Source organism: Pseudochrobactrum algeriensis (assembly GCF_018436245.1).
Lineage (GTDB): Bacteria > Pseudomonadota > Alphaproteobacteria > Rhizobiales > Rhizobiaceae > Pseudochrobactrum > Pseudochrobactrum saccharolyticum.
The window spans coordinates 57672-173014 of record NZ_CP075360.1; the positions used below are offsets into that span (position 1 = coordinate 57672).

The following is a 115343-nucleotide window of genomic DNA, read 5'->3' on the forward strand; positions in this document are numbered from 1 at the left end:
ACCAAACCGTTGTCACGTTGTTGCAAGGCGTGCAATTCCGACACGTCCATCGTCAGATCACGCGTGAGGCGTAACGGATCAATGCCACTCTGCACAGCAAGATCCGCAATATGGCTCACCGCTTCATCTTCATCATGATTGTCGACATAACAGGCGAAGCGGGTAAAAGCCTTTGTCTTCTCCCATCGCGTTTTTAACGACAAGGTTTTGGCGCCTGCACCGAAATCAAATGTCAGTGTGTCTTTGTCACGCAGAATTCGTTCAATAACTTCCCACCACAGAATGTTCTTACGCTCTGCAAAGCCCGACGTAATGTAAATTGTATAGGGAATATTATAGCGCCTGAATATCGGGGCTGCGTAATCAGCATTGTTCCGGTAGCCGTCATCCAGCGTAAAACAGACATAGCGCTTATTTTCAGGATTATTCGCCAGCAGCTCCGGCAAATCATGCACATGAACAGGGATCATCCCTGCCTGCAAAACTTCCTGTATCACCTGCTCCAGAAATTGCGGCGTGACCGAAAGAATTGCATTGGGAGAGAAATGCTGCGCGGCGTTTTCCGGCCGCACATGATGCAGCGTAAAAATCAAACCATTTTGAGCAGCAGACGGCAGGATTTTACCCAGATGCAGCGCGGAGATCGCATCCAGCCCTGCACGGATAACGGAGTATTTCAGCAGACGTTTTGCTTCATGCAATCCGTATATCATCCTGTCTGTAACCAGCCGAAAATATTCAAAAAAAAGCTGCGATATTATAAGCGCATATCGCAGCTTTAAATCTTGTATATTTTACAAGCGGTAAGACGGAGTTAACGGCAGGCTCCGTTGCGCATATTTTCATAACCGGCATTGCGCGCGACACAGGCATTCGGGAATGTCTGGCTGCGGCCGCGGCTGGTGGCACAAACCGGCGCATATTCGCGTGTGCAGGCGGTTTGCGGGCGGTTATTACCACCCCAGTTTCCGCCATTATTGCCGCCCCAACTGCCTGACGGGCGCCCCGGCCTCATAGCTCCGCCGGGACGATCAGGATGTTGCTGCCACTGCGGCGGACGGGATTGGGACGGCCTGCATTCGCCATTGCTGATAATGCGATAGCCCTCGGCGCGTGCCTGACAGCTATTGCCCAATGTACGGGTTTTTCCGTTACGCACGCCGCAGACCGGTGCATATTCCATCGTGCATATTTGCGGACGATCCGGCCGGACTGGCGGGCGCTGCGGCCTGCCCTCATCAACTGAAACACTACAGGCGGAAAGCACCATCAATGCTGCCAGCGGCGCGCACAGATGTTTTAAATGCGATAAAACAGAATAACCCATCACTGTGCCTCATTTTTAACCGGACAGAACTGCCGCAATACTATCGCTCTCATAATAAAGCGCAATAAAAAAGCTCAGAGACTTGCGCCCCTGAGCTTAATTTAATTCCGGAACAGATCAAAATCAGAAAATCTGACGTTCGCCCTGCTCGTCACGGATCCAGGTAGTCAGACCGATTTTGCTCATCTGAGCGAGGAACGGACGCGGATCAAGTTCTTCAACATTGACCATTGTCTTGGCATCCCACTCACCGCTCGCAACCAGCATTGCGGCAGCTACCGGCGGAACACCGGCAGTATAAGAAATGCCCTGCGAACCAACTTCATTATAGGCATCCTTATGGTCTGCCACATTATAAATGAAGACTTCACGGTCTTTACCGTCTTTGCTGCCTTTAACCAGATCACCGATACAGGTCTTGCCGGTATAATCCGGTGCCAGTGATGACGGATCAGGCAGCACAGCCTTGACCACTTTCAGCGGAATAACTTCCAGACCTTCAGCAGTTTTAACCGGCTGTTCGGACAACAGGCCGAGATTGTTCAGCACGGTGAAGACATTGATGTAATGATCGCCGAACCCCATCCAGAAGCGCACATCCGCGCCCTCGATATTGCGTGCCAGTGAATGCACTTCATCATGGCCGGTCATATAGGCCTTCTGCTTGCCGACGACAGGAAGATCATATTCCTTGCCGACTTCAAACATCTTATTGACCTGCCATTCACCCTTCTGCCACGAATAAACGCGGCCGGTGAATTCGCGGAAATTGATTTCCGGATCGAAATTGGTGGAGAACCAACGACCATGGGAACCCGCATTGATATCAATGATGTCAATATCGGTGATCTTGTCGAAATATTCGTCTTTGGCCAGACGCGCATAAGCATTCACCACACCCGGATCGAAACCGATACCGAGAATAGCAGTGATGCCTTTTTCAGCGCAGAGCTCACGGCGCTTCCACTCATAGTTTGCATACCACGGCGGGGTCTCACAAATCTTATTCGGTTCTTCATGGATCGCAGTATCCATGTAAGCCACGCCGGTTTCGATACAGGCCTGCAGCACCGACATATTGATGAAAGGCGAACCGACATTAATCACGATCTGTGAATTTGTCTTGGTAATCAGTGCCTTCGTGGCTTCAATATCCAAAGCATCCAGTGCATGGGCTTCCAATACGCCCTCAACCTTCATACTTTTCTTTTCACGAACGCTTGCGACCATATCATCGCATTTTGATTTCGTTCGCGAAGCAATGTGAATATCACCCAGTACATCGTTGTTCTGCGCACATTTATGCACCACAACCTGCGCCACGCCTCCGGCACCAATAATCAGGACATTTTTTTTCATTTCACGCGGTACGCTCCATAGTAGCCTTTTCGGCATAATCACGAATTTTTCTGATAATGATTATGCACTAATCAATGATACGCCCTGTACAGATTGCTCCGCACAAAGCGCATCGGTTGCATTTTATAGTATCTGCCTCAGGAAAGGGCAGCAGCAAAGTCGTCAAAGGTAAACTCTTTGACAAGCTCTTCAGTTCCGTCGAGCTGACGGACAACGATGGATGGCATTTTAACGCCGTTAAACCAGTTCTTCTTGACCATTGTATAACCGGCCGCATCCTGAATGGAGAGACGGTCACCGATCTGTAGCGGTTTTTCAAAACGGAACTCACCGAAAATATCACCGGCAAGGCAGGACTTACCGCAGATCATGATTTCATGATCGCCTTTATTCGGCTCCAGTTTGGCGGTCTGACGATAGATCAGCAGATCGAGCATATGAGCTTCAATCGAGCTGTCGACAATCGCAAGATTTTTGCCGTTAAACAACGTATCGAGCACGGTCACTTCCAGAGTGGCGGATTTGGTAATCGCAGCTTCACCCGGTTCCAGATAGACCTGCACACCATATTTCTCGGAGAAAGCTTTCAGGCGTGCGCAGAACTGATCCAGCGGATAGTTTTCGCCGGTAAAGTGAATACCGCCGCCGAGGCTGACCCATTTCACGCGGGAAATCAGATGGCCGAAACGCTCTTCAATAATGCCGAGCATCTCATCAAAACGCTCAAACTTATCGTTCTCACAATTGTTGTGGAACATGAAGCCCGAGACTTTATCCATCACGGTTTCGATCTTCGCAGCATCCCATTCGCCAAGACGGCTGAACGGACGCGCCGGATCGGCCAGTGAGAAATCGGAAGTGGAAACCTGCGGATTCACACGCAGACCACGAATGTGGTTTCGGGATACGTCTTCAAAACAGGTCAGCTGACCAATGGAATTGAAGATGATCTTGTCGCTGTTCGCGAGCACATCCTCAATTTCATCATCCGCATAGGCAACACTGTAAGCATGTGTTTCGCCGGCAAATTTCTCTTTGCCAAGGCGCACTTCATAGAGCGAAGACGATGTTGTACCGTCCATATATTCACTCATCAGATCAAACACGGACCATGTGGCAAAACATTTCAGTGCCAGCAGCGATTTCGCGCCGGACTGTTCACGCACATATTTAATCTTTTCCAGATTTGGCAGAAGTTTGGTCTTATCAATGAGGTAATACGGGGTCTTGATCGTCAATTCGTTTGTCCGGTCCGTTACTGTTACGTGTTTTGGCGGGGAAATTTATCCTGTTAACAGGAGACCGCGCGGCAAGACTGCCGGACTGCGGTAGCTTTCTTTACTGCATAATCTTCAAAATCGAAACTGATTTTATAAATTTATACAGATCGCAATATAAAAAACCTCCGTCCGCCTTTGCTTTGGGTGTCAGATTATATCTGCCTTTATATAGGGGCTTAATATGACGGTTTAAATAAGGGCTGATAAAGCTTTGCCGTAATCGCATTTTGTGCCCGCAAATATGCAACCATTATCGGAAAATAATAAAAATCTGCCTCTGCGGTTGGCAGCCCCGCAATCCTGGCAGATAATGCAGCATTCTTTCGACCCGATCAAAACCAATGATATGAGGTAATCGAATGTCCCTTACCCGCAGAAATATCTTTAGCCTCGCCACGGCTGCAACACTCACCGGCCTTGCTGCGCCGCAGATTTTAACCCGTGCGGCCTTTGCTGATGTACCGCTTTCCGGTGTCACATCACCCGGTTTTCACCGTTTCATGCTCGGTGATTTTCAGATCACAGTCTTACTGGATGGCCTGCGCGCCGGCGAAGCCCCGCAAAAAACCTATGCCATCAATCAGCCGGAAGAAGCGGTTGCAGACTTGTTGAAGGCCAATCTTCTGCCTGCTGATCGTTTCGTCAACGGATTTACACCGACACTGGTCAATACCGGCTCAGAACTGTTCCTGTTTGATACCGGCATGGGTGCCGCTGCCCGCGAAAACGGACAGGGAAAATTACCGGCAATGATCGAAGCGGCCGGTTACAAACCAGAGCAGGTTAGTATTGTCGTCCTCACCCATTTTCACCCTGATCATATTGGCGGGTTGATGGAAAACGGCGCTCCCGCCTTTGCCAATGCGCGCTATGTGACAGGTCAGGCAGAATATGATTTCTGGACCAGTCCTGACCGTGCAGGCACACCAGCCGAAGGCGTGCAGAAAATTGTTCTCGCCAATGTCAAACCGCTGGCGGATAAAACCAGTTTTCTTAAAGACGGGGATGCTGTTGTTTCCGGTATTACGGCACTGGCTGCTTTCGGCCATACACCCGGCCATATGGCTTTCCGCGTTGAATCCGGCGGTAAGCAGATCATCCTGATTGCTGACACAGCCAATCATTTCGTCATCACATTGCAAAGACCGGAATGGCATGTGGTTTTTGATGCCGACAAAGAAATGGCGGCTGCAACCCGCAAGCGCATCTTTGATATGATTGCTTCGGAACACCTGCCATTTATCGGTTATCATATGCCGTTTCCGGCTATCGGCTATTTGCAGGCGATGGATCAGGGATACAGGTATATTCCTGAGAGCTATCAGCTCGATTTATAACAAAACCGGAGCTATCAGCTCGATTTATAGGGGCCTGCAGCAAAATAAATCACGCTGTTTTTCATCAACAGCGTGATTTTACATGAAATAGGTAGCGATGCGCTTGCCTTCGACATCCTGCACTTTGAACACCGTGCCATAGATGGATTCCAGCACCACAGGACAAACGATTTCTTCCGGCGTACCCTGACAGAAGAGCTTGCCGTGCTGCATTGCAACAATATGGTCGGAATAGCAGGATGCGAAATTAATATCATGCAGCACAACGACAACCGTCTTGCCCAGATCATCCGCCGCTTTGCGCAAGAGTTTCATCATCTCGACAGAATGTTTCATGTCGAGATTATTCAACGGCTCGTCAAACAGCGTATAATCCGTGTCCTGACACAGCACCATCGCCACATAAGCGCGCTGACGCTGACCACCGGACAACTCATCAAGAAAACGATCAGCCAGATCATTCAGGTTCAGATATTGGATAGAACGCGCTACAAATTGCGCATCTTCCGCCGTTGGCCTGCCTTTGCTGTAAGGATAGCGGCCGAATGTCACCAGATCGCGCACGGTGAGACGCGCTGTCATGTGATTTTCCTGCCGCAGGATCGACAAACGCTTGGCCAGCACATCACCGGCAGTGCGCGCAACATCCATATTGTCAACCAGAACCTGCCCCTGATCAGCCGGAATAAGGCGACTTATCATCGACAGCAGCGTGGATTTACCCGCGCCATTGGGGCCGATAATTGATGTGATACCGCCGGATGGCAATGTCAGGGAGACATCATTCACCACCAGAGTTTCGCCATAGGTTTTACTGACGGCTTTGACCTCGATCATCGGGCAACTCCTCGTACCAGCATCAGAATAAAGAACAGACCACCGACAAATTCAATCACAATGCCTAATGCGGTATTGAAAGCGAAAACGCGCTCGAGAATGAGCTGCCCGCCGACAAGGGCAATCACAGCCAGCAAGACAGCAGCAGGTATTGTGTAGCGGTGACGGGTAACCGGCATCATCATATAAGCCAGATTGGCCACCAGCAGTCCGAAGAAAGTGACGGGCCCCACTAAGGCAGTGGACACCGAAACCAGCACCGCCACCATCATCAGAATGATCATTGTTGTGCGCTTGTAATTAATACCCAAGCCGATGGCTGTCTCGCGCCCCAGTGACAGAATGTCGAACCGGTGACCAATGCGCCATGCCACGACAGACACCAACCCGACAACAAGGGATGAGAGGCCGAGCAGCTGACTGTCAATCGTGTTGAATGATGCAAACAACCGGTCCTGCAACACCACAAAATCATTCGGATCGATAATCCGTTGCATAAAGCCGGTGCCGGAACGGAAGAACACACCGAAAATAATCCCTACCAGCATCAAAAGATGCAGCGAGCGCCCCTCACCGGCAAACAGCCAGCGATAGAGCAGACCGGAAAAGCCCATCATCAAAGCGATTTCAACCAGAAACATCAGCTTCGGATTGGCCATTGAAACCGCATGAGCACCCAGCGAGAACACCAGCACCGTCTGCAACAGCGCATAAAGCGCGTCAAAGCCCATGATGGAAGGTGTGAGAATCCGGTTATTAGTAATGGTCTGAAACAAAACCGTCGACAAAGCGATGGAATAGGCCACCAAAATCATCGCGGCCAGCTTGGTACCGCGAAACGGCAATACAAAACTCCAGCTGCCTTTTGCGCCAATGGTCATGAAAGCCGCCATCGCAATCAGCGCCAATGCGCCAAGCAAGATCAGCCGTTTCACAGCGCTTCTGCGATTGGCCGGATTTTCAACCGGCAATGTGCCTTCACTGCGCACCGGATAGATTGTTTCATGCACCACGGGCGGACTTCCTTAAAACGAGATACAGGAAGAAGGCACTGCCCAGCACACCAAGAATTGTACCGACAGGAATTTCATAAGGCGCGTTAATCGTGCGGCCGATCATATCGCAGATCAGCACCAGCCCTGCACCAAGCAGCGCAATCCACGGCAGCGAGCGGCGCATACTGTCGCCCATCACCATGCTCACTACATTGGGCACAATCAGACCGAGAAATGGCACAATACCAACGGTCGTCACCACGCAGGCCGTGACCATAGAGACAATGGTCAGCCCCAAAGTCATCACACGGCGGTAATTCAGACCGAGATTGGTGGTAAATGCCTCGCCCATACCGGCGACAGTAAAACGGTCAGCGGCAATATAGGCGGCAATGGTCAGGCCGAAAGACAGCCATAACAGCTCATAACGCCCGCGCAGCACGGCAGAAAAATCACCCGTCGTCCACGCACCCATGGATTGCAGCAGATCAAAACGATAAGCAAAAAATGTGGTGATTGCCGAGATCACACCGCCGAGCATGATGCCGACAAGCGGTACAATCACCGGCGAGCGCAGCGGAATTTGCCGCAAAATCAGCATGAACAGCGCAGTGCCTGCGAGTGCAAAACTGGTTGCAACCAGCATTTTGCCAAAGACCGGCAGACCGGGTGCAAGGATCATCACGGTGAGAATACCGAGTGAGGCAGAATCCACCGTACCGGCCGTTGACGGTTCTACAAAGCGATTACGCGCCAGAATTTGCATGATTGTACCGGAGACGGCCATACCCGCACCGGCAAGGATCAGCGCAAGCGTGCGCGGAATGCGGGTCTCCACCAGAACGAATTGCGCACGCCGTGCGGTTTCATCGCCAAACAGGCTTTGTAAAGACACATCGCTCACCCCGATAAACAAACTTATCAGGGCAAGAAGAACCAGCAGGCATGTTGCAGCGATCAGTTTCACAAGGCGGCAACCGTTCTAGGCGCATCCCAAAAACGGAACAGGATGCACAGACACACAACAAGCTATTCCGCAGCCAGAGAGGCTCTGACAATTGCGGTCAGCGGCGGGCATAATACAGGACAAACAAAAGGCAGCAGTGACAATGCATTGCCGCCTTTTTTGATATCCTTGCAGACAATCCGGATGCTTTAACCTGAAAGAACCGGCGGGGTAAAGTCAAAACACGACATATTTACTCCGCTTATCCGTAAAGCCGTCCGGAATCTTATTTTCGCAGGCTTATTTCTTTAAACCGGCAATCAGTTCATCAACGATATTGCCCATCGAGGTCAGACCGCTGGCATTGAGATACCATGCGGAACCGTCGAGATAGATAACCTGCTTGTTCTTCCAGGCATTGGTCTGCGCAACCACAGCATTGTCGAGGAATTTCTCGGCAGCCACACCTTCACGGCCGATCGCTGCGTCACGGTCGATCACATAGAGCCAGTCTGGATTCTTTTCGAGGATATATTCGAAGGAGATCGGCTGACCGTGACCGCCCGGCTTGATATCATCAGCAGCAGGCTTCACACCGAGATCGTCATAAAGCACACCAAAACGCGAACCCGGACCATAGGCGCTGATCTTACCACCGGTTGTCAGAACCAGCAGACCGGTGCCTGCTTTTGCAGTCAGCGCTTTCAGCTCGTCTTTTTTGGCATTCAGCTTGGTCAGCGCATCTTCAGCTTCTTTGTCTTTGCCGAAAATATTGGCCAGAGTGCGGACATTGTCTTCCGAGCTTTTTACGAAATTGGCAGCATCGGCAGTGAGGTCGATTGTCGGCGCGATTTTTGCCAGTTCAGCATATTTGGCAGCGGAGCGACCACCAACAATAATCAGATCCGGCTGCGCAGCGTTGACAGCTTCATAATCCGGCTCAAACAATGTACCGATCTTGATATATTCATCGGCATCATATTTGGTCAGGTAATCCTGCTTTTTGATGGTCGGAACACCCAGAACCTTAACGCCCAGTGCATCCAGCGTATCAAGGGATGAAAGGTCAAAAGTGATAACCTTCTGCGGAACATCCGGCAGTTTGGTTTCACCCTGTGCGTGTTTCACGGTGACTTCACCGGCAAGAGCCGCGCCTGCAAACATTAGGGCACCGGCAGCGATGCTTGCGAAAAGTCCTGTCATCCGTTTCATTGCTTTTCCTCTTCAATAGCCTGATTTATCCGGCAGATTTTCGAAATTTCACGTATCAGTCTTCAACATGGTCATGGCCGCCGATACGACCCGGACGCCAATAGCCTTCAGAAGCGATCTGCTCGCGGGTCAGGCCGCGCGAGATCAGATTCTGGCGCTGTTTGCGCACGTTGCTGGTTTCACCGATCAAAATGGCATGGCCACGGCCATGCGGCAGCATAAAGCCGGCAACAGCCTCTGCCATCAAATCGCTCGGACCGGCTTTCTGATCACCGCGATGCAGCCATGTGATCTGCGTTGCCGACAATCCTTCGCGGACATCATTCAGCGCGATCTGCGAGGCCACACTGTCCACCTCGATCAGAACATGCATCTGCGCTTTTGCAGGCATGGTTTCAAGAATATGGAAAATCGCCGGAATGCAGCATTCATCACCGGTAATCAGATGCCAGTCAGCATCCTCACGGAAAGATGCGCCACCGCGCGGACCACGTACACTGATCTTGTCGCCAATTTTGGCATCACGGGCAAAAGCCGGTCCGGGTGTCAGATGTGTGCCGTCGCCATGCATGAAGAAATCCACATCCAGCAGGCCTTTTTCTTTATCAAGACTGCGGATTGTATAGTCACGGCGGCCAAACTCGCCATCGCCGGTCGGCAGCATCATCACAATGGCCTGTCCTGCACGATAGGTGAATTCTGCAATATCCGGTGCGGTAAAAGTGACACGGCGCATATTGGCCGGAGCATCCGCCACAGCGGTTACTGTCAGTTCCCACTGACGCAGTTGCGGACGGCCTGTCGGTGCCTGTGGTGTCTGTACTGGCGCAGTTTGATCCGGTGTCATTTGCATATTCACTCCCTATAGGCATTCAGAGCCCCGTACGCCCCATTGGGCGCACAAAACTCACTACACGGCAGACAAACATCATTTCTGACGATGCCTCATCGCCTTGCCTTATGCTATAGATAAGTGGATAAAAGAAATCAACTTTGTATTATCTTATCCGGAGCTTTTCACCGGCATATCCGGCTGCACCAGTCGCGCAAGGGCTGCAAGCAGGTCGGTTTGCGAGATCAGCCCCTGCACATGATGATCCTGATCAACAATAATCACCGCATGAGAACGGCCATTGGTGAGCACCGGCAAAAGACTCAGAGCCGTATCTTGCGGCTGAGCCACAGGCGGGCTGGTCATCAGCGCTGCAACAGCCCCTTTGCCTTTTAGCAATTCACGCAAGCCCACTGTGCCAAGCAACACATTGCGATCATCAACAACCGGCAGCGAGCGGATATTATGCCGGAGCAATAATGAACGGGCGTAATCATCCGTATCATCCGCTTTCACAGACACAACATGACGCGACATGATCGAAGCGCAATCGGGCCCCGCTTTACCCGCAGCATTGTTACGCATTACGGACTGCATCTCGATCTGCCGCAGCAAAACTTCCAGATCTTCACGGCTGATATCGAAACTCTCCTGCATTTCAGACAAAGCAGCATCAATATCAGCGGAAGTCGGGCCGCCGCGCATTTGCGTTGGCGTATCCTGCGTCTGGTGCGTATTAATAACCGGTATTGTATGCGGATAAGGGCGTCTCAGCAGCCTGTGAAAAATAATGCCGAACAGTACTACAATTGCAGAATCCAACGCCACCGGTGTAAACGGAAACAAGAAGCCCGCCTCGGTCACTGTGTTGCCGCCGATCACGGCAGTAAGCGCAATCGCTCCGCCGGGCGGATGCATGGCACGTGCCAGCGACATGGCAAGTACAGATAAAGAAACCGCCAGACCGGCCGCCAGAAACGGCTCTTTCACCAGCTGATAAACGATAACGCCAATCAGGGCTGAAATCGTATTCCCGCCGATAATTGCCCATGGCTGCGCCATCGGACTGGTCGGAACAATGAAGAGCAATACGGCCGAGGCACCGACCGGTGCGATCAGAAATACATAATGCGTGGTGTGGTCATAGAGCCATGCGCTGACCATGCCGGTCACAACAACACAGAGCAGAATACCAAGACTGGCAATCAGGCGGGAACGAAAAGTTGCACCGGCCAGCAAGGGCGCAAAAAGACGGTCTGCCGTGCGTTTCAGACGGCTGCCGTTTTTTTCAGGCGAGGACATTTGAGAAAACCACTATCACATTTCGGGAGCTTATGTGATTAACAGTTGCATATAAAGGTGAACAAGCCGGAAATCAGAAAAATTCAATATCGTCAGGCGCCAACCCGCACAACTGTGCCGAGGAGTGTTTTCATCATGCCCGCAATAGAGATCCCCAAAAACGCACCGGCAGCAAAGCCTGAGGCCAAACTATAAATGACTACAAATTTCAATTCAGCAGGGCTTTCTGGATGATAAGCGGCATAGACATTCACAATATATAAGCAGCTAAAACTAAACAAAAGAACAACCAACGGCACCTTGGAGCCGGGACGCTGAATCATTCCTGTTGCCGCATCCAACACAGCAGGGCGACGCTTTGCCATAATAAGATTGCCAAGAAACAAGCCAGCTATCAAAGCAGCAACATAAATTAAAAGTGCCGTCCACGGCATATGTAACTTGCTGAAAATACCATAGATGCCCCAGAGCAAAAAAATGCATGGCATCAAAAGCATCCTCCAAAGAGAGGTCTCGCTGGGAGACAAAAGAGAAGCACCGCTATAAATAAGATATGCAAGCAGAACCCATACCCACCACGGCGTATGCATTACAATCTCTATAAGCTGCATGATTCACCTTTTAAAAAATCAATGAAATAATAGAGAGTTTTTGAAAACCGGCTATACCCTGCCCTTGCTCGCAATTATTACAGTCTAATGGCTGAAAATCCTGCGGAATTGCGTAATTTGCGCAAATGGTGCCGAGCGTACTTTGCCGAATTTGCTGCCATCCACCACCAGATAAGAGTCCATCGCGCGGGCAATTGCCATCTGTTTGACCGGAATCTCATGGAAATGCGAACAGGTCACGCCATGTTCATCATGCACACCGCCCGCCGAGATAAAGGCCTTATTGATGATGATTTTCTTCAATGTCTCAATCCCCTCCTCACCGGAGAAAGAGGCAGCGGAACGGTGGAACAGACCACCCAGCACAATCAGGCGCACATCCTCACGGGATGACAGAATTTCCGCAACATTGAGCGAATAGCACACAACCGTAACAGACTTATTCTCTGGCACCAGACGCGCCAGATGCGGTGTAGTGGTACCGCAATCGATGAAAATCGTGTCATGTTCTTCAATCATCGCGGCAGCTTCCGCACAGGCCTGCGCCTTGGCGCCCGCATGGCAATCACTTTCGTGGTCAAGACTGTAATCGCTGTGACCATTATTGTCCTGCGCAGAGAAAATATAACCGCCAAGACAGTTCAGCCCCTTGAGCACATCACTATCCGAGCGCGCCAGATCCCCGCCGTTGAGATCCCGCTGCGCCATATCACGGCGGATGGTCATTTCAGAAACACCGAGCTGCGCTGCCGCATCCCGCAAACGCATCACACCTTGTTTTTCCATCAATGCTGCGAGTTCTGTGAGACGCTCGTCCCTGCGGCTGGTTCTGCTCAAGATTCTCCCCCTTTTTGAATCATTTTTACTCTCCCACCTACAAAAAATAGTGCGTTGCGTGAAGCAGCAGTCTTTGCAGACTTGACACATTAAATTATTTAGTGAAACGATCCAAACATAATGATCGGATACTAACAATATAATATCCGTCTTATTGTCAGATAATTTTCCCAACCTAGGATGCTGGCCGGAGGGTGACGGGAATTATCGGATAACAGGATGTTTAACAGGTAGGGTTTCTCAGGGAGGATCGCGTGAAAAAACTTCTCGCTTCTGTTGCAGTTGCAATGTCCATCGCTATGCCATCCGCTTTCGCGGAAGGTGTAATCGACACATCCAAGGTCAATAAAGACCTCATCACCACAGCCAATGACAAGAAATATACCATTGCGACCGTTGTTAAGGTCGATGGTATTGCATGGTTCGACCGTATGCGTGACGGTGTGGCCCAGTTTAAGGATGAAACCGGGCATGACGTATGGATGGTTGGCCCAAGTCAGGCAGATGCGGCCGCTCAGGTGCAGATCGTTGAAAATCTGATCGCACAGGGCGTTGACGCTATCACCATCGTACCGTTCTCGGTTGAAGCGGTTGAGCCGGTTCTGAAAAAAGCCCGCGAACGCGGCATCGTGGTTATCTCCCACGAAGCATCCAACATTAAAAACGTCGATTATGACATCGAAGCCTTCGACAATAAGGCTTATGGTGCCAATCTGATGAAACAGCTCGGCGAATATATGGGCGGCAAAGGCAAATATGTTGCTACTGTCGGCAGCCTCACCTCGAAGTCCCAGATGGACTGGATTGACGGCGCTGTGGAATATCAGAAAGCCAATTTCCCTGAAATGTCGCAGGCAACCGAGCGTCTGGAAACCTATGACGATGCCAATACCGACTACACCAAGCTGAAAGAAGCAATGACCACCTATCCGGACATTACCGGTATTCTGGGTGCGCCGATGCCGACGTCTGCCGGTGCCGGTCGTCTGATCGCTGAAGGCGGTCTGAAAGGCAAAGTCTTCTTCGCAGGTACAGGTCTGCCATCGGTTGCCGGTGAATATCTGAAGAATGACGATATCCAATATATCCAGTTCTGGGATCCTGCTGTTGCCGGTTATGCCATGAACATGCTGGCTGTTGCTGCTCTGGAAAAGAAAAACGACCAGATCAAAGCCGGTCTTGACCTCGGCCTTGCCGGTTACAATTCTCTGCTCGCTCCGGATGCTGCACAGCCGCATCTGCTCTATGGTGCAGGCTGGGTTGGTGTAACCAAAGACAACATGGCTGAATACGACTTCTAATCTGTAAAGAGCCGGAGGCGGTAACAGGCTTGTTGCCGCCTCTGTTTTTACCGGAGCAGACTATGTCCAAATTCAATCATGGATATCACTCTGGTTTCTTTAATGGCCGCATATCACAGATGTCCGAATTGATCCGGGTTGACTGTGAAATGCTCCAGCTCTGCGGGAACACATCCGTTCTGTCACAGGCAGGAATAATATGACTGAAAATCTGATAGAACTGCGCAATATCGGCATGCGCTTCGGGGGTGTTAAAGCCCTTGATGATGTGTCGCTGACCATCCGCCGCGGTGAAATCCATTGCCTTGCCGGTGAAAACGGCTCCGGAAAATCCACAATCATCAAAGTGATGTCCGGTGTTTACACACCGCAGGACGGCGAAATCCTGTTTGACGGCAAACCTGCCGGCAAGCTCAATCCTGTCAAATCCGTACATCACGGCGTTCAGGTGATTTATCAGGACTTTTCCCTGTTCGGAAATCTGACTGTTGCCGAAAATCTGGCGCTCAACACTTTCCTGATTGAAGGCCGTAAAACCGTCAACTGGAAACAGGTTCGCGAACTGGCACAGAAGGCGCTCGACCGCCTTGATGTTAAAATTAATCTCGATGCAAAAGTCGACAGTCTGCCAACCTCGGGCAAACAGATCGTTGCCATTGCCCGTGCGGTCATGGCCGATGCGCGCCTCATCATCATGGATGAGCCGACGACAGCGCTGACCCGCCATGAGGTGGATGCACTTTTCAAGATTGTGCGCGATATTCAGGCACAGGGCATTGCCGTGCTGTTTGTCAGCCACAAAATGCGTGAAATGCTGGAAATCAGCGAACGCCTCACCGTATTCCGCAACGGTAAGAAAGTGGCGGAAGGCCCGATCAGTGAGTTCGACGAACCGGCAATTACCCGCGCAATGACTGGTCTGGATTTGAAACCGGACAGCTATGTCTGGCAGGCACAAGAACAGAGCACGCAGCCGGTGCTTCACGTTGAAGACCTGAAAGCCAAAGATTCAGCGACCGGCAATGTGTTGCTCGACGGGGTAAACCTGTCGCTCCATGCCGGTGAAATTGTCGGAATTTCCGGCCTGATCGGCTCCGGCCGTACGGAGCTTGCTTTGTCGCTGTTTGGTATGCTGCCGCAATGCACCGGAAAAATGCAGCTGAACGGCAAAACCATTCATCCGAAATCGGTACGTCAGGCCATTGATCTCGGCATTGCCTATGTACCGGAAGACCGCCTCACGGAAGGCCTGTTCCTCACCCAGTCGATTGAGCGCAATATTATTGTGACCTCGCTGGATAAGATGGTGAGCGGCCTCTTTATTAACCGCAAAAAAGTCGATCAGGTCACGAAAGATATGTTCGACGCCATGCAGATTGCAGCACCGGGTCCGCATACACCGGTCAACCATCTGTCCGGCGGTAATGCGCAGCGCGTGGTGCTTGCCCGCTGGCTTTTGACCGGCGCGAAAGTACTGATCCTCAACGGCCCGACGGTTGGCGTGGATGTGGGCTCCAAGGCGCAGATCCATGCGATTATCCGCAAACTCGCCAAGGATAACGGCCTTGCTGTTCTGATGATCTCCGATGATGTGCCGGAACTGGTGCAGAATTGTAATCGTGTTGTCGTGATGCATCGGGGCAAGCTGGTGGATGAATTGTCCGGCAGCAGCATGACTGAAGATGCCGTCAATGACCGGCTGAAGACACTGAACTGAGGAACCGGTCATGAAGTTCTATCAAACAACAGAATTTATCATCGCCTGCGTTCTGCTGCTGGCCATGATTACTATCGGCTTTATCAATCCGGCCTTCTGGTCGCTGGATAATATGTTCGGCCTGCTGCGCTCCAATGTCGTAATCGGTATTATGGCGCTCGGCGTGTTGCTGGTGATGATCTCCGGCGGGATTGACGTGTCTTTCACCGCTTTCGCGATTGCGGCTATGTATCTGACTGTTAAAGCCATGGTCGCCATCGGCTATGACGGTGTGGTTATTCCGTTTATCGCGGCCACGCTGATCGGTCTGGCACTTGGTGCTTTCAACGCGGCGATTATTTACAAGTTCCGCATGATCCCGCTGATCGTGACGCTTGGCACCGGCTCTATTGTACGCGGTCTGGTTCTTGGTCTGGTCGGCACCAGTATCGTCAACATCAACAAGATGCCGAAAGAGCTGATCGAATTCGGCAAGACCGACGTCGTTTCCATGACTTCGGCCACCGGTACGAATTTCGGCCTCACGGCGATGGTGCTGGTCTATCTCGGCATCGCGCTGCTCATTCATCTGATGCTGAAATATACAATGATCGGCCGCTCGATCTATGCCTATGGCGGCTCGCCTGAGGCAGCAAAACGTGTTGGCTTCAGCACTGCCAAAACTATTTTCGTTGTCTATTGTGTGGCCGGTGCGCTGGCCGGTTTTGCAGGTCTGCTGCATTCCTCGATGATCTGGCTTGCCAATCCGCGTGACTTTACCGGCCTTGAGCTGGAAGTGATTGCAGCGGTTGTGCTCGGCGGCGCGTCGATCTTCGGCGGACGCGGCTCGGTGCTTGGCACTTTGCTCGGCGTTTTCATGCTGGTGATGGTCAAGAACTCGCTGATCATCATGAAAGTCGACACCACATGGCAGAAAGTTGTCGTTGGTCTCATCATCATCATCGCCACGGCAATTACCGCATGGCGTGACCGGAAAAATCTGGTGTGAGCGGCGGGGATAAAGATATGAAAAAAGATATTGATACGCGCCGTTTCCTGAGCCCTGCAAACATGGATCGCAATATCCTGCAGCTGGTGATTATCACCGTGCTGGTGTTTGCTGCCATGAGCTGGCTCAATCCGGATAAATTCCTGCGCTACTACAATTTTGAATCGATCAGCTACATCATGCCGGAACTCGGCATTCTGTCGATTGCTATGATGATTGCCATGCTGACCGGCGGCATTGATCTGTCGGTTGTCGGCATTGCCAATCTCTCCGGCATTCTTGCCGGTGTCTATTTCCACTCCACCATGGTGCAGGCCGCGCAAAATTCCGACAGTAATATGCTGTTCTATACGGTGATCGGTGTGCTGCTTGCCTTGCTGGTGGGACTGGTGGCAGGGCTGGTCAACGGGATACTGATCGCCAAATTGCGCATCACGCCAATTCTCGCCACGCTTGGCACCGGTCAGGTGTTTATGGGGCTGGCACTGGTGCTCACCGGCGGCCCTGCGATTGTCGGCTTTCCTGATGCATGGAACATGATCGGAAATGGCAAAATCTTCGGTATTGCCACACCTTTCATCATTTTTGTTGCCGTGTCCGGTCTGATTGCGCTGCTGCTCAGCCGCACAACCCTCGGCCTCAATCTGATGCTGATCGGCACTAATCCGAAAGCTGCGGTATTTGCAGGTCTGAAAAAAGACCGCATGATCCTCTATTCCTACATGCTTACAGGTATGCTCGCCTCGCTGGCCGGTATCATCCTGTCTGGTCGTACCAATGCTGCAAAATCCGATTACGGCGCATCCTATCTGCTGCAGGCCGTGCTGATTGCCGTACTCGGCGGCACCAATCCGGCTGGCGGTAAAGGGCGTGTGCTGGGTGTGGGTATTGCGCTTGTTGCACTGATGCTGCTGTCATCGGGCTTCCAGATGCTGCGTTTCTCCAATCATCTGATTGATTTCATCTGGGGCGCGTTCCTCATTCTGGTGATTGCAATCAATGCATTCCGCAATTCAGACAGGTAGAGCCATGCAGGATATTTCCATTCATCTTCGCCGTCAGGATTTCACCGACAAGCCGCATGAAATTGCTTCATCGGATGGTCTGACTGTTACTGCATTCCGCTACGCCACTGGCGTTGAAGCGCTGATGATTGAAAATCAGCGCGGCCATCTGATCGTGCTGCCCTATATGGGGCAGATGGTCTGGGCTGCGGAATTTGACGGCGTTGACCTGACGATGGGCAACAGCTTTGCCATGCCGCGTCCTGCCAAAACCATTGCCGAGACCTATGGCTGCTTTGCCTTCCATTCCGGCCTGCTGCGCAATGGTGTGCCATCAGCACAGGATACCCATGTCGCGCATGGCGAAATGCCATGTGCCAATATGGATGTTGCAGGTCTCATCTTTGGTGAGGATGAACAGGGCGCCTATGTCGAAGTGACAGGCGAATATGAATATGTGATGGGCTTTGGTGCGCATTATCTGGCACGCCCGTCCGTGCGCCTTTATGCGGATGACACATTATTCGACATCGAAATGGACGTGGAGAACCTCTCCTATGCCCCGATGGAACTGATGTATATGTGCCATGTCAACTTCGCCTATGACGAAGATGCCCGTATCATTCAGCCGACATCCTTCTCGCCGGAAGATACTAAAGTGCGCACTGCTGTGCCTGCCCATGTGACACCAAATCCTGACTATCTGGCGCTGATTGACGAGCTGGCCAAAGACCCGTCCGTCATGGAAGTGCTGGACGATCCTGACCGCTATGATCCTGAGCAGGTTTTCTATCTGCGCAATCTGAAACAGGATGAAAACGGCACCATTCATCAGATGATGAAGCTGGAACAGGGTGAGGCTTTTGCCATCTCCTATCCGGCGGCAGATTTCCCGAAATGCGTGCGTTGGGTTCTGGTCAATGGCGATGCGCAGGTTGCAGCTTTTGCCCTGCCTTCCACCTGCGAACCGGAAGGCTATCTGGCAGAAAAAGCCAAAGGCAATGTGCGCCTGCTGGCTCCGGGTGAACGCGTGACTTTCCCTGTACGCCTCGGCTATCTGGCACCTGCAGAAGCTGATGAATTTGAGCAGATGATCACTGCGCTTTAAGGCACTGATCCGGAACAACTGATGGTGTTCCGAATAAGATTAAGTGCGGAAACAAAGAGATAGAGTAGTTCTGATGTCGAAAAAAATCGCTGTTGTCGGTTCCAATATGGTCGATCTGGTTACCTATATGGATCGTATGCCGGTCTTGGGCGAAACGCTGGAAGCGCCTTTGTTTGAAATGGGCTGCGGCGGCAAAGGTGCCAATCAGGCATTTGCTGCGGCACGTCTTGGTGCCGATGTGATGATGGTAACCAAAGTCGGTGATGATATTTTCGGCGACAACACTATTTTCAACCTGAAAAAAGCTGGCATCGACACCAAACATGTCGGCGTCATCAAAGGAAAATCCAGCGGCGTTGCCCCGATTTTTGTCGATAAAAGCGGTGAAAATTCCATTCTCATCGTTAAAGGCGCCAATGCCGATCTGCTGCCGCAAGATGTGGATGATGCTGCCGAAGATCTGAAACAATGCGGCCTGATCCTGATGCAGATGGAAGTACCGGTCGAGACCGTCTACCACACCATCGCCTTTGCAGCGGCCAATGGGATTGAAACCATTCTCAATCCGGCACCGGCTGCAGCTGATCTTGATCCTGAACGTATCCGCCAAGTGTCATTCCTCGTACCGAACGAGACCGAGCTGGCGTTGCTTTCCGGCATGCCAACCTCGACAGACGAAGAGACTATTGCTGCTGCCCGCTCGCTGATTGCCAAAGGTATCCGCACGGTCATCGTCACGCTCGGCGGCCGTGGCGCGCGTCTGGTAACGGCTGATGATGTGGTCAATATCGCACCGGTCAAAGTCACCCCGAAAGATACAACCGGCGCAGGCGATGCCTTTATCGGCTCTTTCGCACGGTTCTATGCCGAACACGGCAATGTGGCGGAGGCTCTGAAAAGCGCCAGCCTCTATGCCGCCGACAGCATTACAAAGACAGGCACGCAGAAATCCTATGCATCTCTCGAAGAGTTTGCAGAGTTCTGCAAAAGCCACGGCTAAAACTAAACATGCTGCGCCAAACGCCTGATAACAGGCAGAACAGCGCGTTGATTTAACCGGTGCAATCACCGGAACTGGCAGCTTTCCGGTTTTACCCCCGTAGCCGGAAACCTGTCAGGGCAGCTTGCTTCCACCCAGAACAGGCCTCTGATTGCACCCCAATTTTACGGATATACGATGAGCACTTCTCATGCACGTAACACCGGAACCCCGCTGAAAACCGAATGGTTTGACGATATCAACGTCAACCGCTCGGCACTTGAGCGCCGTGCCGCGACCATTCCCGCCCGCCGTTCGGTGAAAAAGGAATATCAGGCTGCCTGGCTGGTACGTGCCATCCAGTGCATTGACCTGACAACACTGGCCGGTGATGACACTGCCGGTCGTGTGCGCCGCCTTTGCGCCAAAGCCAAAAACCCGATCCGTGCGGATATTCTGGAAGGTCTTGGCCTCGCTGATGCCAATATCACCACCGGTGCGGTCTGCGTTTATCCGACAATGGTTCCCCATGCGGTTAAAGCGCTGGAAGGCACAAATATCCCCGTTGCTTCCGTCGCCACCGGCTTCCCTGCCGGTCTTATTCCGCTGCCGCTGCGTCTGGCTGAAATCCGCTATGCGGTTGAAGAAGGCGCGAAAGAAATCGATATCGTCATCACCCGCGAGCATGTTCTGACCCAGAACTGGCAGGCGCTTTATGATGAAATGGCTGCGATGCGCGAAGCCTGCGGCGAAGCCCATATGAAAGCCATTCTCGCAACCGGTGATCTGCAGACCCTGACCAATGTCTATAAGGCATCTATGGTTGCAATGCAGGCCGGTTCCGACTTCATCAAAACCTCAACAGGCAAAGAAGAAGTCAACGCGACGCTGCCGGTCAGCCTGACCATGGTGCGTGCGCTGCGCGATTACGGCGAACTCACAGGCCAGATCATCGGCTTCAAGCCTGCCGGTGGCCTGCGTACTGCAAAAGAAGCCCTCGTCTGGCTGTCAATGATGAAGGAAGAGCTGGGGCATGACTGGCTGCAGCCGGATCTGTTCCGCATCGGCGCTTCCTCATTGCTCGGCGATATTGAACGCCAGCTCGAACATTATGTGACCGGCCGTTATGCCGACCTCTCCCGTCACGCTGCGGCATAAGGAATTACGACTATGGCACAGATCAAGGATATTCTGAACACAATGGAATATGGTCCGTCTCCCGAAGCCAATGGCGATGTTGTTGCATGGCTGAAAAATCATTCCGCACCGTTTGGTCATTTCATCAATGGCCGCTTTACTGATGCAGGCAATGCGCAGATTATTGATGTCATCAATCCGGCAACGGAGCAGCGCTTGGCTGGTATTGCCAAGGGCACTGCAGAAGATGTTGATACGGCTGTCAAAGCCGCACGCGCAGCGTTTGGCAAGTGGTCAAAACTCTCCGGCCATGAACGCGCCAAATATCTCTACGCCATTGCCCGTCATCTGCAGAAGCGTGAGCGTTTCTTCTCCGTGCTGGAAAGTATGGATAACGGCAAACCGATCCGCGAAAGCCGCGATATTGATGTGCCGCTGGCTGTCCGTCATTTCTATCATCACGCCGGTTGGGCTGAGATGGTGGAAGACGAGTTCCGTGGTTTCTCCCCTGTCGGCGTCTGCGGACAGGTCATTCCATGGAATTTCCCTCTCCTGATGTTGGCATGGAAAATCGCTCCTGCTCTGGCTGCCGGTAATACGGTTGTGCTGAAGCCTGCCGATCTGACCCCGCTGACTGCTATCGCTTTTGCGGAAATCTGCCATGAAGTCGGTCTGCCTGCCGGTGTGGTCAATATCGTACAGGGCGACGGTGAAACCGGTGCGCTGATCTGCGGCCATGAGGATGTCAACAAGGTTGCCTTTACCGGCTCGACCAATGTTGGCCGTGTCATCCGCGAACAGATTGCCGGTTCCGGTAAAAAACTGTCGCTGGAACTCGGCGGCAAGTCACCATTCATCGTTTTTGAAGATGCCGATCTCGACAGCGCTGTTGAAGGTGTTGTTGATGCAATCTGGTTTAATCAGGGTGAAGTTTGCTGTGCAGGTTCCCGTCTTCTGGTTCAGGAAGGCATTGCCGAGCGCTTCTATGCCAAGCTGCGTAAGCGCCTTGAAACAATCCGTGTCGGTGATCCGCTGGATAAATCCACTGATGTCGGCGCAATCGTCTCCCCGTTGCAGGTGAAGCGTATTTCCGCACTGATCGCCAAAGGTGTGGAAGAAGGCGGTGCGCTGTGGCAAACACCAAATGCCCTGCCGGCAAAAGGCAGCTTCATCGCGCCGGGCTTCTTCACAGAAGTGGATCAGGCTTCGACTGTTTGTCAGGTTGAAATCTTCGGCCCGGTTGCAGCAGCAACAACCTTCCGCACACCGGCAGAAGCGATTGCACTGGCCAATAATACTTCTTACGGACTGGCCGCTTCCATCTGGTCGGAAAATATCAATACCGCTCTGGATATTGCCGCTTCCGTTAAAGCCGGTGTTGTCTGGATCAACTGCACCAATATGCTTGATGCCGGTGCCGGTTTCGGTGGTTATCGCGAAAGCGGTTTCGGCCGTGAAGGCGCGCGCGAAGGGCTTTATGAATATCTGGTCAGCGACTGGGAAAAAGCTCTGCCGCTCGTTAAGGAAACCGATGCACCATCTTTCTCCGCTCTGCCTGTAGCCGGTGAAAAAGTGGCTGCCGGTTCTATCGACCGCACCATGAAAAACTATGTCGGCGGCAAGCAGGCACGCCCTGACGGTGGTGCAAGCTATGCGGTTTACGGCAAAGGCAATGTTGTCATCGGTGAAGCACCGCTCAGCAACCGCAAAGATATCCGTAATGCCGTGGAAGCAGCAGCAAAAGCCGGATCATGGGGCGGTGCAACCACCCATAACCGTGCACAGGTACTGTATTACTTAGGCGAAAATCTCGAACAGCGCCGTGCTGAATTCATTGAATTACTCACCACCAGCACCGGTGTTTCCGAGAAAAAGGCAGAAGAAGAATTCGACGCTTCGATCCGTCGTATTTTCTATTATGCCGCACAGGCAGACAAGTTTGACGGAGCCGTTCACTCCACCAAATCGCGCCATGTCACATTGGCCATGAATGAGCCATGGGGCGTGACCGGTATTGTCTGTCCTGATGAATTACCATTGCTCTCAATGGTCTCACTGATCCTGCCAGCCATTGCTATGGGCAACCGCGCCGTAGTTGTGCCGTCCGGCCGTCACCCGCTGATTGCCGGTGCTTTCTATCAGGTGCTGGATACATCAGACGTACCGGCCGGTGTGGTCAATCTCATCACCGGTGAACGCGATGTGCTGGCTAAAACGCTGGCTGAGCATGATGCCGTATCCGCGCTCTGGTATGTCGGCTCACAGACAGGCAGTGCTATGGTTGAGAAAGCCTCGACCGGCAATCTCAAAGCCACATGGGTAAGCAATGGCCGTCAGCGTAACTGGCTGGATACAGCACAGGGTCAGGGACGTGATTATCTGCGCCGTGCAGTGCAGGTGAAAAATATCTGGGTGCCATACGGCGCATAATTCAGATTACAGCGTAAAAAGCCGCCGCCTGTTTTCAGGCGGCGGCTTTATTTATGAATCCTGTTTGCAATTTTACTTGTGTGTTTTGACAGCACTCAATCTTTTGCGGCGCAATTCACCCGGTGTCACCATCCGGCATTTTTTCAAGGCTGTGGTCATATGGCTCTGGCTGGAAAATCCTGCTCTGTCAGCAATTTCCGCCAGACAAATATCACTGCCGAGCAGCATTTCTTCCGCCGCATTTAACCGCAGCATCAGCAAAAACTGATGCGGTGTCTGCCCGAAGCTCTCGCGGAAAGATGTCAGGAAATGCCCGCCGGACACGCCCAATATATCCGCCATTTTGGAGATCGATAATTTGCGCATATAATTTTCGCGCAAATAAGCTTCGATACGCCTTGATGCCTGATAGGACAGGCCACCACTCTCCTGCCGCCCGCTTCCTGCCCTCAGAAAAGAATGGTTCTGCACCAGTTGCACCATCAGAACTGACAATAAAGCTTTGATATAGCCTGCGCTGACCGGCGCATTTTTAAGCAGTTCCGCACGCAGCAGATTGGCAATCAGCAATGCTTTCGGATTTGGCAGTCTTGTCGGATGCGGGAACAATTCTTTGAGTGACAAACCACCGGTAATATCCTGTAAATCGCCCAGCAGACCGTCATCCAGTGCAATCTGGATATAGTCCGTTTCAATCGGCCAGCTCATAACATATTCCGCACCTTGCGGAATAATCAGCACTGATCCGGCTGGCGCGTCAAAACTTTCCCCGAATTTGCCCTGCAAAGACCAATGCAGATCTTTGATCGCCGCAAGCGTGATAATGACCACATAATGATCATGCTCACAGCTGAATTTACCGCTATGACTTACAATATAGGCAATCTGATTATTGTAATGCACCAGATTCTTAAATGTATCAGAGAAACTGCTGTTCAGTTGTCCATCCGCCTCACGGAATAAAATCCCTTGTGAAACTGCAGCATGATCTTCGCCGTTGGCTGTAAATAGATTGTTCATCTCGCACCCCAATGAATTAAACATTATTTACTTGTAATATTTTGCCTTTCCCCTTCTGCCCGCATTTACAGAAAATGCTGTACGGCAGCGGGATGGCACCCCGATTTACACAACCTGTTTTACGCAACCTCACTCTTCACAAAATATCTACCATAGGTTGTATTAACCATGCAATTAAATTTTTACGAGACAAGTTAAATTTTTAATTCCCTGTCCGTATTTTTATTATCTCATTGATTTATATATAAAATTTACATGAATCGTAATATTTAAGATTATTGCGATGCTAAAGTTGAAAAATACAACCATTGTAGATCCCGCACAATAAACAATTACAAGTTGAATTATCGTAACAATCATTGAACACGCCCGACTGATAAAGTTGCGTGCGAAATTACCGTTTTCTCAGCTCTCTCCCCGTCAATGCTGTGCTTTTAAGCCAATCCGGTTGGAAGTTTCACATTCCATTTCACAACACCGCAATTGTCTCATTATCAGGACATTAAGACGTAAACTTCGATCTATACAGATAATTGGTGCAGTTTTATGTTCATATCCAGACGATAACACTTCACGAACCACCGGCTGAGCACAAGCATCCAGCCATCAGTCAGAGAGCGTTATCAGAGGAAATTGCGGGGCAGAACAAGTTGTCTGACCGCACAGCATATAACCCGTCCGCGAGGCGGATTAACAACTGAGGAGACTTAAAATGACCAATCCGGCAAATTTCAACGGCCAGCGTCCTGTTATTGACCCAAATGATGCAGTTATGCTGCTGATCGACCATCAGAGCGGCCTGTTCCAGACTGTCGGCGATATGCCAATGCCCGTTTTGCGCAACCACGCAACAGCGCTTGCCAAGATCGCAACACTGGCCAATATTCCGGTTATCACCACCGCTTCTGTTCCGCAGGGCCCGAACGGCCCGCTGATCCCGGAGATCCATGCCAATGCGCCTCATGCGCAATATATTGCCCGTAAAGGCGAAATCAATGCATGGGATAATCCGGACTTTGTTGCAGCCGTTAAAGCAACCGGCCGCAAAACCCTGATTATTGCCGGTACAATCACCAGTGTTTGCATGGCCTTCCCGTCAATCAGCGCTGTGCAGGATGGTTATAAAGTCTTTGCTGTTATCGATGCTTCCGGCACTTATTCGAAAATGGCACAGGAAATTACTCTGGCACGTGTGATGCAGGCCGGCGTTGTGCCGATTGATACCGCTGCTGTGGCTTCTGAAATCCAGCGCAGCTGGAACCGTCCTGACGCTCAGGAATGGGCTGAAGTCTACACCAAGATTTTCCCTGCCTACCAGCTTCTGATTGAAAGCTATGTTAAGGCACAGGAAGTTGAAAAGAACCACGAAGTTCTCGACTCAATGCGCAAGTAACAACAAAAACGGCAGGCGGTTTCCGCCTGCCGTTTTTTCATTAATACTAATACAAGCAATAAATATCTGAATTCCGCTTCAACTATTCGGAAGGGATATCAAGCCATGCATTCTGCTCTCAAAACCACCCCTCTTATATTTGCCGGACTGGCTGCGCTGATGAATCCTGCCGCGGCGAGTGATGCAAATCTCATTCTTTACAACGGCAACATCATCACCATGAATGAAAACCAGCCTGCTGCAACGGCACTGGCGATTTCGGGCAATCGTATTCTTGCTGTTGGGGATGACACGCTCGCAGAAAAATTCAGCACTGACAAAACCCGCCGCATTAATCTGCAAGGCAAGACTGTCATTCCGGGTCTGGTCGATACCCATATTCATGCCATTCGCGGCGGTCAGACTTATACATCCGAAACCTATTGGTATAACGAAACCAAACTGCCGCACGCTCTGAAAACCTTACAAGAGGCAGCAGCAAAAAAACAACCGGATCAATGGATTGCCGTTGTCGGTTCATGGTTGCCGGAACAGTTTGAAGAAAACCGCGCTCCGACGGTGGCGGAGCTGAGCAAAGCCGTTCTCGATCATCCGGTCTATGTTCAATATTTGTATGATTATGCTTTGCTCAATGAGAAAGGCATTGAAACCTTAAAGCTCAATGAGGCCGAACCGGCCATACCGCAAGGTATTCAGGTTGAGCGCGATGCGAATGGCAAGGCAACCGGTAAATTGCTGGGACATATCGGCTCCTATAATGCACTCTTTGCCAAGATGATGCCCGCAGATCGCCAACAACAACTGCAAAGCATGCAGGTGTTTTTCTCGGCGCTTAACAGTGCCGGTATGACCGGTTTTATTGATCCATCCGCAGGCCCTTCTTCCGCCTATGAAAACCTCTTTGCCTTGCAAATGGACGGCAAACTGACACTTCGCGCAGGATATCGTATTCCGGCCATGCAATCCGGTACGGAGGCGGAATGGTTCAAAAACCTTATGGCCTTCCGCCAGCCTTATTATGACACCGGCATGGTCAGCTTTCTCGGCATTGGTGAATCCATCGTCGCAGCCATGAATGACGGCGTTCAGATGGGGCCTGGTTTCACCTCTCCGCAGGCAGCCAAAGACGAGTTACGCAAAGTCGCACAATTTGCTGCACAGCGCCGTATTCCGCTGGAAATTCATGCCTATACCAATGATGCAGCCAGCGATATTCTGACCGTGTTTGAAGATGTGAATACGACTTATCCGTTGCAGGATTTACGGTGGTCTCTCGCGCATCTCAATACCGGTTCAGAAGCTACACTGGAGCGGATGAAAAAATTGGGTCTGTCTTACACCGTACAGATGGGTCCTTATTTTGAAGGCCCCGCAATTCTGAAAGCCAATGGCGAAGATATTGCTGCCAAATCCCCGCCAACCCGTGCAGCTATTGATAAAAATATTCTGGTTGCAGGCGGCACGGATTCCACGCGTATCGGCATTTATGGCATCTGGCAGGCGATTGAATATCACGTTACCGGCCGCTCGCTCGGCGGTGTTATCCAAAAAGCAGAGGATCAATTGCTGTCCCGTGAAGAGGCTCTCGCGCTCTATACGAAAAACGCGGCATGGATCGGATTTGCGGAGCAGAACCGTGGCACGCTGGAGACCGGAAAACAGGCCGATCTCGCAGTTCTGGATCAGTCCTATCTGACCGTTCCGGCAGAAGAAATCGACAAGATACGCTCGGTTCTGACCATTGTAGACGGCAAAATCGTACATGAAAATCTGACGGAAACACCCGCCGCCGCACAATAATTATAGATTGCCGGACAGATAGCCAATAGCAGGCAAGGAGCATAATCCGCTCCCTGCCTGCTATATCCGCACATTCAAAGCACCTCACCCGAGACAGTATGTTTTCTGTCTTCATCGGTTACCGAAGTCAGCTTTTTCAGCTTTCTGCTCAGCCAGCTGTTCAGATCATCCATCGCGGTAAACATAACCGGCACGAATACCAGACTGAGTGCCGTTGAGGTTATCAGCCCGCCGATCACAGCAACGGCCATCGGCGCGCGAAACTCCGCATCCCCGCCGATACCAATGGCAGCGGGCACCATCCCCGCCACCATGGCGATTGTGGTCATGATAATCGGCCGGACACGCGTAATACCGGCTTTCAGCAAGGCCGCATCGCGATCAAGACCTTCCTTGCGGCACTCAATGGCATAATCCACCAACAAAATAGAGTTTTTGCAGACAATCCCCATCAGCATCAGAATACCGATAACCGATGACAGATCTAAAGCCGCACCATAGAGAAGCAGTGCAATCGCCGCGCCGCCGATGGAAAGCGGCAAGGCAATCAGAATGGTAAAAGGTTGCAGGAAGTCCTTAAACAACAGCACCAGCACTGCCGCCACCATCAGAATACCGGTCAGCAGCGCCAGTCCGAAATTACTGAACATTTCTGCCATATATTCCGCACTGCCATATTCCACTTCGCGGACACCTTCAGGCAGGTTTTTATAGGCGGGCAGTGCGGCAATCGCTGCCAGTGCCGTGCCGAGCGTCGCATTATTATCCAGATTAGCCTGCACCTCGATCATCCGCATCCGGTTCAGACGCTCCACACGGCTCTCCGCAGAACCGAAGGAAATATCCGCAACGGAAGCAAGCGGAACCGGATTGCCCGTTGCTGTTCCCACTTTCAGGTTCTTCAGCATATCCAGATCGCTGCGGGCAGAATTTTCCAGCAGAACACGGATCGGTATTTGCCGGTCACCCAGATTAAACTGCGCCGAATTGGCATCCGTCTCACCCACTGTTCCGATGCGAGCAACCATGCCGATCGAGGCCGGTGACACACCAAGGCGTGCGGCCTCGTCCAAGCGCGGTTTTACATGCAGCTCCGGTGCAGGCAGAGGTTCGGATGAAACCACATTGGCGAGTTCCGGCAGCTCACGCATCTGGGCTTCCAGCTCGCGGGCAGCACGGGTGAGATTTTCTCCGCTATTGCCGACGAGAATAATAGCCACTTCTTTGCCGCCGCCGTCTTTTGTAAAGGTGAACTGAATATCCGGTATTGCAGCCACCAAAGGACGGATAACCGCTTCGAATTCCTTCTGGCTTGTCTCCCGTTCCGCACGCGGCTTGAGATTAATCAGCAGGGAGAACTCATTCACACCATCCGATGATGTGGCCAGAATATCCTTTATCTCAGGTCGTTTCAGCAACTGAGTGACAATGTCGTCTGAGACACGGGCGGTCTCATCAAGGCGGGTACCCGGTGCCAGAGTTACGCTGATTTGTGAAACATTGGAGTCGCTTTGCGGCATGAAACCGGTGGGCAGCAATGTCATGAGATAGACCGAACCGGCAAAAATACCAGCCACCATAGCAAAGGTTGCTTTGCGGTGATGCAGCGTCCAGCTCAGCAATCCGAGATACCAACGGCCTAGCACAGAAGAACCCGGCGCTTTACCACTCACCGGATGCGGCTGCAACATATAGGCAGCCATCAGCGGCGTGAGCAAACGCGCAACAGCGAGGGAGACCAGCACAGCAATCGCAACAGTCAGGCCGAACTGTTTGAAATATTGCCCGACCGCACCACCGATAAAACTGACCGGTGCAAAAATAGCGACAATCGTCAGGGTTGTCGCAACAACAGCAAGGCCGATCGCATCCGATGCTTCTAGCGCTGCAATATAGGGGCGCTTGCCCATATGAATATGGCGCTCAATATTCTCTATCTCCACAATCGCATCATCAACGAGAATACCGATGACGAGCGTCAGAGCCAGCAGACTGATGCTGTTGAGTGTAAAATCGAGGAGATACATCGCCGCAAATGTTGGCAAAATGGATAGCGGCATGGCCACCGCTGCGATCACGGTCGCCCGCCAGTTGCGAAGGAAAAGAAACACCACCGCAACCGTCAGCGCAGCGCCTTCCAGCAGTGTGGTGATCGCATTATTATAGCTCTGCACCGTATATTCGACCGTGGAGCTGACCTCCCTGATCTCTGTGCCCGAATTGAGCTGTCTTATGTCCTCAAGCCGGTTTTTGACACCATCGGCAACAACCGTATCGCTGTAGCCCTTTGCACGGAACACAGAAAAGCCAACCACAGCTTTGCCATCCAGACGATAGAAGCCGCGCGGCTCACCCGCCCCGTCCTGTATTGTGGCAATCTCACGCAACGGGATCCACCGGTTGCCCGGCAATAAGATCGTTAAAGCGGAAAGCTCTTCCACCGTTCTGGCGCTTGCAATCGTGCGCAGCGACTGCTCCCTGTCGCCGATATTGCCCCGCCCGCTCGGCACATTCACATTCAGCTCGCGCAAAGCAGAATTGACCTGATCCGCCGATACACCAAGTGCCAGCAACCGCTCCGGTTTCAGCGCAATACGCACCTCACGATTAACACCGCCCAATCGCTGCACTTTCTGGACACCGGGCACGGCCAGTAGTTCACGGGTAATCGTATCATCCACAAACCATGACATATCAACCGCCGAAATATCCGGCGCGGAAATCGTGTAATAAAGGATTGCCCCGCCTTCAACATCGACACGGCTGACCACCGGTTCCTGAATAGTCTGCGGCAAATCTGAGCGGATCTGCGCCACGGCTTCACGGACATCATTGGTGGCACGGTCGGGATCAACCCCGATGCGGAACTCCACTGTGGTCGTCGACACACCATCCGCAATGGAGGAGCGCAGATGTTTGACCCCTGCGATGCCGGATACCACACCTTCAATACGGCGCGTAATCTGCGCTTCCATTTCGGAAGGGGCAGCACTGGCCTGCGTTACCGCAACCGTCACCACGGGAAAGGATACGTTGGGATTGGCATTCACCGGCAGCTTATTGAATGCAGCCCAGCCGGCAAGGGTCAGAACAATAAAAAGAACAAGCGTCGGCACCGGTTTGCGGATTGCCCAGGCGGAAATATTACTGGTCATAAACAATACTTTCAGGGAATCCGGATTTTCAAGGCGCCCGCGCAGGAACAGGTGTTACCGTCTCGCCGTCGCGGAGCAGCGGCCCTGCTTTTTCAATGATGTGATCGCCTGCGCTTAAGCCCGAACGGATTTCCACAGCTCCGTTCTTGCGCAAGCCGAGCTTGACTGTTTTCTTGACGGCCTTACCGCCGACAACAACAAAGACCGAGGCATCGGATGCCTCACGGCCATGCAAAAGCGCAGAGTCATTGACCAGAATTGCCTTGCTTTGCGAAAACACCACGTCTGCCCTGCCGAAAGCACCGGAGAAGAGCGATATCTGTTTGCCCTCAATCGCGATATAGGCTCTGCCCAGCCGCGTTTGGCGGTCGATTTTCGGCGACAATAAACGGATATGTCCGGCTGCGATTTTCCCGTCAGGCAGTGTGACATGCGCCGCCTGACCTGCCTTCATCAGCAGGATTTCACTTTCCGGTACTTCAGCCGCAAATTCTATCTCTCCGTCGCGGATAAGGCTGAAAAGCGTGCCGCTACCGGCCAGTGCGCCGACACGTGCATTGCGCTCTGAGATGATACCGCTGACCGGTGCATGAATAACAGCCCGTGCCCTTTCGCTTTTCGCCTCCGCCAATTGCGCCTCTGCCTGCGTGAACTCGGCCTTTGCCACTCCCACACTCTGCTCGGCAATATTCAGCGCCGACAGCTTGTCATCATAGGATTGTTCGCTGACAGCACCATTGCTGCGCAGGCGCTGTGTGCGGTTCAGGCTGGACTGCGCCTGCGCCTGCGTCGCCTCCTGCTGAGCCAGCCATGCACGGGCGCGGGCAACACGCGCTTCTGTTTCTCTGAGCTTGATATCCAGTTTCACCGTATCCAGCCGCATCAGCACCTGTCCGGCGGTTACATAATCACCGGCCTCCGCTTCAACCGCGGCAATACGCTGATCCTGTAATGTTGTACCTACGGCCACTTCTTCACGCGGCACAAACAGCCCGTTAAAACCCAGTTTCCATTCCGTTGGTACCGGTTTGGCAACGGTGGTGGTGACAGTGCGCTCCGCCACGGCGATCTGAGCCCCCGCAATCGCTGCATCTGCAGGAGCAGCCTCTGCCGAAAAAGCCACCGAAGCGACCAGAGAATATGCGGACAGGGAGAGGCACAACAGAAACCTCATATTTGATTACCTTTCAGGTTGGCGGAACTGCATCCGGAACGGCAACACAAACAATATTTTTGTTAAGCTTCAGCGGAGGAAATACAGAAAACTGCAGAACCCGCCCAAACGCGGCGATTTCGGCCTTTCAGCAGCTCTTTCACAACTACGCACAGGATATTTCCGTGCAGAAATTTTTCAGCTTTTAAATATGAGTATTTTTGTATAGTATTAAAAATCTAGTCATCCGCCCCCTTTGCACGCAGTCACACGGCATGAGCATTCCATCAACCGATCATTCTGAAGACCTGTTGTCTGTCTATTTACGGCAGTTGAAATGGCTGCGCGAAATACTCAAAAAACGCACCAGCTCCCATGAGCTGGCCGATGATGCTTTGCAGGAAACATGGCTGCGCCTGTCCAGAATACAGGAGCGCTCTTCTGAGGTTCGCGATCATCGCGCCTTCATCATGCGGATTGCCAATAATATTGCGATTGATCTGCTGCGCAAAGAGCAGCGCCACCACAAAGCCTGCCTCAGTGATGAAGAGATTTTGCAGGCAATTGCCGATACTGCGCCGACACCGGAGGCCTTTGCGATTGACCGCGACCAGTTGCGGCAACTTATTTACGCCCTGCTGCAATTACCGGAAAAACCGCGCAAAGCCTTATTGCTGGCACGCTGTGACCTGCTGACCCATTATGAGATTGCCCGCCGTCTGGGCGTATCGGAAAGCATGGTCGCACGTTATCTCGCGCAGGCATTGCGCCATTGCCGCGATCATTTCCGTACACTCGCCTGAGCCGCTATGCCCGAAAAAATCAGATATAAAACGGATATCAGCTTAAGCGATGAGGCAATCGACCGGATTGTACAGCTGAGCTCAGGACGAGCCACAGCACAGGACCATGCGGGTTTTGCAGACTGGCGTCGTCAAAGCGCCGAGCATGAAATGGCTGCACGCGAGGCTGAGGCACTGTGGCACGGCATTGGCACAGCCGGTAAAAGCATCCGTAAATCCGCAAAGCAAAAACAATTCACCAGACGCGCAGTTCTCGGGCTAGCCGGACTGATAACCGGTGGTGCCGCGCTGCATCAGACGGGGCTCATCGGGCCGCGTCTCTATGCCGATTATACAACCGCTACGGGTGAGCAACGCAGCATTATGCTGGCTGATGGTTCAACCGTGTTTCTCAATGCCGGTTCTGCACTCTCTGTTGATATGTCAGCCAATGAGAGACGGCTGACCCTCCATGAAGGGCAAGCTCTGTTTACTGTCGCAAAAGACGCGGCACGCCCGTTTATCGTTGAGGCGCTTGACGGGCAGACCCGTGCTCTGGGCACGGTTTTTGATATTGATATCAAACCTCAGCAGGTTGCTGTCACGGTGATTGAAGGCACTGTCGGCGTCAGCAGCCGGATACAACCTGCAAACCGGACAAGCAATATGGTTGTCGCCGGTGCCAATACCCGTATCCGCTATGAAGACACAGGTAATATATCCGCACCGGAAGAGGTGGATTCCGACATTGAAACTGCATGGCGCCGCGGCAAACTGATTTTCAACGCCAAGCCGCTCCGCGAAGTCGTTACAGAAATTGAGCGCCATCGCGGCGGGACAATTGTTCTTGCCAGCAACCGCTTGCAAACACTGCAGGTCACCGGCGTTTTTGATCTCAGCCAGCCGGAAGAGATTTTACAGGCCATTGAAACCACCCTGCCTGTCTCCGTGATCCGCCTGCCTTTTGTGACAATTTTGCGCTAAAAAACTACCCGATTCAAATTTATGATAAAAATAATCATATTTTTATATTTTACCGGTGCAAGATCAGCCATGCCGTTTCGTCTTTGAATTATGAGGCCGGAATTTCCGTCATGAGCGGAGGCCGGAATGTGTCATATTGGTAAGGCGGAATATTTCCATGCAGGCTATCATCAAGGCGAAAAAGTGCTCTTTGTCCCAACATGCGCAAAAGGCCGGACTTCTGGCTTCGGTTGCGTTTATTGCAGTGCTTGGCACCGGATTGCCGATGATTGCCCATGCGCAGACCACTGTATCGCAGACGATCAGTTTCAATATCCGCGCACAAAATCTGGGTTCAGCACTGGCCGGTTTTGCCGACCGTGCCGGTCTTAAACTGCTGATGCGATCCGATATGGTATCCGGCAAGACAAGTCCTGCTGTGCAAGGCATGATGACACGGGAACTGGCACTGGGCAGATTGCTGTCCGGCTCCGGCCTGAATTACTCCATTCAGGGCACAACACTCACAATTCATGATCCGGCAGGAAGCGCCCAATCCGTAGTTGCACCGGACGGCACCGTGACGCTGAACACAATCACCGTGACCAATGGCGGTTCAATCGCCGCGGCTGAAGCGCCATATCACACGGCAGCACCGACCTCTTATATTTCAGAGCAGACGATTGAGCGTTTTCGCGGCGCAAGCCCTGCAGACATTTTCCGCGGCACACCGGGCGTGATGTCCGGTGAAGCCCGCAATGGTGCCGGTGCGATTGATGTGAATATCCGCGGTATGCAGGGCATGGGACGCGTCGCGACCACCATCGACGGCGCGGAAAATGCTATTAATGTCTATCAGGGCTATCAGGGCATCTCCAACCGCACTTTTGTTGATCCGGATTTTCTCGGCGGCATTGATATCCAAAAAGGCTCCGATGCTGCATCCAGCGGCATTGCCGGTACAGTCGCCATGCGTACAATTGAGGCGGGCGATATTGTCAAGGAAGGCAACCGCTTCGGCCTGCGTGTAAAAGGCGGTTTCGGCACCAATTCCAGCAAACCTGAAGAGGGTAACGTTGCTGGCTACGAAATTATCAATAGCGGTTATCCCGGCGATCTGCAGCCGGAATTCGATCATCTCTATGTACCAAGTGTTAAGAGTTCGGATGGCACCATGAACCGTCCGGCTTTTCTGAAGCCGACCAATGGTTCAGGCAGTATTGTTGCGGCAATGCAGGACGAGAATATTGAACTGCTGGCAGGCTATGCCTATCGCGAGCGCGGCAATTACCATGCCGGTAAAAACGGCCCTGCCGCCGATATCGCCAATCTCGGCGGGATGAGCGTATGCAGTTTTCTTTGTAACTTACCCAATCCTGAATACAGATGGTATCCGCAATATATTGAGAATACAGGTCTGGCCAATTACCGCCCCGGGGAACAGGTTCTCAACACCCAGCTGAAAACGGAGTCCCTGCTGCTGAAAGGCAAGGTGATGTTCGGCGACGGGCATAGTATTCAGCTTGGCTATACTGGTTTTGAAAGCAAGGCCGGTACTTTTAAGGCTAATGCTTTGAGTACGCTCGGACAACAAGCCAGACAGCAGCGCCTCACGACAGATATAGAAGCACACACCGGAACATTTAAATATCGCTGGGATCCTGAAGAGAATGATCTGATTAATCTCAAGGCCAATCTCTGGGGTACGAAGCTGAAGCAACGCAATCCGGTCGACTGGCTGCCGGCAAATGCGCCGGTCGACTTTAAATCCGGACCGGATTTGTGGACATGGGGCGGCGATATCAGCAACCGTTCACAGTTCACGACGGCCTATGGTGATTTTGATATGACCTATGGCGCGTCTTACAAAGAAGAAGATACCAAGCCGACAGAAGGAACAAGGAAATGGGACACATTTCTTGATTTGCGTGACGGCACCCGTAAAGAAGCCGCAGCCTATATCAAGACATCGTATAAACCGGTTGACTGGCTGACGGTCAATGGCGGTCTGCGCTATTCCCATATGTGGTCGCGCGATCGCAGCCGCACAAAATATGTTCATCCTGATATGGTTTACGGCAAAGCGCGTTTCAAACAGGGCGGCTTCAGCCCGTCATTGGGCGTAACAATCGAGCCGTTTGACGGCGCGCAATTCTACACCAATTATTCCAGCACCTTGCGCGCGCCGAGCATTATGGAGGCCGTGTCCGCCTTCAATATGACCGTGAATGAAGATGCCAAGGCAGAGCGTTCCAACAACTGGGAAATCGGTGCAAACTTCATTCAGGATGACCTGATTGCCGATACAGATCGTGCAATGCTCAAACTGGGTTACTTCAACTGGGATGTAAAAGATTACATCGCCCGCGAATTCCACAGATATGCGAACTCTGCGAATGTGCGCATTTTCAATATTGACCGCGCCCGTTTCTCTGGCCTTGAAATGTCGGCAAATTATGCGCTCGGCGGTTTCGAAGCCACACTGGCTGCCAATTACTATCTGAATGTGGAGTTCTGCCGTACCGCAGAAACCTGTGAAAACAAGTCTCTCTATGCCGACTATGCCACCAATCAGGTGCCGCCTAAATATGGTGTAGACCTGACCCTGACCCAGAAATTGCTGGATGATGCACTCACAGTTGGCGGCCGCATTTCCTACACCGCATCGCGTGCGAGCGGACATGGTGATGTCACAGGTCAGGGCATGTCGCAGTTTATTACTATGATCAACTGGCAGCCTTACACATTGGTGGATGTGTTTGCAGAATATAAAATCAACGATACTTATACCGCCAGCGTGCGCGTGGAAAATCTGACAGACCGGTTCTATGTCGATCCGCTCAGCCTTGCACAGCAACCGGGACCAGGCCGGACATTCTATGCATCTCTGACGGCCAATTTTTAAGGCTCACAGGGACAACCAGACCGCTATGCCGCTGGGTCACACTCACCGGCATAGCCCCTGCCCGTATCTGAAGCGAAGATTTATGCCTTGCAAAATAAACTTGATTATAATAGCCAAGATTTATTCTATCGTCATTGCCTGACGAGCCGGTCGCATATGCTTTCAGAAAACGGTTACACAGATGTGGGATCTCCATCATCTTTTTAAAAAACATGCGCGTGATATTATACAATCATTACGCCGCAGAGGGCTTCCTGAAGAAACGGCTGCCGATCTGACGCAGGACACTTTTTTACGCGTTTTGGTCTCGCCGCCTGCGGAAAGCAAAACCACCTATAATCCCGCAGCCTATTTGTTCAGAATTGCGCGCAACCTCGGCACAGACCATCAGCGGCGTGAAGGTTTGCTGCGCAGAGCCGATCTCACACCCGAAGATTTTTCTGCCATTGCTGATCCCTCCCCCTCACCGGAGAAACAGGTCTATGACCGGCAAAAACTGATGCTGGCACAGCAGGCTTTGCAGGAACTGCCCGACCGAACGCGCAAAGCATTTGAAATGCACCGTATGGATGAGATGACCATTGCGGCGATTGCAGCGGAACTTAATCTCTCCGTGGGCAGAACATGGACACTCATCAGAGATGCCTATGAATTTATTGACAGGCGCCTTACCGGACTGTGACAAATTTTCCCATACACTGAAAATTAACCACGCTCATTCGTAAACAGAAATGAGACAGTAATCTATCCGGACAGGCTTGGAACATATGACCAATTCCGCTGATGAGACAGAAGAAGCACAGCGGCTGTTTCGTGAAGCAGCCGATCTGGCTATCCGTCTGCAAAATGACCCCGTTAATCCCGTTTCTGCCGACATGATTAAAACATGGGTCACCCGCAGCCCTGCCCATGCCGCAGCCTGGGCGCGTGTGGCTGCCATTCATGGCATGACCGGCACTTTGTTCACAGAGAACCGGAAAATACCGGAGAAAAGCAAACTATCCCGCCGCAATTTTATAGCCGGAACCACACTCGGCCTTGGAGCCCTGACCACCGGTGCGCTGACAGTGCCGCATCTGTGGCTGCTGTCGCAGGCCGATCACATCACCTCCACGGCAGAGATCCGGGACATTCCCCTGCCTGACGGCAGCCTCGCCACGCTGGGGCCTGACAGTGCAATTGCCGTTGATTTTTCTGAGCAAGATCGCCGTATCGGATTGCTGTCCGGCATGGCGTATTTTCAGGTTCAGCCGGACAGTACAAGGCCTTTTACCGTCTCAACCGGCCCTATGCTGGTCACTGCATTGGGTACGGCTTTTGATGTTTCTGCTGAAAAAGGCTTTCTCTCTGTGGCCGTCGCGCATGGCAGTGTTGAAGCCAGAACCGGCACACCGGCAAGCGAAAAACTGGAGGCCGGTACGTGGCTTACTTTTGACAGTGCAACCAGCCGGATTACCCGCGGCGAACAGGAGCCATCACAAATTGCAGCATGGCGCTCCAATATGCTGTTTGCGGAAAATGAAACTGTTGCCGCCCTTTGTGCAAAAATTTCCCGCTGGCAAAACGGGCGCGTATTGATCGCTGATCCTTCACTCGGATCGCGCACGGTCAGCGGTGTGTTTGATCTTAACGACCCTGATGCAGCCATTGCAGCAGTTGTCCGGCCTTTTGGCGCTAAAACACGAAAAATTGCGTCTTTGCTGACAATTGTCTCTTCCGTATAAAATATGAGTAAAAACTGAATATTTTTATCCGCCACTCGTAAAGAAGAATATGAGGGCGTTTTCTCATGCAGAAAAAACGCCTGTAATGATTGACCGACGGAGTGAGCAGGTATGACAGGCGCCACCAAACAAGCGGCACGACACACCAAATGCAGCAAAGCCATGATAGCCGCTTTGCTGGCAACCACCGCAATGATAACCGGCGTGGTTCTGACAGCAACCAGCTTCAATGCACTGGCACAGCAACAGACAGGCTTCAGTATTCCGTCCGGTCCGCTCAACCGTGCACTCGCAGCCTTTGGCAGCCAATCCGGCACCCAGCTATCCTATAAACCTGCCGTCGTGCGCGGGAAATCTTCTCCGGGAATTTCAGGTGCAGCCACCAAGGAGCAGGCACTGGCGCGGATTTTGCAGGGCTCCGGCCTGTCCTATAATTTCACCGGCACAAAATCCGTGCTGATTACCGAGCGTCTTGCCGCCAATACCGGCGGCGCTGCGCCGGACGGCTCACTCATTCTGAACCAGATAACTGTTTCCAGCGGCGGAGCAATCGCCGCCGCAACAGCGCCTTATGAAACGGCAGCACCAACCACCTATATTTCCGGCGAGACAATCGAGCGATATCGCGGTTCCAGCCCTGCGGATATGTTCCGTGGCACACCCGGTGTCAAATCCGGTGAAGCCCGCAATGGTGCAGGATCAATTGATGTCAATATTCGCGGTATGCAGGGCATGGGGCGTGTATCCACAACCATTGACGGCGCGGAAAACTCTGTCACCGTCTATCAGGGCTATCAGGGTGTTTCCAACCGCACCTTTGTTGATCCTGACTTTATTGCCGGTGTGGAAATCAACAAGGGGGCGGACACCGCTTCATGGGGCAATGCCGGTTCGGTTAGTATGCGCACTGTCGGCGTGGACGATATTGTTAAAGACGGTAATCACTGGGGTATCCGCGTTAAAGGCGGCATTGGCGGCAACACATCCAAGCCACTGGCCGGCGCTCTCAGCGGTTATCAGTGGCCCTATGCGCCGTGGGATGCAATGAAAGCTCCTGTCGGCTCAAAAGACGGGTTGGACAGGCCGTCATTCCTGTCTCCGACATCCGCTTCCGGCAGCATTGTCGGCGCCTATAAAGGCGATGCAATCGATGTTCTGGCCGGTTATGCACGACGCAAACAGGGTAATTATCATGCAGGAACGCGTGGCTCCGCAGCGGCTGATCCGGTCAATCTCGGCAAACAGCCTTATTGTAATTCAATGGTTGCCATTAATTGCACACCCAGAAGCCCGGGCAATTACTGGAACGAATATTATGCCAATCAGGGACTGACCAATTACCGTCCGGGCGAGGAAGTCCTCAACACCCAGCTTGAAACTGAGTCATGGCTGGCAAAACTCAATGCCCGTTTTGCGGACGATCATGAAGTGCAGCTCGGTTATATGGGCTATCGCAGCGAGGCCGGTGACAGGCTGGCCTCACGCTTGAGCGGCATCAAAGACCAGTCCATACAGCAAAAGCAAACTGCGGGAACCAGCCTCGACACGGTGACTGCGCGTTATAACTGGAAGCCGGAAGACAATGAACTGATTGATCTGCGCGCCAATCTCTACTGGACGCATTTGCAATTGCGTAATCCGGTACGCGGCGGTCGTGGTGTTACACCGGGAGGGATCGGTCTGCCTGCCGATTTCCGTGTCGGATCTGACAGTGATATGTGGGGCGGGGATATCCAGAACAAATCCGCTTTCACTTTTGATGCAGGCGATCTGGATCTGACATACGGCACATCCTTCCGTGTGGAAGATACGCGCGGCAGTGAGCATTCCGCAGCTCTGGAAGGCTGGATGACACCACGCGATGCGATCCGCCATGAAGTCGCCGCTTATACGAAGGCTGCTTATAAGCCTGTTGACTGGCTTACTGTGAATGGCGGTTTGCGCTATTCGCATTTCTGGTCGAAAGACCGCTTCGACCCCTATGAGCGCAATCAGATCAAGAATGCAAAGGAACAGGGTTCCAGAACCAATGACGGCGGTTTCAGCCCGTCTGTCGGTCTGACTTTTGAACCGTGGGAACAGACCCAGTTCTATGTCAATTATTCCAATACGCTACGCGCGCCGAGCATTATTGAATCCGTTTCCGCCTTTAACAGCGTTACCGCAAATACGGATGTAAAGCCTGAGCGTTCCAGTAACTGGGAAATCGGCACCAATGTCGTCCGTAACAGCCTGCTTACCGATGAAGATACAGGTATGCTGAAGCTCGGTTACTTCAACTGGGATGTTAAAAACTACATCTCGCGCAATATTGTTTATGACACTAAAAATCCGAGCAATTTTGCCCTGAATATCGGCAATATCCATCGTGCAAAGTTTTCCGGTCTGGAATTTTCCGGTCGCTATGAGCTGGACGGTTTCACAGCTGATCTGGCAGCCAATTATTATCTGAATGTTGAATATTGCCGGACATCCGACAGTTGCGACGGCAAGAGCCTCTATGGTGATTATGCCACCAACCATGTGCAGCCCAAATATTCGGTTGACCTGACCCTGTCGCAGAAACTGCTGGAAGAACGGCTGATGCTCGGCGGCCGTGTCTCCTATACGGGGCCGCGCGCTATCGGTCATGGCGATGTGACGGCACAAGGCGCATCTGAATTCATCACACCAGTGCTCTGGAAACCCTATGCCCTTGTTGACCTGTTTGCAGAATATAAAATCACCGACAATCTGACAGCGGCATTCCGCGTCGAGAATGTGTTTGATAAATTCTACATTGATCCTCTGGGTCTTGTGACGCAGCCGGGACCGGGCCGTACTTTCTATGCCAGCCTCACAGCTGATATCGGCGGTGAACAGCAATTGCCGTCCCTGCCGTCCTTCCTGACACGGCGTCCAACGGCTGAAGGCGCTCCGATTGACTGGACAGGCCTTTATGCCGGTGCTCATGCCGGTGGTATTTTCGGTCGCACATGGGGAACCACCACGGCACTGGACGGTACAGCGCATCCGGTTGCGGCAACGGAATCCGCTGATTTCGGCATGGATAGCGGTTTGTTTGGTGTGCAGGCCGGTTATAACTGGCAATTGCCAAACCGTGTGGTGCTCGGCATCGGTGCAGACTGGAGCAAAACCTATCTGAATGCTGCACATAAAGCCCGCACAACAGAGGGCGATTTTGCCGGCACCGGCAATGTGCAGGCGCAGACCCTCTATGACATTGACTGGACTGCCGCTGTGCGCGGTAAACTCGGCTATGCTTTTGAAAATAAATGGATGCTTTACGGCAGCGGCGGTGTGGCCTTTGCCCGCGAGAGCCAGTCGCGCGAGCAATATCGTGTCAGTGCAGACAGTTCTGACAAGGTCACAGAAATTGCGCTGACTGAAAAGGAGAAAGCAACACGCTTCGGCTGGTCAGCCGGCGGCGGGATTGAATATGCCATTAATGACCGGTGGTCGGTGATGGCGGATTATTCCTACACACGTTTCGGCAAAACCAATTTCAACTTTAACAATGCCCGTGCCGGTATCATGCGTGACTGGGAAACACAGGAAAAGATTGGCGTTGAGATTGTTGACCCGTCAACACAGCCGGGAATGGCCGACTTCTGCACTCAGTTTCCGCGCTTTTGCAAACCTTATGAGAAAACAATCTATGAGACCGTCAAGCATGAAGGATCGTCGAGTGTTAAAAACGGACGCAAAGCATCCAATTCGCTTGATTTTCATACATTCAAAATCGGTGTGAATTACCGGTTCTGACAGGACTCAAAAGCCGGTCTGAGTTTTCTCAGACCGGCTTTTTTATTTAATGTTCAGAGCCTGTGTGGCTATGTTCTTTGCGCTTGGCAGCATCATCCACCAGCTCATACCACATGGCGTTGAGCACTGCGAAAGCCGCTGCGAGGGGTAGTCCTAAAACCCAGGCGAAATACCACATTTAAAACCTCATATTATATAAGAGACAGAAATGATGACGGAAACGGGCATCAGTAATGCCCCTCTTCCAGATCGCTTTCCGTCACTTTTCCGCGCAGGACATAATAGACCCAGCTCGTATAGAGCATGATAATCGGCAGCATAATGCCGGTACTGATCAGCATGATGAACAGGGTCAGATGGCTGGATGAGCTGTCCCAAACCGTCAGGCTGGCACTCGGATTCAGCGAGGATGGCAGGATGAACGGGAACATTGCCACACCCACCGATGTAATCACACCGAAGATCGACAATTTACCGAACAGCAATGCCACGAGCGGACGCCGTGCCCACAAAAAGAGGATCACTGCGAAAGGCGACAGCAGGCCAAGTGCAGGCACAGCCCACAGAGCCGGATAGCGCAAATAATTGGCAAGCCATGCGCCTTGCTCAACCACTGCGGTTTTAAACAGCGGGTTCGACGGGCCGTTCGGATCAATCTCACTGGTAATGCGGTAACCCAGACCGGATTTCCAGAGATACAGCCCTGCGGCGACATAAAAGACCACTGTCAGCAATGCGAGAAGCGTGCCGTATTTTTTAGCACGCTCAGCCACAATGCCTGTGGTTTTGACACAGAGCCACACACAACCATGCATGGCCAGCATGATGACTGACATCAGACCTGCCAGCAGCGCAAACGGGTTGAGCAAGGCAAAGAATGAACCTTCATAGAAGATCATCATATCGTCATTGATACGGAACGGCACGCCGAGCAACACATTGCCGACAGCCACACCAAAAATCAGTGACGGCACAAAACCACCGATGAACAATGCCCGGTCCCAATTGTTGCGCCACAGCGAGCTTTCACGCTTGTTGCGGTATTTGAAACCGACCGGCCGCAGAATCAGTGCGAACAAAATGATGAACATCGCCAGATAGAAGCCGGAGAAAGACACCGCATAAAGCTGCGGCCATGCGGCAAAAATCGCACCGCCGGCCAGAATGAGCCAGACCTGATTGCCTTCCCAGACCGGTTCAATGGTTTCCAGCACCAGTCTGCGCTCCAGATCGGTGCGGGCAACAAAAGGCAGCATGGTTTCAATACCAAGGTCAAAACCATCCATCGCCGCAAAGCCGATGAGCAGCACACCCAGCAATACCCACCAGATCAGACGTAAGGTTGAATAATCAAGAAGTTCGGACAAAACCATTATTTTGCCTCCCCGATTTGTACCGGTTTACTGGGAACAGGTTTCTCAAAGGGTGCGGAAACCGGAGCATGATCCGGCTGCGGCCCGTTGCGGATCGCACGGATCATCACGCCCATCTCAATAATGAACAGAACTGTATAGATCAGGATAAATCCGCTCAGTGAGATCAGCACGGTAGTGGGGCTGAGATTGGAGACCGCCACGGCTGTCGGCAGAACTCCTTCAATACTCCATGGCTGACGGCCGAATTCCGCAACCAGCCAGCCCATTTCTGCAGCCAGCCAAGGCAGAGGAATAGAGAAGACCGCAACCCAGAGCAGCCAGCGGTGTTTGTCCAGTTTTCTGCGTGCAGACAGGAAAAAGAAAGTACCGGTCAGCAACAGGAAATAAAAGCTCAAGCCCACCATAACACGGAAGGCAATGAACAGCGGCAGCACACCCGGAACAGTATCATTGGCGGCTGCCACAATCTGCTCATCCGTAGCAGTGCGCGGGTCATCAACATATTTCTTCAGCAGCAGACCATAACCCAGACGCTCACCATATTGTTCAAAAGCCTGTTTAGCTTCTGCCGGTGCCTGCTCGCCCCGTGGCGTCGCTTTGATTGTCTGCAAGGCATCATAGGCTTTGATACCGTCACGGATACGATCCTGAGCCTGCAAAACCAGCTGGTTAATACCCGGAATTTCAATGGTCAGGGAGCGCGTACCGATCAGCCCCATCACATAGGGAATGTGAATGGCATAATGGGTCACGCGATTTTCCTGATCCGGCACACCAATCAGCGTGAAAGATGCCGGAGCCGGTTCTGTATCCCACATGGCCTCAATCGCAGCCATTTTCATGCTCTGATGATCGGATGTCAGATAGCCGCTTTCATCCCCCAGTACCACAACCGACAAAGCACCGGCCAGACCGAAAGAAGCCGCCACAGTCATCGAGCGTTTGGCCAGTTCCAGATGACGGCCTTTGATCATATACCATGCCGAAACACCGAGAATGAAAATGGAAGCTGTGACATAACCGGCAGAAACCGTGTGCACGACCTTGGCCTGCGCAACAGGATTGAAAACAACGGCAAAGAAGTCCGTGATTTCCATACGCATGGTTTCAGGGTTAAAGCGCGATCCGACCGGATTTTGCATCCAGCCATTGGCCACCAAAATCCACAATGCGGAAATATTGGAGCCGATCGCCATCAGATAGGTCACGGTCAAATGGCCGATTTTGGACAGGCGATCCCAGCCGAAGAAAAACAGGCCGATAAAGGTCGCTTCCAGAAAGAAAGCCATCAGCCCTTCGAGCGCCAGCGGCGCACCGAAAATATCACCGACATAATGGCTGTAATAACTCCAGTTCATACCGAACTGGAATTCCATCACCACACCGGTGGCGACACCGGTTACAAAGTTAATACCAAACAATGTACCCCAGAATTTTGTCATTTGCCGCCAGATCAGGCGGCCGGTCATCACATAGACCGTTTCCATGATCGCCAGCAGAATAGACAGGCCGAGCGTCAATGGAACAAACAAAAAGTGGTACATGGCGGTGACTGCAAATTGCAGACGGGATAGTGAAACAATATCCAGTTCCATCATCATCCGCCGCGGGGGCGCGGCGCTCCTGTTGTAGCTTAGCGCCGGAAACTATTCGGTATCCGGCAAACTATGCTTGAAAACAAAGCTTTTACGCGTCTCTCCGGAAAATAGGGGGCATTCCGGTCAAAATGCGCGTATATCAAACAGTCCGTATGACCGGCATTGTTGCCGGAAATGTCTGTGAGAAACCTGCAGGGCGGATATGCTCTATCTATTTGCTTTTATTCGTATCTTGTCCGAAAACCGCTTCGCACTTTTCGGGATACGCTTAAAATAGATCAATTCTAGATTATACTAATTTATAGCATCAGGAAATGCATATCCGTTCCGGCTGGTAATACCGGCCGGTTACAGGGTTCTCACAGTGTGGGGATGAAAGCGGTGCTTGGGAGAAAACCGCTTTCAAAATCAGATAATGTGATCCGTTTTTGTCAGATCATCCCTCTGATTATGTGTAAAAGATCATGCTTCATAAAGCGGGGCTTCCTTTTCAAAGACATGGCTATTAACGCGTCCGGTTCCGGACAGGTATTCGTGTTAAACCTGACGCAGTGTCTTCAGAATATCTGAAAATGCCTGCGTTCCTTTCAGTGCTTCTGCCGTCATGCGACCATTGCTCATCACGACAATACGGTCGGCAATCTCAGCTTCACGGCGCAGATGCGTCGCAATAATCATAGTTCTGCCGTGGCCACCATTCTGACTTGTGGCCTGTGCCAGTCGCTGCAGAATGTCCTGCGCAGTGGCTTTATCCAGCCCTTCCGTCGGTTCATCCAGCAGCCAGAGCGGGGTATTGTGCAGAAACAGACGCGCCAGTGCGAGACGGCGTGCCTGACCGCCGGACAAGCCAAGGCCGCCCTCGCCGAGCATTGTTTCCAACTGCTGCGGCATGTCACCTACCGTTTCTGACAGGCCGGCCATTTCCAACACCTGCATCAGATCATCCTCTGTTGCCTTCGGCTGAGCAAGGCGCAGATTTTCCGCAAGGCTATCCTGAAACAGCTGGGTTTTCTGCGTCAGCAGCGTTGCTGCCTCATGACGGATTATGCCGGAATCCACAGTTACTTCACCGGCCAGCAAAGCCATGAGCGTCGATTTACCTGTGCCGCTCGTGCCGACAATCGCCAGTTTTTCACCTTTGCGTACATTCAGGCTGATATTCTGCAGCACCAGAGGCATCTTGTCCTCATAGCGCATATTGATCTGTTCCAGATAAACAGCCTCATGAGGATCGGCCGGTTGTACAGGCACATAGAAATGCGGCTGTGTTTCATAACGGTCGCCAACGCGGCGGGCAGCCATCAATGTGCGGCCAAGCTCCATGGCACCGCGGCGTAATGCTGCAAACGGCTCCATCGCCCCCAGTGCCATCAGCAATGCAAAAGCAGCAACAGCAGGTGAAATTGCGCCAGCCTCTGCAAGCCAGACACCACCGAGCAAAGCAACACAGAGCAGCAAAGCCGTAGCGACACCAAAACCGGCACCGACCGAAATTTCAATCCGGTTGAGCTGATCATCGGCATCGGACAATCTTTTATCAGCCGCACATATGCTTGCGCTTTGCGCTTGCAGACGTCCCGCCATCAGCAGATCGGTCTGACCGGAGACCAGATCAATACTGCGCGCACGCACAGCCTCAACGGCTTTGGCACGGCGGCGCATCGGTTTCATCGCCCAGAGCGCTGCAATCAGCGGCAGGCCAAAACCGGCAAGCACCAAAACAGCAACCATTGCCAGCGAGAAAGTGCTATCCATCAGCCAGAAAGCAAAACCAACCACCAATATGGTGACAACAGCCGCACCGGCAGGCACCAGCACGCGCAGATAAAGCGCATCCAGTGCATCAATATCCGCTGTCAGGCGGAACAGCAGGCGGCTCGGACGACGTAAAAGTTCTTTCGCGGCCTGCGGTGCGGCCCAGCTGCGGAACAATTTCTCACGCAATGTCGCCAGCACAGCCAGCGTTGCATCATGAGTGACCAGTCGCTCCGCATAGCGCGACGCAGTGCGCAAAATAGCCAGCAAACGAATACCCGCAGCCGGTGCAAATACGTCGAAAGCCAAAGCTGTAGCCGTTGCCAGACCGGCAATTGCCGTTGCGGTGATAAACCAGCCAGACAGACCAAGCAGCAGAATACCGCACAGAACTGTCATGGCAGCCAGCAACATGCCTGCCCATAATTTGCCGCGCTTTTCCGAGAAAAACAGTTTGAGAACAGGTTTCAGAACTGCAAGTTTCTTCATTCCGCCGCCCTCCGTGCAGAACATACAGATGCAGCAGCATTGCCGCTGTCTTCCTGCACATGCAGATTTTCCGCACCGCTCAGCCTGTCAACGCGAATGATGCGTCCCATTTTGCGCGCCAGTTCTTCATCATGGGTGGCAATAATCAATGTCTTGCCTTGCGCCATGGTCAGCAGACCCTCAGTTGCCTTGAGCGCGGTTTCACTGTCGAGATGGGCAGTCGGCTCGTCGGCAAAGATAATATCCGCACCGGACTTCAGGGCTGCCCTTGCCAATGCCAGACGCAGGCCTTCACCACCGGAAAGACCAGTGCCGTTTTCACCAAGATCACTGGCTGCAGCGGCAGAAGCCACATTATCCAGCGCTGCTGTCTTCAGTGCAGTCTGCACATCGCTCAGGGCAAAACCTTCACGGCCGAGCGTAATATTGGAACGCACAGAACCGGAGAAAATATGCGGCTTCTGGCCGATCCATGAGAATTGCTGACGCAATATGTCAGCACTGCTCTGATCGAGCACGGTATCATGGATCAGAACATCACCTCTGCGTGGCGCGATCAGACCGGCCATCATCGCCAGCAGTGTTGATTTACCGCTACCGCTTGGTCCTAAGAGAGCAACATGCTCGCCTTGCGCAATCTGTAAGCTAAAGCCGGAGAGCAGATCAGTTTCATCATCTGCATCATAGCTGAAATCCACATTGCGCAGCGTGACAGCATGGTTTTTGTCTGTTTCAGCGGGTATCGCAGTCGCAACAACCGCAGTGAGTTTCATACCGCCTGCACTGATATTTTCCAGCGCATCAATTGCGGCTTCACCGGCAGCGCGGTCATGCCAGACGGCAGAAAGTTCGCGCAGCGGTTCAAAAAATGTCGGCGCCAGTAGCAGAATAAACAGCCCCTGCCCCAATGTCAGCGTTGCGCCCCACGCGCCGAAATTCAACTCACCCAGAAGATGGAAGCCGATATAAACCGCAACCATCGCCACGCCGAGCGCTGAAAACAGCTCCAGAACCGCTGAAGACAGGAAAGCAATACGCAGCACGATCATGGTTTTGTGGCGCAGCGTTTCCGCATTATGGCGCAGCCGTTGTGCGGTCAGATCAACAGCGTGGAATGTACGGATTGTTGCCAGTCCGCGCAGACGGTCGAGCAGGAAACCATTCATCTGCCCCATTTCCACCAGCTGTTCTTCACTGGCCGCTTTGGCGCGATAACCAATCAGCGCCATGAAAACCGGAATAAGCGGTGCCGCAACCAGCAAGACCAGTGCCGCAGCCCATGAATACCACAGCACAGCAATGAGAAAGACAATCGGAACGATCATGACTTTCATCTGCACCGGCTGGTAACGCGACCAATAAGTCGCTACCATCTCGGCCTGTTCGGCAAGAATGCTAGCCGCCTCACCCGATGCCGCACGGTTGCGATCCAGCGGGGAGCGCTCAGCCAGCGCCTGCACCGATTTTGCACGCAGATCAGACAGTGCCGCGCGCGATGTTTTAAAGGCAATCCGCTCGCCCGCGCCCTGCAAAATGGTACGCAGCAGGCCAAGCAGAAAAATACCAGCAACGATCATCAGAAGATTGCTGACTGTCCCGCTGACGGTCAGTTCATTAATCGCATAGGCCATCAGGCCCGCCTGCGGCAGCCAGATCAGCGCCGCCAGAACCTGTAACCAGCCGCCTTTGCGTAAATTGGCTGGTTGTGCACGTTTTTTACGGCGCTGTGCAGACGCCTTTACAGTTCCGGCAGCCTTGTCGCTGCCGGTAACTGTTGCTGCATCAGACATGGATCGTTCCGGCGTTGCCGCCGGAATTTCCGAAGGGGCAGACGAACCGGATAAAGCTTCACTCACTCCGTCCCTCCTTTCACTCTGATTGTCCTTCTTTTTTCTGCGCACGGCTGCGGCCGAGCGAGACGATTTTGTCCTTGGCTTCAAGGAAACGCGTGACCTTTGACCCCATGCTCAGAAGCATGGTCAGTCGTTCGGTTTCGAGCGATTTCACATCATCATACCAGTTGGTCAGGCGTTCAATCAGACCATGCATATCGCCCATACGTTGTTGGGCAAATGCATCACTCTCTGTCGTTGGCTTTTCCATGAGAATTTCACGCAACACACTCAAAGTCGGATCGACTTCACGTTTTTTGCGTTCTTCCGCCAATGTGCGCAAAATCTGCCAGACATCGCCCGGCGTGGAGTAAAAATCGCGACGGTCACCCGGAATGTGCTTCAGCAAAACAAGGTTCCAGCCTTGCAGCTCTCTGATACCCATAGAAACATTCGACCGTGAGACGCCAAGGGCATCCACGATCTGATCAGCACAGAGCGGGTCTTTAGAAAGATAGAGCAAGGCATAGATCTGCCCGACCGTGCGGTTGATACCCCAGCGGCTGCCCATTTCACCGAAGTGCAGTACAAATGATTGTACGATTGGCGACAATTCCAAATCAGTTGCTCCCGTATTTTCTGAACTTTCAGAAATTACTGAAATTTCAGATATTATTATTGTTGCTCCTCCGCAACCCGCAAAGCAGGTCTGGACAATAAGTCGCAACACAAATCAGAGAAGAGGCACGTCCAGAAATCGCTAATAAAGGTCGTTTGAGGTCGGCAATTGCCGGCTGTCATCCGTTTTATCGCGATGCATGGTTGCCCGCGTCAATAGCATCAGTGTTACCGGCGTTGTCACAAACACAAAAGCGGTAATTAACAGTTCATGCAAAACCGGTCGCGATTGCAAGACTGTAAAGAAAATAATTGATGCAATGAGAATGCCGCCGACACCAAAAGTCGTGCCGAGTGTCGGGGCATGAATCCGTTCATAGAACTTTTTAAAGCGCAAAAGACCAATCGCACCGATCAGCGTAATCAGTGATCCGCCCAGCAAAAAGACCGAAACCAGAATGGCTGCCCAGAGCGGCAGTTGCGTTGCATGGTTCATTCGATCACCTCGCCGCGCATCAGGAATTTTGCCAGTGCCACGCTGGACACAAAGCCCAGCAGCGCAATCACCAAGGCAGCTTCAAAATAAATCGATGTGCCGGTACGGATACCAAAGGTGATAAACAACATCATCATCGTCGCATAAAGCGTATCCAGACCCAGTATACGGTCCTGCGCACGCGGCCCTGCAATCAGACGCCATGTTGCACACAGCAGAGCAGCCCCCAGACAAAGCTGGGACAAAAGCAGCGCCCAGGATAAAATCACTGTACTCATGTGAAAATCTCCATCAGCAGGCGTTCATAATGCTGTTTTATCACGGTGCGGAACTCATCTTCTCCGTCTTTATCGAGAATATGAATCAGCAAAACACCTGTTACGGGATTAAAATTTGCCCATGCCGTACCAGGCGTTGAGGTCACAATACAGGCCAGAATGCCCAACGGCAAACGCCCGCGCAATTGCAGGCTGATGGTCACAAATCCTGCCTGACGCTCTGGCCGGTCAAAAAGAATGATTTTGATGACCGCAATATTTGACCAGAAAATATCGGCGACAACGCGGAAAAACAGTTCGATAATTGCCCGTACCGAGCGAACCCGCACCGGTTCCGGATCCAGCGAGGTGAAAGCCAGACCTGCGCCCAATGCAATGAAAAAACCCAAAATCGTATGGCCGGGTGTGAAGCCGTTGAGCAGCAACCACATGATCCAGAAGCTCAGCGACAAAACGGGATGCGGAAACAATGCTCTCATTGTGCGTCTCCCTTCGCAGCCGGTGTACTGGCAGCGGCCGGTTCAAATCCCGCCGAGCGTTTTGCGTCCAGAACATGGTCGATATAATTATGCGGACGATGCAGTGCCTGCGCGGTCGCATCGAGATAGCGCATCACCGGTGCCGCCTGAATGGTCAGAGCGAGACACAGAAACAACAGCCCCGCCACCGGCACCAGCTCAATAATCAGCACGCGCGGCACATTGCCTTCCATCGACGCCCAGAAAGTACGGATACCGGAGCGTGACATTGCAATCAATGCTGAGACACCGGACAGAATAATCAGTGTGACATAGGCCCAGCTTGCTGCGGAAATCGGTGCATCAGTGCCCATGCCTGCCGGATTGAACAATGCCGACAACAGCGAGATTTTTGCCACGAAACCGGAAAATGGCGGCAGACCGATCAGCAAAATAGCGCTGACGGCAAAACAGGCACCGAGAATAGCAAGCGTTGCAGGCAAAACTGTGCCGACTTCCTCTTCCTCTTCTTCTTCCTCATCACCATAGGCTTCAATCGTCACTGCCAGCACGTTGGCCGCCGCATCCTGACCGCGCTCCACCAGCTCAATCAGCAGAAAGAAAGCTGCAATCGTCAGCGTTGAGCTGATCATATAGAACAGAGCGCTGCCGGTTACCGCCACATTGCCCGTACCGATTGCCGCCAGCAATGTACCGGAAGAAACCAGCACGCTGTAACCGGCAATACGCCCGAGCGCCTGCGATGCCAGCACCCCGATCAGACCGAAAGTGATCGTCGCCAGACCGATATAAAACAGTCCCGCATCACCGAAACCTGTTGTCCGTGGTGTCAGTTCACCGAAAAACAGCAAAGACAAGCGCAGCAGCACATAAATCCCGACCTTGGACATGATCGCGAACAACGCCGCAACCGGTGCGGCCGCAGCCGTATAGGTTGTCGGCAGCCAGAAATTCAGCGGCCATGCACCGGCTTTCACCAAAAATGCCGTGCCGAGAATGGCACCGCCAGCCTGCAGGAACATCAGATCATCTGCCGGTACATTAGGAATACGCTGTGCCAGATCGGCCATATTCAGCGTGCCGGTCACGCCATAGATCATGCTGACGCCGATCAGAAACAGCGATGAGGCCGCAAGATTGACAGCAATATAGTGCAAGCCCGCTTTAACGCGGGTGGCACCGGAACCATGCAGAACCAGCCCGTAAGATGCCGCCAGCAGTACCTCGAAAAACACAAACAGGTTGAACAGATCGCCGGTCAGGAATGCGCCGTTCAGCCCCATCAGCAAAAGCTGGAACAGCGTATGGAAATGCGAACCCGCCTTGTGCCAGCGTGCCAGCGCAAAACACAGTGCCGCCAGTCCGAGAATACTGGTCAGCAGCACCATCATTGCCGAGAAGCGATCCAGCACCAGCACAATCGCATAGGGTGCCGGCCAGTTACCCAGCAAATAAGGAAGCACGCGGTCATCCGGCGTATTGGCCATATTGACCAGCATGATCGCCACAACAAACAGCACAAAAGTCGCTGCAATGCTGATTGCAGCTTTCAGCACACGGCGACGCTCATCATAGAGCAGCAACAAAGCTGCGGTGATGAGCGGCAGCAGAATTGGCGCGATAATCAGATGTTCCTGCCAATCCTGCATTACTGGCTCTCCCTGCCGTCAACATGGTCAGTACCGGTCAGACCGCGGGAAGCCAGCATGACCACCAAAAACAGGGCTGTCATGGCAAAGCCGATCACAATCGCTGTCAGCACCAGTGCCTGCGGCAACGGATCGGTATAAAGAGCGGGATCAGGCTGATCACCGAGAATAGGCGCGGAATCTGTGCGCAGACTGGCCATACTGAAAATAAACAGATTAACCGCATAGGAAATCAGCGACAGGCCGATAATCACCTGAAAAGTACGCGGACGCTGCAAAAGCCACAGGCCGGAAGCTGTCAGAATACCGATACCGAGAGCGAGAATAAGTTCCATTAGCGTCCCTCTCCCTGCTTAACGAGTACGGCCTGTTCAGCCTGTTCCGATTGTGTTTTTTCCGAGCGGCGATGACGGATCGACTGGTGTGCCAAAGCAATCAGCATCAGAACGGTCGCGCCGACCACAAGTGTAAAGACGCCGATGTCAAACAGCAGTGCGGATGCGACCGGCATTTTGCCGATCAGCGGTACTTCCGCATAGTCGAAATAGGTGGTGAGAAACGGATAACCGGCAAAGAACGAACCGGCACCGGTTGCCGCTGCGGTCAGCAACCCGAAACCCATCCATTTGACCGGCAGAATGCGCAAATGGCTTTCCACCCAGCGGGTACCAAAGGCCAGATATTGCAGAATAAACCCGATCGCCATCGTAATACCGGCCGCAAAACCGCCCCCCGGCAGATCATGACCGCGCAGCAGCAAATGCATGGCGAAAACGATAATCACGCCGAACAAATATTGCATAATCACAGAAGGCACAGCGAGGTATTCGGACAGGGTTGCACCGGCATGACGCTCCGGATCAGCCTCGTCAAAAGCATTCTGGATTTTCTGCTGTTGCGGGGATTCCATTGTATCCGATGCCGGACGGAAACGACGCAGCAGCGCATAAACCGTCAGACCGACAATACCGAGCACTGTGATTTCTCCCAGCGTATCAAAGCCGCGGAAATCCACCAGCAACACATTGACCACATTCTTGCCGCCCGCTTCCGTATAGGAATTGCCGAGGAAATAATCGGCAAGCGTTGCAGGGCTGAAACGGGTCATCATCGCATAGGACACAAGCGCCATACCGCCGCCGCCAGCCAGTGCGATAATCAGATCGCGGTAACGGCGTAAGCGCGGCACCAGCGGAATGCTTGCATTTTCATCTTCCTGCCAGCGTTTCGGCAGCCAGCGCAGACCAAGCAGGAGCAGAACCGTGGTGACAATCTCCACCAGCAACTGCGTGACCGCGAGATCAGGCGCGGAGAGCCACACAAATGTAAAACAGGTCACAAGCCCTGCGCCACCAAGCAGCATCAGCGAGGCCAACCGGTGATATTTAGCCTGATAGGCCGCACCGACCGCACAAAGTGCGCCGATCAGCCAGACAATGGCAAAGACCGGATCCACCGGCAGCGGCACCAATGGCCCCATAAATAGTCCCGCCTGATAAACAGGCCAGGCACCGGCAAAAATCGCAATCAGCATCAGCACCCGCATTTGCGGCTGCAAGCGACGTGTGCCGAACCGGCTTTCAATACTACGCGCCCATTTCCATGACACGGTTACCAGCACCAGCTCAAAAATACGCTGACCATTAAGGTGGCGCAGCAATGGCGGCCCTTCATCGCATTTTGCCAGATAGTTTTTCATCACCATGAAAATCACGGTTCCGCCGATCAGCGCAATCACACTCATCAGCAGCGGCACATTAAAGCCGTGCCAGATGGCAAGGCTGTATTCCGGTGTGGCACCGCCAAGAACCGACACGACAGCTGTGTGCAGGAACGGTCCGACAATCAATGTCGGCACAATACCGATCAGCAGGCAGAGCAGCACCAGCAACTCAATCGGGAAACGTACCCATTGCGGCGGTTCTTTCGGTGTATGCGGCAGGTCAACCGGTGCGGGACCGAAGAAAGTCGAATAGATAAAGCGGATCGAATAAGCGACACTGAAAGCGCTTGCCAGCGTTGCCACATAAGGTGTGACCGTATCGAGCCATGAAGACAAATGTGTCTCCACCGTTTCCGCAAAGAACATCTCTTTGGAAATAAAGCCGTTCAGCAGTGGCACACCGGCCATCGCCGCACTGGCAACCATCGCCAAAGTTGCCGTAATCGGCATGAAGCGGAACAAACCGCTTAGTTTTCGCAGGTCGCGCGTGCCGGTTTCATGATCGATAATCCCCGCCGCCATAAACAGCGAAGCTTTGAAGATCGCATGATTGACCATATGGAAAATCGCGGCAACAGCGGATAGCGGGCTGCCAAGGCTGAGCAAAGCTGTAATCAGTCCCAGATGGCTGATGGTTGAATAGGCCAGCAGACCTTTCAGATCCTGCTGGAACAGCGCGAACCATGCGCCCAGCAGCAAAGTCGTCAGACCGGCAAGCCCCAGCAGCCAGAACCATTCTTCTGTGCCCGCCAGTGCAGGCCACAGCCGCACCATCAGAAACACGCCGAGCTTAACCATCGTGGCGGAGTGCAGATAGGCTGAAACCGGTGTCGGCGCGGCCATCGCATTGGGCAGCCAGAAATGGAACGGAAATTGTGCACTCTTGGTGAAAGTGCCAAGCAGGATCAGCACCAGAGCCACCGTATAAAGCGGATGATTTTTAATCAGATTACCCGATGCCAGAATAACATCCAGCTCATAACTGCCGACAATATGACCAAGCAGCAGCACACCGAGCAACAGGCCGAAACCGCCAAGACCGGTAACAGTCAGTGCCATACGCGCGCCGTCACGGGCACTGACATTCTGATACCAGTAACCGATCAGCAGGAAGGAGAAAATACTGGTGAGTTCCCAGAACACCACCATCAGGATCATATTGCCCGACAGCACCACGCCGAGCATCGCCCCCATAAAGGCAAGAAAGAATGAGAAAAAGCGCGGCACCGGATCTTCCGATGACATATAATAGCGCACATAGATCACCACGAGCAGGCCGATGCCTGTGACCAGCATGGCAAACAGCCAGGCAAGACCATCCATCCGCAAAGTGACATTGAGACCATAAGCAGGCAACCATGCCATCTGCGTGTGCAGAACTTTGCCGCCGGTAACATAAGGATAAAGCGCAATGGTCAGCAGCAGTGCGGCAACCGCAGTCAGTCCCGCGAACCAGACAGCAACCTGCCGGTCATTCGATCTGAGAAGGCCTGTAAGGGCGCAGCCAATAAATGGCAGTATGATGAGCAAAAAAAGGACTTTTCCGTCCGTCACCATCCGCGCCTGCCCTCCTCAAATTCCTCAAGAGCGGTTTTCACTCTCATAAAATTACATAATTGAAACGAAATTATCTCGTTAAATCCGGTTGTTATTATGTGGTTTTGACCTGCATAATAGCAAGTGCTTGATTGCAACTTATGTCTGCAATTTCCCGATCTCAGGCACAAAATTTCCGATTTCGACGGCTTTTACACAAGGTGTGGAAAAACTCCCCCGCAAATTATCTATTAAATTGGTTTGATGACAAAACTGAGTGCGGATTATGACATGTTTTTTTCATCAACCGGCAAGTTCCGCCGTTGTTTCTGCAATTGTCGAATCAACCGGAATAGCCGAAGCTGCGAAGTGAAATAGATAAACGCATACAGGAATATCTTATGGGTCCGCAGACAGACAGCGTCCAGTCCTCTCCGTCCTTACCGGCAAAAACGCAGATCGCTATTATCGGCGGCGGGATTATCGGTGTGTCCACGGCACTTTATCTGGCGCAGCGCGGTATTCCTGTAACCCTGCTGGAAAAAGGCGTGATTGCCGGTGAGCAATCAAGCCGCAACTGGGGCTGGTGCCGTCATACCGGCCGCGACAGCCGCGAAATGCCGCTGATTGTTGAGAGTATGAAACAATGGGCGCAGATGAATGCGCTGACCGGCAGGGAAACCGGATTCCGCACCACCGGTATCGCTTTCGCCGCAGAAAAAGAAGAAAATCTGGAAAAATGGCGTGAGTGGGTGAGCATTGCCAAAGAGCACGGCATTGACAGTCAGGTTGTAGGCAAACAACAGGCCGAAGCGCTGGCACCCGGCCTGCAGCGTTCGCTCTATGGTGCGCTCTATACCGCCGCGGACGGCCGCGCAGAGCCGCAAAAAGCAGCACCTGCTATTGCAGAAAAAGCGCGCGAGCTCGGTGCTGTCATCATGCAGAATTGTGCTGTGCGCCGGATTGAAACCACCAATGGCCGCGTCAGCACTGTGATTACCGAACAAGGCGCGATTGAGTGCGAAGCTGTGGTGATTGCCGGCGGCAGCTGGTCACGTCTGATCTGTTCTGATCTGGGTATTACCCTGCCGCAACTGAAAATGCGTTCATCCGTATTGCGCACCACGCCGGTTGAAGCCGGCGTTGCGTCTGCCATTGCCTTTTCAGACTTCGCACTGCGCAAACGTATGGATGGCGGCTATACAGTTGCCAGCCTCTCAGGCAGTATTGCCGATATCGTACCCGACAGTTTCCGCTTTCTGCCCAAATTCATTCCTGCATTGCGCACTGAATGGAAAACCGTGCGCCTGCGGTTCGGACAGCGCTTTATTGAAGAAGCCTTTGAGTGGAAATTACGCCCCGCAGATCAAACCTCCATCTTCGAGAAAATCCGTATTCTTGATCCGGAACCGCATAAAGCTAGCAATCAGGCCGTTTTCAAAGCACTGCAACAGGCTTTGCCTGCCTTCAAGAATGTACAAATCGCCCAGCAATGGGCAGGGCTGATTGATACGACGCCGGATATTGTACCGGTTATCTCGCCGCTGGATCATCTGCCGAATTGCATTGTCGCCACTGGTTTTTCCGGCCATGGCTTTGGTATTGGCCCCGGTGCTGGCAAATTGATCGCCGATATGGTGACCGGTGAAAAGCCCGTTGTTGACCCTTCACCGTTTCATATCAACCGCTTCAGCGATGGCTCAAAAATCCATATTGAAATGTGGTGATATGCCAGAGCGGTTCCGATTAATATTGAATCAGCAGAACCGCTCTAAATTAAGCGCATCAGATACAACCCTGCCATCAGGGCTGCTGCCCCTAAAATCACAGAGGACAGGATATAGGCCAGTGCCGTGCCTATATCACCGTTTTCTATGAGCAGCACTGTTTCCAGTGAAAAGGCAGAAAATGTCGTGAAACCACCCATGATGCCGGTAGTGAGAAACAGTTTCCAGTTCTCGGCAAGACCGCCACGCGCTGAAAAATAGCCGATAATCAGTCCCATCAGCAGGGAGCCGGTAATATTGACCGCAAATGTGCTGAGCGGGAACATTGTCAGTGCAGAGAAACGTGACAGTAACAAACCGGCGCCATAACGGGCTGCCCCGCCGATCCCTGCTCCGAGAAAAACAATCAGAAAATTCATATTGCTCCCCTGACCGCTTCGATTTCTGTCAGCTGTTTTCCTGATCGCTGTCGTCAACCGGCTTGCCGGGAATGACATAGGCATCGGAAAGCCAGCGGTTTAAGTCGACACTGCGGCAGCGCGGTGAACAAAACGGATAAGAGTCGCGTGCTGAGGGTTTTCCGCATTCAGGGCAAGGCCGCGTCGGACGCAACGGCGTCACATTTTCATAGGAGACGGCAGGTTTGTCTTTATCTGCCATCACACTTTGCCTTCATGCCACTGGTCGTAAACCGGAAAATTTTCACCTTCCAGCAATGCCTGCGTTTCATGCAACGGCAGGCCGACAATATTACTGTAGGAGCCGACCATTTTGACAATAAAACTGCCTGCCAGCCCCTGAATAGCATAACCGCCAGCTTTGCCGCGCCATTCACCGGAACTGATATAAGCATCCATCTGGCGGCGGCTCAGCCGGTCAAAGCGCACACGGCTTTCAACCAGTACCTGACGCAGGCTGCCTTTCGGCGTGACCAGACAAACACCGGTAAAAACTTTATGAGCACGGCCGGAAAGCAGGCGCAGACAATCAAGCGCCACATCCTCACTCTCCGCCTTAGGCAGGATCTGCCGTCCCACGCCTACCACAGTATCGGCTGCGAGAATGAAAGCGGATTTGTAATCCGCATCATTCTTCAGCTTGTCCTTAGCTCTTTCTGCTTTCTGTTTTGACAAACGTTTTGCCAGCGAACGGGGATGTTCCGAACGCTGTGGTGTTTCATCAATATCAGCAGGCTGCAGAAATGCAGGTTCAATACCGATTTGCGCCAGAAGCTCAATGCGCCGCGGCGATGCCGAGGCCAGTACCAGAGGATAGGACATTGTTGTCTTCATGGTCAGATATGAGTCCGGCAGCAGAAATTTTATTTAAAGCGGTAGGTAATACGACCTTTGGAAAGGTCATAAGGGGTCATTTCCACCAGTACCTTGTCGCCGGCCAGAACGCGAATGCGGTTTTTACGCATACGGCCAGCCGTATGAGCGATGATTTCATGTTCATTTTCGAGTTTTACCCGAAACATAGCATTCGGCAAAAGTTCCGTTACAATACCCGGGAACTCAAGGACTTCTTCTTTAGCCATACGTAACCTGTCTTTTGGTTTAATAAATCTGCATCATGCAGAAGGTCTGAATTTGCGCGGAACCTATATGATTAGAGTCCGTTTGTGAACAACTGAAATGGAGAACTGTTAAAAGCTCTGCTGAATCACAGAAAACGTTCAGTAATTTTCTGTTTTAAACGATCGCGAACGTCGCGGTAGGCCGATAAACGCTGCTCCCGTGAGCCGGTGACCAGTGTCGGATCAGGCATCGGCCAATATTCCACATTGGCCGCGAAACTGCGCATCCGCTCCAATACCACATGATGTGCCTGCGGTGTCAGCGTAATAATCAGGTCAAAATAACCGTCATTCAGCTCTTCCAGTCCGACAGGCTGTCTTTCATTGAGCGACAGCCCCTCTTCCTCAAGCACCGCATCCACAAACATATCACGTTCACCGCGTGTTACACCCGCTGATGCCACATAGGTTTTGCCCTGCAGCATGGAACGGGTGAGAATCTCCGCCATCGGCGAGCGTATCGCATTCATTCCGCAAACGAACAGAACGGAAGCCGGTTTTTTGACAGTGGCAGCATCTGCAAGAGCATCCGGTACCGGATCAGGAATTATGCTCATCCGTCACCCGCGCCAGTGCAACACACAGACAAGCGTAAACAAACGCCGTGCCGTATCGAAATCAAGGTCGATCTTACCTTCAAGCCGGTTCATCAATGTCTGCGAGCCTTCATTATGCAAGCCGCGCCGCCCCATATCAATCGCCTCAATACGGCTCGGTGTTGCCGAGCGGATGGCTGCATAATAGCTTTCGCAGATCAGAAAATAATCTTTGACCGTTTTACGCAGCGGAGACAGCGAGAGAATATGCGTTGCCACAAGCTCCCCTGCCTCACGCGTAATATTGAAGATCAGGCGTTTTTCAACCAGTGACAAACGCAGACGATAAGGCCCGCCATTACTGTCACCAACCGGAGAAAAACTGTTCTCCTCGATCAGGTCGAAAATAGCGACGGCCCGTTCATGCTCAATATCCGGCGTAGACTGGCCGATTGTCTCGTCCAGTTCCACATCGATCAGCCGGGCATTGTCACTTTTTCCGGTCATCACTCTTTACGCAGGCGGTATACAGAAAACCTGCCCGCTGTCCCTCATTCATCGTTACATATTCAGTCGTCGTGAAATCGACAGACCGTGTGCCTGCAATCCTTCAGTTTCAGCCAGCGTAATCGCGGATGGTCCGAGAAGACGCAACTGCTCCACACCCAGTTTTAAAAGCGAGGTGCGTTTTACAAAATCCATCACCGACAGGCCGGAAGAGAACCGCGCAGAACGGGCTGTCGGCAGAACATGGTTCGGCCCGCCAACATAGTCACCGATCGCTTCCGGTGTATATTTTCCGATGAAGATCGCACCGGCATTGCGGATTTTCGGCAGCAGGCCATCCGCATCAGCCACAGCAATTTCCAGATGCTCGGCAGCAATACGGTTAATCAGCGGCACAGCGCTGTCAAAATCATCCACCAGAATGACCGCACCAAAATCCTGCCAGCTGGCACGGGCGATTTCCGCACGCGGCAAGGTCTGTAACTGACGTTCAACCGCATCTTCCACCGATTTGGCGAAATCCGCACTGTCGGTCAGCAGAATTGACTGCGCAAAAGCATCATGCTCGGCCTGCGCCAGCAAATCCGCCGCAATCCAGTCCGGATTATTGTCACTGTCAGCCACAACCAGCACTTCTGACGGGCCTGCAATCATATCAATGCCGACTGTGCCGAAAACCAGACGTTTTGCAGCCGCAACATAGGCATTGCCAGGTCCGACGATTTTAGAAACCGGCTTGATGGTTTCAGTCCCATAGGCCAGAGCTGCAACGGCCTGCGCACCGCCCACACGGTAAATCTCTGAAACACCGGCAAGATGCGCAGCTACCAGCACCAGAGGATTCAACACGCCATCCGGTGACGGAACCACAATAACGATACGCTCGACACCCGCGACTTTAGCCGGAACCGCATTCATCAGCACCGAGCTCGGATAGCTGGCTGTGCCGCCCGGCACATAGAGCCCGACCGATTCAACAGCTGTCCAGCGTGAGCCAAGCTCAACACCGAGTGCATCAGTATAATAATCGTCTTTCGGCAATTGGCGCTTGTGATAGGATTCAATCCGGTCGCGCGCCACAATCAGCGCATCAATCACAGACTGGTCGGCATTTTTAACAGCTTCCTGCACTTCCTCAGCCGTTACAGCAATGCCGGTCTTTTCCAGATCAATCCGGTCAAAACGTTTGGAATAGTCGATCAGTGCAAGATCGCCGCGCTCGCGTACCTGCTGCACGATCTCACGCACGGCACGGTCAACATCTTCTGAAACTTCGCGCTTGCCTGCCAGAAACGCCGCAAAACGGTTTTCAAAATCTGCGGCACTTTGTATGAGCGTCTGAACCACGCTAACCCCTCATTTCGTCATATTATCGGCAGCTATATGATCCGGTTTATTGCCGGTTTCCCAGGCAGGCCCCAGATCAGCAAGGCGCATTTCTATCACTTCAACAGTAAGACGAATGGTCTTATCTGCTGCAAAAACCAGTTCAATCACACCGGAAGGCGCATCAACCGGTTCAAAATTAATCGCCAGCAAAGACAACACATCCTGTGGTGCGGTGCGGTCGATATTCTGTATACGTACCTGCGTTACACGGTCAAAATGCAACACGCTGCGGCGGCGCTCATAGTTCTCTTTGCCACGTGCGCGCACAGGCTGCTGTTCGCGGGCAAAACGGTTGCATGCAAGAATAAAACGCTGCTCCGCAGGGCGGTAATCCAGATCGCCGACTTTCAGAACCGCATCCTGCATATGTGCAGAAATAATCTGTAAGTCTTCCTCATCCATTGCCACAAGCTTGAGCATTCGCAATCATTCTCCTTGAGCATTTCAATTCGCTAAAAACAGTCTATGCCATTGATATAAGCACTTAACAGTAAAAAGCACTACTGATTAATAGCAAACCCCGACCTGCGACAACAGATCGGGGTCTGGTTCAGAAAAACCTGCAAACAGATTAACCGCTGATGCGGGAAACCTCGGCCCCGCAATTAGACAGCTTCTCTTCCAGACGTTCAAAACCACGATCCAGATGATACACGCGGTTCACAGTGGTTTCACCTTCTGCCGCGAGACCCGCAATCACCAGTGTTGCAGAGGCACGAAGATCAGTCGCCATCACCGGCGCACCCTTCAGGCGTTCAACGCCTTCAACCGTTGCGGTTTGACCGGACAGGGAGATTTTTGCACCCAGACGCGCCAGTTCCTGCACATGCATGAAACGATTTTCAAAAATCGTTTCCGTAATATGCGATGTGCCTTTGGCTTTGGTCATCAAACCCATGAACTGCGCCTGCAAATCGGTCGGGAAACCCGGGAACGGATCCGTCGTAATATTCACCGGCTCAATGCCGTGACCGTTGCGCACCACGCGAATGCCGTTTTCCACATCGGTGATCTCTGCGCCGGTCTGGCGTACGACATCCAGTGCAGACTGCAACAGGTCTGAACGGGTATTCTGCAGAACCACATCACCGCCGGTCATGGCAACAGCCATGGCATAGGTGCCGGTTTCAATACGGTCAGGAATGACGCGAACGCGCGCGCCATTCAGGCTGGTCACACCCTGAATGTGAATAGTCGGCGTACCCGCACCTTCAATTTTCGCGCCCATGGCATTCAGGCATTCTGCGAGGTTCACCACTTCCGGCTCACAAGCCGCGTTGTGAATGATTGTATCGCCCTTGGCGAGACAGGCAGCCATCAGCGCCACATGGGTCGCACCAACAGAGACTTTCGGGAATGTGAACTCTGCGCCGACAAGACCCGAACTGGTTGTTGCACGGGCATAACCGTTTTCAATCTCGATCTTTGCACCCAGTGCAGTCAGGCTGTCGAGCATCAGGTCAACCGGACGTGTACCGATCGAGCAGCCGCCCGGCAGCGACACAATCGCTTCACCGGCACGTGCCAGAAGCGGGCCGATCACCCAGAAGCTGGCGCGCATTTTAGCAACCAGTTCATAAGGCGCAGTGGTGTCAACGATATTCTTCGTGGTGAAATGCACAGTGCGCTCATAGGAGCCGTTCTGATGTTCGCGACGGCCGTTGACCGAATAATCCGCACCGTGATTGCCGAGAATGCGTGTCAGCAGCTCCACATCGGCCAGATGCGGCATATTTTCAAGCGTCAGCGTTTCATTGGTCAGAAGCGATGCAATCATCAGTGGCAGAGCTGCATTTTTCGCGCCGGAAATCGGGATAATGCCGTTCAGTTTGTTGCCGCCGGTGATTTTAATACGATCCATAATTTTTCACTTTCACGGCAATGTCTTCCTGCACAAAACGCATTGCCTGCATTTGTCGAGACAGCCTGTTTTCAGACAGTCACAGCACATGCTGCTTCTGTCCTGTTCCGGTTTTCCTGTTACAGATATCTTTGCCGTGCAAAGTCTGCGCTGATATTGATGCTGCAATAAAGCAGTTTGGTGCTGACACAACAGTCTGATTCAATCAGAAATGTGTCTTTTATTCTAAAATCACACTTTTCATTAAAGCCATGATCCGTCCGGCAGCTTTGCATTATGCGGGAGGCTCATAATGCAGCCCCGAACTGTAAACATTCAGGCTTTCGTCTTCCGGCCATGATCCTAAATTGAAAAAGTTTAGAAATATCATCCGGACGAGGTATTCAGTCAGTTTCAGTCTTACCGGCAGCAGGCAATCCTTCGCCGCGCTCATCTTCCGCACCGGAACGTCTTGAACGAATCTGCGCTTTGCGACGCATGAGATTCGCACGCAATTGTTCAGAACGGCGCTTAGCACGCTGATCTGCTTCTGCTTTTTGGGATGGGGTATCAGGCTTATCAGTCATTATGCGGTTCTTTTACACCAGCAAACCTGTTTGGAAAAGCATACATATGCACAGGTTTGTACGGTTTTTGTATTTTAAGCAAAAGAAATGCATTTGATGGCTTGCGGTTTCACGAATCTTATGCCAGAAGTCCGCCGCAACGGACAGTATGCTGCGGTAGCTCAGTGGTAGAGCACTCCATTGGTAATGGAGAGGTCGAGAGTTCAATCCTCTCTCGCAGCACCAGTTTTTGTTCTTTATTTTCAAAAACATAGCTGCTATCAAGGACTTAGGAACACCTCGGTTGTACACAGAGGTGATACACAATGGTTCTTCAGATGCCCCGACCAAGCAAAATCACCAACTCAGATATTTATTATTTTCGTAAGCGTGTTCCCGCTGATTTGGTGGGGATTGTTGGTCGTCGTGAGATACGAATTTCTCTGGGGACAAAAGACCCTAGTCTAGCAAAGGAACTGTTTCGTAAGAAGGAGCAGGAAATTGAAAACGAGTGGAAAGCACTCAGGGCTAAGCCTGAGTCCCTGACACACCGGCAAATTGTTGCTCTTTCAGGTGTCCTATATCAGGAATACATTGAGTTGCTTAGGGACGAGGCAGGGGAGCCTGAGCTTTGGCACCATGTTTTACGTATAGCAGACAGCGCCTATGCAACCGGACAACTTGAACAGTGGTACGGCAGCCTTGTCGATGAATTATTGAAGAAGCAGGGTATTGCGATAGACCCGTACAGTCGGAAGCGTTTGCTGGATGCCGCCCATAGCGCCCATAGACAGGCATCAGAGCAGCTTTTGAAACAGTCTGAAGGAGATTATAGCCCCGACCCTAAAGCTGATCGTTTCCCTCCCATGGAAAACAAACAGCCTAGTGAAACCAAAGCACCCCAACCAATCTTGACACTAACCAATCTTTTTGAGCGATGGCGTAGTGACCACTTAGCGGATAAAAAATCCCCGCGCACTGTGGTTGATTACGGACAGAAACTTAATGCCCTGCTTAATTATCTGGGGCATGACAACGCACATGCGGTCACGGCGAAAGATATCGGGGGTTGGGTAGAATATTTGCGACATACCAAGCAGCTTTCTGCCAAGACGGTCGCATCTAAATATCTGGTCGTAGTGAAACGCATTTATAACGCAGTAAAAAAGAAAGGAGAGGATATCGACAACCCTGCTGAAGTTATTAGCGTTTCTGTCCCTAAAAGACGCAAGGAGCGGCCTAGCGGCTTCACTGACGCCGAAGCAAAGGTAATCCTTAGCGCAGCCTCACAGATAGACAATATTAACAGTCGTCGACCTCAACTGAACAAACTGGCAATTCGCTGGGTGCCGTGGATTTGTGCCTACACGGGCGCAAGATGTGGAGAGATTGTACAATTACGTACCAACGATTTAGTCGAGGAATACGGCGTTCTTTGCCTGAGGATCACACCCGAAGCTGGCACGGTTAAAACAGGTCAATATCGCTTAGTTCCGGTACATCAACACTTAATTGAAATGGGCCTTCCACAGCTCATTAGATCACGTCCTCACGGGCACATTTTTATTGAGACGACCGCAAACACAAGCGATGAACAATTGATACGCAGAGCCGGTAGTGCTGTGAAAATGATCGGCAAATGGGTACGAGAGGACGTTAAAATTGCTGATCCCCGCATTCAGCCCAATCATGCTTGGAGGCATAGGTTTAAAACAATTGCCCGTGATGTAGATATCGAAACAGAATACATGAATGCCCTTCAAGGGCATGATGATGGTCGATCAGCAACAAATTACGGCGAACATACTGTAAAAGCACTATACCGTGAAATGCAGAAGGTGCCCCATATCGACATTGCATAGGGCACCATTTTCCATATCACGCAGCACCAAGCCCGACTACAAACTCAGCATTGAATTTGTTTCTTGCTGCTCCCGCAAGAGCGTCAGCGCGTTCATTTAATTTATTACCGCTGTGTCCCCTGACCCACTGCCATGTCAGGTCGCGCCCTGCTGCTAATGCATCAAGCTCTTGCCATAGATCGGGATTTTTTACTGGCTTCTTTGCCGAGTTGAACCAATTGTTCCGCTTCCAATTACACAGCCTGAACCGCACCGTATTTGCCGGAGACCGTTTGGTTTAAGTTATGCGGCCATAGCTGGCGCGTCCAGCATGGCATAGTATCGTTCTTCGGCCTCGGCGGGCGGAATGTTTCCGATGGGCTCCAGAAGGCGGCGGTTGTTAAACCAATCGACCCATTCGAGCGTGGCGAACTCCACGGCTTCGAAGTTGCGCCACGGTCCCCGTCGATGGATGACCTCGGCCTTGTAAAGACCGTTGATCGTTTCGGCCAGAGCGTTGTCGTAACTGTCGCCAACGCTTCCGACAGAAGGCTCAATGCCTGCTTCCGCCAGTCGCTCGGAATAGCGAATGGACACGTATTGCGAGCCCCTGTCGGAATGATGAATAAGTCCGCCACGATGGGCGGGCCGCCGATCATGAAGCGCCTGGTCAAGAGCATCGAGCACAAAGCCTGCATGGGCAGTCCGACTTGCCCGCCAACCGACGATACGGCGAGCGAAGGCATCGATCACGAAAGCGACGTAGACGAAACCCTGCCAAGTGGCCACATACGTGAAATCAGAAAGCCACAGCATGTTTGGTGCGGGTGCGAAGAAGTGTCGGTTCACGCGATCAAGCGGGCATGGAGTTGCTTTGTCCGGCACAGTGGTTCTGACTGGCTTGCCGCGAATGACGCCTTGAAGCCCCATCATTCTCATAAGCCGAGCGACGGTGCAGCGGGCGATGTCGAAGCCTTCTCGTTGCAACTGCCGCCAGACCTTGCGCGCACCATAGACCTGGAAGTTCTCGTTGAACACACGGCGTATCTCGATCTTCATGGCCATGTCGCTCCGGGCGCGGGCCGACAGGCGATCCACGTCCGCGCGCTTGGCGGCGACCTCATAATAGGTGGACGGGGCAATCGGCAGCAGCCTGCAGATCGGCTCGACCCCGAGCCTTGAGCGGTGTTCGTCGATGAAAGCAATCATCGCTTCAGTGGGCGGTCGAGCTCCGCCTGGGCAAAATACGCAGAGGCTTTGCGTAAAATCTCATTCGCCTGACGAAGCTCGCGGTTCTCCCGCTCCAAAGCCTTCATCTTCTCCGCGACGTCGCTCGGCAAACCTGCACGCTTGCCGCTGTCGACCTCGGCCTTCTTCACCCATTCATGGAGCGTATGCGCCGAGCAGCCGATCTTGGCCGCTATCGATGATACCGCCGCCCAGCGGGAGGGATGTTCGGCTTCATGCTCCGTCACCATTCGAACCGCGCGGGCACGGACTTCAGGAGAGAATTTGTTCGTCGTTTTGCTTGTCATAGACCCTACTTCTCACGAGTTGGGGTCTCCGGCAAACCCGGTGCGGTTCACTTTCTAGAGGGCGTCCTTATTGTCGCTTGGGCAGCAAATCAGATTTGGTGGGCCACCTGAGAACTCCCTCCTCCCATCCGCAACCCAAGAGAAAGTCCCGCTTGGAATGCATCTGCATAAACAGTCAAATCAGGGCTGTGAGACGCAGCTGAGGTTTTGCAGAGGTTTCCTCATCGGGGGCTATTGGTGCCTCTGTGTGAGTCTCTGTGGCTGTTTCTAGCTGCAAAACAGATAGGGACGCATGGACGTGTGCTTGCGGATGATATTCTCTCAGCTTTTCAATGCTTTGCCAGACCCGTACCCGTGTATCATAACTCTGTGGTGGCTGACCGTGCGCAATATTGAGAGCGGTTTCTGCAAGTAGTTCGATTGCAGTATTAATTACGGCCATATTGTTGAATGCGTCCGCCGGTATTTTACTGGTTCTTGCTGCGTCGCGTAGAACATCAGAAATGCCGATGAGATGTACGTCGAAGCGGTTTTTATCAAGCGTGATAAGGCTGTCCACTGTGGTGGCCTCCAAGTCTTAAATTGGGTATGTGGGATGGTCTGCGTGTTTTCCTTCGAGAAGGTGTAAGACATCCTCCAAAGCGTTCGGCTTGATCTGCATATATCGCATGGTGGTCACAATGGCGCTGTGCCCCATCCACTCCATAACGCGCTTCACGTCGACACCGCCAAGCACCAATCGGGTACAGCAAGTGTGTCTAAGAGTATGGGGCGTTACATCGTGCAACCCGAGGGCTGCTCGCATGGCAGCCCATCGACTACGCATCCCGCCCAAGTGGACACTTGTGAATGGCCCTGTCGTGTCCTTATCAAGCCGTCGGATTTCATTCAGAATATCCCTACAACGCTTAGTGAGCGGAACAGTCCTTGGCTTATTTGTCTTGGTTTCCCAAAAGGTGACCGCCGTGAACCGAGGGCTGAAGGCGTCCCAACGCACCGGTATCATTTCCGAGAAGCACCGCGCCCCAGTGTCGATCAGCAGCGCTGTGAGGTCATGGTAGTCCTGATAGCCGCAAGCCAGCCAGTAAGCCAACAAAGCGCGTTCTTCGCGGTCGTCCAGATAGCGGAAGCGGGTTTTCACCTCTGCGTTCCACTTAATCACCGGCACGGCGTCAATCGCTCCGGCATCACGGGCCACTGAAAACATTTTCGATAGTGCTGCCACCTTACGGTTCACCGTAGCTGTAGAAAGGCCGTTATCTGCAAGATGTATTTTGAAGTCAGCAATATCCGCGGACGTAATGGTGTTAATATCCCTGTTTCGCCCGAAGAAGTCGCAGACGGTCTTGCCGTTCGGGATCAGAGTTCTTGCGCCCTTCATCTTTGACCATTCGGTTCTGCAAGTGTGGTCAAAAAGTTTGCCGAGATTGGTGAGATCGCGTGTGCCGTTAGATTGGTGCATATTTCGCGGAGCGGGGATAGGTTTTCCCATCGCTGAAGCATTAGACACCTGGGCCTCCCAACTGAGGGCGTCTTCCTGTGTTTCAAAGGATTTTCGTAGGCGGCTTCCGTCCTGCAAACGTACGTCTGCTTGCCACTTATTGCCTCGTTGTCGTGCCATTTTTATACCTCATGATTGCTTAATGTCCCATGCAATAGGAATAAAATGCAGCGTCAATCAAGAGATATAATTCAACAAATTCATATAGTTACGATGTGGTTACTATTCCTTCATGCGATGGTTTCTGTATGGGAACCACAATAATCAATGTTTTCAAACTCACATTGCCGAACGCATTTAGAAAAGGTTTCCATATGGGGACGAAAAGATTTTTTATGCACACTATCCTTCGAGGCTATGAAAAGAGGTGATAGGCGCGTTGTGCAGGACGAAAAGTGCAAATTAATGAAATGAAGCCCCACCGAAGCAGGGCTCTCTCATTCCGTCTTATCGGTTATCTAGTTTAAAGCCGAGTTTCTCAGCGTTAGCTTTCGCGTCTGCCTCTCTCTTTATCCATCGTGCGTTTGACCGCTGCTCCGAGGTGGTTTCTATAAGGTTTTTATCACGGGCTAAGCGGTCGTTCAGTTGGCGCTGTAGCGCGTCCCTGACGGCCAGTCCGAATTTCCCACCGGTAGCCCCATAGCGGTTGATGTATCGCCGCTCTGCTTGAATTTCAGCGTCATATTCAGCCTTTAGTCGTGACCGCTCCTGATCTTTTGCCGCAATCAGTTTCCGCGTCTGTTCCTGCCTATCGGCATCCCGCTTATTGCGTTTTGCCTCAAGGGCTTGCGGTGTTATGTATGAAGCGCCTATAGGCATCCATCCAAGTGATTTAGATACAACTTGCCATTGGCTTTGACCATTAACAGGCAGGATTGCTAAGTCTTCGACACCTGACAAACCGTATTGCTTCCCAAAGACCTCGAAGTGATCTTTCAGCACTTCCTCAATCAGTGGCGGAAAGTCGTCGGGTAGGTCATTATTAGCCGCCACAATAACCCCGTTGATAACTACGGATGTATCCGCTAGGTCTTCAACAAGGCGGCTTTTCACTTCCTTGTCCGTCATATTACTGCCGATAGAAAGCTGCTGAATACGTTCCATCACATAAACATAGTTCGCGCCGCGTACTTCTGCTCCGATGCTTCGCAATACGCTTTGCGCCATTGCATCCGCGTCTTGCTGTTTGATAAGCGACCGTGATTTTGTCCGTTCATCCTGCGATGTCCATGCTGATGCAAAATGCATTGCATCCTCTTTTGACATTCGCCTGTTGGTGACAGCATTGTCGTAACTTTCAAGAAACTCCCGCGAAGCTTGATCTTTCAGTAAAGTAGAAAGGTAAGCAGGGTTTTTCGCTTTCAGGCTCCGATATAGTTCAGCATCCTCAATCAATTTGGTTGTGATTGATCCGCGCTGCATGAGATTGGAAAGTGTAGCACGACCGGCAATTCCGTTGAGTGTATTGTCCCAAACATCATTTTCGATCTTGTTCCCAGCGTACCATGAAAGGCGCTCATTCTGTATCGTGATTTTGGCTTGTTTTGGTTCTGCCCCGTCACTGATGAGCTGATTTTGACGGGCATCCATGCGCTCCTCAAATTTTGCTGTTACATCCTTCACGATCTGTGTTTTGGAGTAGGTAGATTTCCCATCCCCCGTAGGATTGTCAATTTCAACGTCCTTAAGACGGCTGCTGCCGCCCATATGTGTCATTGCAGAATAAGCCTGACTTAACACTTCTAACTTCTGATTATCGTGGTTTTGTTTGAGCAAACGGCGCTGTTCTGCGGTTGCCTGTTTGTTGAGGATTTGCAGTCGGTTGTTGTCGCTCTGGCTCACATAAGAGGCCAGCCTCGCGTCATTGAAGTGGCCTTTGCCGCGGTACTGTTCGGCAACATCCTTCGTGAAAGCACCGCGGAGAACCATATCGTCCACCTCAGTGAACGTGTCGAAGCCCTTTTTCTGAACGTCTGCGTCGTACTTATTCTGCGCCTGTTCAATCAGCGCTGCTGACTTGGTGGAATATTTTGCAGTTTTGATAAGGGAAGGGACGGTTTCACCGTTAGCTCCCACTCGGGTTCCTGTAAGGATTGCTTTGGCTACCTCATGGTTCCCGTTCTGCGCGTATTCCTCCGCAATAGCGAACAGGGTGTCATTCTGTTCCTGACCGGACAGACCGAGGAAGTCCCGATTAGAGGCAGACTTGCGGAACACAATCTCAGCAGCCTTGTCGGCACTCAGCCCGTGGATGTTCAGACTGTCGTCGATAGAGTTACGGAAGCTGGCTACTACAGTGGTGGCGACCTCCTGTTTGGCAAGATCGACCTTCTGCTCAGTATCCTTGTTCATCCACGCGCTGTAGTGGTCGGCGGTGAGACGATAGAAAGCACCCTTAGCAATCTCGTTTCCGAGACCTTCAGCAACCTCAGCTCGCATCTGTTGGTATTCAGCAGAGGCATCACCGGTAGAGCGGTCGAACGCGGTGTTGTAGTGTGTAGTCCATTGGGTGCGGAAGTCGTCGTTCGCTCGTTCAGCAAGGAGGGCATAATACGCATCTTCACGGACACGATTGCCGTCAGCGGTGTTATTACGCACTTCGTCCTTCAGCTGGGAGTAGGTCATTTGCTGTCGACGGGCGATCCACTCTCTGTTGTCCTTAGACTGCGGGTCCTCGGCTTCTTTAGCTTTCACCGAGCCGTAGTTCGTAAGGGCGGTGTTCAGGCCACCGAGTGCGTCTGCTAGGGCGCGAAGGTTGCCGCCGGTCTGTACCTGTTGTGGTTTTACGTAGGTGCTGCCAGCGACACCCGTAGGTGCCACCGTAGCTTGTTTGATTTGTGGGGCATTAAGGCCCGATCCGAATAGTCCTGCCATGTTGAATAATCTTTCTGTGCTTCATGAAAAACAAAAAATCGTTTCTAATGGGCGTCACACAGAAAGAAGCCTGAGTTACTTCAGGCTCAACGCGCTATATATTCCCCAAGCCGCCGCCAGAACAGCAAGGCCAATATAACCATAAGCAGCCCATGTCATAATTTCTCTCAGCATTGTTCTTCCCTCACATATTCCATTTGACCAAAGATGCTTCTGCCGCAACAGGATCGGATTTAATCCGTAATACAGTCTGTCTTGTCAGGCCTGTTGTCTTGGAGATCGCGGAGGCTCCGGCATCAGTCGAAAGCATGTCAATTACCGTTTGGTACTTTTCACGGTCATAGCTGGGCTTCTTGCCCCTGTATCTATCGGTGTCAGACTTAGCCGCGTCAATTCCAGCCTTCTGGGCTTCCTTCGTTGCCTCTGCTTGGGCTTGTGCTGTTGCGGCCATGAAGCCTATCAACGCGTCTCTAACCGCTTGCTGAATGGGGTCTTTAGTAGCGCCGTCAAAGGTCATGTTATTGATTACCGTGCGGATCACGACGCCTTCCCTCATGAAGTGGCGAATGGTGTCTGTCACATCGGCATAGTTGCGACCCAAACGGTCAACCCATCGAACCACAAGAATGTCACCGGAGCGTAACTTGTCATAAAGGCGCTTGCCTTCTGTTCGCTCTGACAGCTTTGTACTGACCCCCGAAACGCCGTGATCCGCAACAACCTCATCAATGACAAAGCCAGCGGCTTCTGCTTGGGTCTTTTGGTGGTCTATGTTTTGGTCAGACGTTGATACACGGGCATATAGGATGGTGGACATGACGGCCTCAGTAAGGGTGTACGATTAACTTCTGTCCGATGATTATCGTGTACGAATAAACAAATCAACCCTTATGTACACATTTATTTTCCCATGTCCTGAGTGTACGCAAAGCTATACCCTTGCGAGCGCTAATAAGTTCAAATAGTAAGATTCTTAACGGACTGAGATTGCCGATCTGAAGTCTTTATACCTACTGCTTGCTGATAAACACGAATATCTATTATCAGCAAGCTAGAAAAGGTAATTGCACAAAGTTGTCACTCGCTGGATGACAACTCCGAAATTAGGCATCTAAATTTATGACAGATCCTTCGAGCGTATTCTTCATTTCACCTTCAGAATAAAGGTCAAAACCGTTCAGCTCTTTCGCAACTTCTGCAACGAGATCATTCACTTCGTTTCGTAGTTTTACTAGGCTATTGAATTTTTCATTTTTATCAATAATTTTACGCGTTCCGTCTGGCGTAATTAACTCTTTGGTCCGGGTCTCATTCAATACCATAGAGTCCAGACTGGCCTTTGCAACCCAAAGAAGTGAAAGTTCATTCCAAGCATAAACACGCATAGACCCGTTATCAAAATGCCAGACAAGAGATGCAATATCATAACTACTAAGTTCTATATTGCTTCCTTCTTCGTAATCTGCAACAAGTGTCTTCAGAAGGCGAATAATTTTCTTTGTATTTCCTAACGTAAGATCATCTTTATTCTGAATTTCATGCATATGAAGAAATGGAAAATTTCGTGCCCTGTCTTTTTCTTTTTTTAGATAGATATATACGCCGCGATCTTTTTTCAGAGAGGTGCGCTGATAGTCCACGGTATCATACCAATGCGATGGGATCACGTCGACTTCTCTACGTAACGAACCGCCAGATATCGTAATTGCTTTTGATCCTTCTATATTTACGGTGGCTTCGGGGAAGGCATTTATCAGTATCTGTTCCGCGTGGTGTCTAAGTTGCGATAACAAGCTCTCTCCTGAGTCACCGTTCCATTCTGAATAATGAGTATGTGCCTTCGAGCCTTTCATATCGACGGCTACGTACACCGTCCGCAGTAGAAGCAGGTCAATATCGCTAACGCCTCTGATATGAATATTTAGTGGTACAGATCCTTGATAATCAAACTCGACAGGTATTAATCCTGCAAGGGCTTTCTCAAGCTGGTTACGTACACGCTCGCCTTCTTCGTAGGACTTTGCGGTGTAATCAGGGTCAACTTGTTGCATCGCTCCCAATGCGTAGGTAGTTGCAACTTTCGTCCCGCGCTTCTGATAGGCTTCTTCGACTGGGACGAATACTCCATCCCAAGTCATACTACCTTTTTGAAGGCCGACAGGTCCGCTACGTCGAGATTTCAACTTTCCTAAACGCGATTCAAAGTTTTTTGCCATTATACCCCTCTTGTCAAAGTCATGCGTCCACACGTGGCTCGACCTAGTGCAGTGAAATAGTCGCCATCAGCTTTCTTGTATCCTGCTTCAAAAGACATTTCGCAGTAACCTAGGTGCGGGTTGATTTGTTCTCCGGCTCTTGGTTGATTTCTAAAGCTATACATTAGCAACCATCTTCCATCGCCCTGCGGTATCAATGCGGCTGACACACTGCTAGATGTTGACTGGTCAGTACGAAGATAGACTCTTATCTTCTCCCAGCTTTGGGTTATCGTAATTTCAGCCGTCCATTCATGGGGAGGCCTTCCCTCATCGCGGAACGATTGGCCTACGCATTGCCATTTGCCCCCAATATCAGGCAATCCAACAAAGCGGAAGAACAACTTCCAGCACCACTTATTGAAAATCCAGTGAACGATGGCATAGATCAATCCACCTGAGAGTGGGATTGCAACGAAATTTGCCCACGGTGGAAGTCCAAGGTATGTTGCAAGTTGCAACCAAAGTGCGCCCATTACTGAAAACACTGATGCAAGACAAGCAGACAGAATTGAAAGATATCTACCGATACTTGATCTACTGTGTCCGACAACCGAATATTCGTGTTCTAACACGTTGCCCCGCATATATTTTTGAAATCTAAAAAATTGATGGCAGGAAAAATTAAGTATGAGAAGGCAGGATATTAATTATATTTCCGATCTCCACACAAATTGTTCATTTCTTAGCATCGAATTTTATTAGTTACTTTGATGTGCCATGAATTTTTTGCGAAAGAGTTGTACTGAGTCAGTAATGCCATTTCATTAATCAGTGTACTGAACGATTTCGTTATTGAAGTATCGGGGCTAAGGGGGGGGCTGTCGCCTCAAACGATCGAGTTTCGATGCCTCGGATATTTTGGTCATTTTCAGGCGGTCTATGCACAGAGGTTGTACACACGACTTGATGTCCGTCTGAAATTATGCAATAAAAACAACGTATAATGGCCAATTCAGCCGAGTTCAATCCTCTCTCGCAGCACCAGCTTTCCCTAACAAATCAAATATATGTAAAGCGTCTCATTCGGGCGCTTTTTTCAATTCTGCATGAACGCACGGAACTAAGCGCAAAGATTCGTGCATAATCCGTGCAAGCAAGCTCATACATCATTTCCTGCGCATTAGCTTCCGCTCAGTTCACAAGCAGCCCTGAGTTCGCGATCTGTATTGACTCTTATACGCAATGAAACATTTTAAGATCAGTCATTGAAGTTCCTGAAATTCTGTCATTCCCTGCTGTGGGAATAAGGAAGAAGCAGAGGAGTGTCCCAGTGCCCGAAATAAGTAGTCTGCTTGCTTTTGCGCTCATCGCACTCGGCATGGTGCTCACGCCCGGACCAAATATGGTTTACCTCATCTCGCGGTCGATCTGCCAAGGCCGTACGGCAGGGCTGATCTCACTCGGCGGTGTTGCCCTCGGCTTTGTGTTCTACATGCTCTGCGCTGCGCTCGGCATTACAGCGATTGTCATGGCTGTACCTTATGCCTATGACGCACTGCGTTTCGGAGGCGCGCTCTATCTGCTCTATTTAGCATGGCAGGCGGTAAAACCGGGAGGCAGATCGCCGTTTCAAGTGAAGGATTTGCCAAAGGATAGCCCCCGCAAGCTTTTTATGATGGGATTTCTGACGAACTTGCTCAATCCCAAAATCGCAGTCATGTATCTGTCGCTCCTGCCACAATTCATAAGTCCCGATCATGGCAGTGTGCTTGTTCAATCCTTAGCCCTCGGCTTTACGCAGATCATCATCAGCGTGACTGTCAATGCGATGATCGCTATCGCTGCCGGTTCAATCGCAGCCTTCCTTGCCAGCCGTCCGACATGGCTGGTTATGCAAAGATGGCTGATGGGTACGGTACTCGCTGGCCTTGCCATACGTATGGCAACGGAAGCGCGTCGTTAGAGTCTCAATAAAAAATCACCAAAGAGCAGCAAAGGCTGCTGTCCTCGGGAAAAGTGATAATGTTTCAGCGAGCGGCCTGCTTCTCCTCTTCATCAACGATATGAATTGGTTAGTGTTCTATGGCTTTTGCCCCAACACCAATTTCGATAACAGATCAATCTGTTGCTGTTGCTTTTCGATCAGCGCACTCAGTTCAGTCGAGATAACCTTGTCCAGCTTATCGTGCAAAGCCAGTATCTCGATTTCAGCTTTCAAATTGATTTCATAATCATGACCTGCTTCCATACGATCTTTTGCGGCCTGTCTATTTTGGCTCATCATAATCACAGGTGCCTGAACCGCAGCCAGCATAGATAGTATGAGATTCAAAAATATATACGGATAAGGATCAAATGCCCGGATCGCAGCAAGCGAATTAAAGCCTACCCATGAAGCAAGCAGAACCGCAAAGATAAAAATGAACGTCCACGAACCACCGAACTTGGCTACTTTATCGGCGAGCCGCTGCCCGATTGTTAATTTATCATCGAATGCGACATTCACGTTACGCGCAATAGTCTGACGATCAACCAAGCGCTTAAAAATTCGCATTTCTTTTTCGGTAAGGGACTCTAACGGTTTCCCGAGATAATGGATCGCCTGCTCGGAAAAATGATATTTTTGATCTGCCTCTGACTTTAAGTTTTTAGGCATATGAATCTCCGCACTAAATTCCAGACCAATGTTTCGATAGACAAATATCATTCCGCAATATTACGATTTAGCAACCGATTTTCACCATCAAGAAAATCGTGAAGATTAATGAAATGGACAGCCTCGCAACAATAATATTTGCTCTTATTAAGGGAACACCATGACCACAGATAAGAATGTAAAAGGCCCTGCTTCGTACTTTCCGTCCATTGAGAAAACATACGGAAAACCAATCAGTCATTGGCTAGAGATTTTAAGCAGGATAAAAGGTAAAAAGCATATGGAGATGGTAACTATACTCAAATCCGAACACGGACTTGGCCATGGCCACGCAAATGCTTTGGTTGCCTATCATATGGCCTCAGCTGCACAATAACCCCTCAATCAAGGCCATCACAGATCAGTATGCCAACGCCCCTGAACATCCCTCTCAAAGCATCATTTGGAGGCTGGACAGCGCTTCCGTGGTTTGCATGGGGAAGCAACAATATGAAACCCGTACTGACGCTCCATCCTGACAAGATAGAGTATCGGTTATTCCGCCTTCGCCAGAAACCATATTCGGCTATTTCACGCATTGATTACCGCTCAGCGTGGCGCACTGAAAATATCGTCATAGAGTTCAACGATACCTTCAGTACATTTATCGGGAACATAGGGGATCGTGACATGACCTGTAAAGCTCTCATCTATTTGCGGGACAGAGGCTGCCATCTTTCTGAGAAAGCCGCAGCTTTAATTGCTTCCGCAAAGTAAGTGTTTCAGGGAGTGGCAGTCCATCACATAGTCGCTGCGGAAATAGCATCGAGCAATCAATCAAGAGGATTAAATGAGGGGAATTATTGTTACAGTTATATTGCTGGTATCCGCTGTTTCAGCCCATGGAGCAGAAAAACCACTTGAATCTTATTATGCGCGGTTAAGTGCAGAAGATCATTTCAATTCAGCGGGAAAGCGCCTTACATCCGCTGCAGCGATTATCCGGCAGGATCGTGCGAATTTTCACGTCTATGGCAAGCGCGATCAGGAAGATGAAGCTGATTACACGTTCTCATCTAAAGAAAACCGTGCCCGTTTCGAACGCATGGCCGCCAAAGGTAAATTTTATGATGGCACAGAAAAAGCAATTCTCAATGGAACACCATTGATTCACGTTGAGATATATGAGGATTATGTCATCGTATCCGTGCGGGAAAATTGATTAGCTACAGGCATAGCTGAATGCAGGAGTGACCGGCGGTTTTCTTTAACTAACGATTGAGCCTGATATTTCATGCCATTTTGCGAAACAACCCATTGCACAGGTGCTTCATGAGAGCCATATCCGTCGCCTGCTCTATTATACTGATCGCTACGATCATATCCGGTTGCGCTAACCGCCAATGCAGTGATTGGCCGGGCACATGCATTATTCAATAACTCAAGCCGACAAGTAATTTTCCCAACCTGCCTTGTTGAGCTTTTTACTCGCCTGATCTGACATGATTAAGTGCGATAAAGCAGGCTCTTACAGCCCGCTTGCCTCGCCGCTCATCTGCGCTTCTTCTCTTTTTCTCTGCGCTTCTTCCTTATCTTTATCGTAATGCCACTTGATAGCGAAGAACATGCAAACGCCTAATACACCAAGCTTGAAGATACCGAAAACGATAGGAACCCAATCCATTTTTGAAGCTTTCTATGCTGCAATCTATGGTGCAGAGCACTAGCAGAATAATTCTGATTAAACAGCTCATTTTTATCTGATCACGCTTTGGTGAACAGATAAGTCCCCACTCTTACACCACAAGCTTCAAACAGTGTTGTAACCCAGTTTGAAGCGTATATTACCCATATTTGGTTTGTAAAATTTCCCCTTTCCCTTCTCCCCGAAGCCAGTCAGGGACATGATAGTTTAACACCATCATAAAATATGACTTTTTTAATCATGTTAATCTTGATAAACAAACAAGAAGCAGATATTTAAGATAAAAGCTTGATTCAAGACAGCATACTTAACAGGTTGATCGATATTCCAATGCAATTCTGTTAAAGTCGCTCTGATCCCGGGGATATTTCAATGGCAATTCTTAGCCATAGTTTCACACACCTCTACGGATCGGAAAAAAATCGTCTTAAACGATTTATCGCTCGTATTGTCGGCAATAACACCACTGCTGATGATCTGGTGCATGATGCCTTTTCAAAGCTGATTGATGCCTCCGGCAAGCAACAGATCAGAGAGCCTTCCGCCTATCTAACACGTGCAGCGCGCAATCTCGCACTCAACCATCTCCGTCACATCCAGCAGGGTGTGGAGATCACGGTTGATGAACAAGTTTATCATGCCATGGCTGATCGTAAAGCATCACCGGAAATGGAGCTGCTCTATCGTCAAGAATTACGCCGTTTGCTGACAGCTCTTGCAGGCCTGCCACAACGCAGGCGTGAAATTTTTATCATCCATCGTTTTGAAGGCGCCAGTTACAGTGAAATCGCAGACAGGTTTCAGCTATCGCGCCGCACTGTCATCAATCATGTTTTTAATGCGCTGGATGATCTGGATCTGGCGCTGGGACCGGATTTTCTGCAATTTCCTTAAGCAAAATCCTTTAGCCAAGCATCATTCATCAAGTGCCTTTATTATAATAACCAGCATATAAACCGGAAAGCGCCTTAATGGCTGATGACAGCAGATCCCCCGTTATACGCGAAGCCCTGCGATGGTTTGCAGTTCTGCGGGATGATGGCGTTACAAATGAAGATCGTCAGGCTTTCGAATTATGGAAAAATCAAAGTGCTGAACATTTAGCGGCATGGGAGCGTGCCGGTGCTTTATGGGCTGCTTTTGCCCCCGTTGAAACGGAGATGCGCCAGTCGCGCATCAAAAAATTAAGTCGGCGTGCTTTCATTGCGTCAGGCATCGGCATGCTGGCAGCAGGCTCAGGCAGTTACTGGTTTTATCAAAACGGGGCATTTGCCGATTTTTCTACCGCCGCCGGTGAAATACGCACATTGACTCTGGCAGACGGTTCGGTCGTCGATCTTGGCAGCCGCTCAGCATTATCTGTCAATTATTCTGAGACCCAACGCCGCTTAACGCTCCATTGGGGAGAAGCCTATTTCACTGTCGCCCCGGAGCAACGGTCGTTCATTGTTACGGCGAATGGCGGCGAAACAAAAGCTCTCGGTACGCGCTTTAACATACGAACCGATGACAAGTTTGTTACGGTTGCGGTAACTGAGCATCAGGTAGAAATCTCCCTGCCCGGTTTACCATCCGAACGCCTGATCAGCGGCTGGCAAGTAGCCTATAAGCCGGATGCAATTTTACCGGCACAAGAAGTCGACATCAACACTGTGGAAGCCTGGCGCAAAGGACGTCTGATTTATCACAAAGCGCCTTTACGCCGTGTTCTCAATGATATTGAGCGTTATAGCGGCGGGTTCATTATTCTGACAGATAACCGGTTAGGCGATATGCCGGTGAGTGCCGCCTTCAGCACAGACACTGTAGATGCCGCACTTGTTTCAATTGCGCAAACACTGCCCATCACCGTCAGACATGCCGGCGGATTGGTTATTATCTCCGGCCGGTAGGTGAGAAATAAAAACAAACCGGCTTAGTAACTTTAGCCATCCCGCGTGTCATACCCTGTGAGAGCCAATAAACGGCACTCTTACGGATGACATTCGCCAGAGGCGGAAATGTGAGGGGCTTCGACAATGCAAAATACACAGTTAACCGGCACGGTTTTGACAATAAACCGCAAATGTTTAACGCAGCCGGTTGGCAAAAAAGCAGTCTATCTGATGGCAGTGCTTATGATGTCCACCAGTCTTTCCGCTGTTATTGCCCCGACAATTGCCAACGCACAAACATCTGCCAGTGAACGTAACTTTTCCATTCGCAGCCAGTCACTTTCCACCGCATTGCTCGAATTTTCCAATGCCAGCGGAATAGATATATTCTTTGACCAGAAAACAATCGGCAACCGCTCTACACAGGGTCTTACCGGAAGATACACACCCCAGGCGGGATTAGAGAAACTGCTTGCGGGAACAGGACTTAGCTATAATTTCAATAATGCCAGATCGATAACAATCATTGATCGTCTTGCCTCCAGCCACAATGCGGCAACATCTTCCAATGACAGTTCGATTTTACTCAACACAATCACGATTGCAGGGGGCACAAATCCTGAAAACACCCCTTACACAACACCCGGATCTGCCGCTTATATTTCTGCCGAAGATATCAGCCGGTTACCATCAAGCACTCAGGGCGATCTTTTTAAATCGACACCGGGGGTCATATCGTCAGGCAGCCGTACCGGTCAGGGATTGAATCTCAACATTCGTGGCCTTCAGGGCATGAACCGCGTCGCAACATTAATCGACGGAACACAGCAGTCCACCTCCAGTTATACCGGCTATCGCGGGCAGACCAGCAGCGTTTTCGTGGATCCTGACCTGATCGCAGGCATTGATGTAACCAAAGGCCCAAGCGACGGCCCGCTGGGCAATGGTGCCATGGGCGGCGTTGTCAATATGAGAACATTAAACGCACGCGACATTGTTGCTGAAGGCAAAGAATATGGCGCGCAGGTGAAAACAACTATTGGCAGCAATACCAAATCCCCGCCTGCAACCGGCACCGACAAACAGCTGAATGATGCACCCTCATTCTTTAATGGCGATAGTTTTAACGGTTCGGTCGCCGCTGCAACTGTGCAGGAGAATTTCGAATTTCTGGCTGCATTAACACGCCGTAAAACCGGCAATTATTTTGCCGGTAAAAAAGGCTCAGACCTTCTTGCAAATAATACAGGCACATTATCTCCGGTGCCGCGGGGCGGTGAAGTCTTTAACACGTCCGAAGATTCATTCTCGGCTCTTCTGAAAGGAAAGGCGCATTTCAATGAGGATACATCTTTAGAGCTGAGCTATATGCGCTATGAAAGCAAACACGGAGAGCTGGATGATTTTCCCTATATTTATACATTCATCCCACCAAGTCAGAACGCGCTGAACCGCAGAAAAACAGACACATTAACTGCCAGACTGGCCCATAATCCTTCTGACAATCCCCTTGTTGATTTCAACATTTCAACCTGGCTGACAAATGTAAAAAGAGAAGCACCCGCGACCCTTGACGGAAGCGCTGATGTACTGACCTATGGCACGGAAATTTATAACCGTTCCGAATTTGCAACATCACTCGGGCACCTGACATTAAATTATGGGGCGCAGGTTTCTTTGGAGGATTCCGAAGGGCAGGAACTTCGCGGTTCCTATTCCTGGGATCCGACACGAACCTATCTCATCAGTGCGGGACCAACAGGAAAGCGCCGTCTTGCCAGTGTATTCAACCATGCAAAACTTGATGCGACAGACTGGCTGAGTTTTGGTGCGGGCTTGCGCTATGACACATATAAAATTGAGCAAGGCGGTGGCGCTCTGGCGGCCTATGGCGACAAGAGCGGATCACGGCTTAACCCGTCTTTATCTGTCACGGTGACGCCGTGGGAAGGCATTCAGCTCTATGGTCAATATGTACAGGGCTGGCGTCCGCCTTCCTTGCGGGAAACGAGTTATATCAATGGTGAAATCCTCTTCCCAAATCCTGATTTAAAACCTGAAAAAGCTGAGAATTATGAGGCTGGCATCAATATATTACGCTCGGATATTATCTCAGACGGGGACAATCTGAAATTCAAGGCGAGCTATTTCAAAAACAAATACAAAGATTACATCATACGGGATTCAATCAAACAAAACTGGTCTGAACCGCGTCATTGGGCAAATATTCCAAGCGCGGCATTTGAAGGGATTGAGCTTTCTCTCAAATATAATACTGACCAAATATTCTTTGAAACCGGTCTGACAAAATATACTAAAGTCGAGTTCTGCCATCAGCTTACCGGTTGTGCAGCCAAAACAATTGGTATCGACTATGGCGGCAATTACATTCCGCCGGAATATCTTGTTACCCTGACCGGTGGCGTACATTTGCTTGACCAGAAATTAACGGTCGGTGGTCGTGCTACATTTTTCGGTGAACGAGCTGTTAGCGAGGCAATGGGCTTAGGTTATGTCACGCCGACACTCTGGCCAAAGAGAACGATTCTTGATCTGTTTGGTGATTATAAATTCAGTGAAACTGTATCGCTCAATGTCAATGTTGAGAATTTGACGAACCAATATTATCTCGACCCGCTCTCATTTACCCGCGCGCCCGCTCCCGGTCGCACGATCAGGGCCGGACTGACTACAAAGTTTTAGCATTCTTATAATCTTAAGGCGGGCATTGCCCGCCTTAAGCAAATTGACCTCTGTCATCAACGCCACATAACTTATCGACTATTCCTATCCGCCAGCTTCAACATGGTGACATATTATATCAATAACGCAGACGCTCACCGGATACGCTGTCAAAGAGAAGAACTTTTGCAGCATCAAGAGCCAGCCTGACTGTCATACCTGTCGTAAACTGCCGGTCGCCTTTGGCAATCACATGGATGTCCTGCACGCCGACTTTAACCACCAGTTCCTGACTGTCGCCGGTTGGCTCAACCAATGTCACCAGCCCCTTAATACCTTCATCAGCAATCTCAATATGCTGCGGGCGGATGCCATACATCATGCTGGTTTGTGATTTTAACGGAGAGACAAGCGGCAAAACAATACCGTCCTCCGTGACAGCATGATCCCCCCTCGCCTCTGTTTTCAGCAAGTTGATTTCCGGAGAACCGATAAAACCCGCAACAAATATATTGGCCGGATTATTATACAGTTCCAGCGGCGGCCCATATTGTTCGATCTTGCCGCCATTCAGCACGACGATTTTATCAGCCATAGTCATCGCTTCTGTCTGGTCATGCGTGACATAAACAGTTGTTTTACCAAGGCGTTGATGCAGTTTTTTAATCTCACTGCGCATTTTTACGCGCAATTTAGCGTCCAGATTGGACAACGGCTCATCAAACAAAAACGCTCTTGGTGCACGCACAATGGCACGTCCCATCGCCACACGCTGACGCTGACCACCGGAGAGCTCGCGCGGGAAACGGTCCAGCAATTTCTCAAGGCCGAGTATTTCTGCCGCTTCCTGTACGCGTTTGCGGATTTCTTCTTTCGATGTACCACTCAGCTTCAGAGAAAAGCTCATATTTTCCGCAACTTTCATATGCGGATAGAGTGCGTAGCTCTGAAAAACCATAGCTATATCACGCTCTTTCGCGCGCATATCATTGACGACCTTACCCCCGATGCGGATTTCACCGGAGGTAATATCTTCCAGTCCGGCAATCATGCGTAAAAGCGTCGATTTTCCGCAACCGGACGGACCAACCAGAACCACAAATTCCCCATCACTCATATCGAGCGAAATGTCTGCAAGCACAGAGGTTTTTCCATAGCTCTTACCTACATTTCTCAATTCGATTTCAGACATTTATGGCTCCGGTATATGTTATTGATCGAAAAACAGTGTCAGGCAGCAGCGTGAGCGGCATTGCTTGTGAGATGATCCCACATCGATGCTCTGCGCTGCTCCGACTGCCTGTCTGCTTTTTGTATTTCCATTACGGTTTGATAAAATGCATCAGCCGCCTTGTTCAGCTCAAGCTTATTGGCTGAATCCAGCAATGCTGCATCCGTATCGTCAATGACAGACGCACCATGCATAGCGCCGAGAATGGCACCGGCCATGACGCCGATGGAATCCGTGTCGCGTCCGGAGTTAATGCCGTCATGAATAGTCTTGTAAAAGTCACCATCATTGACCACCGCAAAACCTAAGGCGAGCGGCAGTTCCTCAATCGCATTGAGGCGGGACGGACGATAGGCTTCACTGGCCACACCGGTTTTCTTCACAGAATGCGTGACATCATCACCCATAGGTGAATATTTTCCGATAATCGTCTGAAAAACTTCGGTGACTTTATCTGCGTCCTGCCCTTTGAGGGTCTTTGCAGCGGCTACAATTTCAAGAATAGCCTGCTTTGTACCGTCTTTTGCTAATGCAACGGCCTCATTGACCACTTCATCGATGGTAATGTGCGGAATAAAAGCCGCTGCAATCGCTGCCGCCAACACACCTGCGGCTTCCAGACCATAGCTCTGCTGATGGCCGGAAGCGAAAGCAATTGCCTCATCATAGGCCGCTTTCGGATTGCAGGCATTCATCACGCCAACCGGCGCAATATACATCGCCGCACCGCAATTCACCATATTGCCGATGCCACCTTCACGCGGATCGCAATTGGACAGCTGATGACGCTGAAAAATCCATTTTTCCGGATAGAACAGGCGCTCAATCAGCATGGCCTCACGCTGCAATTCAGGAACCCAGCGCGGTGTCCATGCAATTTCACGCACCATACCGTCCGCCATATCCCAGGCATCAATATGGCGGCGCACGTCATTATAAATATTCATCAGACACAGGGTCATCAGCGTATCATCTGTCACGATACCACTGCCCCGAACACGCCAGTTACGGGCAATGCCGCTCTCCGACATGCGATGCCATTCTGTATTCAGATTGGTAACACGGCCGTAACGCTGGCGAATTTGCTCGGCTGAAAGTTTTTCAACCGGTGCCCCGATGGCGTCACCGTAAGCGACGCCATAAAGAACTGCCCGAATTCGTCCTTGCAGAGACAAAGGAGCAAGTGTGTCCATCATTTTAATACAGTCCTCGCATATTCAGTCAACCGGTCACCGCCGGCAGTCTTCCACTCAGAAACAAACTGATCCCACTGATCGAAACCCGCTTGTCCGGAGATAAATTTATAAGCCCATGCCTTGTAGACATTCTGCGCCGCATCCAGATCAGGCGCATATTCATTCGGCCAGATAAATGCATTATCAGGCTTGTAGCTTTGGGTGATATTGGTCAGAAACTGCGTGGCAGCAGGGCTTCTCACGCCTTCCGGTAGTTTCCAGTTTGCGGCCGCGATAAAGCGCACATACCAGGTTGCCATTTTGTCTGTTGGCTTGATGGTCTCGCCGTCACGGGTATATTGCTCACCTTCAAAACCAAGGCGTTCCAATGCCTGACCTTCAGGGCTGGCCACGAAATCAAGAAATTTAACAACTTCTTCTTTGTGCTTGGAAAGAGCTGAAATTGCGAAACCACGTGTTTCCTTGGAAACATCAACTGCGGCCAGACCTTCGCCACCGGTGCCCGCAGGCGGTGCCAACAGAACCAGTTCCGGATTAGCATCAGGGTTTGCCTGTTTCATCTTACCGCGATAAACATCCACATTCTCAGCCGATGCCGAGAACACCATACCGACGCGTCCGGAATAGAACTTGTCTTCCTTGGTATCCCATTTGGTAGTGATATATTCCGGGTCCAGCAGTCCCTGCTCACGCAGCGATGCATAGAAAGTCAGCTTGGCTTTTTCCTGCTCAGAAATCTGTGAGGCAATCCAGTTGCCCTCTTTGTCTTTCAGCCAGGATGAGCTGACGCCGAATGCCTGATTAAAAATCGTATCGGCTTCATCCATGCTGCCCGGCACAGTCAGCGCATAGGATTTATCACTGCCTGCACCACCAAAATTGCCGCTCTTAATCGCCTTGAACAAAGCAACATAGTCATCAACCGTTTTCAGTGCAGCCAGTCCGGTTTTGCTCAGCCAGTCCTCACGCATAACCGGCTGTGAGACCCGCGGCGGGAATGCATAAAGCAGATACGGATAATTCTGGAGGCGAGCCGTATTATGCGGGTAAAGCGCATCTTTCAGATAGGTCGTTTTCGGCAGCCAGTCGTTCCAGTTTTCAAGAACGCCCTGCTCGGCCATCACCGTGTCACCGCCCTGAAAATAAATCAGATCGGGAATGTCGCCGGACAACATCATCGCGCCGAGCTTATCAGCATAGCCGGAAGCCGGAAGATTGACGATCTCAATCTTCAGATCTGTCCCTCTTGCCTTCAGCGCCGCTTCATATCTCTGAATGAGCTTCACGTCATCCGGATTGGTGTTGAGCAGATCCTTCGCCACTACGCGTATAGTGACCGGCTCGGCCAGTGCCGGCAATGCTGCAGCAGACAGCAGCGCAACCACACTGACAGACAGAATAAGATTATTTTTCAGCATATGTCCTTCCCCTTTATATGTGCCGGAATAATCAGCCCTTGAGCGCGCCGCTCATCGTGCCTTTAGTGAAAAACTTCAGGATTAACGGATAAATCGCCAGGATCGGTACAATCGTGAGCAGGATCATGCCTGCGCTCAGCGCCCTGATATTGATCTGGCTTGCGCCTGTGTAATTGACGGAATTTTCCAGCCCGACCATGGCAATCTTGTCGCCCTCGACCACAAATTGGCGCAGCACAACCTGCAGCGGCCATTTGGACTGGTCATTGAGGTAGATCATCGGGCGGAAAAAATCGTTCCAATGGAAAACGAAATAGAACAGTGCAATCGTCGCCAATGCCGATTTTGATACCGGCAGCACAACATACCAAAATGTCTGAAAAACATTGGCACCGTCGAGTTCTGCGGCTTCCAGAATTTCATTCGGCACTTCTTCAAAGAAGCGGATCAGAATAATCAGATACCAGGCATTGACCAGTTTGAAGAGAATAACTGACCAGTAGCTGTCGATCAGACCCAGACGTTTATTGAGGAAGTAATCCGGTATAATGCCGGGATCGAAAACAATCGTCACCAGCACGAAGACCAGAAGAATACGGCGCCCCGGCAAGCCCGGGCGCGACAAGCCCCATGCCATCAGCGCTGTAAAACACACGCCGAGTGCAGTACTGGTCAGCGTGATAAAGACCGAATTGATCAGCCCCTGCTGCACTGCCGGATTGGTGATCAGCAGCTTCCAGACCTCTAGCGAAAAGCCTTCCGGAATGATTGTGAGGCCGCTCATTCTCGCGACTTCGGAAGGCGATGACAGGGAAACAGCCAGCAGATTAAGCAGCGGCTGAACCATCACCACAACAAGCAGCAGCAAGGTAGAGAGAATGATTGCATATTCTGCCCGCTCCAGCGGAGAGCGACGAATTTTACCTGCTGCCATCACCAGATCCCCTTGCCTGTCAGCTTTTTCGAGATGAAATGCGCGCTCATAATCAGGATCATGCCGAGCCCTGCCTTAAACAGACCAGCTGCCGTGGCGAGCGAATATTGTCCGGTTTGCAAACCGATGCGATAAACATAGGTATCGAGAATATCGATCTGACTGCGCACAATATCATTGGTGAAGTTGATCACCTGATTGAGGTCAGCATTCAGGAACATGCCCGCATTCAGAATGAACAATGTAGCAATCGTCGGCACGATACCCGGAATGGTAACGTAGAAAATTTTCTGCCAGCGGTTAGCACCGTCAATTTCCGCAGCCTGATAGAGCTCCTGATCAATTGACATAATCGCTGCGAGATAAAGCAGGCTGTCCCAGCCGGCCGAGCGCCAGATTTCAGAAAACACCAGAACCCAGCGGATTGTCCCCGTCTCAGTCATAAAAGAAACCGGCTGAAAACCGAAAAAGCCGGTAATTTCATTCACGGCACCGGTGCTCGGTGACAAAACAGCAATGAAAATACCTGCAATTACCACCCATGACAGGAAGTGCGGCAGATAAATTGCCGACTGAATGAATTTACGGGTACCGGTGCCGCGTACCTCATTGAGCAACAATGCCACAATGATCGGCACGGGAAACACAAAGACGATTTTCATTGCTGAAATGATCAGCGTATTGGCCAGCACCTGCCAGAAAATCGTGGACGAGAACAACAGTTCAAAATGCTTCAGCCCCACCCAGATATTCGGCGGAATAATGCGCAATTGTTCAAAAGCAATTTTAGCTTCCCACACCGGCATATAGTGGAAAATAAAAAAGAAAATCAGGGCTGGTGCCATCATCAGATAATAAGGCCACCACTGGCGGACGCTGCTTTTAAAGCGCTTCATTTTGGGAACGTTCCCAATTTGAGCTCTCACTGATGATGTCGAACTATGACTCATTGTCTGAATTACCCCTTTGCAGCCAGCCGTGCTGTTGCTGTCTCTGACAGATCAGCGAGTGATCCGCGCTCCAAAAGACGGCACGGCACATAAATGCGCTCATGTTCTGCTCGTCCGGCAATTTCTGCATATAAAGCAGTGACTGCAGTGGAGCCGATGCGGCGACCGTCTTTTTCAATTGTTGTCAGTCCGGGCCAGGAAAACGCACCGGAAGGAATACCGTCAAAGCCTAGAATTGACACATCCTGCGGACAGGACAGACCTGCATCACGGATTGCCAGAATACCACCAAGCGCCATCAGATCATTCGCACAAAAAACTGCCAGATGCTGACTATTCTGATGCGCTTGCAACAGCCGCTTCATAGCAGAACGGCCACCTTCAACGGTATAGTCACTGTCTTCCGTGATGAGTATTGAGGGGTCAACATCCCGCTCAATGCAATGCTCATGTACCGCGCGCAGAAAACGCGCACGTGCCAAACGGGATTTAGGCCCGAGGATTAATGCCGGCTGCACATGCCCGTGCGCGAGCAACACATCCAGCCCGAGACGAACCCCTTGCACGATATCAGACCCGACGCTGCTCGTATCGGGAAAACGCTCGGCACTCGAACCGATCAGCACAAAAGGCATGCCGAAACGGTCGAGATCAGCAAGATTATCAGCGACAGGATTGATGATCGCGCCATCTACGCGTGCCTGACATAAGGCGCGAAGATGTGCAGCTTCCTTATCCGCATCCCAGTCTGAAGAAAATACCAGCAGCGAAACACCCTGCCTCGCAGCCTGATCCTGCGCACCGCGCGCCACTTCCGCCCAAAACGGGTTGGTAATGTCCGGAATAACCAGACCAAGCAACCCGCTGCGCCCTGAGCGCATGCCGACTGCCAGATGATTACGCTCATAACCGGTTGCCAGCACTGCGGCCTGTACGCGCTCGGCAGCATCCTGCGATATATTGGAGGAACCAGCCAGAACACGGGCTACTGTGCTCTTGGACAAGCCAGCTTTTTTCGCAACATCGACGATCGTCGCACGACGCCCTGTATCCTTATTCAAGCTGACACTCCTCCCAAGCGACCGGTCTCTTAGATCGATCATTGTGGGAACGTTACCATTCTTAAAAAACTTTGACAAGAGCCCCTGCCAGTTTAACAAGCCCGCTTCGGCCGAACCAAAATCGGGAACCGGTCATAACTGACTACTAACAGGCATTCGCCAGTGTCTTTCTGGAACTGTAACATGCCAAAGCAGACAAGATTTGATAGAGAAAAGTCCGATACCCCGATCTCCACGCACCCGCAAGAATGCATTACCCGAGTACTCAGATGTGAGATGTAGATGCGTTGCGTATTCTGTGATGAACATTTTCTCTCACTATTTGCCACGCTTTTACAGATTATTCTTCATTCCTTAATCTCTTCGCTAAATCCCTCTTGCTTTGAAATGAAAGTCACGTTTCAATCATCATATAATATAGGGAGATGGAAATGAAGATAGTTACTTTGGCTGCTCTGGGATCGATCTTTATATCACTGCCAGCTTATGCATCTACTGACTGCGACAAAGCTGAAGACCAGTCAACAATGACCAAATGCGCCAGTGATGCATTGGCCAAGGTTGATAAGCAACTTAACGAAAACTACAAAAAAATAGAAAAACGTCTGACTGATGATGAGGAAACTAAGAAATTATTGGTAAGCTCACAGCGCCTTTGGATGAAGTTCAGAGACGCAGAATGTAACTTCGCAACATCAACAACATCTGGCGGAAGCATTCATCCAATGATGGTTGCAACATGCAGAACGCAATTAACAACTGCACGTAACAAACAATTATCCGATTACCTCAACTGCGAAGAAGGCGATCTCACCTGCCCTGTACCGTCAGCAGATTAACCCTCCCTTCCTGAAAAGAGATGAGCAATCACGGCAAAAATGCAGGCACAGCAAAGCTAATGAACTGCTCAACAATTAATATGATAAAAATAATCACATTAATTTGACTGCGGTGAAATTATTCACCAGAAAGCCCTTACTTTATAATTTTGTGAGGGGATGAATGAATATTCGTAACACAGTCTTAATTTTGCTCTCGTTCTTAATATCGGCCTGCACGACCACTGAAACAGAAAAGGACGCTCAATTTTCTACACCGCGCATTCAACTCAGTGACGGAACATTTTTCACACAAAAAGCAACGCCGGGCTCTACATGCCGCATAAAATACACTGAAATAAAACGCGTCCAAAAAATTGTCATGCAAGATGGTTTTGTTACACGCGGGAAAGGTGAAGTACTTGTGTTCGGATATCAGGTTAATCTGCTGGAAGACTTCACAAGAACCTGCAAACAGCTCATCATGAGAAACGGCCGTTAATCAGCATTGGTACAAATCCCGTTTTGATTATGTCGCCACTCATCACGTGAATTGCTCTTGATTTACTATGCAAGTCGCTGTTCAATTCCTGCAAATAACTGAGGGGCGAAACATGGATCAACCGACTGAGAGCGTACGAACCAGACTTTCACTTATCCGCACTCTAACCTTTACACTCCCTCTTCTCGGACTGACTGGCTGTGTATCGCAGCAGGTAAGGGATTTGGAATGGTGCCGAAACATCGAAACCGCCAAACCCCTCATTGATGAAACAGGTCAGGCGAAACTCAATGCAGCAATGACTAAGAACAAATGTGCAGACAAATTTCTGGAAGCGAAAAAAGCCGCTGAAGAAGCGGAAAAATTAAAAGCCGCAAAGGCCAAGCCTGCCAAGGCCAAGCAGACAATAAAAAACCCCGCCAAAGCGGGGTTAATAAAAACGAAGCCAAAACCTCAGAATTTATAGTTCAAGCCAACCCGAACTGTATGAAACTGCGATTTGGCTTCACCAATACGCCAGCTTCTGTCGAGATCAACATAATCCAATTTGAGCTTACCGAGATCGGTATAGAGATATTCGGTCTTCAACGTTACGTTATTTGTAATAGCGTATTCTGCACCGGCACCAACCGTATAGCCGACTTTGGTGTCAGACTGGGATGAGCCATCTAAATAGTTGTTCGCATAGGTTTTAACTTTACCATAGGCAACACCACCGGTTGCATAGACCAGAAAACGATCGACCGGTGTGTAACCAAGACGGACACGTGTTGTACCAAACCAGCTAACCTTTGTTCCGAGATTCACCAATGTACCGCCCGGCACACTGACATCAAAATCGGATTTCACGCCCGAACCCTGAATATCAGTTTCAATACCAACAACTGTCTGGTCAAACTGCCAGTTATAACCGGCCTGAACACCGCCGATAAAACCACTGGCATTACCTCTGAGTGAAACGTCGCCAAGCAATTCGTTGAAATCAGTTTTGAATTTTCCGCCTGCATAACCGGCATTCACACCGATATAACCACCTGTCCAGGAGAAGGTGTCGACAACTGCAGGTGCCGGATCATTATATACAACGGCATCGGCAGCGAAGGCTGAGCCTGCTGTTAATGCCAGCGCGGAGGCCAGAATAATACTCTTCATGATTGTCCCCATTTATTTATTGATAATTATTTTTACATTATAGAAGACAATTATTCATATAGTAAAATAGCAACAGGTAATGATAATTAATTAAAAATATAGGCAATATTTTTTACAAAACATAATAACTGATATTAAATTATCATTTATATTCAATGTCATAATTATATATACTCTATCCTCAGAAATATAAAAGAAACAACATACCGATCTGATAATATAGTTTCTCGTGCATTTCACAATGCAGAGTTGTAAAATTTCAAATGCAGACAATAAAAAAGGCCTGGGCAAAAATGCACCGACCTTCCTACTCATCAATTAATTGCCAGTGCCAGTACATCCGTGGTCAAAAGCTTAAATTAATGAAGACATTTGCGAGCGCTGTGAGAAACGCGCTGCTTAGCAATGTCTATGCTGTGTATATAGAGAGCGATTGTGTCTTAAAAAAGATCAGGACAGCATTTATTTTTGAAATTGTTGTACCCAGTTAATATTATCAGGATCAACACCAACCCCAGATGCAACCTTAATCGCTCTGTCTTTTAACTCTTCTGGTATTTCAGCCGTGCGAGAGAGAACCCAAAAATACTTCTGGCTTGATCCGACAATAATTGCCCAGCGATAATCCTCGTCCAAAGAAACTATATTATAGCCCCCATAAAACGGGCCGAAAAACGATACCTTCAATGCACCCTCAGATTGGCCGCGCACAAAAACAGCCGTCCCCGATGCATGCTTATGCCGACCGGAGACTTCATCGACGCCGCTATTCAGTACATTTACGGTGCCGTCACCATTGAGTGTATATTCAGCAGTGGTTTTAATCAGACCTTTTTCAAATCGGTTTTCTACACGAGCGACTTCATACCACTTCCCCAGATAGCGATTGAGTTCGAAACCAGTAACCGGCACCACATTATCAGGAATTTTAGGATTAGCGGCTTTGTATAATTTATATCCGGCGAACAGGCCGATAGCGGCCATTAATAGCTTTTTCACGCTCATAACAAACTCCCGTCAGTTATAGTGTGAACGCATATAGGTATTGAGAGTTCCCGAAACTACGGAGCAGAACAAAAATCAGCGTAAAAGCTGCCGCTATAATGGCCGGAAGCGGAAAATCAGATCCTCTTCAGTTTCAAGCTTTTCTACATTTTCAGCTTGAGCTGATCTGATCACAGCCTGCCAGAAATGGAGCGCAGTTGTGTTTTTTGGCGCGACACGCAGTTCCCAAAACCCGCTATGCATTTGCAGAATCTCAGCAGCTGCATAGCGTGCCAGTCCCTGCTTGCGATAAACTTTCAGAATGAAAAATTCCGCAAACGAATAATCTGTGCCTTTGCCGGAAGGTGACCAGTTATTGATAAAGGCAAAACCAATATCTTTTCCCTCAAAAGCTACCAGATATGGCCATCTGTCTGCTTCTGACCAGTATAAGTCAAAAAATGGATAATCATCATCTGTCTCTTCATAAGCACGCATTTCGGCGAAATATTCCGTCATGAAAGCGCTTATGATTGATTTCTCAGCTTTCGCTGCCAGACGTATCTCTAATTTCACACTAAATTCCGATCATACCCGACAAAGAAAGCCACACATCCGGTTTAACTCCAGCTAGTATAGCGCTGCAAAGAACCTGTCGGGATTATTCAAAGCTTTAACGAACCATCTGCTACCTCAATTACAACGGCAAAAGCGGCATCATCATTCCTGCAAAGGCCATCAAAACGACAACAATCCAGGGCTGCACTTTCCAGACTGTGAGCAGTAAAAACCCTGTCAGTGCCAGCGCAAAATCCTGATTGGTAAAAACCGCCCCTGTCCATACCGGATTATACAGTGCCGCACCGAGAATGCCGACAACCGCTGCATTGGCACCACGCATTGCCGCCGGTGCTGTCGGGCGCAGACGTAACCTGTCCCAGAACGGAAGCATGCCATAAACAAGCAGCAAGCCCGGCAGGAATATCGCGATCAGAGCAATAGAAGCACCGGCAATTCCGTTTGGCTCCGGTTGCATCACCGCACCGAGATAGGCTGCGAATGTGAATAACGGCCCCGGTACAGCCTGCGCCAGTCCATAACCTGCCAGAAACGCCTCTTTGCTCACCCATTGCGAAGTTACAACTTCTGCCTGCAACAGCGGCAAAACCACATGCCCGCCACCAAAAACAAGCGAACCGGCACGGTAAAAAGCATCGAACACGGCAACAGACGGATACCCACTAACGGCAGTCAGCACCGGTAATAATGCGAATAAAAACGCAAACAGGCTCAAAGCTATAAAGCCGCCTCTGCGCGATACGGGAAATTTCAGATTGCCGGTCACAACCACACCATTTCCGCGGCAAAGCCACAGACCAAGCATGGCACCGCCGGTAATAGCCGCGATTTGCCCGATTGCTCCCGCCACAAAAACCACAAGCGCGATTGCTGAAAGCGCAATGAAAACGCGGGGCTTATCCGGTGTCAGACTGCGTGCCATACCCCAGACCGCCTGTGCAACAATTGCCACGGCAACCAGTTTCAGACCATGCAGCAGACCTTCCGCATAGATACCGGTGAATGATGCTGCGCCCATTGCAAAAACCGCAAGGAGGAGCGCTGATGGCAGTGTGAAGGCCAGTGAAGCCGCCAGACCACCGGCAAGACCATTACCGCGTAAAAGACCAAGCGCAAAAGCAACCTGACTGGATGCAGGGCCGGGCAAAAACTGGCACAATGCAACCAGATCGGCATAACCTGCTTCATCCATCCATTTGCGGCGCACAACAAGCTCATCTCTGTAATAGCCCAGATGTGCAACCGGCCCGCCAAACGATGTCAGCCCGAGTTTGAGAAACACACGGAAAACTTCAGCACAGGAACCCTGTGCCGGTTTTGTCAGTGATCCGCTTTCATTTCCTGAGCGCATTATGCCCCTCATCCGCAACGCTTTGTTTCTGCCAGAGATTTGATCCGATACAAATCAACCGGCTCATAAAGTGCCTGAATGTCAGACAAATGACACAAAATATTTTGCGCAGTCATTCAGACAAGTAAATCTTGTCGATTAACGTGTTTTCTTGATTTTTGATCGTGACATGACATGCATTTATAATCTCCGCCGGTCATGCGTATTTCCGGCTTTTGCGAGTTTATATGTCGGGAGGTAAAGGCATTATGCGCAACGGGGGACAACTCCTTGTAGAAAGCCTGATCGCGCTTGGTGCGCGTAAGGGTTTCGGTGTTCCGGGAGAAAGTTATCTGTCAGTGCTGGACGCACTTCACGACACCAAAGGCAAGCTGGATTATATCCTGTGCCGGAATGAAGGTGGTGCTGCATTTATGGCTGCGGCTTATGGCAAGCTGACCAATACCCCCGGCCTTTGCTTTGTCACCCGTGGCCCCGGTGCCACAAATGCCTCCATTGGCGTGCACACGGCCATGCAGGACAGCGCACCGATGCTGCTGTTCATCGGTCAGGTCGGTACCGATATGACCGGCCGTGAAGCTTTTCAGGAAATCGATTACCGCGCAATGTTCGGCACAGTTGCCAAATGGGCGGTACAGATCGATCAGGTCGAGCGTATTCCGGAAATTCTGGCACGCGCATGGACAGTGGCCACAACCGGCCGTCCGGGTCCTGTGGTGATTGCACTGCCGGAAGATATGCTGACCAGCCTGACAGACAAAGCACCACTGACCGCACCGGCTAAAATCGCCTCCCCTGCCCCGCAGGCAGAAACAATGGCGACCGCGCAGCAAATGCTGAAAGCTGCGAAGAAACCAGTCATTTTAATGGGCGGCACCAACTGGTCTGAAACCGGTCGTGCTGCGCTGCAAAATTTCGCCGAGCAGTCTGATATTCCGGTGGTTGCTGCCTTCCGCTATCAGGATCAGTTCGATAATTTCTCGCCAGCCTTTACCGGTGAAGCCGGTGTCGGCATGCTGCCCCATGTCAAAGCGCTGATCCGTGATACCGATCTTATTCTGGCGATCAATGTCCGCTTTGGTGAGATGACCACTGACGGCTATACATTGCTCAATGTACCGGTGCCGCAGCAGAAGCTGATCCATGTGCATCCGTCCGATGCGGAAATCGGCAAAATCTACGTGCCGGATTTGGGCATTCACGCCTGTCCGAACAGTTTTGCCCAGAGCCTGCAACCGGTCAGCGGTGCATGGGCAGACTGGCGCAAAGCCGCCCGTGAAGCCTATCTTGCCAGCTTTGATGCTCCTGCCCAGCCGTCACCGGTGGATATGGTTGCCGTGATGACCTATTTGCGCGACCGCATGCCGGAAGATGTAATCCTGACCAATGGCGCAGGCAATTTCACTGTTTGGCCGAATAGGTTTGCAAAATTCGGCACCAAAGCACGGCTGCTCGCTCCACAATCCGGTGCCATGGGCTATGGGGTTCCGGCAGCGATTGCCGCGAAAGTTGCCGAGCCTGAGCGTATGGTCGTCTGCTTTGCCGGTGACGGCGATTTCCAGATGAATTGTCAGGAACTCGGCTCCGCCATGCAGGCCGGTGCGCAGCCGATTATCCTCATTCTCAATAACGGGATTTACGGCACGATCCGCGCCCATCAGGAAAAGAATTATCCGGCACGTGTCTCCGGCACCACAATGGAAAATCCGGACTTTGTGACACTGGCAAAATCCTACCGTTTTCATGCGGAGCGAGTCGAAACCACAGCAGATTTCGCCGCCGCTTTTGAACGTGCTGCGGCGTCTAAAACCGGCGCGGTGCTGGAACTCAATATTTCACCGGAAGCCCTTACACCCCGCCAGACATTAAGCCAGATGCGCGCCGCCGCATTGGCAGCGAAGGAAATGGCATGACATCCCGAAACGACATCCGGCTTGGTGCCGATATCGGCGGCACATTCACCGATATCGCACTGGATATGCGCGGAACGCTCTATTCCACCAAGGTTCTGACCAATTATACCGCACCGGAACAGGCTATTCTCGACGGTATCCGCATTGTCACGGAACAGGCAGGCATCAGCCCTGCCGAGCTCGATATTGTTATTCACGGCACGACACTAGCCACCAATGCGCTGATTGAACGGCGCGGTGCCAAGACAGCTTTTGTGACCACCGAAGGCTATCGCGATGTGATCGAAATGCGCAGTGAAAACCGTTTCGAGCAATATGATCTCAACCTGAAACTCCCTGCCCCTCTGGTTGCGCGTGAACATCGTTTTACGGTCAAAGGCCGCATGAATGCACAGGGTCAGGAATTGCAGCCGCTGGATGAGGCGAAACTGGAAGAAATCGCCGATGCCATTCTGGAAGGTGGTTTCGGCGCAGTGGCCATCGGCTTTATCCACTCTTACATGAATCCGGAGCATGAACGCCGCGCCCGTGCGATTTTGCAGCGCAAACTTTCTGTACCTATTTCCATTTCGGCGGAAGTCTCGCCGCAAATGCGCGAATTTGAACGCTTCAACACAGTTTGCGCCAATGCCTATGTGCGTCCGCAAATGGCGGATTATCTTGCGCGTTTGCAGGTGCGGCTCAAAAAAATGGGAGCAACCTGCCCTGTATTCATGATCCATTCCGGCGGCAGTCTGATTTCCGTTGATACAGCGTCTGAATTTCCGGTGCGTCTGGTCGAATCCGGCCCTGCGGGTGGCGCGATCTTTGCCGCAGATATTGCCCGCCGTTTCGGCATTGATAATGTTGTTTCCTACGATATGGGCGGCACCACAGCCAAGATTTGCCTGATCGAAAATTTCGTCCCGAAAACCGCGCGTACTTTTGAAGTCGCCCGCACCTATCGCTTCTGCAAGGGTTCCGGCATGCCGATCTCCATACCGGTGATCGAGATGATCGAAATCGGCGCAGGCGGCGGTTCTATCGCTTGGGTGGACTCGATGGGACGCATCCAGACCGGCCCAGAAAGTGCGGCTTCCGAACCAGGCCCGGCCTGCTATCAGCGTGGCGGTACCCGTCCTGCAATTACCGATGCCGATCTGATGCTGGGTAAACTCGATGCCGATAATTTCGCCGGTGGTGCGATTAAGCTCTCGGTGCAAAATGCCGAAACTGCCATCGACAAAGATGTCGGCTCCAAACTCAATCTGAAACCGCTCTCCGCTGCTTTCGGTATTTGCGAAGTGGTCGATGAGAATATGGCCAATGCCGCCCGTGTTCATGCGGTGGAAAACGGCAAGAACATCTCCGATAATATTATGATCGCCTTTGGTGGCGCCGCACCTTTGCATGCCGCCCGTCTGTGTGAAAAGCTCGGTGTTGAGCAATGTCTGATCCCGCAGGGCGCAGGGGTCGGTTCCGCTATCGGCTTTCTCAAAGCGCCGTTCGGCTATGAAGCACTGGTTTCACATCTGGCTAAATTATCCGGCATCAATCTCGATGCGGTCAATGCCACGCTGGCAGATCTCAGCACGGCAGCGGAAAGCTTTGTGCGCAGCGGCACTGATGCGCCGCTGGAGCGCGAAGTCACCGCCTTCATGCGCTATGCCGGTCAGGGCTGGGAAATTCCGGTCACCGCGCCGCAGCCGCCGTTTAACGATCAGGCACTGGCGACAATCCGTGAGCGTTTCCTTGAGAATTACGCCCGTTTCTTCGGCCGTCCGATTGAAGGTGCGGAAATTGAAATCGTCACATGGTCGGTCAAAGTGGAAGTGAAACAAAACTTCACCCAAAGCGGCACTGTCAGCTATGGCGATCGTGTCATCGCCCCTGCTCAGCAACGCGATGTGTTCGACCCGAGCAATGGCGCGATGCTGCCGACCGGTATTTTTGACCGTGGTTCTCTAGCGACCGGCGACCGAGTAGCGGGCCCAGCGATCATTACCGAGCGCGAAACCTCCACCATTGTGACCGCGCCTTTTGATGCGGTTATCCAGCATGACGGCACAATTCTGCTGGTGAAAAAAGGAAAATTCGCATGAGTGAATTAGATGAAATCCGCATGCAGGTCATGTGGAACCGCCTGATTTCCGTGGTGGAAGAACAGGCGCTGACTTTGCTGCGCACCGCTTTTTCCACTTCGGTGCGTGAAGCTGGCGATCTTTCTGCCGGTGTCTTTGATCCGCAAGGGCAAATGCTGGCACAGGCAGTCACTGGCACACCGGGTCATGTGAATACTATGGCTGAGGCGGTGCTGGAATTTATCAATGAAATTCCGCGCGAAGAGATGTTCGAGGGTGACACCTATGTCACCAATGATCCGTGGAAGGGCACTGGCCATCTCCATGATATCACGATGGTTTCGCCGTCCTTCCTCAATGGTGAGCTGGTCGCGTTCTTCGCCTGTACCGCCCATGTGGTCGATGTCGGCGGTCGTGGTTTCGGCGCAGATGGTAAATCCGTCTATGAAGAAGGCATTCAGATCCCGATCATGAAATTTGCCGAACGCGGCACGGTCAATAAAGACCTGATCCGCATTCTGCGTGCCAATGTGCGCGAGCCTAATCAGGTGATCGGCGATTTCTACTCCCTCTCCGCCTGTAACGAAGTCGGCCATCGCCGTCTTGTCGATATGATGCGTGAGATCGGTCTGATATCACTTGATAACCTGTCCGAGTTTATCTTCTCGCGCACCACCAATGCCATGCGTGAACGTCTGGCGAAGTTCCCAGAAGGCTCGTGGTCAAGTGAGCTAATGACAGATGGTTATGATGAGCCGATCCGTCTTGCAGCCGTGGTGGATATGAAAGATGGTCTGGTGAATGTGGATTTCACCGGCAGCGACCCGATGAGCCGCTGGGGTATCAATGTTCCGATCATTTATACCAAGGCCTATGCATCCTATGCGCTGAAATGCGTGCTGGCACCGGAAATTCCGAACAATGCCGCCTCGCTGGCTTTCTTCACCGTGTCATCCGAGACCAATATTCTCAATGCGCAACGCCCTGCGCCGGTTAGCCTGCGCCATGTGATCGGCCATATGGTTCCGGATCTGGTGTTCGGTGCTCTGGCCAAAGCTTTACCGGGTCAGATTATGGCTGAAGGTGCTGGTGCATTGTGGAATATCCATATTTCCGTACGCCCTGTGGCGGGACAAAACGGACAGAACGCCGAAGTGCTGATGTTCAACTCCGGCGGTATGGGTGCGCGCCCTGCCCTTGACGGCTTGTCGGCAACGGCCTTCCCGTCCGGCGTTCACACTATGCCGATTGAAGCCACGGAACATACGGGGCCAGTGATTATCTGGCGCAAAGAACTGCGACCGGATTCCGGCGGTGACGGTGAGTTCCGCGGCGGTCTCGGACAAGTCATTGAAATCGGTGCGGCGGATAATCATGAATTTGATTTTTCCGCAATGTTTGACCGTGTTACACAAGCGCCGCGCGGCCGTAATGGCGGGCAAAACGGGACTGCAGGTTCTGTGAAACTCGATGACGGCACCGCAATGCGCTCTAAAGGCTGGCAGCATGTGCCTGCAGGTAAAAGACTGGTGCTTAACTTGCCAGGCGGCGGCGGATATGGCGATCCGGCCCAGCGCTGCGCAAAGGCACACGAGCAGGATAAAATTCAGGGTTATGTCACGGAGGAGAGACAATGACCTATATTTCATCACGGCTGGCAGCGGTTAAACCGTCTGCGTCCATGGCCGTTTCACAAGCCGCCAAAGCACTGAGTGCCAAAGGCATTGATGTGATTGATCTGGGGCTTGGCGAACCGGATTTCCCGACACCGGCGCATATTACCGAGGCTGCCTATCAGGCGGCCAAAGCCGGTGACACGCTCTATACGGCAGCGCTCGGCACATTGGCACTGCGCAAGGCGATTACCGCCAAATTTTCCCGCGAGAACGGGCTGGATTATACCACTGATGAGATCATCGTTTCCAACGGTGCCAAGCAGATCATTTTCAATGCGCTGATGGCAACACTGGAAGATGGTGACGAGGTTATTCTGCCGACACCATATTTTGTATCCTATCCGGAAATGGCGAAATTGCTCGGCGGCAAACCGGTGATTGCCCATTGCCGTGAAGAAGACGGGTTTCGCCTGACACCGGAAATTCTGGAGCGGGCAATCACGCCGAAAACCAAATGGCTGTTCCTCAACTCACCTGGCAATCCATCCGGTGCAGTCTATGATGAAGCCAGCCTCAAGGCGCTCGGCGCTGTGCTGGAACGTCACCCGCATGTGCTGGTTTTGTCCGACGAGATTTATGAGCACATCATCTTTGACGGGCTGGAATTTATCTCTTTTGCCAAAGCCTGCCCGCAGCTTAAAGACCGTAGTCTGATCGTCAACGGCATGTCCAAAGCCTATGCGATGACCGGTTGGCGTGTCGGCTATGCCGCTGGCCCGCTGCCCCTCATCAAAGCCATGGCCACCGTGCAGAGCCAGTCGATCACATCTGTCTGCTCCATTGCGCAGGCTGCCGGCGCAGCGGCACTTGAAGGGTCGCAGGATCATATCCGCACCTTCCGTGATGCTTTCCAGCGCCGCCGTGATCTGGTGGTTAAAGGCATTCATGCGATTGAAGGCTTGAGCCTGCGTGTGCCGGAAGGCGCGTTCTATGCCTTTATCAATTGTGCCGGTCTGATCGGCAAGCAATGTCCGGACGGTTCTGTGCTGAGAGATGATACGGCGGTTGCAAACTACCTGCTCAATGAAGGCCATGTCGCAGCTGTACCGGGTGCCGCTTACGGTATGTCACCTTATTTCCGCATCTCCACAGCAACCTCTGATGAGGTTCTGAGTGAAGCTATCAGACGTATTGCCGGTGCTGTTGCACGTCTGAAACCGGCATCAAAGGCATAAATCATGGATTTTGATACAATTCTTATTACCGGCGCTGCCGGAAGGCTCGGCACTGAACTGCGCCGCGGCTTGGCACCACTGGCACGTAAATTGCGCCTCACAGACCGCGTTGCGATCAATGATCTGCAGCCGAATGAAGAAGCAGTCATCTGCGATCTGGATGATGCCGATGCGATCATGAAACTGGCGGAAGGCGTGGATGTGATCCTGCATTTCGGCGGTGAGCCGCTGGAAGTGTCATGGGAGCGTATTCTGCGCTCGAATATTCAGGGCAGTTATAATATTTATGAAGCCGCCCGCAAAAACGGTGTGAAGCGTGTAATTTACGCCTCTTCCGTCCATGCCATCGGCTATCACGAGCTGGAAACCCATATTGATGCGGATGCCCCGCACCGTCCTGACAGTTTCTATGGTCTGTCCAAATGTTTCGTCGAAGACTTAGGGCGGCTCTATTGGGATAAATTCGGCATTGAGACCGTTGCTCTGCGCATTTTCTCGTCGTTCCCTGAACCGGCAGACCGCCGCATGTTGTGGTCGTGGCTGTCTTTCGACGATTGCGTGCGTCTCGTTTCCGCCGCCCTCACCGCACCGCGCGTTGGTTTTACTGTCAGCTTCGGAATGTCGGATAACCGCGTCTCGCCGGTTGATAACAGCAAGGCGGGCCATCTCGGTTACCAGCCGCTGGACAACACGGAAAGCTATCGCGCCGCAGTCGAGAGCCGCACCAAACGCTCTGACCCTTATGCCCCTGCCACCCGTTTTCTCGGCGGCTGGTTCGTCGATATCGGCCATCCTGATGATGAGGCAAAATCATGAAACAGCATTATGATGTTGTGATTATCGGCGGCGCGGTCATCGGTTCTTCGGTCGCCTATTTCCTGTCACAGAATCCTGATTTTGACGGTTCAATACTCGTTGTGGAACGCGATCCGACCTATGTGCGCGCGGCCACCTCGCTGTCATCTTCTTCGATCCGCAACCAGTTTTCCAATCCGATTAATGTGGAAATCAGCCGTTTTGGCACGGAATTTATCCGCAATTTTGCCGAGGTGATGCAGGTTGCCGGTGACAAGCCTGACCCGCAATTCCACGAAGGCGGCTATCTGTTCCTCGCCAACACACCGGATCAGGTACAGACTTTACGCGAAAATCACGAAGTGCAGATCGCCTGCGGTGCCGATGTGGTGCTGTGGGATCGTGAGGAACTGAGCCGTGCTTTCCCGCATCTCAATACAGACGATATTCTGCTGGCCTCCTATGGTCGCTCCGGTGAAGGGTGGTTCAACAATACCGGCCTGATGTATGGCTTTAAAAACAAAGCCCGTGAACTCGGCGCCGATTATATCACCGATGAAGTGATAGCCATTCAGCGCGATGGCAATCGTGTCACCGGTGTGGAACTGAAATCCGGTCAGATGATCTCAGCGGGCACCATCGTCAATGCGTCCGGTGTCAGTGCAGCTTTGACCGCACGCATGGCAGGGCTGGACGTGCCGGTTGAACCGCGCAAACGCACATTATTTGTCTATGACTGCGCACAAACACCGGAAGGCAGTGCCACAGTCAATGACGGTCGCCTGCCGCTGATGATTGATCCGAGCGGTGTTTTCTGCCGCCCTGAAGGCCGTTTCTTCCTGACCGGTTGTCCGCCAGTGAAAGATCCTGCGGTCGATTGGGACGATTTCACGCCGCGTTATGAAGAATTTGAAGAGATCATCTGGCCGGCTCTTGCAGAACGCTCACCGGCCTTTGAGGCGATCAAAGTGGTGAACCAATGGGCGGGGCATTATGACTTCAACGTGCTGGATCATAATCTGATTGTCGGTCGTCATCCTGAGGTGGAAAATTTTATCTATGCCAATGGCTTCTCCGGTCACGGCTTGCAGCAAGGCCCCGCAACAGGGCGCGCTGTATCCGAGCTGATCACCTATAATGCGTTCCGCACGCTTGACCTCTCCGAAGTCGGCTATGAGCGCGTGATTGCCAATAAGCCTTTCCTTGAAAAGGCTGTGATATGATATAGACCCTAGCAAGCATAAGGGCGAGCGGAGGCAGGCAATGCACATCAATCAGGTCGTTATAAACATGGTCACACACCATGAATGACAGGGTGCCGCGCCTTCCCCCGCTCAATGCTTTACGCGTCTTTCATGCGGTGATGCGTTATCGCAGCTTCCGCAAGGCGGCTGATGAACTATTTGTCAGTCCGCAAGCCGTCAGCCAGCAGATCAAATTGCTGGAAGACACGCTGGGAATTATGCTGTTTGACCGCAAAGGCCGCATGGTTGACCCGACAGAACAGGCCATTCTGCTCGCGCATTTTGTGCAGGCTGGTTTTGACGAATTTGCCGAAGGTGTGCGTCGCGTTACCAAGACCGGTCACCGCAACCGCATCAATGTCAATGCCAGTCCCTATTTTGCCACCCGCTATCTGATGGACCGCCTTGAGCAATTCCGCACCACCATGCCCAGTGTAGTATTGCAGCTCACCACTATGGTGGAAATACCCGATTTTTCCCGCGATGATATTGATGTTTCCGTGCAATGGGGCTTCGGCGAGTGGACAGAGTTTGACCAGACTTTGCTGGTGCGTGACCCCAAAATTATCTGCTGTGCACCGGCACTCGCACATCGGGTGTGCAAGCCGGAAGATCTGTTGAGCATGACGTTGCTGCATCCGGTTCTGGCCACCAATCTATGGCAAAAGGTACTACGTCATCTGGATCTGCAGGATATAGAAGCCAAAGGCGATGTGCAGTTTCAGGATGCCGCCACCATGCGCCGCGCCACACTGGCGGGCATGGGGATGGGGCTGGTTTCAGCCATTGATGCGATGGATGATCTTCGCCAAGGGCGGCTGATCGCACCGCTCGGCATTGATGCCCTGAGCACCATGAAAGAAGAAGATATTCCGGGTTTTTATCTGGTTGTGCCGCGCGGCTACCGGCGTGTGAAAACCATTGCCGCTTTTTGCGACTGGATCAAAGGCGAAGACTGGTCAGCCATGCTGCGCCGTGAAATGACCTTCAGCGACATGCCTTACGATATATAAGTAAGCCCTCAGATTATCTTGCGTCTGCACCTGTCAGCCTGCTCTTTTCGCAAGCGGCTGCGTGCTGAAACACGTCCGTTTTGAGCAGAATTTCCACCTGAAAATATCATCAAGAAAATCTTGTCGTTTAGCCACTTTTCTTGATTTGGTACGCGCATCCGACGCGGCACACTGCTCTCAGCACGGGACGGTGTAAACAATTGCAAAATAAAAAACAGCTTTGCCAGCACGCCGCCGTCCTGCGGGGAAACATATTTCAGTGCCGCTCAGATTTTATCCGGCGGCGGTGACGGAAAAGGCAATGCAGCAGACACAAAATAACATTAAGCCACTGGTGCGCGTGGAAGCGCTTGAAAAGAGCTTCGGAGCTCTCACAGTACTCAATCGTGTGAGTTTAAGCGTTAATCCGGGCGGTGTATTGGCTATTATCGGGCCCAGCGGCTCCGGTAAAAGCACATTGCTGCGCTGTCTGAATTATCTGGAAGTGCCGGATAAAGGTCGCATCACACTCGGTGATATGGAACTTGTTGCCGAGAAACATCCGTCCCAAAAGCAAATTCTCGATCTGCGCCGTTCGGCAGGCATGGTGTTTCAGTCTTTCAACTTGTTTCCGCATATGAATGTGCTGGAAAATGTGTCGCTCGCACAGAAACGCGTTCTCGGCCGTTCGCAGCAGGAAGCCGATGAGCGTTCTATTGAACTCCTCAAACGCGTGGGACTGGACTCCAAGGCTGCCGAATATCCGCATCGCTGCTCCGGTGGCCAGCAGCAGCGTATCGCAATTGCCCGCGCACTGGCACTGAACCCGAAAATCATGCTGTTTGATGAACCGACCTCGGCGCTTGATCCGGAGCTGGGTCTTGAGGTTCTCGCGGTCATGCGTGAGCTGGCGCAAGACGGCATGACGATGATTGTCGTCACTCATGAAATGCATTTTGCCGAGAGCGTTTCCGACCATGTGATGATCATGGCAGACGGCAACATCATTGAATCCGGCATCAGCAAAGACGTTATGCGTGATCCGCAGACAGAACGTGCACGCCGGTTTCTGCATGCCGTGAGAGATCGCTGATGCAGGATATTATCTTTAATATTATCAGAGGCTTGCCTGCGACGATCGCTTTAACGGCTGCGGCGCTGATGATCGGGCTTGTTCTTGGCGTACCGCTGATGCTGGCGCGTATTTCCCGTCACAACTGGCTACGCTACTCAGCCATGGCGCTGATTACCTTTGTGCGCAGTATTCCGCCGATTGTCTGGCTGTTTGTGATCTTTTTCGGGCTTGGCAGCGGTTATTTCCGTGTTGCCCCCTTCCCTGCTGCTGCGGCGGGTCTCGGTCTGATTGCTTCGGCCTATATGGCGGAGATTTATCGCGGCGCGCTTCTCTCCATTCATCGTGGTCAATGGGAAGGCGCTGCCGCTCTTGGTATGCATCCGGTGCAGATGTGGATTGATGTGATCATGCCGCAGCTTATCCGCGTCGCCCTGCCGGCAATGGCAACCTATGCCATCGGTCTTTTGAAAGATTCTGCGATTGCCTCGACAATCGGCGTTTCTGAAATGACCTTCTATGCCAATCAGTCCTCTATGGCGACCTATCGCGGGCTTGAAGTCTTCAGCTTTGTCGCCCTGCTCTATATCGCGCTCAGCCTGCCGGTTGCGTGGATGTCGCGCGGTATTGATGCGCGTATGCGAAAGAAGGTGTCCCGATGATCCCGGTTTTGGCGGAACAATTTCACAACTGGCTGCCGCAAATGCTCAGCGGCCTGCGGATCAGCCTGATTGTCACTGGCATGAGCCTGTTGATCGGCATCCCGCTGGGCTTTTTTCTGTCGCTCGGCGTAATGTCCAAGGCAAAACCAACCCGCTGGGCTGCGTTGACGCTTGTTGAAGTGGGGCGTGGCGCACCATCTCTGGTTCTGCTGCAATTTGCCTATTTCGGCCTGCCTTCAGCCGGTCTGACACTGACCTCCTGGTCGGCCAGTATTGTGGCTCTGAGCTGGACAACCGGTGCTTATACCAGTGAGATCATCCGTGCCGGTCTGCAATCTGTCCCCGCTGGGCAGCGTGAGGCAGCTCAGGCAATCGGTCTGACACCGCTGGATATGATGCGCTTTATCGTTGTGCCGCAAGGTCTGCGTATCGCTATTCCGGCTCTGCTCGGCTTTGCCATCCTGATCTTTCAGACCACATCCTTGTGTTTTGCCATTGCGCTGCCGGAGCTGACAGCCCGCGCCTATGAAATTGGAACCAATACATTCCAATATCTGCCAGCCCTGATCCTGGCTGGTCTTCTCTATCTGCTCATTTGCATTCCGGCGACGCTGATTGTCGGCGTCATCGAAGCCCGTGCGCAGCATTAAATAAGCAACAAAAAGGGGAAATCATGAATAAGTTTTTTGCACTCACACTGGCTGCCGGTCTTAGCAGCACTTTTCTGGCAGGTGCTGCTTTTGCACAGGATTGCACACCGCAGCATAAAATCACCACTGTTGAAGCCGGTTATCTGACCATTGCAGCGCCGACATTCCCTCCTTTTTCCATTCCTAAAGGCGAGAGCGACCTCAGCGGTGTGGATGGTGAAATCGTCAAGGAAATCGCTGCCAAAGAATGCCTGAAGATCAAAATCGCACCGGTTGAATATGCAACAGCCATTCCGTTTGTTGTTTCCGGTCGTGCAGATATTGCCATCGGCAATTATTACCGTACCGACGAGCGTCAGAAAGTGGTCAATCTTTCCGCTCCGCTCTATCTCGATCAGATGGGGCTTTATTCCAAAGAAGGTGTGACTACTGTTGCCCAGCTTGAAGGCCGCAATGTCGGAACCGTACAGGGCTATCTCTGGGTCAATGAGTTGAAAGCCATTCTCGGCGATAAACTCAGCCTCTATAACAACTATGTTGCGCTTTATCAGGATCTGGAAGCCGGACGTATCGAGATCGCAATTGACGGCGTTGCTGTTGGTACTGCCGCGCAGCAAGGCGGTGCGCTGAAAGATGTTCAGATTAAAGTTTCAGAAAAAGACGAGCGCGTACAAAGCTCTGTCTATCCGGCGCAGGCCGGTCTGCCGCTTTCCAAAAACAATCCGGATCTGCTCGCTGCTGCCGATGATGTGGTCAAAGAGCTGCATAAATCCGGTCGTATGGTCGAAATTCTCAAAGAATACGGCCTGTCAGAGAGCGCTGCTGATGTCGGTGAAGCCCGCCTGATCAAATAACAGCTTTTATTGATGGCTCCCCTGCTTTTTTGATGGCGGGGGAGTTTTATTTAACCAATTGATATTATTATATAATTTAATCATCATCTTCCGATTTTGGTTTGCCTTCATACCGGATCAGGAAGACGGCCATGCCCAAAACCATCAATGCCAGTGAAAACCACGTCAGTGCATAAACCAGATGATTATCTGCAAATTTTACTACGGTCAGCCCGCCTTCCGGCCGGTCAGCACGGTTTTGGGCGCCATTCGCATCAATGAAATAATCCGGCACATTCTTCACATCGGCATGTTTGGCAAAAGCCTCAATATCGCGGGCATACCAGATATTCTTTTCCGGCTCATTCTGGCGCAGGAAAAAGCCTTTCGGCTCTGTCAGGCGTAGCAGGCCGGTGACAGTTGTTTCGCCTTCAATCTGACCGCTTGTGCGGTTGAGAGGATCACGCTTGGCACTTGCAACATAGCCGCGATTGATAAAGACAGTCTCGCCATTATCGCGCAGAAAAGGCGTGACAATCCAATAGCCGGATCCCCGCTCTGTGAGTGCACCGACGGCAATTTCCTTATCATTGAGATAATGACCGGAGAGCGTCACAGCACGATATTCATAAGCTTTCTTATCAGCATTTTGCCAGGCATTTATATCGGGGGCTGACACAGGGGCCGCATTGATATTTTGCTCGACACGGGCAATCAGATCATGTTTCCAGCTCAGTCGTTTGACCTGCCAGATACCAAGAGCGCTCAGGCCTGTGATTAGCAGACCGGCAATCAGAGAAATCAGCACGATTTTCTTGCGTTTTGATCCGGGTGAACGGGTCTGATTTTCTGCCATGAGTTTAACTTCTTTATGCCTGTGTGTGATGCAGATTGTCTCTATGCCTTATCCGTCTTTAGGCAAATAAGAATTTATGTTGCGCACAATTGTTTGAACGCGTTGTTGTCATAAAAAGCGACTATGTCGGTACAATGACCTTCGCTCAGAGCATTTCCCAAGCAGATCAGATCAACTTGGACAGGTTGTGATAATGCGACAAACAAAGGATTCAGTCTGAAAATAGACGCTTAGTGCCTCGTATTTGACAGGGCGCGTAGTGCGGGTTTTATGCAATATTGGCCGTGTTCTGCCTGCTGGGTTAATTTTCGCAAATATCCACCGGCAGAGCGTATTTTATCTGAGCGTTCAAGGATTGCTGCAAGTGTAATCGCTGCATTAATCTCTCCCATAATTTCACAAGCCTTTTGCCATGCAGAAGCGGTAACCCCGAGCATCGGACGAATATGCCCTGCTGTAAGGATTAAATCACGCCATTGATGAATACCATGCTGCGCGTAATGGCTGATTTGCGGACAATGTTGTAAAATTTCCTGAAGATCGGGTGTCGAGGTATGAGTTTGCGCTTTAGAGTCATGCCGCAAATTTTTTAATATTGGCTCCGGTTTATTGTTTTCGTGCTTTTGAACCTGTTTCCTATCAAAAGATTCTATATTTGAATTCTGAATGTGGTGCTCATTTTCGCATACATTGCCGCTCATTTTTTGTTCTGAAACCTTTGAAAGATAAAGATTTTCCACGTTATGGCGCAAAATGCTCAAAGCCTGTTCGCGTTTGCCTAAATTATCAAGCGTTCCGTTGCGTTCAACGCGGCCGGAAAGTGCCTGTAACTGATTATAAAGAGCATTCCAGTCCCCTGCTCTTCCCTCACTGAGGGCAGCCAGAATTGTTTTGGAAATATCCCGGAGATGAATGGTAATGTTGAAACGCAATTGCTGCCGGATACGTGCTTGTTCACGCAATTCACTTGCATGGGTTTCAATTTCTGAGGCTTTAAATGTCAGCGGTGACAGATCAAAGCCAAAAGCCATGGCAATTTCACCATTGCTGTCGCGGCGCACAAAACGTTTACCATTGGGGCTGTCACGGCGCAAAATGAAACCAAGCTCGACGAGAATGGCAATATGACGACGGATTGTCGGTGCGGACATTCCACGCAAGCGCATGGAAAGCTCGTGATTAGACGGAAAGACGATCAACGCGACGCGGCTGTCGAGAATTTTATCGGGATAAAAACTCAGCAAAGCTTCAAGCACAGCAATAGTGCGCGAAGACAACTGATAGGCTTCACGGGCTTCTGTTAAAGCACGCAACAGCTTCCAGCGATCAATGCCGTAATGATCCTGTTCAGTTTCACTCTGTTTCTGACGCAATTCTTTCTGTTGTTGACAAAGTTTCTCGTAACTCAGAAAATGCGCAGCATTCATCATTCGTCCGCCAAACGGGGACGTCGCAAAATGCTCAGTCATTTGTTACCTCATTTGAGGCAAGCAAAAACACTGCCGGAACATTGCCGACTCTTGACTTTTGATCGCGAAAGTGATTCTCTCTAATTGCTACATCGAAAGAGGGCTTCCGGTTCGGTAACGTTCAGGGGGCCTTTTTTCTTGCCGTTTTTTCCTATCTGTTAAAACTGGCTCTGTCGTTTTCGGGGCTTTTGATCTGCTAGCGCCCTTCTCACTCCATAAACCGTGTGGTTCCTTCATTTATGCTGTTGATAATTTCAGTCTGTTATTTCTGAAATTATTTGTAACGCCTGATACGCATTACTAACGCGCAGAGAGAAGACGGGGATAGATTCATCCGTTTTTCTTCTGCTGAAATTGTTCATAAAGCTCAGCCATCTCACCGGCGAGATATTCCGCAAAACCTTCCGCATCGTGCCGTTGCAGATCAAATTGCGCCCTGCCCTGCTGTAACCGTAACAAGCCAAGGCTCTCGCCATTGCGTGTATGCAGCTTCTGTTCTGCAGGTTTATTTATTTCCGGCTTCTCTGTTGCGGTGAGCTTCTGGAGCAAATGCTGAAAGCGTAGATCCGTTTCCGCATCTTTGAAGTCACTGTCAGTGATAATACGCTGAGCCTGTTTGAGCTGCAGCTTATCACGCAGAACATCTGCTAATTGCATCCAGCGTGGTCTTCCGACTTTTGGTGCTGGCCCAATCGCACGGATAATCTGTTCCGGAATGGCTGCTGCCACTTGCAGGAAACGTGTCATTTCTGCCTTATGCAGCGACAGAGCATCCTGAACAGTGGAGCGTTCAAAACCACGCTCAATCAAAGCCTGAGCGAATAAAGCACGCTCAATGAAAGAAAGATCACGGCGCTCGCTGTTTTCTTTACCTTGCGCAAGAACGAGCTCTGCATCGGTCAGCGGCTTGATAAGCGCTTTTACCGGTAATCCAAGCCGTGCAGCAGCACGCATACGACGGTGACCATAGGCGGCCTGAAAACGCCCAGCCTGATCGGGATGCGGGCGTACCAGAATAGGCACCTGCTGGCCATGCTGATGCAGGCTTTGCACCAGAGCCAGAAATTCCGGATCATCGGTTTCCTGACGGGTCAGACGATCTTCAACGAAGGAACCGTCAATCAGCGAAGCATCAAGTTCAACAACCTGATCGCCTTTGGCGAGGCTTTCAGAGAGTTGTTTGGCACTTTCCAGCTCACGGGACATATCGGCCAAGGACAGCCCCATAGCCTTGACGGCGCCGGAACGGCTGGCTGAAGGACGGATCAGCTGATCGGGTGCTTTCTCCGGTACTGATGCCGGAGCCTCAGCTTGTGATGATGAGACTGAAACCTCTGGAGCTTGTGGCTCTGATGCTGCCGGTAAGGGCGCACCGAACAAAGCCTTTAACTGATTTTTGCGGCTTGAGCTGTTCATGCCTTACCTCCCCTCGCCGGACGGTTCCAGGCGGAATGGATCAGTGCTTCGATCTCGCTGTTGACAGCTGTCAACGACTCCATAGCCCTGTCATAAGTGACACGACTGAAATTCTCGCGGCCAACCTCATAAAGTGTCTGTTTGGTCAGGCCGGCATCGGAAACAGCAGTTGATTTAACCATGGGTGCTGTGAGTACACGATCGCCGAACTGGGCGCGCAGGAAGCCTGCAATCTGCGCCTGCGGGCCGTCATTTGGTTCGTAACGGGTAATCAGATAGCGCAGGAAGTCGAAATTCAGCGACCCGCCGGCTTCACGTACAACCGAGAGCAAATCGGATGTCATGAACAGGAACTGGCTCATGGATGCGACATCAAGCATTTGCGGATGTACGGTAACAATCACTGATGTTGCTGCGCATAAAGCTGACAAGGTCAGAAAGCCGAGTTGCGGTGGGCAGTCCAGAACAACAACATCATAATCATCTGCGACCGATTGCAAAGCAGCCTGAACACGTGTGAAGAACATATCAGCGGCAGGACCGCGGCGCTCTGCCAGCACTCGCGGTGTGGTATGTTCAAATTCCTGCAGTTCCAGATTGCCAGGCACGAGATCGAGGCCGTCAAAATAGGTTTTACGGATAATATCACGCAGAGGGCGTTGTGCTTCATCATAACGGATGGCGCCATAGAGTGTATCATTGCCGCTCAGATCCAGTTCCGGCTGATAGCCGAACAAGGCCGACATAGATGCCTGCGGATCGAGATCAACTGCCAAAACGCGCAGGCCGGACAGAGCCAGATGCTGCGCCAGATGGGTTGTGGTTGTAGTTTTTCCTGAGCCGCCTTTGAAATTAGTGACGGCAATAACCTGCATATGCTCGCCGCGTTCTTCATCGCGCCATGGCAGATAGTTGCGGTTCTTATTGGCATTCTGCTCGGTCAGCAAATGACGCAGCGCATTAATATCTTCCAGAGTATAGAGACGGCGTCCGCCGGAGCCGGTTTCCGGCTGCGGACCTTCGCCGGCAATGGACAGCTGACGCAGATAGCTGTCGGAAACACCAATCAGTTTGGCTGCTTCGCTGCTGCTGAATTTGCGCAGGATTTTGTTAGACGCCGGGGCAAACAGACGTTCGCGCATTGCCTGTAATTGCGCAGATAAAAGCTCGGCATCCGCAGCGATTGCGCGGTCTGCCGCCAAAGGTGCATTTGCAGCCTTGTTTGTGGTTGCTAAATGCTGCTGTGCATCAGCAACAATATCTGCCCAATTCGTCGTCAATTTATCCAACCTTTATGCGCATTGGCCGCGTATAGTCGTAAACCACTGCTTTTCTTTGTCCATCATGCTACGATTCGGACAAAATTACTAATCTGTTAACGCAAGTGCTTAAATCAACACTGGAAAACGCAAATAACAGATGCAGTGGCGAGTAACGGTAAACCGGCAAGATTTTGTAATTTTTCGTTACAAGAGTGTAAAATCCTGCAGGGAAAGTCAAATTATTTATAGTTAATGGATATTAACCGCTCTGCAACGCATTCTTGCAGTCAAAAATCGATGCCGGTTATGGTGCGTAGGTGGTGGGCGCTCTGTTCGGAGATGCTTTGCTGTGAGTTGTGAGTGTGAGATGGCATGAGTTTGTAAGGCTCATCAATCTGTGTCTGATCGTGATCCGGTTGACAGCTGTCAACACTGCTTGCCGGTTTCAGAAACTCAGATCTTCTGCCTTGTCTGCAATCTGAATTCTGCCTGCCGTTATATCTGTGAGCATACGCAGCACAGCGTCTTTTTGTTGTGACGGAATTTCCAGCCGCAAATCAGCTCCGGTATTATGAAAATCTTCCGATGCGATTGTCAGATGTTCGACCCCAGCAAGCCGCGCTTTTATTAAAGCGAGTTCAGAAAAATGTGCACGGATAAAACTTGTCTGGGTCGGGATAAGCTCAACCAGTTCCGAAGCGCGCAGGCATAAGGCTGCAGTGCCGCCATAGGCACGGATCAGGCCGCCGCTGCCTAGCAATGTTCCGCCAAACCATCGGGTGACCAGCACCACAACATTGTCGAGTTCCAATCCGTCAATGGCTTGCAGGATCGGTTTGCCCGCTGTGCCGCTTGGCTCACCATCATCATTGAAGCGATAATTTTGCCCCATACGCCACGCCCAGCAATTATGATTGGCATCACTATAAGATTCACGAGCGATAAAATCTTTGGCAGCTTCTTCATCAGCGACGGGAAGTGCAATGGCAAGAAAACGGCTTCGTTTGATTTCCTGCTCAAAAACTTCTCGTTTTGCTAGCGTAAACATGGCGTCTCAATTTCTGCGGATGAATGCTGTCTGACAATATCCATTGTTTTAAAGCGCATGAATATTGTGAATGTTCTGATAGCAGATAATGTCCGCAGCACCAAATGCATCACGAATAATGCCGGTAGGAATGACGCTGATGAAATTGCTCAAGCTCGCGGGCAGAGGGCAGGGTGCCGGAGAATATTGCCACATAAGACGGCACGCGTTGCATTCGTGTTGTCACATCCTCATTTGTATTGAGGCTGATGTAGCCGATCTGGGTCAGATAGAGTGCCCTTGAGCGGACATCTGCCAGCAGAGGCTCACAACCGTGGCGGATAAACATGGATCGTATAGCTTCAAGCCGGGTGGCGTCAGCCTCATTTAGAGCCTGTGCAACCGCAGGGGACTGTACACCCCAACTGCGAACAGCATGTTCAAAACTGCTGTCGAAGACAGCGCGGTCAAGCCAGCAGTCAAACAAATTGAGGGTGGCTTCGCTCAGGCTTTGTGCATCTGTACCGGCCTGTCGGAGCAGGGCTGTGGTATTCTTTTCCTGCCAAAGCTGTAACAGCGCATCAAGCAATGCATCACGGTCTTTAAAGAACCAGTAGAAACTTGTGCGTGATAATTTCAGCATTTTGGCTAGTGTCAGAATCCGGACATTGTCGATACCGCTTTCCAATAATACCTGATAGGCGGCATCCAGCCAGAGCTCCTTTGAGCCACGCCAGCCGCTCTCACCGTCATTATCAATTGCGGACATATATAATCCTTTTTAAAATTATTATTATAATTCAGATGTTTAAGTTCACTGGCGAGGTGCATCTTAACCTGACTGCGATAAAATGTACACTGCTGTATATAAAATTGACACTCTTGTACATTTTAATTAGGCTTCCTCAAAAAAAGGGGAATGCAATGAACAATGATCCGCTCTTACAGCCTTATCAGCTTAAACATCTGCGGCTTCGCAACCGTATTATCACAACATCCCACGAGCCTGCTTATCCGGAAGACGGCATGCCGAAAGATGCCTATCGCG

The 115343-nt window shown here is 51.3% G+C and carries 105 protein-coding genes, 1 tRNA gene and 1 other annotated feature (2 of these 107 cut by a window edge); of the genes, 41 read left to right on the forward strand and 65 right to left on the reverse strand.

Features of this window, described 5'->3' with window-relative positions; all coding sequences use genetic code 11:
• The 4 genes from KHQ09_RS00515 to KHQ09_RS00530 form a co-directional block, all read right to left on the reverse strand.
• A protein-coding gene (locus KHQ09_RS00515) for a polysaccharide deacetylase family protein (RefSeq protein ID WP_238481535.1) crosses the window boundary here: on the reverse strand, positions 1 to 701 show its 5' portion. Its footprint begins 346 nt before the window's first position; 701 of the gene's 1047 nt are visible here — the first part of the coding sequence; its start codon is at positions 699 to 701; its stop codon lies beyond the left edge, outside the window.
• Positions 702 to 814: 113 nt separating this feature from the next.
• The gene (locus tag KHQ09_RS00520; RefSeq protein WP_213600308.1) at positions 815 to 1327 is read right to left on the reverse strand and encodes a hypothetical protein; all 513 of its coding nucleotides are present in this window, start codon (positions 1325 to 1327) and stop codon (positions 815 to 817) included.
• Positions 1328 to 1450: 123 nt separating this feature from the next.
• Entirely contained in the window at positions 1451 to 2686 is a 1236-nt protein-coding gene (locus KHQ09_RS00525) for a saccharopine dehydrogenase family protein (RefSeq protein ID WP_213600309.1), read from the reverse strand.
• Between the two features lie 137 nt (positions 2687 to 2823).
• A complete protein-coding gene (locus KHQ09_RS00530) occupies positions 2824 to 3918 on the reverse strand; it encodes a carboxynorspermidine decarboxylase (RefSeq protein WP_213600373.1) in 1095 nt (364 codons plus the stop codon).
• Between the two features lie 407 nt (positions 3919 to 4325).
• Between KHQ09_RS00530 and KHQ09_RS00535 the strand changes: the two genes are divergently transcribed.
• Positions 4326 to 5303, forward strand: a complete 978-nt coding sequence (locus KHQ09_RS00535) for an MBL fold metallo-hydrolase (protein WP_213600310.1) — start codon at positions 4326 to 4328, stop codon at positions 5301 to 5303.
• Between the two features lie 78 nt (positions 5304 to 5381).
• Here the strand turns inward: KHQ09_RS00535 and KHQ09_RS00540 are convergent, their stop codons facing one another.
• From KHQ09_RS00540 to KHQ09_RS00575, 8 genes are all read right to left on the reverse strand, one after another.
• Positions 5382 to 6140 carry an iron ABC transporter ATP-binding protein gene (locus tag KHQ09_RS00540; protein WP_022711980.1) on the reverse strand — a complete coding sequence of 253 codons (759 nt, stop codon included), beginning with the start codon at positions 6138 to 6140 and terminating at the stop codon, positions 5382 to 5384.
• Positions 6137 to 7033, reverse strand: coding sequence for an iron chelate uptake ABC transporter family permease subunit (locus tag KHQ09_RS00545; protein WP_213600374.1), 897 nt, complete (start codon positions 7031 to 7033; stop codon positions 6137 to 6139). The genes KHQ09_RS00540 and KHQ09_RS00545 overlap by 4 nt, the downstream gene beginning before the upstream one ends.
• A gap of 109 nt (positions 7034 to 7142) precedes the next feature.
• Positions 7143 to 8102: an ABC transporter permease gene (locus KHQ09_RS00550; RefSeq protein ID WP_022711978.1), complete on the reverse strand. Its 960-nt coding sequence runs from the start codon at positions 8100 to 8102 to the stop codon at positions 7143 to 7145.
• Between the two features lie 279 nt (positions 8103 to 8381).
• A complete protein-coding gene (locus tag KHQ09_RS00555; RefSeq protein ID WP_075656512.1) occupies positions 8382 to 9293 on the reverse strand; it encodes a siderophore ABC transporter substrate-binding protein in 912 nt (303 codons plus the stop codon).
• Positions 9294 to 9348: 55 nt separating this feature from the next.
• A complete protein-coding gene (locus KHQ09_RS00560; RefSeq protein ID WP_213600311.1) occupies positions 9349 to 10140 on the reverse strand; it encodes a siderophore-interacting protein in 792 nt (263 codons plus the stop codon).
• A gap of 156 nt (positions 10141 to 10296) precedes the next feature.
• Complete coding sequence (locus KHQ09_RS00565) at positions 10297 to 11427, reverse strand: HPP family protein (RefSeq protein ID WP_213600312.1); 1131 nt, start codon at positions 11425 to 11427, stop codon at positions 10297 to 10299.
• 92 nt (positions 11428 to 11519) lie between these two features.
• Complete coding sequence (locus KHQ09_RS00570) at positions 11520 to 12038, reverse strand: DUF6622 family protein (RefSeq protein WP_213600313.1); 519 nt, start codon at positions 12036 to 12038, stop codon at positions 11520 to 11522.
• An 84-nt stretch (positions 12039 to 12122) separates the two neighbouring features.
• A complete protein-coding gene (locus KHQ09_RS00575) occupies positions 12123 to 12875 on the reverse strand; it encodes a DeoR/GlpR family DNA-binding transcription regulator (RefSeq protein WP_075656506.1) in 753 nt (250 codons plus the stop codon).
• Between the two features lie 254 nt (positions 12876 to 13129).
• Between KHQ09_RS00575 and KHQ09_RS00580 the strand changes: the two genes are divergently transcribed.
• From KHQ09_RS00580 to KHQ09_RS00615, 8 genes are all read left to right on the forward strand, one after another.
• Positions 13130 to 14176: an autoinducer 2 ABC transporter substrate-binding protein gene (locus tag KHQ09_RS00580; RefSeq protein ID WP_075656504.1), complete on the forward strand. Its 1047-nt coding sequence runs from the start codon at positions 13130 to 13132 to the stop codon at positions 14174 to 14176.
• A 199-nt stretch (positions 14177 to 14375) separates the two neighbouring features.
• Positions 14376 to 15893 carry a sugar ABC transporter ATP-binding protein gene (locus KHQ09_RS00585; protein ID WP_213600314.1) on the forward strand — a complete coding sequence of 506 codons (1518 nt, stop codon included), beginning with the start codon at positions 14376 to 14378 and terminating at the stop codon, positions 15891 to 15893.
• Positions 15894 to 15903: 10 nt separating this feature from the next.
• Positions 15904 to 16881, forward strand: coding sequence for an ABC transporter permease (locus tag KHQ09_RS00590; protein WP_022709626.1), 978 nt, complete (start codon positions 15904 to 15906; stop codon positions 16879 to 16881).
• Positions 16882 to 16898: 17 nt separating this feature from the next.
• Entirely contained in the window at positions 16899 to 17906 is a 1008-nt protein-coding gene (locus KHQ09_RS00595) for an ABC transporter permease (protein ID WP_028233306.1), read from the forward strand.
• A 4-nt stretch (positions 17907 to 17910) separates the two neighbouring features.
• Positions 17911 to 18993: an aldose 1-epimerase family protein gene (locus KHQ09_RS00600; RefSeq protein ID WP_213600315.1), complete on the forward strand. Its 1083-nt coding sequence runs from the start codon at positions 17911 to 17913 to the stop codon at positions 18991 to 18993.
• 73 nt (positions 18994 to 19066) lie between these two features.
• A complete protein-coding gene (gene rbsK, locus KHQ09_RS00605; RefSeq protein ID WP_213600316.1) occupies positions 19067 to 19993 on the forward strand; it encodes a ribokinase in 927 nt (308 codons plus the stop codon).
• Positions 19994 to 20170: 177 nt separating this feature from the next.
• Positions 20171 to 21130, forward strand: coding sequence for a deoxyribose-phosphate aldolase (deoC, locus tag KHQ09_RS00610; RefSeq protein WP_022709622.1), 960 nt, complete (start codon positions 20171 to 20173; stop codon positions 21128 to 21130).
• A gap of 12 nt (positions 21131 to 21142) precedes the next feature.
• Entirely contained in the window at positions 21143 to 23539 is a 2397-nt protein-coding gene (locus tag KHQ09_RS00615; RefSeq protein ID WP_213600317.1) for an aldehyde dehydrogenase family protein, read from the forward strand.
• A gap of 72 nt (positions 23540 to 23611) precedes the next feature.
• On the opposite strand, the gene KHQ09_RS00620 is transcribed toward KHQ09_RS00615, so the two are convergent.
• A complete protein-coding gene (locus tag KHQ09_RS00620) occupies positions 23612 to 24559 on the reverse strand; it encodes a helix-turn-helix domain-containing protein (protein WP_213600318.1) in 948 nt (315 codons plus the stop codon).
• 712 nt (positions 24560 to 25271) lie between these two features.
• Here KHQ09_RS00620 and KHQ09_RS00625 point away from each other — a divergent pair.
• The gene (locus tag KHQ09_RS00625; RefSeq protein WP_022710659.1) at positions 25272 to 25952 is read left to right on the forward strand and encodes a hydrolase; all 681 of its coding nucleotides are present in this window, start codon (positions 25272 to 25274) and stop codon (positions 25950 to 25952) included.
• Positions 25953 to 26057: 105 nt separating this feature from the next.
• The gene (locus KHQ09_RS00630) at positions 26058 to 27752 is read left to right on the forward strand and encodes an amidohydrolase (protein WP_213600319.1); all 1695 of its coding nucleotides are present in this window, start codon (positions 26058 to 26060) and stop codon (positions 27750 to 27752) included.
• A gap of 74 nt (positions 27753 to 27826) precedes the next feature.
• Here the strand turns inward: KHQ09_RS00630 and KHQ09_RS00635 are convergent, their stop codons facing one another.
• Both KHQ09_RS00635 and KHQ09_RS00640 read right to left on the reverse strand, forming a co-directional pair.
• Positions 27827 to 30907: an efflux RND transporter permease subunit gene (locus KHQ09_RS00635; RefSeq protein WP_213600320.1), complete on the reverse strand. Its 3081-nt coding sequence runs from the start codon at positions 30905 to 30907 to the stop codon at positions 27827 to 27829.
• Positions 30908 to 30935: 28 nt separating this feature from the next.
• A complete protein-coding gene (locus KHQ09_RS00640; protein WP_213600321.1) occupies positions 30936 to 32081 on the reverse strand; it encodes an efflux RND transporter periplasmic adaptor subunit in 1146 nt (381 codons plus the stop codon).
• Between the two features lie 254 nt (positions 32082 to 32335).
• On the opposite strand from KHQ09_RS00640, the gene KHQ09_RS00645 reads away from it, so the two are divergent.
• From KHQ09_RS00645 to KHQ09_RS00670, 6 genes are all read left to right on the forward strand, one after another.
• The gene (locus tag KHQ09_RS00645) at positions 32336 to 32863 is read left to right on the forward strand and encodes an RNA polymerase sigma factor (protein ID WP_213600322.1); all 528 of its coding nucleotides are present in this window, start codon (positions 32336 to 32338) and stop codon (positions 32861 to 32863) included.
• Between the two features lie 6 nt (positions 32864 to 32869).
• On the forward strand, positions 32870 to 33826 hold the full coding sequence (locus KHQ09_RS00650; RefSeq protein ID WP_213600323.1) for a FecR family protein: 957 nt from the start codon (positions 32870 to 32872) through the stop codon (positions 33824 to 33826).
• A 157-nt stretch (positions 33827 to 33983) separates the two neighbouring features.
• A complete protein-coding gene (locus KHQ09_RS00655) occupies positions 33984 to 36710 on the forward strand; it encodes a TonB-dependent receptor (protein ID WP_213600324.1) in 2727 nt (908 codons plus the stop codon).
• Positions 36711 to 36891: 181 nt separating this feature from the next.
• The gene (locus KHQ09_RS00660; protein ID WP_116088339.1) at positions 36892 to 37392 is read left to right on the forward strand and encodes an RNA polymerase sigma factor; all 501 of its coding nucleotides are present in this window, start codon (positions 36892 to 36894) and stop codon (positions 37390 to 37392) included.
• An 85-nt stretch (positions 37393 to 37477) separates the two neighbouring features.
• Positions 37478 to 38434 (forward strand): FecR family protein, encoded by a 957-nt coding sequence (locus KHQ09_RS00665; protein ID WP_213600325.1) that lies wholly within the window; start codon positions 37478 to 37480, stop codon positions 38432 to 38434.
• A 111-nt stretch (positions 38435 to 38545) separates the two neighbouring features.
• Positions 38546 to 42199, forward strand: coding sequence for a TonB-dependent receptor domain-containing protein (locus KHQ09_RS00670; protein WP_213600326.1), 3654 nt, complete (start codon positions 38546 to 38548; stop codon positions 42197 to 42199).
• A 46-nt stretch (positions 42200 to 42245) separates the two neighbouring features.
• On the opposite strand, the gene cydX is transcribed toward KHQ09_RS00670, so the two are convergent.
• The 12 genes from cydX to KHQ09_RS00730 all read right to left on the reverse strand — a co-directional run bounded on the left by cydX (position 42246) and on the right by KHQ09_RS00730 (position 56049).
• Positions 42246 to 42377 carry a cytochrome bd-I oxidase subunit CydX gene (gene cydX, locus KHQ09_RS00675; RefSeq protein WP_116088341.1) on the reverse strand — a complete coding sequence of 44 codons (132 nt, stop codon included), beginning with the start codon at positions 42375 to 42377 and terminating at the stop codon, positions 42246 to 42248.
• A 49-nt stretch (positions 42378 to 42426) separates the two neighbouring features.
• The gene (cydB, locus tag KHQ09_RS00680; RefSeq protein WP_116088342.1) at positions 42427 to 43572 is read right to left on the reverse strand and encodes a cytochrome d ubiquinol oxidase subunit II; all 1146 of its coding nucleotides are present in this window, start codon (positions 43570 to 43572) and stop codon (positions 42427 to 42429) included.
• Positions 43572 to 45170, reverse strand: coding sequence for a cytochrome ubiquinol oxidase subunit I (locus tag KHQ09_RS00685; RefSeq protein WP_213600327.1), 1599 nt, complete (start codon positions 45168 to 45170; stop codon positions 43572 to 43574). The genes cydB and KHQ09_RS00685 overlap by 1 nt, the downstream gene beginning before the upstream one ends.
• 540 nt (positions 45171 to 45710) lie before the next feature.
• Complete coding sequence (gene cydC, locus KHQ09_RS00690; protein ID WP_213600328.1) at positions 45711 to 47417, reverse strand: thiol reductant ABC exporter subunit CydC; 1707 nt, start codon at positions 47415 to 47417, stop codon at positions 45711 to 45713.
• Positions 47414 to 49207 (reverse strand): thiol reductant ABC exporter subunit CydD, encoded by a 1794-nt coding sequence (cydD, locus tag KHQ09_RS00695; RefSeq protein WP_213600375.1) that lies wholly within the window; start codon positions 49205 to 49207, stop codon positions 47414 to 47416. The genes cydC and cydD overlap by 4 nt, the downstream gene beginning before the upstream one ends.
• Before the next feature lie 79 nt (positions 49208 to 49286).
• Entirely contained in the window at positions 49287 to 49868 is a 582-nt protein-coding gene (locus KHQ09_RS00700) for a GbsR/MarR family transcriptional regulator (protein WP_213600329.1), read from the reverse strand.
• 141 nt (positions 49869 to 50009) lie between these two features.
• Positions 50010 to 50363, reverse strand: a complete 354-nt coding sequence (gene mnhG / locus KHQ09_RS00705) for a monovalent cation/H(+) antiporter subunit G (RefSeq protein WP_028233201.1) — start codon at positions 50361 to 50363, stop codon at positions 50010 to 50012.
• The gene (locus tag KHQ09_RS00710) at positions 50360 to 50641 is read right to left on the reverse strand and encodes a K+/H+ antiporter subunit F (RefSeq protein ID WP_022709184.1); all 282 of its coding nucleotides are present in this window, start codon (positions 50639 to 50641) and stop codon (positions 50360 to 50362) included. The genes mnhG and KHQ09_RS00710 overlap by 4 nt, the downstream gene beginning before the upstream one ends.
• Entirely contained in the window at positions 50638 to 51120 is a 483-nt protein-coding gene (locus KHQ09_RS00715) for a Na+/H+ antiporter subunit E (protein WP_022709183.1), read from the reverse strand. The genes KHQ09_RS00710 and KHQ09_RS00715 overlap by 4 nt, the downstream gene beginning before the upstream one ends.
• A complete protein-coding gene (locus KHQ09_RS00720) occupies positions 51117 to 52769 on the reverse strand; it encodes a monovalent cation/H+ antiporter subunit D (RefSeq protein ID WP_022709182.1) in 1653 nt (550 codons plus the stop codon). The genes KHQ09_RS00715 and KHQ09_RS00720 overlap by 4 nt, the downstream gene beginning before the upstream one ends.
• A complete protein-coding gene (locus tag KHQ09_RS00725) occupies positions 52769 to 53104 on the reverse strand; it encodes a Na+/H+ antiporter subunit C (protein WP_022709181.1) in 336 nt (111 codons plus the stop codon). Before KHQ09_RS00725 ends, KHQ09_RS00720 begins: the two co-directional genes overlap by 1 nt.
• The gene (locus tag KHQ09_RS00730) at positions 53104 to 56049 is read right to left on the reverse strand and encodes a monovalent cation/H+ antiporter subunit A (protein WP_213600330.1); all 2946 of its coding nucleotides are present in this window, start codon (positions 56047 to 56049) and stop codon (positions 53104 to 53106) included. The genes KHQ09_RS00725 and KHQ09_RS00730 overlap by 1 nt, the downstream gene beginning before the upstream one ends.
• 380 nt (positions 56050 to 56429) lie before the next feature.
• Between KHQ09_RS00730 and KHQ09_RS00735 the strand changes: the two genes are divergently transcribed.
• The gene (locus tag KHQ09_RS00735; protein ID WP_213600331.1) at positions 56430 to 57755 is read left to right on the forward strand and encodes an NAD(P)/FAD-dependent oxidoreductase; all 1326 of its coding nucleotides are present in this window, start codon (positions 56430 to 56432) and stop codon (positions 57753 to 57755) included.
• Between the two features lie 44 nt (positions 57756 to 57799).
• On the opposite strand, the gene crcB is transcribed toward KHQ09_RS00735, so the two are convergent.
• From crcB to KHQ09_RS00785, 10 genes are all read right to left on the reverse strand, one after another.
• Positions 57800 to 58174: a fluoride efflux transporter CrcB gene (gene crcB / locus KHQ09_RS00740; RefSeq protein ID WP_213600332.1), complete on the reverse strand. Its 375-nt coding sequence runs from the start codon at positions 58172 to 58174 to the stop codon at positions 57800 to 57802.
• Between the two features lie 28 nt (positions 58175 to 58202).
• Positions 58203 to 58415, reverse strand: a complete 213-nt coding sequence (gene yacG, locus KHQ09_RS00745) for a DNA gyrase inhibitor YacG (RefSeq protein WP_213600333.1) — start codon at positions 58413 to 58415, stop codon at positions 58203 to 58205.
• Complete coding sequence (locus tag KHQ09_RS00750; RefSeq protein ID WP_116088349.1) at positions 58415 to 59047, reverse strand: Maf-like protein; 633 nt, start codon at positions 59045 to 59047, stop codon at positions 58415 to 58417. Before KHQ09_RS00750 ends, yacG begins: the two co-directional genes overlap by 1 nt.
• Before the next feature lie 29 nt (positions 59048 to 59076).
• On the reverse strand, positions 59077 to 59295 hold the full coding sequence (infA, locus tag KHQ09_RS00755; RefSeq protein ID WP_022709174.1) for a translation initiation factor IF-1: 219 nt from the start codon (positions 59293 to 59295) through the stop codon (positions 59077 to 59079).
• 125 nt (positions 59296 to 59420) lie between these two features.
• Complete coding sequence (locus KHQ09_RS00760) at positions 59421 to 59891, reverse strand: arsenate-mycothiol transferase ArsC (protein ID WP_022709173.1); 471 nt, start codon at positions 59889 to 59891, stop codon at positions 59421 to 59423.
• A 3-nt stretch (positions 59892 to 59894) separates the two neighbouring features.
• Positions 59895 to 60377: a UPF0262 family protein gene (locus tag KHQ09_RS00765; RefSeq protein WP_022709172.1), complete on the reverse strand. Its 483-nt coding sequence runs from the start codon at positions 60375 to 60377 to the stop codon at positions 59895 to 59897.
• 54 nt (positions 60378 to 60431) lie between these two features.
• Positions 60432 to 61724: a histidinol dehydrogenase gene (hisD, locus tag KHQ09_RS00770; protein WP_213600334.1), complete on the reverse strand. Its 1293-nt coding sequence runs from the start codon at positions 61722 to 61724 to the stop codon at positions 60432 to 60434.
• Between the two features lie 9 nt (positions 61725 to 61733).
• Positions 61734 to 62192, reverse strand: coding sequence for a DUF2948 family protein (locus KHQ09_RS00775; RefSeq protein WP_213600335.1), 459 nt, complete (start codon positions 62190 to 62192; stop codon positions 61734 to 61736).
• Between the two features lie 145 nt (positions 62193 to 62337).
• Positions 62338 to 63627: a UDP-N-acetylglucosamine 1-carboxyvinyltransferase gene (gene murA / locus KHQ09_RS00780; RefSeq protein ID WP_022709169.1), complete on the reverse strand. Its 1290-nt coding sequence runs from the start codon at positions 63625 to 63627 to the stop codon at positions 62338 to 62340.
• A gap of 383 nt (positions 63628 to 64010) precedes the next feature.
• A complete protein-coding gene (locus tag KHQ09_RS00785) occupies positions 64011 to 64193 on the reverse strand; it encodes a hypothetical protein (RefSeq protein ID WP_022709168.1) in 183 nt (60 codons plus the stop codon).
• Between the two features lie 150 nt (positions 64194 to 64343).
• Here KHQ09_RS00785 and KHQ09_RS00790 point away from each other — a divergent pair.
• Both KHQ09_RS00790 and KHQ09_RS00795 read left to right on the forward strand, forming a co-directional pair.
• Positions 64344 to 64418, forward strand: a tRNA-Thr gene (locus KHQ09_RS00790).
• Between the two features lie 80 nt (positions 64419 to 64498).
• The gene (locus KHQ09_RS00795) at positions 64499 to 66034 is read left to right on the forward strand and encodes a DUF6538 domain-containing protein (protein WP_213600336.1); all 1536 of its coding nucleotides are present in this window, start codon (positions 64499 to 64501) and stop codon (positions 66032 to 66034) included.
• A gap of 16 nt (positions 66035 to 66050) precedes the next feature.
• Here the strand turns inward: KHQ09_RS00795 and KHQ09_RS00800 are convergent, their stop codons facing one another.
• From KHQ09_RS00800 to KHQ09_RS18570, 8 genes are all read right to left on the reverse strand, one after another.
• Complete coding sequence (locus KHQ09_RS00800; RefSeq protein ID WP_213600337.1) at positions 66051 to 66287, reverse strand: RNase H family protein; 237 nt, start codon at positions 66285 to 66287, stop codon at positions 66051 to 66053.
• 29 nt (positions 66288 to 66316) lie between these two features.
• Positions 66317 to 67548 (reverse strand): IS3 family transposase gene (locus tag KHQ09_RS00805; RefSeq protein WP_213598922.1). Its coding sequence is split into 2 segments (ribosomal slippage): positions 66317 to 67257 and positions 67257 to 67548, totalling 1233 coding nucleotides; the frame shifts between segments, so codons are not numbered across the junction.
• Positions 67148 to 67264: a sequence feature (AL1L pseudoknot), on the reverse strand. It overlaps the preceding gene by 117 nt.
• A 175-nt stretch (positions 67549 to 67723) precedes the next feature.
• A complete protein-coding gene (locus KHQ09_RS00810; protein ID WP_213600338.1) occupies positions 67724 to 68107 on the reverse strand; it encodes a hypothetical protein in 384 nt (127 codons plus the stop codon).
• Between the two features lie 18 nt (positions 68108 to 68125).
• Positions 68126 to 69169, reverse strand: coding sequence for a tyrosine-type recombinase/integrase (locus KHQ09_RS00815; protein ID WP_213600339.1), 1044 nt, complete (start codon positions 69167 to 69169; stop codon positions 68126 to 68128).
• A 327-nt stretch (positions 69170 to 69496) separates the two neighbouring features.
• Positions 69497 to 71923 carry a hypothetical protein gene (locus KHQ09_RS00820; protein WP_213600340.1) on the reverse strand — a complete coding sequence of 809 codons (2427 nt, stop codon included), beginning with the start codon at positions 71921 to 71923 and terminating at the stop codon, positions 69497 to 69499.
• A gap of 184 nt (positions 71924 to 72107) precedes the next feature.
• On the reverse strand, positions 72108 to 72740 hold the full coding sequence (locus KHQ09_RS00825) for a recombinase family protein (RefSeq protein ID WP_213600341.1): 633 nt from the start codon (positions 72738 to 72740) through the stop codon (positions 72108 to 72110).
• A gap of 286 nt (positions 72741 to 73026) precedes the next feature.
• Entirely contained in the window at positions 73027 to 74139 is a 1113-nt protein-coding gene (locus KHQ09_RS00830; protein ID WP_213600342.1) for a nucleotidyltransferase-like protein, read from the reverse strand.
• Entirely contained in the window at positions 74139 to 74765 is a 627-nt protein-coding gene (locus KHQ09_RS18570) for a Cap15 family cyclic dinucleotide receptor domain-containing protein (RefSeq protein WP_420801490.1), read from the reverse strand. Before KHQ09_RS18570 ends, KHQ09_RS00830 begins: the two co-directional genes overlap by 1 nt.
• Before the next feature lie 686 nt (positions 74766 to 75451).
• Here KHQ09_RS18570 and KHQ09_RS00840 point away from each other — a divergent pair.
• Entirely contained in the window at positions 75452 to 76084 is a 633-nt protein-coding gene (locus KHQ09_RS00840; protein ID WP_213600344.1) for a LysE family translocator, read from the forward strand.
• Between the two features lie 117 nt (positions 76085 to 76201).
• Here the strand turns inward: KHQ09_RS00840 and KHQ09_RS00845 are convergent, their stop codons facing one another.
• Complete coding sequence (locus KHQ09_RS00845) at positions 76202 to 76777, reverse strand: DUF1003 domain-containing protein (RefSeq protein WP_213600345.1); 576 nt, start codon at positions 76775 to 76777, stop codon at positions 76202 to 76204.
• Positions 76778 to 76937: 160 nt separating this feature from the next.
• Here KHQ09_RS00845 and KHQ09_RS00850 point away from each other — a divergent pair, with 160 nt between their 5' ends.
• Entirely contained in the window at positions 76938 to 77153 is a 216-nt protein-coding gene (locus tag KHQ09_RS00850; protein ID WP_213600346.1) for a DUF4287 domain-containing protein, read from the forward strand.
• A 212-nt stretch (positions 77154 to 77365) separates the two neighbouring features.
• Here the strand turns inward: KHQ09_RS00850 and KHQ09_RS18495 are convergent, their stop codons facing one another.
• On the reverse strand, positions 77366 to 77491 hold the full coding sequence (locus tag KHQ09_RS18495; RefSeq protein ID WP_272491728.1) for a hypothetical protein: 126 nt from the start codon (positions 77489 to 77491) through the stop codon (positions 77366 to 77368).
• 115 nt (positions 77492 to 77606) lie between these two features.
• Between KHQ09_RS18495 and KHQ09_RS00855 the strand changes: the two genes are divergently transcribed.
• On the forward strand, positions 77607 to 77978 hold the full coding sequence (locus tag KHQ09_RS00855) for a hypothetical protein (RefSeq protein WP_213600347.1): 372 nt from the start codon (positions 77607 to 77609) through the stop codon (positions 77976 to 77978).
• A gap of 306 nt (positions 77979 to 78284) precedes the next feature.
• Here the strand turns inward: KHQ09_RS00855 and KHQ09_RS00860 are convergent, their stop codons facing one another.
• Positions 78285 to 78440: a hypothetical protein gene (locus KHQ09_RS00860; protein WP_022709160.1), complete on the reverse strand. Its 156-nt coding sequence runs from the start codon at positions 78438 to 78440 to the stop codon at positions 78285 to 78287.
• 393 nt (positions 78441 to 78833) lie between these two features.
• Here KHQ09_RS00860 and KHQ09_RS00865 point away from each other — a divergent pair, with 393 nt between their 5' ends.
• The 3 genes from KHQ09_RS00865 to KHQ09_RS00875 all read left to right on the forward strand — a co-directional run bounded on the left by KHQ09_RS00865 (position 78834) and on the right by KHQ09_RS00875 (position 83038).
• Positions 78834 to 79355, forward strand: coding sequence for a sigma-70 family RNA polymerase sigma factor (locus tag KHQ09_RS00865; protein ID WP_213600348.1), 522 nt, complete (start codon positions 78834 to 78836; stop codon positions 79353 to 79355).
• Positions 79356 to 79432: 77 nt separating this feature from the next.
• Positions 79433 to 80353: a FecR family protein gene (locus KHQ09_RS00870; RefSeq protein ID WP_213600349.1), complete on the forward strand. Its 921-nt coding sequence runs from the start codon at positions 79433 to 79435 to the stop codon at positions 80351 to 80353.
• A 213-nt stretch (positions 80354 to 80566) separates the two neighbouring features.
• Positions 80567 to 83038 (forward strand): TonB-dependent receptor, encoded by a 2472-nt coding sequence (locus tag KHQ09_RS00875; RefSeq protein WP_213600091.1) that lies wholly within the window; start codon positions 80567 to 80569, stop codon positions 83036 to 83038.
• Between the two features lie 118 nt (positions 83039 to 83156).
• Here the strand turns inward: KHQ09_RS00875 and KHQ09_RS00880 are convergent, their stop codons facing one another.
• The 6 genes from KHQ09_RS00880 to KHQ09_RS00905 form a co-directional block, all read right to left on the reverse strand.
• A complete protein-coding gene (locus KHQ09_RS00880; RefSeq protein WP_213600092.1) occupies positions 83157 to 84209 on the reverse strand; it encodes an ABC transporter ATP-binding protein in 1053 nt (350 codons plus the stop codon).
• 38 nt (positions 84210 to 84247) lie between these two features.
• The gene (locus KHQ09_RS00885) at positions 84248 to 85444 is read right to left on the reverse strand and encodes an ADP-ribosylglycohydrolase family protein (protein WP_213600093.1); all 1197 of its coding nucleotides are present in this window, start codon (positions 85442 to 85444) and stop codon (positions 84248 to 84250) included.
• Positions 85441 to 86862 carry an extracellular solute-binding protein gene (locus tag KHQ09_RS00890; RefSeq protein ID WP_213906440.1) on the reverse strand — a complete coding sequence of 474 codons (1422 nt, stop codon included), beginning with the start codon at positions 86860 to 86862 and terminating at the stop codon, positions 85441 to 85443. Before KHQ09_RS00890 ends, KHQ09_RS00885 begins: the two co-directional genes overlap by 4 nt.
• Before the next feature lie 31 nt (positions 86863 to 86893).
• Positions 86894 to 87796: a carbohydrate ABC transporter permease gene (locus KHQ09_RS00895; RefSeq protein WP_151159583.1), complete on the reverse strand. Its 903-nt coding sequence runs from the start codon at positions 87794 to 87796 to the stop codon at positions 86894 to 86896.
• On the reverse strand, positions 87796 to 88692 hold the full coding sequence (locus KHQ09_RS00900; protein WP_213906443.1) for an ABC transporter permease: 897 nt from the start codon (positions 88690 to 88692) through the stop codon (positions 87796 to 87798). Before KHQ09_RS00900 ends, KHQ09_RS00895 begins: the two co-directional genes overlap by 1 nt.
• Positions 88693 to 88754: 62 nt before the next feature.
• Positions 88755 to 89807 (reverse strand): LacI family DNA-binding transcriptional regulator, encoded by a 1053-nt coding sequence (locus KHQ09_RS00905; RefSeq protein ID WP_238481510.1) that lies wholly within the window; start codon positions 89805 to 89807, stop codon positions 88755 to 88757.
• A 431-nt stretch (positions 89808 to 90238) separates the two neighbouring features.
• On the opposite strand from KHQ09_RS00905, the gene KHQ09_RS00910 reads away from it, so the two are divergent.
• The 3 genes from KHQ09_RS00910 to KHQ09_RS00920 all read left to right on the forward strand — a co-directional run bounded on the left by KHQ09_RS00910 (position 90239) and on the right by KHQ09_RS00920 (position 91593).
• Positions 90239 to 90646, forward strand: a complete 408-nt coding sequence (locus KHQ09_RS00910; RefSeq protein WP_213600096.1) for a lysozyme inhibitor LprI family protein — start codon at positions 90239 to 90241, stop codon at positions 90644 to 90646.
• Between the two features lie 163 nt (positions 90647 to 90809).
• Positions 90810 to 91127 (forward strand): hypothetical protein, encoded by a 318-nt coding sequence (locus tag KHQ09_RS00915; protein WP_213600097.1) that lies wholly within the window; start codon positions 90810 to 90812, stop codon positions 91125 to 91127.
• A gap of 112 nt (positions 91128 to 91239) precedes the next feature.
• The gene (locus KHQ09_RS00920) at positions 91240 to 91593 is read left to right on the forward strand and encodes a hypothetical protein (protein WP_213600098.1); all 354 of its coding nucleotides are present in this window, start codon (positions 91240 to 91242) and stop codon (positions 91591 to 91593) included.
• Here KHQ09_RS00920 and KHQ09_RS00925 read toward each other — a convergent pair.
• The 4 genes from KHQ09_RS00925 to chrA all read right to left on the reverse strand — a co-directional run bounded on the left by KHQ09_RS00925 (position 91581) and on the right by chrA (position 95193).
• On the reverse strand, positions 91581 to 92279 hold the full coding sequence (locus KHQ09_RS00925; protein ID WP_213600099.1) for an outer membrane protein: 699 nt from the start codon (positions 92277 to 92279) through the stop codon (positions 91581 to 91583). The genes KHQ09_RS00920 and KHQ09_RS00925 overlap by 13 nt on opposite strands.
• A gap of 462 nt (positions 92280 to 92741) precedes the next feature.
• Entirely contained in the window at positions 92742 to 93284 is a 543-nt protein-coding gene (locus KHQ09_RS00930) for a lipocalin family protein (RefSeq protein WP_213600100.1), read from the reverse strand.
• 93 nt (positions 93285 to 93377) lie between these two features.
• The gene (locus tag KHQ09_RS00935; RefSeq protein ID WP_213600101.1) at positions 93378 to 93839 is read right to left on the reverse strand and encodes a GNAT family N-acetyltransferase; all 462 of its coding nucleotides are present in this window, start codon (positions 93837 to 93839) and stop codon (positions 93378 to 93380) included.
• 121 nt (positions 93840 to 93960) lie between these two features.
• A complete protein-coding gene (gene chrA / locus KHQ09_RS00940; protein WP_213600102.1) occupies positions 93961 to 95193 on the reverse strand; it encodes a chromate efflux transporter in 1233 nt (410 codons plus the stop codon).
• 245 nt (positions 95194 to 95438) lie between these two features.
• Here chrA and KHQ09_RS00945 point away from each other — a divergent pair, with 245 nt between their 5' ends.
• From KHQ09_RS00945 to KHQ09_RS00975, 7 genes are all read left to right on the forward strand, one after another.
• On the forward strand, positions 95439 to 97106 hold the full coding sequence (locus tag KHQ09_RS00945) for a thiamine pyrophosphate-dependent enzyme (protein ID WP_213600351.1): 1668 nt from the start codon (positions 95439 to 95441) through the stop codon (positions 97104 to 97106).
• Entirely contained in the window at positions 97103 to 99187 is a 2085-nt protein-coding gene (locus KHQ09_RS00950) for a hydantoinase/oxoprolinase family protein (protein ID WP_213600103.1), read from the forward strand. The genes KHQ09_RS00945 and KHQ09_RS00950 overlap by 4 nt, the downstream gene beginning before the upstream one ends.
• Positions 99184 to 100803: a hydantoinase B/oxoprolinase family protein gene (locus tag KHQ09_RS00955; RefSeq protein ID WP_213600104.1), complete on the forward strand. Its 1620-nt coding sequence runs from the start codon at positions 99184 to 99186 to the stop codon at positions 100801 to 100803. The genes KHQ09_RS00950 and KHQ09_RS00955 overlap by 4 nt, the downstream gene beginning before the upstream one ends.
• Positions 100800 to 102017, forward strand: coding sequence for a pyridoxal phosphate-dependent aminotransferase (locus tag KHQ09_RS00960; RefSeq protein ID WP_213600105.1), 1218 nt, complete (start codon positions 100800 to 100802; stop codon positions 102015 to 102017). The genes KHQ09_RS00955 and KHQ09_RS00960 overlap by 4 nt, the downstream gene beginning before the upstream one ends.
• 3 nt (positions 102018 to 102020) lie before the next feature.
• A complete protein-coding gene (locus tag KHQ09_RS00965) occupies positions 102021 to 102833 on the forward strand; it encodes an NAD-dependent epimerase/dehydratase family protein (RefSeq protein ID WP_213600106.1) in 813 nt (270 codons plus the stop codon).
• Positions 102830 to 104035, forward strand: coding sequence for an NAD(P)/FAD-dependent oxidoreductase (locus tag KHQ09_RS00970; protein ID WP_213600107.1), 1206 nt, complete (start codon positions 102830 to 102832; stop codon positions 104033 to 104035). The genes KHQ09_RS00965 and KHQ09_RS00970 overlap by 4 nt, the downstream gene beginning before the upstream one ends.
• 80 nt (positions 104036 to 104115) lie before the next feature.
• Positions 104116 to 105069: a LysR substrate-binding domain-containing protein gene (locus KHQ09_RS00975; protein ID WP_213600108.1), complete on the forward strand. Its 954-nt coding sequence runs from the start codon at positions 104116 to 104118 to the stop codon at positions 105067 to 105069.
• A gap of 8 nt (positions 105070 to 105077) precedes the next feature.
• Here the strand turns inward: KHQ09_RS00975 and KHQ09_RS00980 are convergent, their stop codons facing one another.
• Positions 105078 to 105299: a hypothetical protein gene (locus KHQ09_RS00980; protein WP_213600109.1), complete on the reverse strand. Its 222-nt coding sequence runs from the start codon at positions 105297 to 105299 to the stop codon at positions 105078 to 105080.
• A 71-nt stretch (positions 105300 to 105370) separates the two neighbouring features.
• Here KHQ09_RS00980 and KHQ09_RS00985 point away from each other — a divergent pair, with 71 nt between their 5' ends.
• From KHQ09_RS00985 to KHQ09_RS01000, 4 genes are read left to right on the forward strand one after another with little or no spacing between them, the layout of a single operon-like run.
• Positions 105371 to 106141, forward strand: a complete 771-nt coding sequence (locus KHQ09_RS00985; RefSeq protein WP_075656879.1) for an amino acid ABC transporter ATP-binding protein — start codon at positions 105371 to 105373, stop codon at positions 106139 to 106141.
• Positions 106141 to 106782 (forward strand): amino acid ABC transporter permease, encoded by a 642-nt coding sequence (locus KHQ09_RS00990; protein WP_213600110.1) that lies wholly within the window; start codon positions 106141 to 106143, stop codon positions 106780 to 106782. Before KHQ09_RS00985 ends, KHQ09_RS00990 begins: the two co-directional genes overlap by 1 nt.
• A complete protein-coding gene (locus KHQ09_RS00995) occupies positions 106782 to 107432 on the forward strand; it encodes an amino acid ABC transporter permease (protein WP_420832826.1) in 651 nt (216 codons plus the stop codon). Before KHQ09_RS00990 ends, KHQ09_RS00995 begins: the two co-directional genes overlap by 1 nt.
• Positions 107433 to 107455: 23 nt before the next feature.
• A complete protein-coding gene (locus KHQ09_RS01000) occupies positions 107456 to 108286 on the forward strand; it encodes a substrate-binding periplasmic protein (RefSeq protein ID WP_213600111.1) in 831 nt (276 codons plus the stop codon).
• Between the two features lie 76 nt (positions 108287 to 108362).
• Here KHQ09_RS01000 and KHQ09_RS01005 read toward each other — a convergent pair whose 3' ends face one another.
• From KHQ09_RS01005 to KHQ09_RS01030, 6 genes are all read right to left on the reverse strand, one after another.
• Positions 108363 to 109121 (reverse strand): SURF1 family protein, encoded by a 759-nt coding sequence (locus KHQ09_RS01005; protein ID WP_213600112.1) that lies wholly within the window; start codon positions 109119 to 109121, stop codon positions 108363 to 108365.
• A 230-nt stretch (positions 109122 to 109351) separates the two neighbouring features.
• Positions 109352 to 110590, reverse strand: a complete 1239-nt coding sequence (gene repC, locus KHQ09_RS01010; protein ID WP_213600113.1) for a plasmid replication protein RepC — start codon at positions 110588 to 110590, stop codon at positions 109352 to 109354.
• A gap of 330 nt (positions 110591 to 110920) precedes the next feature.
• Positions 110921 to 112006 carry a plasmid partitioning protein RepB gene (gene repB, locus KHQ09_RS01015; protein ID WP_213600114.1) on the reverse strand — a complete coding sequence of 362 codons (1086 nt, stop codon included), beginning with the start codon at positions 112004 to 112006 and terminating at the stop codon, positions 110921 to 110923.
• The gene (gene repA, locus KHQ09_RS01020) at positions 112003 to 113208 is read right to left on the reverse strand and encodes a plasmid partitioning protein RepA (RefSeq protein ID WP_238481537.1); all 1206 of its coding nucleotides are present in this window, start codon (positions 113206 to 113208) and stop codon (positions 112003 to 112005) included. Before repA ends, repB begins: the two co-directional genes overlap by 4 nt.
• Positions 113209 to 113713: 505 nt before the next feature.
• Entirely contained in the window at positions 113714 to 114316 is a 603-nt protein-coding gene (locus KHQ09_RS01025; protein ID WP_116088386.1) for an IMPACT family protein, read from the reverse strand.
• Positions 114317 to 114425: 109 nt separating this feature from the next.
• Positions 114426 to 115064: a TetR/AcrR family transcriptional regulator gene (locus tag KHQ09_RS01030; protein ID WP_213600115.1), complete on the reverse strand. Its 639-nt coding sequence runs from the start codon at positions 115062 to 115064 to the stop codon at positions 114426 to 114428.
• A 155-nt stretch (positions 115065 to 115219) separates the two neighbouring features.
• Here KHQ09_RS01030 and KHQ09_RS01035 point away from each other — a divergent pair, with 155 nt between their 5' ends.
• On the forward strand, positions 115220 to 115343 hold the beginning of the coding sequence (locus KHQ09_RS01035; RefSeq protein ID WP_213600116.1) for an NADH:flavin oxidoreductase. The gene runs 1913 nt beyond the window's last position; only the first 124 of its 2037 coding nucleotides appear in the window; it begins with the start codon at positions 115220 to 115222; its stop codon lies off the right edge, out of view.

Bases quoted from the DNA above. Each gene is read 5' to 3' on its own strand.
- KHQ09_RS00520 (WP_213600308.1), bottom strand. From the start codon at position 1,327: ATGGGTTATTCTGTTTTATCGCATTTAAAACATCTGTGCGCGCCGCTG.
- KHQ09_RS00525 (WP_213600309.1), bottom strand. From the start codon at position 2,686: ATGAAAAAAAATGTCCTGATTATTGGTGCCGGAGGCGTGGCGCAGGTT.
- KHQ09_RS00535 (WP_213600310.1), top strand. From the start codon at position 4,326: ATGTCCCTTACCCGCAGAAATATCTTTAGCCTCGCCACGGCTGCAACA.
- KHQ09_RS00540 (WP_022711980.1), bottom strand. From the start codon at position 6,140: ATGATCGAGGTCAAAGCCGTCAGTAAAACCTATGGCGAAACTCTGGTG.
- KHQ09_RS00545 (WP_213600374.1), bottom strand. From the start codon at position 7,033: ATGGCGGCTTTCATGACCATTGGCGCAAAAGGCAGCTGGAGTTTTGTA.
- KHQ09_RS00555 (WP_075656512.1), bottom strand. From the start codon at position 9,293: ATGAAACGGATGACAGGACTTTTCGCAAGCATCGCTGCCGGTGCCCTA.
- KHQ09_RS00560 (WP_213600311.1), bottom strand. From the start codon at position 10,140: ATGACACCGGATCAAACTGCGCCAGTACAGACACCACAGGCACCGACA.
- KHQ09_RS00565 (WP_213600312.1), bottom strand. From the start codon at position 11,427: ATGTCCTCGCCTGAAAAAAACGGCAGCCGTCTGAAACGCACGGCAGAC.
- KHQ09_RS00570 (WP_213600313.1), bottom strand. From the start codon at position 12,038: ATGCAGCTTATAGAGATTGTAATGCATACGCCGTGGTGGGTATGGGTT.
- KHQ09_RS00585 (WP_213600314.1), top strand. From the start codon at position 14,376: ATGACTGAAAATCTGATAGAACTGCGCAATATCGGCATGCGCTTCGGG.
- KHQ09_RS00590 (WP_022709626.1), top strand. From the start codon at position 15,904: ATGAAGTTCTATCAAACAACAGAATTTATCATCGCCTGCGTTCTGCTG.
- KHQ09_RS00595 (WP_028233306.1), top strand. From the start codon at position 16,899: ATGAAAAAAGATATTGATACGCGCCGTTTCCTGAGCCCTGCAAACATG.
- KHQ09_RS00600 (WP_213600315.1), top strand. From the start codon at position 17,911: ATGCAGGATATTTCCATTCATCTTCGCCGTCAGGATTTCACCGACAAG.
- rbsK (WP_213600316.1), top strand. From the start codon at position 19,067: ATGTCGAAAAAAATCGCTGTTGTCGGTTCCAATATGGTCGATCTGGTT.
- deoC (WP_022709622.1), top strand. From the start codon at position 20,171: ATGAGCACTTCTCATGCACGTAACACCGGAACCCCGCTGAAAACCGAA.
- KHQ09_RS00615 (WP_213600317.1), top strand. From the start codon at position 21,143: ATGGCACAGATCAAGGATATTCTGAACACAATGGAATATGGTCCGTCT.
- KHQ09_RS00620 (WP_213600318.1), bottom strand. From the start codon at position 24,559: ATGAACAATCTATTTACAGCCAACGGCGAAGATCATGCTGCAGTTTCA.
- KHQ09_RS00625 (WP_022710659.1), top strand. From the start codon at position 25,272: ATGACCAATCCGGCAAATTTCAACGGCCAGCGTCCTGTTATTGACCCA.
- KHQ09_RS00630 (WP_213600319.1), top strand. From the start codon at position 26,058: ATGCATTCTGCTCTCAAAACCACCCCTCTTATATTTGCCGGACTGGCT.
- KHQ09_RS00635 (WP_213600320.1), bottom strand. From the start codon at position 30,907: ATGACCAGTAATATTTCCGCCTGGGCAATCCGCAAACCGGTGCCGACG.
- KHQ09_RS00640 (WP_213600321.1), bottom strand. From the start codon at position 32,081: ATGAGGTTTCTGTTGTGCCTCTCCCTGTCCGCATATTCTCTGGTCGCT.
- KHQ09_RS00645 (WP_213600322.1), top strand. From the start codon at position 32,336: ATGAGCATTCCATCAACCGATCATTCTGAAGACCTGTTGTCTGTCTAT.
- KHQ09_RS00650 (WP_213600323.1), top strand. From the start codon at position 32,870: ATGCCCGAAAAAATCAGATATAAAACGGATATCAGCTTAAGCGATGAG.
- KHQ09_RS00655 (WP_213600324.1), top strand. From the start codon at position 33,984: ATGCAGGCTATCATCAAGGCGAAAAAGTGCTCTTTGTCCCAACATGCG.
- KHQ09_RS00660 (WP_116088339.1), top strand. From the start codon at position 36,892: ATGTGGGATCTCCATCATCTTTTTAAAAAACATGCGCGTGATATTATA.
- KHQ09_RS00665 (WP_213600325.1), top strand. From the start codon at position 37,478: ATGACCAATTCCGCTGATGAGACAGAAGAAGCACAGCGGCTGTTTCGT.
- KHQ09_RS00670 (WP_213600326.1), top strand. From the start codon at position 38,546: ATGACAGGCGCCACCAAACAAGCGGCACGACACACCAAATGCAGCAAA.
- cydX (WP_116088341.1), bottom strand. From the start codon at position 42,377: ATGTGGTATTTCGCCTGGGTTTTAGGACTACCCCTCGCAGCGGCTTTC.
- cydB (WP_116088342.1), bottom strand. From the start codon at position 43,572: ATGGTTTTGTCCGAACTTCTTGATTATTCAACCTTACGTCTGATCTGG.
- KHQ09_RS00685 (WP_213600327.1), bottom strand. From the start codon at position 45,170: ATGGAACTGGATATTGTTTCACTATCCCGTCTGCAATTTGCAGTCACC.
- cydC (WP_213600328.1), bottom strand. From the start codon at position 47,417: ATGAAGAAACTTGCAGTTCTGAAACCTGTTCTCAAACTGTTTTTCTCG.
- cydD (WP_213600375.1), bottom strand. From the start codon at position 49,207: ATGTCTGATGCAGCAACAGTTACCGGCAGCGACAAGGCTGCCGGAACT.
- mnhG (WP_028233201.1), bottom strand. From the start codon at position 50,363: ATGAACCATGCAACGCAACTGCCGCTCTGGGCAGCCATTCTGGTTTCG.
- KHQ09_RS00710 (WP_022709184.1), bottom strand. From the start codon at position 50,641: ATGAGTACAGTGATTTTATCCTGGGCGCTGCTTTTGTCCCAGCTTTGT.
- KHQ09_RS00715 (WP_022709183.1), bottom strand. From the start codon at position 51,120: ATGAGAGCATTGTTTCCGCATCCCGTTTTGTCGCTGAGCTTCTGGATC.
- KHQ09_RS00720 (WP_022709182.1), bottom strand. From the start codon at position 52,769: ATGCAGGATTGGCAGGAACATCTGATTATCGCGCCAATTCTGCTGCCG.
- KHQ09_RS00725 (WP_022709181.1), bottom strand. From the start codon at position 53,104: ATGGAACTTATTCTCGCTCTCGGTATCGGTATTCTGACAGCTTCCGGC.
- KHQ09_RS00730 (WP_213600330.1), bottom strand. From the start codon at position 56,049: ATGGTGACGGACGGAAAAGTCCTTTTTTTGCTCATCATACTGCCATTT.
- KHQ09_RS00735 (WP_213600331.1), top strand. From the start codon at position 56,430: ATGGGTCCGCAGACAGACAGCGTCCAGTCCTCTCCGTCCTTACCGGCA.
- crcB (WP_213600332.1), bottom strand. From the start codon at position 58,174: ATGAATTTTCTGATTGTTTTTCTCGGAGCAGGGATCGGCGGGGCAGCC.
- yacG (WP_213600333.1), bottom strand. From the start codon at position 58,415: ATGGCAGATAAAGACAAACCTGCCGTCTCCTATGAAAATGTGACGCCG.
- KHQ09_RS00750 (WP_116088349.1), bottom strand. From the start codon at position 59,047: ATGAAGACAACAATGTCCTATCCTCTGGTACTGGCCTCGGCATCGCCG.
- infA (WP_022709174.1), bottom strand. From the start codon at position 59,295: ATGGCTAAAGAAGAAGTCCTTGAGTTCCCGGGTATTGTAACGGAACTT.
- KHQ09_RS00760 (WP_022709173.1), bottom strand. From the start codon at position 59,891: ATGAGCATAATTCCTGATCCGGTACCGGATGCTCTTGCAGATGCTGCC.
- KHQ09_RS00765 (WP_022709172.1), bottom strand. From the start codon at position 60,377: ATGACCGGAAAAAGTGACAATGCCCGGCTGATCGATGTGGAACTGGAC.
- murA (WP_022709169.1), bottom strand. From the start codon at position 63,627: ATGGATCGTATTAAAATCACCGGCGGCAACAAACTGAACGGCATTATC.
- KHQ09_RS00785 (WP_022709168.1), bottom strand. From the start codon at position 64,193: ATGACTGATAAGCCTGATACCCCATCCCAAAAAGCAGAAGCAGATCAG.
- KHQ09_RS00795 (WP_213600336.1), top strand. From the start codon at position 64,499: ATGGTTCTTCAGATGCCCCGACCAAGCAAAATCACCAACTCAGATATT.
- KHQ09_RS00815 (WP_213600339.1), bottom strand. From the start codon at position 69,169: ATGGCACGACAACGAGGCAATAAGTGGCAAGCAGACGTACGTTTGCAG.
- KHQ09_RS00820 (WP_213600340.1), bottom strand. From the start codon at position 71,923: ATGGCAGGACTATTCGGATCGGGCCTTAATGCCCCACAAATCAAACAA.
- KHQ09_RS00825 (WP_213600341.1), bottom strand. From the start codon at position 72,740: ATGTCCACCATCCTATATGCCCGTGTATCAACGTCTGACCAAAACATA.
- KHQ09_RS00830 (WP_213600342.1), bottom strand. From the start codon at position 74,139: ATGGCAAAAAACTTTGAATCGCGTTTAGGAAAGTTGAAATCTCGACGT.
- KHQ09_RS18570 (WP_420801490.1), bottom strand. From the start codon at position 74,765: ATGCGGGGCAACGTGTTAGAACACGAATATTCGGTTGTCGGACACAGT.
- KHQ09_RS00845 (WP_213600345.1), bottom strand. From the start codon at position 76,777: ATGCCTAAAAACTTAAAGTCAGAGGCAGATCAAAAATATCATTTTTCC.
- KHQ09_RS00850 (WP_213600346.1), top strand. From the start codon at position 76,938: ATGACCACAGATAAGAATGTAAAAGGCCCTGCTTCGTACTTTCCGTCC.
- KHQ09_RS18495 (WP_272491728.1), bottom strand. From the start codon at position 77,491: ATGGCAGCCTCTGTCCCGCAAATAGATGAGAGCTTTACAGGTCATGTC.
- KHQ09_RS00855 (WP_213600347.1), top strand. From the start codon at position 77,607: ATGAGGGGAATTATTGTTACAGTTATATTGCTGGTATCCGCTGTTTCA.
- KHQ09_RS00860 (WP_022709160.1), bottom strand. From the start codon at position 78,440: ATGGATTGGGTTCCTATCGTTTTCGGTATCTTCAAGCTTGGTGTATTA.
- KHQ09_RS00865 (WP_213600348.1), top strand. From the start codon at position 78,834: ATGGCAATTCTTAGCCATAGTTTCACACACCTCTACGGATCGGAAAAA.
- KHQ09_RS00870 (WP_213600349.1), top strand. From the start codon at position 79,433: ATGGCTGATGACAGCAGATCCCCCGTTATACGCGAAGCCCTGCGATGG.
- KHQ09_RS00875 (WP_213600091.1), top strand. From the start codon at position 80,567: ATGGCAGTGCTTATGATGTCCACCAGTCTTTCCGCTGTTATTGCCCCG.
- KHQ09_RS00880 (WP_213600092.1), bottom strand. From the start codon at position 84,209: ATGTCTGAAATCGAATTGAGAAATGTAGGTAAGAGCTATGGAAAAACC.
- KHQ09_RS00885 (WP_213600093.1), bottom strand. From the start codon at position 85,444: ATGATGGACACACTTGCTCCTTTGTCTCTGCAAGGACGAATTCGGGCA.
- KHQ09_RS00890 (WP_213906440.1), bottom strand. From the start codon at position 86,862: ATGCTGAAAAATAATCTTATTCTGTCTGTCAGTGTGGTTGCGCTGCTG.
- KHQ09_RS00895 (WP_151159583.1), bottom strand. From the start codon at position 87,796: ATGGCAGCAGGTAAAATTCGTCGCTCTCCGCTGGAGCGGGCAGAATAT.
- KHQ09_RS00900 (WP_213906443.1), bottom strand. From the start codon at position 88,692: ATGAAGCGCTTTAAAAGCAGCGTCCGCCAGTGGTGGCCTTATTATCTG.
- KHQ09_RS00910 (WP_213600096.1), top strand. From the start codon at position 90,239: ATGAAGATAGTTACTTTGGCTGCTCTGGGATCGATCTTTATATCACTG.
- KHQ09_RS00915 (WP_213600097.1), top strand. From the start codon at position 90,810: ATGAATATTCGTAACACAGTCTTAATTTTGCTCTCGTTCTTAATATCG.
- KHQ09_RS00920 (WP_213600098.1), top strand. From the start codon at position 91,240: ATGGATCAACCGACTGAGAGCGTACGAACCAGACTTTCACTTATCCGC.
- KHQ09_RS00925 (WP_213600099.1), bottom strand. From the start codon at position 92,279: ATGAAGAGTATTATTCTGGCCTCCGCGCTGGCATTAACAGCAGGCTCA.
- KHQ09_RS00930 (WP_213600100.1), bottom strand. From the start codon at position 93,284: ATGAGCGTGAAAAAGCTATTAATGGCCGCTATCGGCCTGTTCGCCGGA.
- chrA (WP_213600102.1), bottom strand. From the start codon at position 95,193: ATGCGCTCAGGAAATGAAAGCGGATCACTGACAAAACCGGCACAGGGT.
- KHQ09_RS00950 (WP_213600103.1), top strand. From the start codon at position 97,103: ATGACATCCCGAAACGACATCCGGCTTGGTGCCGATATCGGCGGCACA.
- KHQ09_RS00955 (WP_213600104.1), top strand. From the start codon at position 99,184: ATGAGTGAATTAGATGAAATCCGCATGCAGGTCATGTGGAACCGCCTG.
- KHQ09_RS00960 (WP_213600105.1), top strand. From the start codon at position 100,800: ATGACCTATATTTCATCACGGCTGGCAGCGGTTAAACCGTCTGCGTCC.
- KHQ09_RS00965 (WP_213600106.1), top strand. From the start codon at position 102,021: ATGGATTTTGATACAATTCTTATTACCGGCGCTGCCGGAAGGCTCGGC.
- KHQ09_RS00970 (WP_213600107.1), top strand. From the start codon at position 102,830: ATGAAACAGCATTATGATGTTGTGATTATCGGCGGCGCGGTCATCGGT.
- KHQ09_RS00975 (WP_213600108.1), top strand. From the start codon at position 104,116: ATGAATGACAGGGTGCCGCGCCTTCCCCCGCTCAATGCTTTACGCGTC.
- KHQ09_RS00985 (WP_075656879.1), top strand. From the start codon at position 105,371: ATGCAGCAGACACAAAATAACATTAAGCCACTGGTGCGCGTGGAAGCG.
- KHQ09_RS00990 (WP_213600110.1), top strand. From the start codon at position 106,141: ATGCAGGATATTATCTTTAATATTATCAGAGGCTTGCCTGCGACGATC.
- KHQ09_RS01000 (WP_213600111.1), top strand. From the start codon at position 107,456: ATGAATAAGTTTTTTGCACTCACACTGGCTGCCGGTCTTAGCAGCACT.
- KHQ09_RS01005 (WP_213600112.1), bottom strand. From the start codon at position 109,121: ATGGCAGAAAATCAGACCCGTTCACCCGGATCAAAACGCAAGAAAATC.
- repC (WP_213600113.1), bottom strand. From the start codon at position 110,590: ATGACTGAGCATTTTGCGACGTCCCCGTTTGGCGGACGAATGATGAAT.
- repB (WP_213600114.1), bottom strand. From the start codon at position 112,006: ATGAACAGCTCAAGCCGCAAAAATCAGTTAAAGGCTTTGTTCGGTGCG.
- KHQ09_RS01025 (WP_116088386.1), bottom strand. From the start codon at position 114,316: ATGTTTACGCTAGCAAAACGAGAAGTTTTTGAGCAGGAAATCAAACGA.
- KHQ09_RS01030 (WP_213600115.1), bottom strand. From the start codon at position 115,064: ATGTCCGCAATTGATAATGACGGTGAGAGCGGCTGGCGTGGCTCAAAG.